Raw genomic sequence first — 115,343 nt, 5'->3', positions numbered from 1 at the left:
GGAACGCAAATGAAACCAACCTACAGACCTTCCAAATTAAAGCGCGCCCGCAAGTTCGGTTACCGCGCACGTAAAGCAACCGTCGGTGGCCGCAAGGTGCTGGCCGCACGCCGCGCCAAGGGCCGCTATCGTCTCGCTGCCTAAGCGCGAAGCGCAACGCTGATCCGGTCATGGGCGTCGCAAGACATCTGCGCCTGCGCCGGCAGTCTGATTTCCTGAAGGTCCGCAGTCATGGGCAACGTGTCCACTGCGGACCTTTTATTTTTCAGTGCCTCAACTCCCCCGAACCGGTGCGGACAGAGCCCCGGATGGGGGTGATTGCCAGTCGCCGGGTGGGGAATGCAGTCAAACGCAACCGCGGGAAACGCCTGTTTCGGGAAATATTCCGACGGCATCGCGCCTTGTTGCCGGAAGGCAGTGAGTTGGTAATTGTTCTGCGCAGCCATTTCGACCGGCATCCGTTTGAGGATTTGGAAAATCGCTTTGTCCGGGCCTGCGGAAAAGTTCGCAAATCGGAAGGAAGTGACAACCCATGAAGCCGAAAAGGACAACATGGATCGCCGCTCTGGCCATAGCATGCGTTCGCCTGTATCAATACCTGCTGTCTCCCCTGAAGTATTTCCTCTTCGGACCTTCCTGCGGGTGCCGCTTTCAGCCTACTTGTTCCTGCTATGCCCGTGAGGCCTTTGCACGGCATGGTTTTTTTTATGGCCTCTTTCTGGCTTGTCGCCGCATTCTTCGCTGCCACCCCTGGCATCCCGGCGGATATGATCCAGTTCCGGACTTGAAAAGTTCGACAAAAAAGCCATCTCAACACCCTTCCTTTACACATATAGATGGATAAGAAGAATCTCATTCTGGGTATTGCCTGTATCTGCGCCGGCTTGGGCGTCATGTTCTGGCAAGCGAAAAACATGCAGGAAACGACGCCTGCACCTGCCTCGGAGTCGTTGGAATCACCCACGATAGAAGCGGATGTATCGTCCGAGACCGGGACATCCGCTCCGGCCGTAGCGTCCAGTGATTCGGCCGAGGCTGCCGAAGACCTACTCGTCGGGGAGCTTCAAGACGAGAGGCCGGAACCCGCCGACCTGACACCGGAACAGACCCTGAAGCTGGCCAATGCGTATATTGAGGTCGAATTTACGACACGCGGCGGCGCGATTAAAGATGTTGCGTTCTTGCAGACCAATCGAGGCGGGCGCGACGATTATATCTTCAACCAAGGCACCGAACTCCCGGCGCTGGGGCTGAGCGTGAAGCGGGCCGACGGCAAAATGGTCCGTCTGGCCGGGGACTACCATGTGGTCGCGCAAGATTCACATTCGGTCACCTTTGAAGGCAAGATTCGCGACGGCTTGTTGATCCGCCGCAGCTACCGGCTCGCGACAGAGGAAGCCGAGCATGACCCTTATGTGATCAAGCACAGCACTGTATTTGTGAATGAGTCCGATAGTGATATTCCGCTTAAATCGGTCTATTTCAATCTGGGAACCGCTCAGCCGATTTCCGCCAAGCAATTGCCGAATTTCCTGAATGTCGGCCACTACGACGGTGAAGATGCCGAATTCGTAGCGATCAACAAGTTGACCGGTAGCAAGGGGTTCCTGGGCATGGGCGCCCGTGGGCCGCAAGATGAAATCATCGAGACCGGGAACTACGAATGGACCTCGGTTAAAAATCAGTTTTTTGCCAGCGTGCTTTCCTCGGATCTCTATGCAGACGAGGTGGTTATCCATCTGGTTTATCCGGACAGTGCCGAGCACCCCGACGCGTATCCGGGCATCACCGCCAATGTGGCCTACGAGGTGGGATTGGTCCCCGGTGGCAGCAGCCGCGGCCTGGATTACGAATTGTTTATTGGTCCCAAGGAGTTCAAACGCCTGCAAGCCCTGGGGAACGAGCAAGACCTGGTCATGCAGTTCGGGAAGTTCTTCGGTATCTTCAGCAAGCTGCTGCTATCCTTGATGTACGCCATCCATGCCGTGGTGCCGAGCTGGGGTTGGTCCATCATCATCATGACCGTACTGGTCAAGCTACTGTTCTGGCCCCTGACGGCCAAAGCCAGCAAGTCACAGAAGCGCATGGCCAAGATCCAAGAGCCGATGGCCGCCCTTAAGGAGAAGTACAAGGACAATCCGCAGAAGATCCAGCAGGAGACGATGAAGCTCTTCCGGGAGCATCGGGTCAATCCGGTCGCAGGCTGCCTCCCCATGTTTATCCAAATGCCGATCTTCCTCGGTCTCTTTTACATGCTGCGCAGTGCCTCCGAGTTGCGCCACGAACCCTTCCTATGGGTGCCCGACTTGTCTCAGGCGCATACGGTCTTTGAGATTGCCGGACTTCCGATCAATCCGCTGCCTTTGATCATGGGGGTGACCATGTTCTTGCAGATGCAGATGATGCCGGTGTCACCAACTGCCGATGCCGCCCAGCAGAAGATCTTCAAGCTAATGCCTTTCGTTTTCCTGATCTTCCTGTATAATTTCGCTTCCGGTCTGGTCGTGTACTGGATCACCCAGAACATTCTGACGATCATCCAGCAGAAGATTACAAACAGCCGTCCGGATGAGCCGCTGCCTGCAGCTGCACCTGCTGCGAAGGCGGGCAAGACTCGTTCGAAAAAGTAGTGCGGACGATACTTTCCGCTTTTCGTTTCAACAAAATCGAATCAAATACCTCATATGTCAGGACACAGTAAATGGGCCACAATCAAGCGCGCGAAGGGGGCAGCGGATGCCAAGCGCGGAAAGATTTTCAGCGTCATCAGCAAGGACTTGACGCTTGCAGCGCGTGACGGAGGCGGGGACCCCGGCTTCAATCCGCGACTGCGTACCGTGATCGCCAAAGCCAAGGCGGAGAATATGCCTTCCGACAACATTGATCGCGCGATCAAAAAGGGAACCGGCGAACTCCCGGGGGTGAGTTATGAGGAAATCGTTTATGAGGGCTATGCGCCCGGCGGGGTCGGTTTGATCGTTGAGGTGACGACCGACAACAAGAACCGCTCCGCCTCCGAAGTGCGCAGCACCATGGGCAAGCACGGTGGCAACCTTGCCGGTGTCGGGGCGGTGGCTTTCCAGTTTGAACGCAAGGGGCAATTTATTATCGACGCAAAGTTGATCGACGAAGAAAGCCTGATGGATCTGGCTCTGGAAGCCGGCGCAGAAGACATCAAGAATGAAGAGGATCACTTCGAGGTGATCTGTGCACTTTCCGATTACGATGCAGTCTCCCAGGCACTCTCGGACAAGAACATCGAGATGGAGTCCTCCGAGTTGGTCTACCTGCCGAATATTACGGTGCCGGTCGATGATAAGGAGGTCGCCCGCAAAGTGCTGCATCTGATCGAGAAGTTGGACGAGTTGGACGACGTCAAAGCCGTTCACTCCAATTTCGATATCGCAGATGGTGTATTGGATGAGGAATAGCGCGCTTTTGTAAAAAGCCGCTTGCCAAGCGTATGTATTGGCCACAAATTACAATTATTAAGCCCCTTATGAATAAGCGTATCAAACAACTCGCACTACTTGTTATTTCCGCGTCTGCACTTGCCTTCGTCGGTTGCGATAGCGGTCAAGCCCAGATGGGTCCCAAGGAAACCAATGTCCTTGGTATCGTAAAGTATTCCCAAGCTGACTACTCGGCCGTTCCAACCACCTCGTTTGCGGTGAGTACGGACGAGCTTTACTCCCGTCGCAACTATTCCGGCGACCGTGTGGATCTGCTTTGGGGCTTGATCACGCTTAAGGATTACTAGGCCGACCGGTTCTGATTTTAAAGCCGCTTCGAGAGGAGCGGCTTTTTTATTGTCAACGATTCAGTATGTGAGCGAGATGTGAGCGCTTTGAGATGAGTATCAATGTAGCGGCATTCCTGACTGAGCAAGCACGGCAACAGCCGGATACCTTGGCCGTACGAGCACCTCTGCGGCTTGGTGCGGACGGCTCCATCGGCTATCGGGAGCTGAGCTTTAGCGAGCTTGAAAACGAATCGGGTGCAACCGCCCGCTATCTCGAGTTCCGCGGTGTGACCCGCGGAACTCGGGTCCTGCTCATGGTGAAGCCGGGGCTCGACCTCATCCGCATCGTATTTGCCTTATTTAAATTAGGCGCGGTTCCGATCGTGATTGATCCTGGGATGGGCCTGCGTTCCTTTCTCGCTTGTGTCCGACATTCCAAGCCGGAGGTGCTGGTCGGCATTCCCTTGGCTATCTGGATCTCGCGACTGTTTCGGTCCAGTTTTCAAGCCTTGAACGCGCGTGTCCTTGTGGGACGTGGCTTCGGGACGCATATCCGCGACCATCTCGGAGAGGGGAACTTCCCTGTCGTGGATTCACAGGCAAGCGAACTGGCTGCGGTGCTTTTCACATCCGGTTCCACAGGTCCCGCGAAGGGGGTGTGCTACACACACGGAATGTTTGCCGCCCAAGTCGACGCCATTCGCAACCAGTACGGGATTGAGCCGGGAGAAGTGGATTTGCCGATGCTCCCGGTTTTTGCGCTCTTCAATCCGGCGCTTGGCATGTGCACGGTCGTTCCACAAATGAATCCGAGTCGTCCGGCGACCGTGGATCCCGCCAAGATCGTTCAAGCGATCCGTCAAAACGAAGTGACCAATAGTTTTGGCTCACCGGCCTTATGGACGAAAATCGCGCGGTATTGCGTGGCTCAGCAAATTACGCTCCCGAGCGTTAAACGCATCTTGATGGCCGGGGCACCGGTACCACCGGCACTCATGGAAATGATGCAGCCCATCATTCCCAATGGCGAGATTCACACACCATATGGTGCGACTGAGGCCTTGCCGGTCTGCTCCATTTCTGCCTCCGAGGTGCTGTCGGAAACCGAAGCCAGGACCAAGCAGGGCGAGGGAACCTGTGTTGGCCGGACACTTCCAGGGGTGAGCGTGCGTATTATCCAACCGGTGGAGGGGCCTATTCCGAGTCTTTCGGATGCGATAGAGCTGGATACTGGCTGTATCGGCGAGATACTGGTCCAAGGCCCCTCGGTAACCCGAGAGTACGACCACCGTCCCGAAGCGGACGCCCGCGCCAAAGTGACGGACGGCGACGGGTATTGGCACCGCATGGGAGATCTTGGGTGGCTGGATGTGCAGGGCCGGCTCTGGTTTTGCGGCCGGGTTGTTGAGCGCGTGGTTTCAAGTGGCAAGACCTACTACACGGATTGCTGTGAAGCGGTTTTCAACCTGCATCCGGATGTGTATCGCTCGGCCCTGATCGATTTGGGTGGGGGGAACCCGGCGATCGTTATCGAACCGGAGCAGCAAGCCTATCCCCGCACGAAAGAAGCCGAGACGGCCTTCCGGCAGAGCCTGGGAGCACTCGCATCGAAAAATCCACTGACTTCGGATATCGATACCTTCTTTTTTGAGAAGCAGTTTCCGGTCGATGTGCGGCATAATGCCAAGATCCATCGCCTGAGCTTGGCGAGAAAGTACGCTTTGAAAGCGTGAGTTCGTGAGGCGCTGAAGCACAGGCTTGCTTCAGCGCCTCATGCAGTTTGGATAGCGTGCATGCCGAGAGTCTTATTCCTGGGAGATATAGTCGGGCGTCCGGGCAGGACGCTGGTTCGTGAACGCCTGCAGTCGCTGCGCGAGGCCTATGCGGTGGACCTCGTCATTGCCAACGCCGAGAACTCCGCCGGTGGGGCAGGTATTACCGCCAAAATCGCGAATGAGCTCAAGGAGAGCGGGGTGGATGCGATCACGCTCGGCGATCACACTTGGGACCAAAAGAACTTCGAAAGCGAAATCGACCAACTGGTCCATGTGTGCCGTCCGGCCAACCTACCGGTCCGAAATCCTGGCCGAACTTATCTCATCATCGAAAAGGACGGCTTCCGCTTGGGGATATTTACCGTGCTGGGGCGCAACTATCTGGCGATGAAGGCGGACGAGTGTCCCTTTAAGTGTGCCGACCGTCTGTTGGACGAACTGAAGAGCCAATGCGACGCGGTGTTTGTCGAAGCGCACATGGAGGCGACTTCCGAAAAAATCGCATTCGGCTGGCATCTGGACGGTCGCGCGGCTGCAGTTGTCGGCACGCACACGCATGTCCCGACCGCCGATGGACGTGTCCTTCCCGGAGGGACCGCCTATCTGACCGATGCAGGCATGTGCGGCCCCTATGAATCTGTTCTCGGGCGGGACATCAAGGAGGTTATCACCACTTTTCTGGACGGAATGAAGCGTCGTTTCCCAGTTGCGGAAAATGACGTCAGGTTGTGTGGCTGCCTCATTGACGTCGATGCCTCTAATGGATTGGCAACTCATTTCGAGCGCATCGAAAGCCGCTAGCAGGCCCCGCGACTACTTTGAGTGGTAGATCTGGGAGTTGCTGAGACGGATCTGGTTAAAGCGGCCAAGCACCTGTTTGAGGATCTGTTCGCCATCGAGTCCCATACTCTCACGCAGTTGGGAAACCGAGTTTCCATGCTCGACGAATTTATCCGGCCATCCGATGCGCTGCACCGGACAAGTGATGCCGGCTTCTTGCAGCGTTTCAAGGACCCCGGCACCAAAGCCGCCAGTGATCACATGGTCCTCCATGGTCACGAGCAGCTTTGTGTTTTGGGCGGACTCGATCAGGGCGTTCCGGTCGATCGGCTTGGCGAAGCGCGCATTGACCACACCAGCCGTGATGCCGTGCTCGCTGAGTCGCGCAGCGATTTTCTCTGCTTCCGCGACCATTGAGCCGATCGCCCAAATATCAATCTCTGCGGTTTCCTGAAGACGTTCGGATTTACCGATCTCGATGACCTGTGGGACCTCCTTCATGGCCACGCCAGTACCATTTCCCCTCGGATACCGGATAAACGCCGGCCCCTTGAATTCGAGGCCGGTGGCGATCATGTCTGCCAGCTCGTCCTCATTGGATGGTGCCATGATGACGACTCCGGGAACCGGGCGCAAATAGCTGATATCAAAGAGACCGTGGTGGGTGGCACCGTCATTCGGAGACAAGCCGGCACGGTCCATACAGAAGAGGACCGGCAATTGCTGAAGGGCCACATCGTGAATAATCTGGTCGTAGGCGCGCTGCAGGAAGGTCGAGTAGATCGCGCAGACCGGATGGAAACCTGAGGTTGCGAGACCGGCTGCGAAGAGGACCGCATGCTCCTCGGCGATTCCCACATCAAAGAACTGCCCGGGCAATGCGTCCGCCAGAAGGTTCATTCCGGTCCCGGAAGGCATGGCTGCCGTGATGCCCAACACATTCGGGTCCTTGCGTGCCAATCCGACCAGGGTCTTGCCCATCACGTCCTGATACTTCGGGGCTGAAACCTGCTTGGAACCACTCGCCTTACCGGTGTCACGATCAAAGGGGCTTGCCCCATGGAAACGTTCCGGGTTCTTGATCGCAACCTCATAGCCTTTCCCCTTGGTGGTCAGGACGTGAAGGAGGACCGGTTGCTGGGCCGCTTTGGCGAATTCGAGGTAATGTTCGACCTGCTTGTGGTCATGTCCGTCGATCGGTCCTATATAGCGGATTCCGTACTTTTCAAAAAGTGAGGATGAAACAAAGAAATCCTTGGTTTCCCGCTTCCATTTGGAGCCAAACTGAATGATCGATTCACCGCCGGGAACTTTCTGCAGCAGGGACTCGATATCATCATTGAGACGGTTGTAGATCGGATTCGTGATCAGTTCGTTGAAATAACGGGGGAGGGCGCCCACGTTCTTGGCAATCGACCACTTGTTATCGTTCAGAATGATGATCAGGCGTTTGGTCGAGGCCGTGACATTATTCAAGGCCTCCATGGTGATGCCGCAGGTAAATGCCGCATCTCCGCAGACGGCGACCACATGCTCATTCGAGCCTCGCTTGTCACGGGCCGAAGCCATGCCCAACGCAGCCGACAGGGCAGTGCCGGCGTGACCGGCGCCAAAAGCATCATGTTCACTCTCGGCACGGGTAAGAAAGCCGCTGAATCCGCCGCTTTGCCGCAACTTGTCAAAACGTGCGTCATTCCGGCCAGTCAGCAGTTTGTGGACATAGCCCTGGTGCGCGACGTCGAACACAAAGCGGTCCACAGGTGTATTGAAAATGCGATGCAGGCCGATCGTGAGTTCGACTACGCCCAGGTTCGGGCCTACATGTCCGCCATTGTGGGAGGTGGTCGTAATGATGCGCTCGCGTATTTCAGCTGCCAGGGCCGGCAGTTGCTCAGTCGACAAGGCCTTCACATCGTCCGGGCCATGAATGGTATCCAAGAGGGACATTTAAATGTATCGATTCAGTGGTTCCGGTATTACGCGTCCGAAGGGTCGTCTTCGAAAGCCTCAGTTGTACCAGTATCAAGGTTCAACTTCTCGATTTTGAGCTCCGCCTCGTTCAGCTTCGACTGGCAGGCCTTAAGCAGGCGACTTCCTTCCTCGAATTTTGCAACTAGCTCAGCCAGTGGTGTTTCCCCACCTTCCATCTCCTCGATAATGGTTTCGAGTTTCTCCAAGGCTTGCTCAAAACTAAGCGACTCCACAGATTTTTTCGTCATAATTAAAGGGACTAATGCTTATAGCTTAGGACCTTCAGGTCGAGAACAGAGACAGAAGTTTTTCCGCATTAACGGAACGAGTTGCATGCCCATCACTTTGATCTAGTTTCACCACGTGTCCCTGGGTCGACGATACATACGAGATGAACGCCGCATGATTCGTATCGCCGTGGCGTTGAGCTCCGCGATCGCCCTGCTGGCCATCCTACTGGGGCACCACATTCGTCCACGTACCGAGCCTGTGGAACCGGAAACAGTTTGGGCCTACATTGCGGAAACCGCACCGCAGTCCGGAATTGATGCGGAGTTTGTCTATGCGCTTGCATGGGCGGAAAGCAGCTTGAATGCGAAAGCCCGAAGTTCGGTTGCCCGGGGCATCATGCAAGTCACCCGGGGGGCATGGGAGCAGGTAAGTGATGAATCCTACAGGGAGGCATGGGAATGGAAGACGAACATTCGTGTCGCGGTCGATTACCTGGCATTTTGCAAGGACTACCTTCAGGAGAACGGGCATTTCAGCTATCCGCTGCTGGCCGCGAGTTACCGCTACGGACCGTACTATGTCAGCGATAAGGGATTTGATGTCAATAGGATGCGAAAGCCGTCAAACAGCATATACCGTCAGATCTTCCAGGGGAACTCCCGCCCCGTCTCACCTCCGTACCCGGACTAGGGCAGGTTACTGACTTCGGGGTAGATTTGCCCGGTCGCACCGATTTTAAATCGATAGACTTTGCCGGGTATCATCTGCAGGTAGCTGACATTGCCGTAGACGGCGGTGATACCCTCCTTGTCCAGGGCGAGCGGGTTATTGGATAAGCTCCAGATAGCATCCCAGAAGACCTGCTGGTCCTTGTTTCTGAGTTTTTGCGTGATCGCATCGTAGTAGCGCTCCGGTGCCGCGCCTGCCACTTCGATGGACTCGCCGTTATCCGGAGCCGTATGCTCCCCATAGACCCGGCGCCAAAGATACAGCGCCCTTTGCTTCCCCTCCCGGACCACTTGATCATCGAATTTAACGATCATGGCATCGAAATGAATCACATCGCCGGGAATGTGGAAGAGCTGCTCGGACACCACCAGCTCCGGCTTGCCGGCTGCCGTTTGGACGAAGCGCACAACCGTTTCCACTTGGCCGAATTCGTCCCGGGACTGTTCCTGGACCAAGGCATAGCCGATGGATTCCTCGTGGGCCAGGTTGCGAATGGCCTGGTTCAATTGATAGTTCTCAGTAAGCAGTTCATGGATGCTGCTACTGGAAAAATAAAAGCTCACGCCAAGTATGGCAGCCGTCAGAATGGCTGCCATGGCGACCAGATATCCCAGGACTTTCCCCTCGTTGCGCAACATGACAGAGCGATAGGCAAAGGAACTGTGCAGGTCAATGGTATCGCTCACGAAATACGGCCTTGTAGTGAAAAAGGAGTAATTACTGTTGAGATTCTCCCGCACATTCAGACTTTATGGCGCTGTGAGTGATCCGAAGACATTTGATTACCGGTCCGTCCGGAAGGATTTTCCTATCCTTGCCTCGCAGGTACGCGGCAAGCCTCTGACCTATCTGGACAATGCCGCGACCGGGCAGAAGCCCCTTGCGGTTGTCGAGGCAGTGCAGCGCTACTACGCATTGGAAAATTCCAATATTCACCGGGGTATTCACTACCTGAGTGAAAAAGCGACCGACGCCTATGAAGCGACCCGGGGTAAAACCGCAGCGTTTATCGGTGCGACCGATCCGGACGAAATCATCTTCGTGCGTGGAACCACCGAAGGCATTAACCTTGTGGCGCATGGTTTTTCGAATGCGATCCTTCAAGCGGGTGATGAAATTCTTATTTCGCACATGGAGCACCACGCCAACATTGTGCCCTGGCAAATCGCAGCCGAACGCACCGGAGCGGTGCTGAAAGTGATTCCGGTGCTGGATGACGGTTCGCTTGATATGGAGGCTTACGAGGACCTCTTGAGCGAGCGGACAAAGCTGGTATCTATCGTGCACATCTCGAACGCGCTTGGCAGCATCAATCCGGTTGAAGCGGTGATTGAGAAGGCGCACGCACGCGGCATTCCGGTGTTGGTGGATGGCGCACAGTCCTCCCCCCACATGCCGATCAACGTGGCTGCGATGGGCTGCGACTTCTTCGTCTTTTCCGGCCATAAGGTGTTCGGTCCCACCGGGATCGGAGTGCTCTGGGGAAAGCGGGAATGGCTGGAGCGCCTGCCGCCATATCAGAGCGGCGGCGATATGATCGAAAAGGTTGATTTTGAAGGAACGACCTACAAGGGGATCCCCGGCAAGTTCGAAGCGGGCACGCCTCATATTGCCGGTGTGATCGGCCTCTCGGCCGCGATTGACTACCTGCAGGGGCTTGATCGTTCCGCTGCCTTGGCGCACGAAGGCGCCTTGCTACAGGCGGCTACGGAGCAACTCTCTGCCATTGACGGCCTTCGTATCATCGGCACCGCCGCGAAGAAAGCATCGGTGGTTTCATTCCTCATTGACGAGGTACACCCACATGACATCGGCACCTTTCTGGATGCAGACGGGGTGGCTGTCCGTGCCGGTCATCATTGTGCCATGCCGCTGCTGAAGCGCTTCGGAGTCCCCGCTACGGCACGTGCATCATTCGCATTCTACAATGACTTCGAAGACGTGGAGCGTCTAGTCTCAGCAGTGAGCAAGCTCAAGCGATTCTTCACTTAGATGATGGACCGCAGGTTTCAATCCTGCAAAATGCCGATTCATCTGTCCATTGGTTTCAGAGCCCGCGGAATGTTATCATTTAGCTTTTAAAATTAGCAGCAATTGGCCAAACTGAGGGGTATTCGAACGCGTTCTTTTCCTAATCTTTCCGGATTAAAGACACATGCCTAAACACGCTTCGATGTTACCTTGATACATTTTCTGCCCCAGCAAACCCGAGTCTACAAAGTCATGTCTTCATCTCCAAATATTCCATCTAAAGTCCGTTTTGCACTGGTCGGGTGCGGTGTGATCGCAAAGACACAGGTCCGAGCACTGCTTGAGATGAAAGAGCAGGTGGACTTGGTCTGCCTGTGCGATATCGACGAAAGCCAAGCACAGGCACTTTCCGAGGAATTTGACATCCCGACAATGGATCTGGATACGCTTTGCCGCGATACCACGATCGAGGCGGTGACGGTCTGCACCCCCAGCGGGCTTCATGCGGACCTCGCGGTTCGCCTCATGGAGGCAGGCAAGCATGTCATCGTCGAGAAGCCGATGGATATCACAGTCGAGGCTTGCCAGCGCATGCTTGACGCGGCCAATGACTCGGGAAGAAAACTGGCGGTCATCTCGCAGCACCGCTTTGATCCATCATCCCGTGCCGTGATCGCAGCTCGCGAGAAGGGGGATCTGGGGGAACTCGTCTTTGTGGAAGCACGCGTTCCTTGGTTCCGATCCCAGGAATACTACGATTCCGCAGGTTGGCGCGGCACGATGGCCATGGACGGCGGCGGTTGCATGATGAATCAGGGGATCCATACCATCGACCTGATGCTCTGGATGGCGGGCCCCGTGCGCCGGGTGAGTGCGCAGACACGCATTTGTGCGCATGAGCGCATTGAAGTCGAGGACCTCGCCCTCATCACCGTAGAATTTGAAAACGGCATGCTGGGGTCGGTCATGGCCTCCACTTCCCTGTATCCCGGCTATCCTTGCAGTCTCGGCCTCTACGGGCAAAAAGGGTCTGCATTGATTGAGGGGGACGGCTTAAAGACACTCGCCGTCGAGGGTAAAGAGACACTGGAAGGGGAGGGCGCCAATGCTCATGCCCGGCAAGTGGCCGCCGGAGGTACACGCTCCGCTACCGCCGCAGTGGATGCGGGCGAGTCGTATCAATGGTCCTGGGGGGATGCCCATCAGGCGCAATTTCAGGATTTCGTAGAGGCCATCCGTGAGGATCGTTCGCCGGCAGTCGACGGACACTGCGGGTTGGCTGCGGTCGAGTTTATCCTGGCCTGTTACGAGTCGGCGAAGGCCGACGGCCAGTGGGTCCATTTGACTGGATCGGCTTGCCTGGCCTAAAATCGCCCAATCTGCGTGCGATTCAAGTAGGGCAGGCCCCATGCCGGAACCTGCCCTACGAAACCATTAATAGACATCGCGGAGGTAGCGCTTCTCCGCCTTCATCTTTTTGATGTATTCGGAAGCGGCCTCTTCGCCCATGCCGCCTTGCTCGGCGACAATCTCGTGCAGTGCATTGTCGACATCTGTGGCCATGCGCGAAGCGTCACCACAGACATAGAAGCAGGCACCTTCCTCAAGCCAGGCGAACATCTCCTTTGCATTTTCACGTATGCGGTCCTGCACGTAGACTTTGTCCGCCTGGTCGCGTGAGAACGCGACATCCAGCTTGCTGAGCAAGCCGTCCTTCAGATAGCTTTGCCATTCCGTTTGATAGAGGAAGTCCGTCAAATAATGTTGGTCGCCGAAAATCAGCCAGTTCTTGCCAGGCGCCGCCACTGCTTTGCGCTCTTCGATGAATGCGCGGAAGGGGGCGATACCGGTCCCCGGACCCACCATAATGACAGGAGTCGAGGGATCGGCAGGAAGCTTGAAGTTCTTATTCGGCGTAACAAAGACTTCCGCCTTCTCTCCCACACCAATGCGCTCCGCGAGATAGGTCGAGCAGACGCCCTTGCGTTTGCGTCCATGGGAGTCATAGCGCACAACACCGACTGTCAGGTGGACCTCTTCCGGATGAGCCTTGATGCTGGAAGCAATCGAGTAGAGGCGTGGAGGCAGTTTGCGCATAATGCTGACGAGCGCATCCGCGGAGATGGACTCAGCCGGAAAATCATGTAGCACATCGATCAGCTCACGACCGTAGAGATATTCCTGAAGCTTTGACTTATTGGCCGGATCCAGCAGCGCATCGAGCTTCTTGTCTTTTGAGATCTCGTAGTAGCGGTTGAGTACGGGAAGGGAGATGCCGGTAACATCCAGCTTTTTCGTCAGGGCGTCACGCAGGGTGAAGTCGCCGTCCTTCAGGGAAACCGGTGTTTCCGCATCCAGTTGTGTTGTCTTGAGAATGTCTTCTACGACGTCCTCCGCATTGTGGGGGATGACCGCGAGTGCATCGCCCACTTCGTAGTCAAGGCCCGAACCTTCCAAGTCGAATTCCAAGTGAATCGTTTCCTTGGCCGAGCCGCGCCCATTGAGCAGGACGCGCTCCTTGAGTTGGGCGGGGAAGGGGTTCTTGCGCGAATACTTGACCGCGGGGGCAGCGACGGCAGGGGCCGCCTGTGCTTCCGGAGCTTCCGCCACGCTGACATTTGCCTTTTTCAAGGCGGAGAGGGCACCCTTGCTCCATGCGGCATAATCATCGTCGTAATCGACATCGCAATCCTGGCGATCGAAGATACGTGTTGCGCCGAGAGATTCGAGACGGGTATCGAAGTCCTGCCCCATCTTGCAGAAATGCTCATAGCTGGTATCACCCAAGCCAAGTACTGAGAAATGCAGGCCATCGAGTTTGGGAGCGCCGTCCGCCATAAAGGCTTCGTGGAAATCCGTGGCGTTTTCCGGCGGATCACCTTCGCCCCAAGTACTGACCAGTACCAGTAGGTTCTTCAGCCCCTTCAGCTTGGCAGGCGTGACGTCTGCCATATTGAGGACCGTACTTTTAAAGCCGGCAGACTCGGCCGCCTTGGCCGTTTGGTCGGCGAGGGCTTCCGCATTGCCTGACTCCGACCCGTAGAGTACTGTCAATTCAGGTTTTGCAGGGATTGACGGGGCTGGGGCGGCGGCGACGACAGCCCCCCCCTGACCGATACGCAAGCCGCTTATGAAACCCTCGATCCAAAGCAATTGCTCCGGATTAAGGTTCGGGAGCAACTTGTTGAGCAAGTCTGCTTGTTCACTTGAAATGGGCGCACCGGCCGGAACTTGTGGAACTGTCTTTGACATCGTGTCTTGTCTTCGTTGAAAAGAATGAACTAAGCACTCTTAGGGTGAATTGGCTAGCAAGAATTGACTCCGCCAACGCTTTTCTTAGGTTTTTGAGTGACAAACCTAAGAAAAGAACCCATTTACCATTTCATACGTCGCGGAACTCGCACAGGGAACACCGGGACAGAACCAGATTTTGAAGGACACAGCACATGATCTCCGATAGCGAATCCGCACCTAAACTTCACAAGAATGAAGGCATCAAGTCGAACAGCAACTACCTCAGGGGGACTATCCTGGAAGGGCTTGCAGACGTATCGACGGGTGCCATTTCGGCCGACGACGGGCAATTGACCAAGTTTCACGGCGTCTATCAGCAGGACGACCGCGACGTCCGCAGCGAACGCCGGAAGCACCGTCTGGACAAGGCTTATTCCTTCCTTGCCCGAATCTGCCTGCCCGGAGGGATCGCGACGCCCGAGCAATGGCTGGTCATAGATGAATTGGCGAACTATTGTGCCTTTAATACCATCAAGCTGACCACGCGGCAGGCCTTTCAATTGCACGGCATCCTCAAGGGCAATTTAAAGCAGACCATCAAATCTGTAAATGATGCGATGATGACGACGCTGGCGGCTTGCGGTGATGTAAACCGTAATGTCATGTGCAACCCGAACCCATTCACCTCGGCGGTGCATGAAGAAGTTCAGGCCGTAGTGGAGGCCATTGACAGCCACCTGAAGCCACAAACGCCAGCCTATTCGGAAATCTGGCTCGACGGTGAAAAAATTACGAGTGGGGAAGATGAAGTGGTTGAGCCACTGTACGGGAAGACCTACCTCCCCCGTAAATTCAAGATCGCGTTTGCGATCCCGCCCCGGAATGACGTGGATGTCTTTGCGCACTGCTTGGGCTATATCGCGGTGGTCGAGGATGGAAAACTGGCCGGCTTCAATGTTACCGTTGGCGGCGGCATGGGCATGACCCATGGCAATGAAAAGACTTTCCCTCGCCTGGCGGACGTCCTCGCATTCTGCACACCCGATCAAGCCTTGGCTGTGGCGGAACAAATCGTAGCGATCCAACGCGATTTCGGCGACCGTGTGGACCGTGCGCATGCACGCTTCAAGTACACGGTTGAAGATCGAGGGGTCGAGTTTATCCGCGCAGAACTGGAGAAACGTCTGGGCTATCAGTTGGAGGACGCCCGACCTTATGCATTTGCAAGTACGGGTGACCGCTACGGTTGGGTCGAAGGCAGCAACGGCAAGTGGAACCTGGGGCTCTTCATCGAGGGAGGGCGTATCATAGACCGCGAAGATGCGCCCCTGAAGTCAGGGATGAAGGCGATTGCCCAAGTCCATAAAGGAGATTTTCGCCTGACCGCGAACCAGAACCTGATTATCGGTAACGTTGCGGCTGAAGATAAGGCGGGGATTGATGCCTTGGTCAAGGAGTACAAGCTCGACACCTACAAGACGGCATCCGGGTTGCGCCGCAATCAGATCGCTTGCGTTGCTTTGCCCACCTGCGGACTTGCATTGGCCGAGTCGGAGCGCTACCTCCCCAATCTGGTCAGTGACCTTGAAGTGATCCTGGAGGAGGCTGGCTTGCAGCAGGACGATATCATCATCCGGTCCACCGGTTGCCCGAATGGTTGTGGTCGTCCCTATTTGGGGGAAATCGGCCTGGTGGGCAAGGTGCCGGGCAAGTACAACCTTTACCTCGGAGCCGGTTTTGGCGGCGAGCGTCTGAATAAACTCTACCGCAGTTCGGTGACGAACGAGGAAATCATCGAACTCCTGCGCCCCATCTTCCTTCATTATGCCAAGGAGAGAAATGAAGGGGAGCGATTCGGCGATTTCGTTATCCGGTCCGAATATGTTAAGGCCACCCCCGCGGGAAACCGATTCCATTCGGATCTTTCGGAAAGCGCTAAAGCATAAGCACGTTTAGAGATTATTTTAAAATCGAGAGGCACGCTCCATACCGGACGTGCCTCTTTTTGTGGCACCAGTTTTTGCTGAAATATAAAGAATAAACGCCCCGGAAAACACTTAGAAAACGGGGAGGTAATAACCCAAATTCGAACCTAGGGTATACATCCTACGGGTTGCTTGAATTGTAAAAAAAGTCTGAAGCGTCTGTAAGCAATCTGTATAAGCCGCTAAACACTAGTAATTTATATTGTTAAAGAAATTTACCGTCGTGTCAGTGGAGCCGGAACGGAACTCTCAAAATGACACGCCTACATATATTTCTCCCCCCCCTTAAAGCCTACGCAATTTTCGCATGGATATTACTTAGTGGTTTGCCGTCGTACCTGCAGGGGCAGACCGTACCGGAAGGGTATCGTGAAGCCAGCCTGAATGGCCGTACTGTTTTCGGCCTCGATCCGGCGTGGTTGGATGGACGTGAGTTTGAGAAGGTCTTCGATTCCGATGCGGACTCTTTCTACGATTATCTCTACGGTGCCGATTCAACCTGTTTTGTGGGGATCGATTTCGGAGAGGCCATCCAAGCTGCAGAGATCCACTTCACTCCGCGCTCCGCTAGAGAATCCCGCATGGTCGGGGGACTTTTCCAAGGATCCAATGAGAGCAGCGTGAGTGGCTATGAGACGATCTATGAAGTCACCGCCCAGCCGGCCCGAACAGATCATGTCATCGCAGTGGTCACGAGCCAATCATACCGCTACTACCGCTACCTCGCTCCCATCGGCTCCTACGGCTCGATCGCCGAATTCGACATCGTGCCCGTCGAATCAAGCAGCAGCGAGACTACGACCGACACCGCCACGGATACCACCACAGACACAACCACGGACACCGCCACTGACACAACCGTTGAGGCCCCTCAGGGCTACACGGAGCTGGACTACGATGGACGACTCATTTTTGGCCTCGAGCCCGCCTATGCCGCCGGCCGTGAATTCGACAAGGCATTTGATGGCGATGCCACGACCTTTTACGATTACATCTACAGTGATGCGGAACCTTTTATAGGCTTCGACCATGGCAGCGCCGCCCAACCGGCCATTTTCCAGTACACGCCCCGTGAGGGCTATCCGGCACGTCTCGTTGGTGGCCTGCTACAGGGGTCGAACGAGGGCCCCTACAGCGGCTACGTTACGCTCTACGAAATCACAGAGGTTCCGGAAGAGGTCGCACAGGAAGTGGTCCTGAGCATTGAAGATACCTACCGCTACTACCGCTACCTGGCGCCGAACGGTTCGCACGGTAGCATTGCCGAATTCGATGTGATCATGGCCGATGACAGTTCCCTGACGACAGAGGAAGAGACAAGTACCAGCGAACCGGAAGTGACTCCGGTTGAGCCGGAACAACCGGTGGTGGATGAGGGGACGCACCGAGACGACGAACTCGATGGTGTCGCGGTCTTCGGGATGGACCCATCCTGGCGTGACAGCAATGACTTTGAAGCGGCTCTCGATGGCGACCCCACCACTTACTATGATTTCCGCTACAGCACCAAGGAGTCCTATGTCGGCATCGATCTGGGGGCCGCGGTCGTGCCGAGTGCTATTCGTTTCACGCCTCGCAAGGGCTGGGCGATCCGGATGATCGGAGGCCAGTTTCAGGGTTCCAACGAAAGCAGCACCAGCGGATTCGAAACGCTGCACCTGATCAACTATTTCCCGGTTGACGGCGAACAAGTGGTTGAATTCGCCGCAGCGGAGGCCTACCGCTACTACCGCTACCTGGCACCGGCCGGTTCCAACGGCAACATCGCGGAGTTTGCAGTGGATGTCGTCGATGCCGGCTCGGAGGACGAAGTGGCGGTCACCGAACCCGACACTGGTACCGGCACCGACACAGGAGGCTCTTCCAGTAGCGATCCGGTCGAACCGGATACCACCGTACCGACTAACAGCAGTGTTACGGTGGCGGACGACGGAACAAACAGCTTTAACGTCGAGATCAGCCTCGATGCCGCCGGACAAGTCTCCGCTGCGGTCTACGATGCCGACGAGCACCTGGTCAAAACGCTTCTGCAAGGAGAGGCACTTGAGGCCGGCACGCATCAGTTGGTCTGGGACGGATTGGACCGTGACGGAAATACAGTGGCGACGGGCGACTACACGCTGAAAGTACTTCGTTCGGACGGCCTGACCGCAGAATTCGTCACAAACCTCGGGGTCAACCCCGATTCCGCGCCCTACGATTTCTGGGTCGGCAACCACCAGGGTGGGGCATCCTCGATTGCGATCGATTCAACCGGCATGTACGTGGCAGCCGAAAAGACCGAAACAGCTCCGGTTTTGCTCAAGCAGTCACTAGATGGTACCGTCCGTTATTGGACGAAGGAACGTGGCGATGTGACCAACGGGCGTTACCAGGGCGGCACGGCAATGGCCAGCGACCAGAACGGTACACTCTACATGCTTCAGCAAAATGGTTACCTTCAAGTTATTGACGGCGATGACGGTTCTCTGGAAGCCAGCTGGGATGTGCTTCCCTCGGACCTGACCCGTGACCTCTTTATCTATCAAAATACAATGGATGAGGTGTCAGGCGCCGACCTGGCCGCCTACGGCAATACCATCGTCATCAGTTACCGCGACCATAATAAGGTCTCCTGGCTGAATCCGGCAAACGGCAGTATTGTGAAAGAAATGACTTTCACCGCGCCCCGTGGCGTCGCGGTGGGTTCCGATGGCGAGGTCTTGGTCATCAGCGACAATAAGGTTTACAGTTACCTGAACGGGACGGTGACCACAGTTATTGCTTCCGGCTTGAACAACCCTCAACGCCTGAGCATCGATGCCAGCAGCGATACGATCCTAGTCACTGAGGGCGTGCGCGCCTCACAGGTCAAGCGCTTCGATCGCAGCGGTAATTTACTGGCAAGCTACGGCGATGCCGATGGCCGCGCCTTTGGCACCTACAATGGAGAGAACTTTAACGGGGTGCGTGACATTGAAGCCGATGCAGAAGGTGGTTTTGTGGTGGTCGAACCGCAGGTACCGCCACGCCGCGTGGCACATTTCTATGCCGATGGCAGCCTTCGTAACGAATGGATTGGTGGCGCCGACTACTACGCCTGGGCGGAACCGGATCCGCGTGATCCCGAGAAGGCATGGGTCTTTACCGGCGACGGTCTAATCCTCTCACAAATCGATTTCGACACCGGCAAATGGTCCATTTTGGAAACCTGGTTGCCGGAAGAAATGGTCGGCGGCCTGATCGTCCAACCGAAGGGCCAGTATGGTCGTTGGCGAGTCCTGTACAACGGCACACAACGCTATCTTGTCTGCGAGGATACCGCCCAGGTATTCGCTCACAGCGACGGCGATCTCCGGGCCGTGTCCATTTCGACGAATGATTCGGACACGATCGCGATTGCCAAGGAAATCGCAGGATATACCGGGTCGGTCTATTCCTTCCGCTGGTTGGACGGCAACGGGGATGGCGAACCGCAGGCGTCCGAATTCACATTCTCGAATATTGGCAACGCTCCTTGGCCGCGCAATGTAAATGAGGACTTCAGCCTCATCGGCTATGACCGGCCGGACACCGCCTTCAACGTGGTAAAGACCGATGTCATGTGGAGTACCTACGGGCCCTATTACCCGATCGCCCGTGAAAGTGGCCTGAACGTCGTGGTAGCTAGCAAGACGATCAGCAGTCGTGCCGGTGTGCGTGGTAGTGGCGCCTACCAATCGCCGGATGGCAATTTCTACGCTCACTACCACCTTGAAGGCGAAGAGCATCACGGCGCGGCATGGCCAACCAACTGGGCAGGTGAATCCCGCTTCGTGAAATGGAGTGAAAGCGGTGAAGAGCTCTGGTCTGTCAGCCGCCACGCCTACCATGGCGGCTTGGCCGGAGGCCCCGGCAGTACTTCCTATGTCAAGACGCCGGCTGGCCAGCTTCATGTTCCGGTCAAGGTCATCGGTGAAACGGCTGACTGTGTGGTCCTTGCCGACCGCGTGGAAACCCCCGGCATGGCCTGGAGCAAAGACGGTCTCTATGTCGGCTCCGTACTCGATCACCGCACGGAAGACGGCTTGCCGGACATCGTGTACTCCTGGTGGCAAACCGACCAGGGGGAAGAGTCGATCATGACCTCTGACAACGCAAACGGTGGCAGCCTGATTGAGTATGAGGACGGTACGGTACTTTGGTACACCCAAGGCCGCAACAATGTCCCGGTCTACAAAGTGACCGGATGGGACAAGGTGGTGCGTTTCGAAACCAGCTTCAGCCTGAATGGGCCGGCCACTGTGGCTGAGGCGGCCGGCACTGGACTGGTTGCCCGGTATTACAACGGCGAGTTCGAAGGTTCCGCCCTGTTGACCCGCACGGAAACACAGATCTGGCATGGTGTCAGCGGTGTGGATGATGTCGTAGACGGCCCCGATGGCCCGGCCTACAGCTGGGCTTCCGGCCCGGCCGCCGGTACCAGCGGCAATTTCTCCGTTCGCTGGAAGGGACAGGTCGAGGCCCCCTTGAGTGAGGACTTCACCTTCTCGGTTTACAATCGCGGACGTACCCGGATGTGGATCAATGGACAACAGATCATCTTCTCTTGGAACGACCTGATCGGACGGACCGAATCCGAACCTGTGCGTCTGGTGGCAGGGGAGCGCTATGACATCCAAATCGATTTCTACAGCAACGAGTCGTCTCCGGCGATCAGCCTGAATTGGGAGTCAGTCAGTCTCGATCGTAAACGTATCCCCAGCGCTTATCTCTATGCCGTTGATACCGCAAGCACCCACGAGCAGCTTCGCGACGCCACCGACTATATCGACTCCGCGACCTTCGACATGGAGTCCGGTGATATTGAAAGCGGCATGATCGACAACTTCAGCGTATCCGGCTATCGTCAGCGCAGCATGGGCAAAACCGGAGCCTGGCTCGGGTATGAGAACATCAACTTCTCCACGGGGCTGAGCCTGGGACACATGATGGCGCGCGGTTACCCTTCCGGCACCGCAGTCTTCCCTGTCAAGCTGGCGGTTCGATTGGACAGTCCGAATGGCACGACTATCGCCGAGTTCAGCTTGAGCTCAGAGGTCGAGACCCACACGGTCGACCTGAGTGCGGTTAGCGGTGTGCATGACATCTACGTCGTCAATACCACTTCTACGGAATGGCACTATATGGATTTTCGTTGGTTACGGTTTGAGTAGCCGTTTAGGAGTGATGAGTAATGCACTGTCCGGCTTACCGAAAGGGGGCCGGACAGTTTGTATTATCGTCCGGGCTTGGCATGCCTGAAGTTTTAAGCTCGCGCCTCGGCTGACGGCTTTGTTCTTAATAGGACTTACATCGCTGAATTTACCTGGACTGCCGCACTTTTGAACCTGTCACCACAGAGACTACAACGTTGGGCCACCTTGTTGGGCACCTATTTTTTCGGTCAGGGGGCGACCCAAGTCATCCAGCTGATCTGCGGCTTTCTTTTGATCAACCTGCTGAGCAAGGAAGCCTATGCGACCTTTACAATCGTAATGGCCATCCAGTCGACCAGCAGCATGATGGTCGAACTCGGCTTTACGCAAGCCATGGTCTCATTGATCGGCAAACGGGTGAACAATCCGTCCGTTGTCGGGCGTTATGCAAAGGCCTGTTTTTACTACCGGGACCGGATGCTGTTGATCGGTGCTCTTGTACTTCTCGTTGTCTTTTATGTCTGTGCCGGCAAGTATGGCTGGGAAAGTGGGCTTTGGGTGCTGCTCTGGTTCGTGGTTGTCCTAAGCTTGATCTTCCGCTGCTGGGATTCCATCTACGCCTCGGTCTTTCTCTTGAGGCAGGAAATCCGGACAGTCTATCTCGTACGTGGCAGCGCCGGCTTGGTGCGCCTTTCCTGCATTGGCCTGTCGTATGTTCTGGGTGTTTTGACCGCGCCCCTGGCACTTCTGATCGGCACCATACACGAGTTTATCATCGGCTACCGGAACCGCCAACTGGTTAAGCCGGGAATACACTTTCCCGAGAAAGGGGAGGACATTTCCCACGAAAAGAGGGAGTTGCTGTCCCAGTCTTTACCACGCGCCCCGAGTATCGCCTTTTTTGCCTTTGAGGGGCAGATTACCATTTTCCTGATTGGTATATTCGGCGCACTTTCCGCTGTTGCCGAAGTTGGCGCACTGGGGCGGCTTGGCATGTTGTTTGTCGTTCTGAACCGGATGGGTGGGGTGCTGGTCAGCCCGCATTTTGCAAAACTCGAGAGCCATCAGGTGCCGCGCCGTGTGGCCTTTTGCCTGGGGGTGACCGCGTTGGTCAGCCTCGTAATTGCGGCCAGCGGGTATTTCTTTCCCCAGTTGTTCCTTCTGGTGCTGGGGGCGAAATATCAGCACCTGCAGTTTGAGGTATTTCTCGTGGTCAGCGCCAGTGCGGCCCGTCTGTTGGATTTCTACACCTACTCGATCTGTATCGCCCGAAAATATATTTATTCCTGGTTTTCCATTGCCGACATCGTACCGCTCGTCTTGGCCATGATCGCGGCGACCATGATTCTGGACCTGTCGAGTTTGCGAGGCATCCTGTATTTCAGTCTGACGATGGTCGTGGTCCGCTTCCTGACCAAGCTCTGCATCCTGGCGATTGGCCTTTCGCGGGAAACACAAAAGCCTGACTCCGCTGCCGCTTAAGCCTCCAAGAGCCAGGGTGTGCAATTTCAGGGCTTCGGTCGCTCAGGCCTCCCGGACTTCACGGTCCTTCAAGGGGCGGCAGGGATTGCCGGCACAGACTTTCCAGTCCGGCATGTCCCGCGTGACGACCGAATTTGCGCCGATTACACAGCCACGCCCCAAGGTGACTCCGGGGCCGACAAAACTGCCGGACGCGACCCAAGTTTCAGGCTGGATTCTGATCGGCTTGAAGATGAGCTTGAAATGCGGATCGCGGTAATCGTGCGAACCGGTGCAGAGATGTGCCCCTTGTGAAATGACGGTCATCGACCCGACCTGCACGGTGGTAAAATTGAGAATGCAGCAGTCGTGTGCAATCGCGACCTGATCTCCCAAGTGCAGGTTCCATGGCATGAGAATGCGAACCCGTTGCTGGATTGTGCAATTCTTGCCGATTCGAGCACCAAACCGGCGCAAGATCCAGAGCCTGAGGGCAGAGCGTCGACCGGGGATCAACAGATAAACCGGGCGGACCAGCAGTTGCCAGATACCGCGCCGGATCTTGGTCTTTGTGTCCCAATTATTGACGCACTGGCTCAGGTCTATTTTGAAAGGTCCCTCTGGGGTCGTGCTCATGAATACTATATTGAATATGGTTACGGTGCTGGGGCAATCTCAAGTGACCGGGGTGTCTTTGTTGAGGCATTCATCAAGAAAACGAATCAAGCGCAAAGTTGCCTGCCGGATATCAAAGTGGTCATGGAAGACTGATTGTGCCTTTTGCCGCATTGCCTGCCGCTCGGGGCCGCGTATCACCTGCCATTTTGAGAGCAGGGCCATGGCGCCGTCCAGGCTGTCATCCTCCACCAAGCCGGCACCGCCTTCCTGGATCTCGCGCCAAATGTTGACCTTATCCGAGATGAGTACCGGAGTCCCGACGGCAAGTGCCTCTGCGACCACGAGCCCGAAATTCTCCTGGTGTGAAACCAAGGTTAGAGCCTCTGCCGATGAGAGCAGTGCCCACTTGGCTTCGCCCTGTACGCTGCCGATCCAATGGATGCGGTCTTGGGGGAAACGCGATCGGATCTCCGCGGCAAAATCTTCCTGTTGAACCGGGCCTGCGATCACTAGGTGGGGCGGCGCTGATTGTGATGAGGACCAGGAGGCATAAGCCTCAACCAACAAGTCGATCCCCTTCTTTTCCTGGATCCGCCCCAGGTAGAGTAGGTAGGGCGAGTCCCCCCAGGGGAAATCGCTTCGGGTTGCCCGCAGGACGGAAGCTCCGGGATGGCTTGTGCCGTAGCCAATGACTTTTTCAGTCACTCGATAGGGGCGGAAACTTTCGCGTGCCAAACGGCGTTCCTCCTCGCAGGTAAAGAGCACCGCACGTGCATGTTGCAGTACCTGATGTTCCCCCCAGTTCCAGTAGAGTTGCTTCTTTATTTTCTTTAGCGGGTAGTTACGGTTGAACCAAGGGTCCAACATGCCGTGCGGGTAGATAAAATAGGGAACCTTGTGCTTCACACAGGCGCGGCTCGCGGCCAATCCATGGTACTGCCAGTTTCCGTGGATGATGACCGCATCATAGTCGCACACATGCCTGTCGAGCCAATCCCTCATGCGGACGGAGTAACCATAACTGCCCAGCTTGCCCGGCCCCAGTCGATACACAGGCCAGGGCAAAGACCGAACTGCCTCATGGAGCGCATCTACCGTATCGCCACAGGCGATTTCAACTTGAACACCTTCCCCTGTCATGATCGCAGAGGCACGCTTCAACCCTTCGATCGGGCCACCGGACTCCGGGGCGATGGTATTAATGATCCGCAGCAGCTTCATCCTTGCACCTCCAGGCAATGCTCATACAGGGCGGCGTAGGCTTGAACCGAAGCATGATTGCTGAAAGCCGCGGCAAATTGGCGAAGGGTTGACGCCCGAACTGCCCGTGCTTCGGCGCTTTCCGCGAGTTGGGATTCACACGCATCGGCCGCTGGTCCGACCCAGCCCCAGTCACTGCCGGCAGCGATTTTCAGTTCCTCCGTCGCATTGAGCGCATTCATTGGTGCGAGGTCTAAAGTCAGTACAGGACATCCGCAGGCTTGTGCTTCGACGATAGGCCAACCAAAGCCTTCCATCAGAGAGGGAAACAGCAAGAGGCGGGCTGACTGGTAAAGGCGTACCAACTGTGGGTCGCTGATGTTCTGCAAGCAATGTATCCGGCCCGCGACACCCGCACATCCGGTCGATTCCAACTGTGTTTCAGAAAACTCAGGCCCAACCGTTACGAGCTGGAGATGCGGATGCCGGTCGGCAAGTGCGCGGAAAATTCGCAGTACCGCGTTGCGGTTTTTGTACCATTTTTCCCCTCCGATATGGAAGACGTAGTCCGTGTCCGGAGCCAAACGAAGACAGCTCTCCAAAGCAGGGATTTTAACTTCGGCACCGGTTGCCACGCGGTAGAACAATTCTTGAAGGGCATTTGGAATCACGTGCCCCAATTCCTTTGCCGGGCAAACCAGGCGTGCGACATCATCCGAGGTGGCCCCCGAAACGGAAGCGATGCAAGCGGCCCGGCGCAGGCCGCGCAGAATCAAGGCCTGCTGTTGCCGCCCGGTAAAACCCGGTTTATTTTGCGGGATCTCGCCCAACGCGGAACGCACCGCGAGCAGGTCATGACATGTCAGTAAGTGGGGCCGGTCCTGCACCCATCTCACAAAGTGTGCGTTCGAATGGTCGCAGATATGCACCACACAGGGACCTTTGATCTTTCGAAGTTTACGTCGCAGGGAGAGTGGGGCGATCAGGTATTTGTCCAGATAGCCGATCCATTTTCCCAGTCCCCTGTTTTTCGCCCCCAATTTCCCGAATCGTACAGGAGGGTGGAAGATCTCATTCGGGATGCCTGCCGCATTCAATCCCTCCGCCAGAAGCCGGGCAAACCGCAACATGCTGAACTGCTTGTCAGGCACATAATTGCCGACCAGCAAGACTTTATAGCCGGTCGAGTGGTCCGAATCAGTTGGCGACGAGTTCGCTACCATAGAGTTTGGCTTGTTCCTGCTCTATCGAGACGATGTGCTCGAAAATGCCGTGTGCCTGATCCACGAGCGCCTTCACGTCGGGCGCTTGCAGGCACTCGGACAGATATTCCTTAATCGTATTGCGCGTTTCATTGGGAGACAAATGAAAGCCTCCGTCCTTGAATACTTCCTGGTCGTTTTCTTCGCTGTTTGTATAGATCTTGAAGGAGGTGCCGAAGCGCTTGTTCATGCGACGCAAAACTTCGCCATAGTCATGTGTGACAACCGAAAATTCCGCGATGATGACCCCGTCCTTCACCGTGGCGACTTGGCGATAAAATTCAGCATAATCCAAGAGGTTCTGCAGCAGGTGTCGCTTTGCCCGCTTGAGATTGCCCTTGGACAAGTCCGCATCCTCAATTTCATAGGTCAAGGCAACAAGCGACAAGCAGGCGTCCTTCGGTTCACGCAGAAGCACCATGGTCGGAATGTCCAGTTCGACGGAACGCAGCACCTGTGCATAGGAATGGACATGTGTGGCGACCCGGTACTTCCGGTCCTGTGCGGTTTCAAAAGCGGACCGGGCAAAGCTGTTCCCCGAGCGGGGATAACCGTCAATGGTGATGTCGGTCTGTTTGGTTACCAGCCAACGGCGGGACCAGTGGCCAATGCGCTTGATGCTCAGTAACCAGAGGTAAAGGCGTGGATTTCGCTCCAACTGCTGCTTAAGCTTCGCTCGGTTCATCGGTCGTTTTTTTCGGGGTCTTCGGTATGCGCATCGCGGCGATGGTGAGGCCGATACCGATAACGGTAAAACCGTTCACGGTCGTCTGCCCCAGTTGGCCTGTAATGATATTAAAAGCAGCGGTTGATAGAATGATCAAGCCTAGTCCATTCCCCCTACGTAGTGCGGTCATACCCAGTGTGAACAGCTTGAAGGTGAGAGCAATCCTCCAAACAATAAAAAGAAAACCCAGCGCGAGACCATATTCGCCAATCATCCGATACCACTCCGACTCGCCGAGCGAAAACCCTTCCTCTCCGGTCATGAGTTGAGAGCCGACCTGCGTGCCCATACCGATTCCGTAACCGAAAATCGGCAGTTCGGCCGTCTCCGTGAAGGGGCCGGTCAGCATCTCAACGACGCGCCCCAGAATCGCCTCCTTAAATCCTCCCTTGGCTTTACCTGTGGAACTTTCCCAGCGTGCGGTAAATGCCTCCCGGGCTTCATCGAAAACCGGGATCTGGGCGACAATAAGCAAGCCCAGGACGCCGAATACGAGGATCCGGAAGAGGCGCAGGGCCGCGCCCTTCTGCATGCCGGCGGTGGCCAGTCCGGTCATGATGGTGATGGCGCAGGAGAGAATGAGGGAGCGGCTGATCGACACCGGAATGGCCAGCAGCAGGGCTCCGGCAGAAAGGATGACCAATAATTGAGAATAACGCCGGTGTTGCGTCATCCCCGCAATCAGGAAGGCGGTGGTCAGGGTATAAAACTGGACCGTTCCGATAATGAAACTGAATGTTCCGGGCGGGCGGTAACGCCCCAGTGCCCCAGCAAAGCCACCACCTTCCGCACCACCGACCGAACGGTTGATCCAGGCACTCTGAGGTGAATAGAACTGGAGCACGATGATCACGGTCATGGCGAGGGAGCCCCAGAGCCACCAGCGACCGATCCGAATCACGTCTTCACGGAAAAAAACCCGCCCCATGATGAAGGCGAAAGGGAAATGCAAAAAATTCGTGCGAATGCCAAACAAGGTCACTCGTATATCGCCGTGTCCCCAGAAGGTCGCGGTGAGCGCGCAAAGCAGTGTGAGAAGGGCGGCCGCAACCACATATCCGTTAAATGGGAGCCGTTTGTGGATCAAGCACCAGCCGTAAGCGGCCAAAACTACCGGATCCCGGGCCAAGAGCAATACGTCCGACAAGCCGGGCAGGAGCCATTTGCGCAGCGCCCCTTCGATGACGAGCAACAATATATAGGCCCAGCCCAGATAACGAAGGACCTGATCGACCTGATCCGACTGGGGCGGGTGCAACGGTTCCTTGTCCCGCTTCACCTGTTTTGCTCTTGCCGCCATTACTCCTGGTATCCTTTCCAGACAGATCCGAGCAGTCGCGAGCAAACGCCCCCCAGATGCCTGCGCCGCTCCGGATCACGTACGGCCAAGGCCACAAAAATACGCTCGAACAGGTGCCTCAACGCGAGGAAGTGAGGGGCGACCAGTGCGGTGCGTACCGGTTGGTGGATGCGAAAGTAATTGAGCCGTCCCCGATGGTAATGGACGGCGCGGTTTTTCGACCATCCGGAGATGGCGTCGGCATTGTCATGGATCGCTTCCGTGCTTTCGACCACCCCCATGGTCCAGCCCAGGTCCCTGAGGCGCTTGGCCCAGTCGACGTCGCATTCGGAAAACGGGAAATGCGCCGCATCCATGCCACCGCTGGCTCGCCACGCATCAGGCTTTACCAGGAGGGGGCTGGTAAACACCACATCCACCGGGCTAAAGCGGATGGAGCCCCGGTCTTCCCATGCGTAACGGACGCGCTCGAGCTTCAGCTTGTGCATGGCGGTTTTGCCGAGGAGGAAATGCCATAGCTTTGGAAAAGGCATGCCCACGCCCGCGGCCTGCCCATCCCTCAGTTTCACGGTAAAGCCGCAGGCGCCGAGACGGTCCTTCGCTTCGAGACAACCAATGCCCTGCGAGACGGGTTCTGCCGAAAGTATCTGGTTGTCTGTCTCGTAGAAGAGAAGGTAGTCCGTTTTTGGATACAAATCAAGCGCATGGGCCACGCCTCGGTTCAGGCCGGCGGAGAAAGACCTGTCCGCATCGTCCCGCCCGTCGATAAAGTGAATAGGAAACCCGTATCCGGACGCGTGTTCCCGGACCCAGGCTTCAGTGCCGTCGGTGGATCCGGCATCATAGATATGAACGCTGGCCGACAAACCGTAGGGATTATCCGGCAACCAGCGGGCCAGCGCACCAAGACAATCCGGCATCAGGCAGGCACGGTTGAACGAGTTGACGATGATCGATAAGTGCTTGCCTTGCTTCATTCCAGGTCTTGTAAAAACTTTTTGGCCACGGCGGAAACTGAGAGATGCCTGCCTGATTTCAACGCCCCGTGGGATGCCTCAAGGACAGCATCAACGGAGGCTTCGCGTGCGCAAGCCGTTTCCAGTGAGCCGTCGATAAAACCGAATTGATCGCGGGAATATCCGGGATGCACACAGGGGAGGGCGACGCCTTTCCCGTAAGCGAGAAAGGCGGCGACGCTTCCGCTCTTTCCTGAAGCATGCCGCGGCACGGGACTCAGTCCCAAATGACAGTCGCGCAGTTCCCGGTCGAGGCCATCCGCCCCCAGAAATCCGGTTTGCCGGATCCGGACCCAAGTGGGGAGGCACTCCCTGAGCCTGCCGCACAGTCGTTCGGAAGCGGATTCTTTGCCTCCGATGCACACCAGTTCCATGCCGCATTGTCGCCTCTCGATGTCCGCTGCCAGTCGAGACAGGTAATCCGCCAACTCGGGCTTGTCCTCAAATTGGCTGAACAATCCGACTCGTAACACCGGAGGCGGTGCTTCCAAAGCGATCGGCGGGGATTGAGGTGTGAAATTGGAAAAGATCGGCAGGCCCTTGCAGGGCACATCCATCGACTGGATTTTTTCGAGGTATTCCGGCAAACTGCTGTGCGTGCAATGCGGGGCCAAGGACTCGAAAAGCAGACGGATTACTTGCTTTTGCAGTGAAGCCAGTATGCGCCCCTTCAGGTCGAGAGCGGTGCCATGTCCGACCCACAACTCGTGTACCATCAAGTGTCGCTGCCCCATGCCTTCGAGATTGCCGAGATCCCTTGCCAGCCGGAACGGAAGCCCCTTGGCCGAATAGGCAAAAGGCACGAATTGCAGACTGGTGTGGGTCGGTTGCGCCTGACGCAACACGGACTGGAGCATCCTCATCCTGGATGTCCAAGGGATGCGTGGGTGCATTCTTATTACCGGCAAACTGGCTCCGGATTCGGTCTGATTCTCACAGCGCAGCCCATCGACTCCCACGCAGTTAAAGCCCTCCAACATCGAGTGGGGAGGGGGAGCCGTATCCGGACTTGCACTACCATCGTTCAAGGCGACTAGCCAGGCCTTGTGTCCGAGTCCCGCGAGTTCCGCGGCAAGTTTTCGCGTGTAATCTCCCACGCCGTTACGGCCGGGCTCGAGGGCGCCACAGATGAAGATGATGTTCATCAATGACCGGCGCCGGAAAGGGTTGAACTGAGCGCGGTTGCCATACCGTGCTGGTAAGCTTGCCATGATACGGATTGGGCACGTTCCAACGCAGCCAGACGCATGGACATGAGAAGATCCCGGTCCCCCGCCAATCGATCCAGCTTGGCGGCAATCGCCTCGCTGTCGCGGATCGGCACGAGATAGCCTTCGGTTCCGTCGTGAATCAAGTCAGGCGCCGCGGTATGGGGCGTGGCAATGACCGGAAGCCCCTGCGAGAGCGCTTCGGTCAGGACCAAGCCGAAACCTTCGAAGAGGGAGGGGAAAACAAGCACATCGTGTGTTTGCATGGCTTCGAGGATACCGGAATGGGGGAGACTCTCGATCCACTTATGCCGTTGGAGTGCGGCTTCCAGGGGCCGGCAGGGAGCAGAAGGACGTCCGATCAGGGTGAGTTCCACCGATCGACCGAGTCTCTCAACGGCATCCAGCAAGTAGGCCACGCCTTTACGTTGCCCCAGGCTGCCGACAAAAAGCACTTTCAGGGGCTTGGCCGGATCGCTCTCCCGCAGGGTCGAGGCGTCCCTGACCGGCGGGCAACCGTAAGGAACAATGACCGGTTCCGGAAGGGGGAAGGGGGCATCCTTCAAACTGTTGGCGGTAAAGCGACTGGCGACAAAGATGTGGTCGGCCAATTGCAATTCTTCATCTTTGCGGTGCAATTTTACATCGCTGTCCTTGAGGGCTGGCATGGTGGCAGCCCATTCCGGTTGTAATTCAGCCTCCTCGGATTGTATGCGGCGGGCGGTCCGCCAGTACCCGATCGGCAAGTCATACAGGCATAGGATATCCCTTGCCCGTGCCGCCTGGAAGCTGGCCAAGGCACCATCTTCATAGGCATAGATCGCGGCGATCCCACTGGCGCGGGCAAGTTCGCGAGCCACATGCCGGTCCATGTCATGATAGATACGATCCACGCAGAGTGGGCCCGTTTCATGCGCGCGCAATTGTGGCAGGATGCCGCTGGACTGGCTGCAAAGCCGGAGGAATTCAAGGAGCGGGCGGGTGTGCAGGCGGGCGGGCGGAACGGGGCAAGCACGCTGGCGGAACAACGTTCGAATCAGCGGGTTGCGACTGTCCGCGCCGACTCCGACACAGGTGTAAAACCGGTCCAGCAGGTCCACGCGCTCCAAGGCTTCAATCAAGGCGCGTGCGAATGTATTGCTGGTGGGGTGGCAGACCCATACCTTTCGGCTCCCTTTATTCATAGTACCTGGTCCTCCCTTAGCATGTGCTTGAACGTGCCTAGGTAGCGTTCACATTGCCGCTCGATGGAAAATTGCCGGAGATGGACATTCGCCGCCCCGGTATAGAGCTGCAACTGTTCGGGCTTGCCTAGCAGTTGCTCCAACTGGGCGGTCAGTGCCCCGCTGTCATTATTCGCAAAGGTCAAGCCACAAGGACCGATGGCATCGACCAGTCCGCCTCCGGAGGAGCCGACCACCACGCAACCCGCTGCAATGCCTTCCAGTGCCACGACACCGAACGGTTCTTTCCATCGGGAAGGCACCGCCATGATCCGGTGCCGGGCCAACTCCCGGTGCAGCTCACGCCCCCGGAGGAATCCGGTAAAGTGCACATTTGCCTGCAGTTGCAATCGGTCAACCTGTGCCTCCATTTCGCCACGCTCCGGGCCATCGCCGATAATCGTACAACTGGGCTCGTATCCTTTTGCCTTGAGCTGGGCCAACGCATCCAAGAGCAAGTCACCGCCCTTGTCGCTCACGAGACGTCCGAGGAAAACGATATCCCGATCTTTGCTGACCCCGCTGACTGAGCTGCGGATACTGTCATCGTAGGGGTTGCCGATCAGTTCAAAGGCCCAGGGCATGTCACTCATCACATAACGGCTGATTGCGAAGATACGGCAGTACTGGAGCAGGTGGGCTTTAATGCGTTCCCGCCATCGCTTGACTGGATAATCGGGATGGACCGCACATGCCAAAGTGACGGCGGTCGGCTTTTGCAACAGCAGACATGCCCAAAGGTACTTCAGGGAAATGTTATTTTGCCACACAACATCGGCACGCGCGACAGCCGACCAGATCTGTCTCCACCCCGGAGCCCGGTGCACGGGGAAGGGCTCGCCATCTGGAGACGTTTCCTTAGTTTCCGTCAAGACTTCCACCGAATGGCCGGACTGTGCAAAAGCCCGGGCCATGAGCTCGGAGACCGTTTCAATGCCGCCGACGCTGGGGGGGTAAACATAACTGGTCACCAGAATCTTCATGCGATTTGGTTGCCTCCACTGCTTGCCGCCCCGGATTTGACCGGTTTACCCGCACCATAACGACGAACCAGATGACTCAATTTCCGGGCTTTCCAGTAACGCGGGAGAAAGGTGCCGGGGTTCCTCAATATCCGCAACATCCAGCCGATGAAAATCCGGTCAGCCCAGGGTGGAATGCGAGCCTGTTGCCCGCTGAGAAAGGCAATCGCGGCACCAATACAGATGATCGCAGGGCGATAGTCGAGTTGATCCCTCAACCAATGCCCCAGAACCTCCTGCTTCCCCCCGGCCACGCAGAGTATGATATACTGTGGGCGACTGGAACGGACACGCTCCAACAACACGTCATCCGTGACCGGTTGTGACTGGTAATAAGGGGCTTCGTAATAGTTGTGCGCCTCTGTCCGGACACCAATACCATCCAGGTACCGCTTGGTGGACTGGATATGTGAGGCCTCCGGCAAGACCCAAAGCTGATTGGAATTCGATTTGAACCGGGAATCTTCGGTCAGTGCCTTGATGAATTTCAGTCCGGAATGGCGTGCCAGATCCTGCCCGGTGGATTGTTTCCAGAGCAACGCGAGGTAGCCGCTGTCGATCAAGTTCAAGTCTGCCATTTCAAGCGCTCGGTCATAATGTGGATTGCGGCCGAGGTCGGCCAAACCGGGCCCCGAAGGTGCCAAGATCAATCCGCCGGATACATGCGTCCATTCAATGGCAGCGGCGAAAGTGTCGTTGTAGAAGTCAATCCCGAGGATGCGGACGGTTTTGAAGGCTTCTGGCATGTGGTCTGGGATCAGGTAGTGGAGCGCGGTCGGGTCGGGCGGAACTTGCTTAATCCTTGCGGCTTAGGATGATATCTTCAGCACTGACAGCTACAGTGATCTCACGTCCCAGGAAATCTAGCAAGATTTGTATGCGCTCCCTCGACGGGAGTTGAGCGATGACCCGCCCGTTGAGCCCCTGCAGGCTGCCGGATACGAATTCAACCTCGGCTCCGGGCTTGATGCTGAGGTCCGGGGCTTCAAGCAAGCCCTCCTCGGGCAGGCTTGCCTTTAACTCCTGTATCACCCGGTCCGGCACGGCACGGCGCGTCCCGCTCTCGACCAGGCGGCTGACCCCCTGGGTATGGATGACCAGACGGTAATGCTCCCGGAATGAAAAACGGGCAAAGATGTACCCCGGAAAAAGCGCTTCGACAAAACGTTTCTTCCCCGCCTTGGTTTTCTTGATCTGGCTGATGCGCGGACAAAAGACCTCAACCCCTTCATGGCGGTCGAGCATGGCCGCCGCGATATGCTCACGCTTGGTTTGCGTGCGTAAGCAGAACCAGTCGCGTTGGTTTGTCCGGGCTGTTCCCTTGGCTGAAGACTCCATTTTGCTTAAAAATCTGACCCTAGAATAGAGAGGATTGCTTTCAATCGTAAACGTGCGTAAGATATTATTGGTGAAAGGTACATGCTTCTACTATTTACACGACCCAAATCACTTGCCTACAGTGCGCGCTTTCTGAACTTGTCATGATCGGTAACCGAAGCCAGGGACTGCGACTTTTGAGCCATGCCTTTATTGTGCTCTATATGCTCGCTTTGTTTTCCATCATGATGGTGATCGGGGTGCACTGGATGAACCGTCTCAACTATGACTTGTTCAACACCCCCCTTTATTTCTTCGGGGTCTTTGTCGCCGGTCTGCTGTGTTACAACTCCCCGAGCACCGGTTCGGGCAGCGATTTGTCATCCTTCCGCTGGGTCAATGCCATTCGTCGGACCAACTACCAGTTCCTCATCCTGGCTGCCGTACTGTTCGCTATCGCATTCACTACGAAAGACCGAGGGATCAGCCGTTTGTTTCTCGGTTCCTTTCTAGCCCTTTTCTGGTGCAGTTCGGTGCCCTTGAACCGGTTTATACCCGAGTGGATCGCGGGCATTGCCTTCCGCGGCAGCAATTCGGTCCGTACCATTTTCCTGGGAAGCGCCAAATCGGCACACCAGTTGGAGTCATGGGCCCGGCGGCAACCGTTTTTCGGAATCGAGATAATCGGTCTTGTGACCTATGAAATGGCGACGGAGACCAACTTAAAGATGCCTGTGATCGGTGAGTTCATGGATCTCGAAGATGTGATTGCAGGTCACCGGGTGGATCAGGTGGTCTTGCTGGAAACCCGCAACTCAGACTGGTGGGTGGATTCCGTTGTTGAAACCTGCGGCAAGGCCGGTTGCCGGATTCTCATCTTCAATCCTTGGGAGGAATATTTCGACCAGGAACTGACGCCGGTCTATCAGGGTGGGCACACTTTCTTCACGCTGCAGCCGGAACCGCTCGAAAATCCATTGAACCGGGTCCTCAAACGAGCCTTGGATATCCTGATCTCGCTGCCGGTTGTGCTTTTCATTCTACCGATGCTCTGCCTTCTGGTGAAGTTCTTTCATTTGCGCCAGTCGAAAGGCCCGCTGTTCTTCCTGCAGGGGCGCTCCGGGCAGCGTGGGCGTGAATTTAAGATCTACAAATTCCGAACCATGCACGACAGCGGTGAGGACCGTACCAACGAGGCAAAGCAGGCGACCCGGGGCGACAGCCGTATTTTTCCCTTTGGCCAGGTCATGCGACGCACCAGTATTGATGAATTTCCCCAATTCATCAATGTTCTGAAAGGGCAAATGAGTGTGATCGGACCTCGACCGCACCTGCTCAAGCATGATGTGGCATTCAGCGATTTCGTCGATATTTACCGGACACGCCATTTTGTGAAACCCGGTATTACCGGACTGGCCCAGTGCCGGGGCTTCCGCGGCGAAGTGACCGACCCCAAACTGATCGAGGAGCGGGTCCGCTACGATCTGGAATACATCCGCGGCTGGTCCTTATGGCTGGATGTCTGGATACTGCTCCGTACCCTTGTTCAGATATTCCGGCCGCCAAGGACGGCTTACTAGACGGGCAGGGGCGACAGCCTCTTAGCGGGGACGTCCTCCCCCTCCACCCGGCGGGGGACCGTCGCCACCTGGGCCACCACGACCGCCCCAGCTGCGGGCATTGAGCAGGGTTTCCTTTTCTTCAGCCGTATAATCGCTACTATCGAGGTATTCCTGAAACCCTTCTGCGTCTGTTTCTTTCCAACTCGCGGCGACACGTTCAACCATGCGGCTTTGCATGCGCTCATTGGTGATGGACTCAGCCCAAGTCATGGCGGTCGCCGGATCTTCTTCTGCCGCACGGAAGGTGTAACTGGCCACGGCACGGTCCAATTCCGAGGACGCCGGCAAGGAATTCAACCATTCCGCAGAGGCCGTCAGGTCATAGCGAGCCCATTCACGGATAATCTCTGATGCGGCCCGACCCAATGACGGATCATCAATTGAGAGCGAGCTCATCCATGCGGCCGCAGCTGCCGGATCGTTTTCCGCCCATTGACTCAACAAGGCGATTTTAAGTGATGCCGGCGCTTCATCCCCGAGGGATGTGACATAGGCGGCGGCATTTTCCGGGTCGTAGGAGGCCCATTCGTTCACCAATTCGCGCAAAAGGTTCTCTCGCTGGGAGCTATCGTCGGCCGGAAGCGTTTCGATTGTCAGCATGGCAGCTTTCACGTCGCCGTTGCGAACCTGTGTCTCGATCACCTCCGCAAGGGCGCGACTCCGCAACATCGCTTCGGCACGTGATCCGGATTCCAGTAGAAGTGCGGCTTGGAAAGCAGCGGCCGGGTTATTCTGCGCATAACCGCGAAAAATCGCAAGCATCTGTGCATTGCGCACGGAGGCCGGCTCATTGGCGAGCCCCGTGCTCGCCCAGTTGAGAGCGGCGACAGGGTCCACTTCACCCCAGATGCGGAGAATGGCTTCTTTCGCGTGCTGGTTTTCTCGGAGCGAAGTGATCTGCGCCGTCATTTCCATCGCTTCCAAGGGGTTGGTTCTGGCGAGTTGTTCGAGCAGGTCACGGATCAAACGGGTACGGTTTGGGTCCGATTGAGGCATGGCAAAGGCAGTCGCCAGCAATGCACGGGCCTGCTCCGCACTTAAGGCGGGGATGTCGGAGTGTGAGAGGTTGGCGACGGTCAGGACTTCCCCCTCAGCGACCTCAAGGAGAGCTTCGTCAGACTGCGCCGCCTCCCCGGACTGCGCACCGGCTTTCGCCGAATTCGCGGATCCCGGCAACATGGAAAGCTTGCCTGTATTTGAAGAGTTTGGACCGTCCGGATTGGAAGGTGCGACAAAATAGCCGACGGCGAAGCCCAGCAAGATGCTGCCAAGACAGAAGAGGGGGAGGGGGATGCGCTTCATAATTGGATTCCAAACCGCATTGATCGACAACGGACGGGAATAGTTGCATCAATTTACAATAAAAATCAAATCACCGCGTTGGATCCGCTCAAATACTTCAATTACATCCCGGTTTGAGAGCTCGATGCAACCACCGCTAAAGGGCTGGCCGAGCCTATTTTCATGGTTGGTGCCGTGCATGTAGACATAGCGGTCGTAACTGTCGCATTCCGGTCCGGCATTATGCCCGTCCTCCAGTCCCCGCATTCTGATGATTCGGGTGGTAATCAAGTTGGCGGCTTGTTCGCCCTCAGGGTATTCATGGTAGACGCGTCCGGTGGGCACCCGGCCCTTGAATACCATGCCGGAAGGTTCCCCGTCTCCGATTTTATCCGCAGCCTGATGCAGTCCGGTTGGTGTGCCGAAGGAGTTGGCCCGGCAGGATGGGGGATTCTTAGAGGTCGAAACCGTGTAGAGCGTGGATATTTGATCGTTCTCGACCAGTGCCATGGCCTGGTCCGGAATCGACACAATCCATACCCGCTCTGTGGGCGTGATTGACAAGGCCTCGCAGCTTTGTTTTACACGCCGGCTCTCTTTTATAAAATCCAATGGCATACAAAGTTGGCATCCTCGGCGCGACCGGCGCAGTCGGTCAAGAAATCATTCGTCTCCTCCACGAGCGTGCGTTCCCCATGGCGGAACTTCGCTTGCTGGCTTCTGCTCGCTCTGCGGGTAAGACCCAGTCCTACGGAGACAAGACCTGGACGATCCAGGAAGCCACCCCGGACAGTTTTGCCGGCTTGGATGTCTGCATTTTCAGCGCCGGCGGCTCGCAGTCCACGCTCTTTGCGAAAGAAGCGGTGAAGCGCGGCTGTATCGTGGTCGACAACAGTTCCGCCTTCCGTATGGATGAATCGGTTCCTTTGATCGTCCCGGAGATCAACCCCGACGCAATCGACGCACACAAGGGCATCATCGCGAATCCGAACTGCTCGACGGCGATTACACTGATGGGGCTCTATCCGCTGCACAAGGAATTCGGGCTCAAGTCCTTCATCGCGTCCACTTACCAAGCGGTCTCCGGCAGTGGAGCCGGCGGAATCGCCGAACTGGACGACCAAATCCGAGCTTGGGTGCACGGCGGCCCCATTGACAAGTCGGTCTACCCCCACCAAATCGCCTTCAACCTGATTCCGCATGTCGATGCCTTCCTGGAGGACGGCTATACCAAGGAAGAAATGAAAATGCTGAATGAAGGACGTAAAATCATGGGACTCGAGGACCTCAAAGTGACTTGCACTTGCGTGCGTGTCCCCGTCTTCCGCGCGCACTCGATCTCGATCAGCGCTTCCTTCGAAAAGCCGGTTTCCATTGAAGCGGCCCGAAAGGCGATTACGGCCTTTGAGGGCGCCGAACTGGTGGACGAACCGGAGGCCCTGAAGTACCCCATGCCGCTCGAATATTCGGAGGTGGTTCCATGTGGCGTTGGCCGGATCCGAAAAGATACCGTCTTCGATAATGGTCTCGCATTTTGGGTGACCGGCGACCAGCTGTGGAAGGGGGCCGCTTTAAATGCCGTCCAGATCGCGGAGCTGCTTCACAAGAAACAACTGATGAGCTAATCGCGCGATTCCTCGTCCAGACCTTTCCAAGAGCGGAAGAGTGCGTCGCATTCTTCCGCTCTTTGTTTTCTCAAGGGCCGCCCTCCAATTGCTGCAGGATCTGGTCCACGGACTCGTTCGGCGGGGCGGTACCACTCAATACAAGATCGGCGTTCGCCGCGCTGGGACGGATGTAAGCGTGCACCGCTGGCAGAACCGTCCGATTAAACTGCTCGGTCACACAGGAAACCTTGCGGCCGCGCTCACAGACATCCCTGCGGATACGACGCTGGAGGGCCTCGGCATCATCGACATCGACAAAAACGGCAAGGTCGGCAAACGCGTCCAACTCAGGGTAGCAAAGGGCGAAGATTCCTTCCGCGACGATGTATGGGCGAGGGTCCAGATGCTTGCATTCCTTGCGCCGGGAGTGGCTCGTGAAATCATACAGAGGCATCTCGATTGCCTCGCCCGCGTGCAGACGCTTCAGGTCGCGCACCAAGCGATCTCGCTCCCAGGCCGTCGGTTGGTCATAATTATAGCGTTGCCGCGCCTCGATGCTGAGATGGCTCAGGTCGGCATAATAGTTGTCGAGCGATAGCAGGTGGCAGGCCTCCTGGCCCAGGGCTTCAATCAATGCGGTGGCAACGGTTGTTTTTCCCGCCCCGGAAGGCCCTCCGATCAATATGAGTTTCACCACCATTCTCAACGCATGCTGTCAGGCCGATCACATACTCGTAGCGGTGAAGCTACAAGCTGGTATTTTGAGAGCGGACCTGCAATATAACGAAAGTAATGGAGTCACATCTTTTTGTCCTACGGCACATGGTCGACTTTGGCTTGCTGGTCCTTTTGTACCTGGTGCAATCCATCATTTATCCCTCTTTTGCCGTGGTAGAGGGCACACGGCGCGAATCATGGCACCGGATCTACTTGAAACGGATGACTCCCTTCGTCGGCCTGTTGATGTGCGCGCAAGCCGGCATCCTAAGCCTGCAACTTCTATCCGACGGTGCGACTTGGACCGAGGTCGTCTCGATCGCATTAGTGGCGGTTTGCTGGTACCTCAGCTTTCGGGTGTCCATGCCCCTGCATCGACTTGTCGCGAACGGGGAAGGGGACTGCGATATTTGTCGCCGCCTGGTTCTGACGAACCGCCCGCGCCTCTGGGGCTGGTCGCTGGTCTTCCTGTTGGGCTGGATCTGACCGGGCTATCGCCCGTAGAGGGCAATCAACTCGCGGATATAGTGCGCGCTGTCCTGTATGAGCTGTTCCAGTTGGTCGCCCATATAGCGCCATTGCCAGTTGCCCATGGCCGCGCCGGGCGTGTTGAGTCGCCCCTCGCTCCCTAAACTCATCAAGTCCTGGAGCGGAATCACGGCGAGATGCGCGCTGGACTTGATGGCCGCACGGATCAGGTCCCAGGAAATATGATCGCCCGAGATGCCGAGATAGCGACGCACATGGTCCTGCGTCATCGCATCGACCTGACGGTACCACCCGTGGCTCGTGTCATTGTCGTGGGTCCCGGTGTAGGTGACGCAGTTCCGGTTGTAGTTGTGAGGCAAATACGCATTGTCCGCATCGTCTCCGAAGGCAAACTGGAGCACTGCCATACCGGGCAGGCCGGTCGACTCGAGCAGGGCGCGGACATCGTCCGTAATCTCCCCAAGGTCTTCGGCGACAAGCTTGGCTTCAGGAAATTCGGAACGTATCTCGCTGAACAATTCCAGGCCGGGGGCATGGATCCATTTGCCGTTGCGCGCGGTCGTATCCTTGGCCGGAACGGACCAGTAAGATTCGAAACCCCTGAAGTGATCGAGCCGGACGATGTCGTAAAACTCCAAGTTGCTGCGGATGCGCTCCAGCCACCAGCCAAAGCCGCTTTCTTGATGGACCGACCACTCGTAGAGCGGATTGCCCCAGAGCTGGCCATCGGCCGAAAAATAGTCGGGAGGCACGCCGGCAACGGCCTTGGGGGAGAAGTCCTTGTTCAACTGGAACAATTCGGGGTGCGACCAGACGTCCGCGCTATCCATGGCCACGAAAATCGGCACGTCGCCCATGATCTCGACACCATGGGTGCCGGCATATTCGCGGAGTTTCGCGAGTTGTGCGTAGAATACGTACTGGAAGAAGACATGAGCATCTGCCAGATGTTGGGCATCCGCAGGCATACCGGCGGCACGTGCTTTCTCTATATTCCGGTAGGTCGCCGGCCATTCCAACCAGCACTTGCCGTCGAAATGCGCCTTTAGTCCCATGAATTGGACATAATCCGGCAGCCAGTGGGATTGAGCCTTGGTAAACTGAGACAAAGGCCCGTAGTCGCGAAACGATTTGGCGCCGGATTTTTCGAAGCGGGTATAGACCTCAAGCATGATGGGCCAGAAGATCTGGTACAAGGTACCGTAGTCGACATGATCGCGGGGCAAGCAGCGCAAGCTTTCATATTCGGCATCTAAAAGCAGGCCATCCTCAAGGAATGGGGCCAGGTCGATGAAATAAGGGTTCCCGGCGAAGGCTGAAAAGCATTGGTAGGGAGAGTCACCGTATCCAGTCGGCCCAAGGGGACATAGTTGCCAGATACGCATGTCGGCCTCTTTAAGGAAATCGACAAATCGGTGGGCACCTGCGCCCAGGTTCCCAATTCCGCTTTCAGATGGTAGCGAACTGAGATGCAGTAGGACACCGGAGGCGCGTGTATCAAGCCAGTTGTATAGAGGAGCCTTGTTCATTTCGATGTGCAGCACAATCAGCCAGCAGGATAGAGGCCGTCAATCGTTCTAAGCATTCAGACGTTAAAATTAAACCGCCACGTTACAGGGAATCCGCCTTATTCCCAAAATTCGCAATTAGACATAATATATATTGTGCGTGCGATTTGCAAGTCGTTGCTAGTCAACGCTTTAGGAAATGGCCGCATTTGCCGTTGTGGGGACTTCGGCAGATGCGGCCACAATTTTTGCGGGTAATCAGCCCGCTTCACTGAACACAAAACCATAAAAACAATGAATAGTCCCCATACTAAGACGGAAAACGTAGAAATCCCAGCCTCAAAAGGCCCTTGGTCGGTTTCTCATACGTTCGATTGCGTTGCAGGCAAGACAAACCCGGTTGAACGCTTTCGGGGGTATTGGCTCCAGAACAGCAAAACGGCTGGCAGGAAGTCATCTGCGAGATTCACGGACACCCGGAAAACCGCGCGGCCAATGCCGCCGCAATCGCTGATGAGCCGCAAAATGATTGAGATTCTACCAATTTTTGCGGCCTTCTCGCTTGGCTGGGGATTGTGCCGATTGCTGAACGCCAACGAAGCAAAAAAGGCGTTTTTTGATGCCTACGACATTGGCTATACTCAGGCCTGCGATGATTACATAGCGGACCACAACGCGGAGGATGCGCAATGAGCTATTGTATCATCGACCGCGAAACCGGAGAAATTTTGCACTCCGGGATGAACTATCACGAAGCTGTCACTTTCCGCGAAAAATGCTGCAACAGTGACGCCTACGACATTCAAGACGAATCAGGCGGATATACAGCCGTTTACGATCTGCAAGACGCAGACGAACACGGAAACGTCAAATATTCCGATTTGCGCGTTGAAATGTCGGCTATTCGTGCCGGGAAACTACTCAGAATCGAGAAAGCCGGGCATGATCTGGCTCACGCTGCCGCAAATATCCTAATGGCACTTGAAAACGGCCTTGGTTCGATTGCCAACCCGAAGCAACTCAGAGAGTCACTGGAGGCTTTCCGCGCGTCATGAGCTACATACAGAAGGCAAATGACTTTTGGGCGGTGCAGGCTGTCACTGACACCATAAACGCAAAGGAAATCGCCCTTTTCTTCTGGCTTCTGAATGTCGCAAATCGGCTTCATTGGCCTTTGGAGTTCGAACCGTCCGCAGCAAAGACCTGTGCGGCGCTTGGAATCACCAGCCGGAGCACGCTTGCGCGGAGCCGTGAACGGCTCGCTGAGGCCGGATTGATCCGTTTTCGTATCAATCCTACATCAAAAAAATGCACGTATTCGCTCGAAAACTGCGACACAGCACGCGCAGAAACTGCGACACAACCTGCGACACCTAGAGAAGACAGACAGATTGAGACAGAGAGAGAGACAGATGTTTCTGGCTCTACTCTCTCTCTTTCTAATTTTGGGGAATTGGTGGAGAAGGCAAAGGAGCACTTTCCAAACCGTGCAGACGTGGAGGAATGCGCGGAGGCGGCACGCGATCACTACGCTGCAAAAGGCTTAAAACTCACGTTTGCGAAGTTGCGAGCGTGGATTGCTGGAGAAAAATTTGCGAAGTTCAAGCCGAAGCCGGACCCAGCCAAAGACCTGCCGGAGCCGCAAGGCTGGCGGCAAGCGTTTGCGGAGGAATACGGGCGCGAGCCGGAGGAATCCTTTTCCGTATTCGCGCAAAAGCATCCAGACCTTGCGAAAGCATTGCGCGAGAAGTGCGACGGAAACTGCGACACGGAACGCGACGAAAATCGAAACGGAAAGGATGCGGCATGAACGGCTTCGAATTCCTCTTGAACGAGCTGGAGAGCCAGCAATTGCAAGTCTGCCTCGCGCCAGCGACGGAGCCGAAGCACGAAGGCCATCAAGTGCGCGTGGTCATGGAGCGCAATCCGCCTTGGTATCGTCGGCTTTGTGAGTCGTTTCCTAGCAGCCGCGCCGGGCGAATCCGCACTCGGGTAAAGCGTCAACACATTTTGCGGCTTCTGGATCGTCTAGCAGCCGGAGAAAGGCTGGATTCTCAATACGTGCCGAACTTAGAGCGATACGCAGCGGAGAAGGCCGGAGAATTCATAGATTACGACGAAAGGAACCCGTTTTGATGACACAGCCAGGATACACAATCGAAGAATTTGCACGCGCTTTGAAGAAGTCCGAAAGCACGGTGCGGCGCATGATCCGTGCCGGAGCATTGAAGGCGGTCAAATACTCTCCAAGAGACACCAGAATCACAACAAACGAAGCAGAAAGGTTTTTGAATCATGGAATCACTGACACAGGAAATTGAATCGAGCGGCGAATTTAAGGCCGTTGAAATCAGCGCCGGAGCGCCGGAGGCATCGCCTCCAATCGTGCCGGAAGCCAAACCAGCGCCGGAAATCACACCTCCAGTGCGGAAACAGCGCAAAAAGCGCCGCAACCGTAGCAAAGCAGAGGTTTTCTTTGACGATGCGGAAGGATGCTGGAAAAGCCGTTGCAATGGCCGCACGTTCAAGCATGAGCCTGCAATCCATCAGCCTACAGACGCGAGCGGCAAGCCTCCAGTGACGGCTTGCGGTGCGTTTGCTCGCATCCCTAAGAATTTGCGGAAGTTTTCGGAGCCAGCGCCGGAGCGGAAGCCGGAACCGGATCCGACAGAGACGCCGGAGCCGTCCAGCTCAAGCGCCTTCCCGGAATACGCGCCGGAGGTCAAAGCCTTCGGAGTGACGCCGGAGGCCGCAGAGCAATCGCCCTCCCCTTCCCCTTTTGCGGAAACGAGCGCACAGCCCGGCACAAAGCCGACAGAGTTGCCTGTTGCCGCTTATTGCGTCGATACACTCTTAAAGATCGGTGAAGCCTTCGGAGGTCCGAAAGCGCCGGAGGTGCAAAGCGGCTCGCCTGTCAGCATGGAGGAATTACGCCTCATGATGATTGACGGAATCAACGATGTTTTCCCGCGTGCCGGAACCCTCAACATGGGACCAAAAACGCGTCTTGCAATCGGCTTTGGCGGCTATCTGGCCATGTGCTACGCGCAACCGGAATTCCGCAAAAACGTTCAGCCGATACAGCAAAGCATTAAACAGCGCGTTTTCTCGTCTCTCTACAAGGCAAAGGTGCGTCTCGCTAGCTGGTGGAACGCTCGAAAGGCTTTGAAGAATCACAACGCGAAGCAGGCCGCAAACTCTCAACCACAACAGGAAAACAACGATGCTTAAAGACAGCGCAAAAATTCAACACTCCTACATTGTCGGCTCTACCGGGAGCGGCAAAAGCTTCATCGGAAAGCGGCTGGCGCGTGAAATCCGCATGAGCGGCTTTCCCGTATTCGTTGCGAGCGCAAAGGCACGCCGGAAGAATGCGGACGGCAGCGAAAAATCAGACGTGAAGGAATGGCGCACGTTTGCCGGGGCTGACTTCGTGACGGGCGATCCGATGCAGATTGTCAAAATGTGGGATGCAAACCGCTTGCCGCCTTGTTGTATCGTATTCGATGAGGGAGCCGTGGACCTCGGAAACAACCCGGACAAGCTTGTAATGGATATGTTTCAACTCTGCCGGGACGATCATATCAAAATCATTCTCCTGTCACAGAACTACAAGCGGACCTGTAAAGCGATCCGGGACAATTGCGCGGATTTGCGGCTTTTCGGTTGCGGCTCGGACGATATGAAGGCCGCACGCGGCGACTACGCTTTCAACGCAGCCAGTGAGCAAACAATCGAACGCGTATGCATGTTGAACCAATACGAATATTTGCACGTCAACAAAGCCGTGCAAATCTGTGAAGTGATCGGCAGAGACGGAAAGGCGCTGAAATGAACGCATCTGACACAGAATTTTTCGAGAAGAATTGGAAGCGTTGGATTGCGGCGAATCCTAAACCGGAAAACTGGAAAGGAACTCCGCGCGAATATGCACAGTTAGAAATGCCGTGCCGTGGATATATGGGACGCGTCGGATTCTATCTTTCTCTTTTCTTTTCAGCGAACATATCAAGTGAGGCGCAGATGGTGCCAGAGCCGCACACTGACGAGGACGTGCCACCGCCGCGCGTGTAGCCGAACGCTCAAGGTGAGGCGCGGCGCTAGCCGTTGCCTCCGCCTTGTTCTCGGAACTGACAACACCACTTATATGAAAGCTAAAGACATACAGAAAAACGTAATTAAAGCTCAAAAAATAATACTCGCAAAGCAAGCCAGAGAGGACGCCGACAAGAGCCACATAGGGCGGGCGATGTCTATGGAGGGTTATGTCGGGGGATACGTTCAAGCTCTGGCCGATGTAATACATCTTTGTAACGATGTTACGCCCGAAACTCGGGACTACTGGCGCTTTCTTTCTGAGAACCCCGAGCTTTCGAATGAAGCGAAGCGGCATTGCGAATAGCGTTTGTTCGCTCTTCTCTTTCCCGTCCACACAGAGTCATAAACGAGCATAGAAAACCTTACAGTTTCACGCAAAGCCAAAGCCTCGACAGGTAAAACGTCGGGGCTTTTTCGTTGGGCTTCGATGAAAGTGAAAACAGCAGCAAAGGTTTTTTTAGTGGGCGGGGTGCTCGCTGTCTCTGCGGCTTTTTTGCGCTCTAAACTCAACATCAAGTTATCATGAAAATCGACGTGAAAACCTTCGTAATGCTCACCGCTGCCGCTCTCGCTGGTGGTATCCTCTCGCAAACCGGCGTTGCTCAAAAGGCAGTTCAAAAGCTTCCTTTCTAAGGTCCGCTTTTTTGCCGCTCAACTATAACCAGACTTTAAAATCATGAGTCCCAAAAAGCGCCGCCTTCCCAGCGTGGTCAACAAAACCGCAGGCTCGACCTGTGTGCTTGACCTCCCTACCGGAGCCCTCCGGTATTTCTATATCCTTCTTCAGTTGACGAGTGGAGCCGCCGCCGCACGCGCCGTTTCCGACATCATCAAGGAAATCCGCATCAAGATCGACGGGCGTGTCGTGCATCGCATCCTTGCCGCTCAAATCGACTACTTGCGCGAGTTCAACGGTCCCGGCTATTCCTCTTTTTCGGTGGGGAATGATCCGTTCCTGAAAATGCACTTTGCCGAAATGTGGCGGCGCACCGCAGGCGGTGAAGACGCGCTTGCATGGGCGATGGGCAACATCGGCACGCTGCAAATCGAATTCGACATTCAGCCTACCGCGTTGAATGCGGAGCTTGCCTTTACCGGCATCTCTTCGGTCGATTACGTCAACGGAAAGCTTGGAGACATCGTGCAGGTGCTTAACAGCACGGTCCCGGCAAACGGAGCGGGCAAGTTCACGCTGTCCACGCTTCCGAAAGACCTGCCTTACTATCGCATCCACTGTTTCACTGACAAGATCGACAAGGCAACAGTCACTCTCAATGGCAACGTTGAATTCGAACTGACAAAGAACGAATCGCTTGCGGACCAGTCCATTGACGGCCTGAACCCGACCAGCACGGTCTTTACCATTCCGTTCGACCAGCGTCAACGTGTCGGTGACTTCATCGACCCGCGCGGCGCAAGCGAGTTCGCAATTGAGTTCGAATGCGCGGCAGGCATGGTTCCCTTCCAAATGGTTGTGGAGCAAGTCGGTCCGCACAAGCCGGGCGCTGCCGCCTAGTTTTTTCTATCCAGATTGGTCATCGGGAAGCCTCGCCCTATCGGGGCGGGGCTTCTTTCTTTTTCAAACCTTCAAACCATCATGGCAGGCATCATTTCCACAGTTCAAGACGTTCTCGATTTTGCGACCGATAACGCACAGAAGATTTTAGACCTTCGCAATCAGTTCGATCCTCCCAGCAATCCGAGCAACAATGCACGCGTTGAGCCGGAAGAACCGAAAGTTATTTTCGCGTCCATTCCTCCGGTTGTCACCGTTGCCGGTCTCGGCATTCTGGCCTTCGCTGGCTTGGCTCTAATCACACGGAAAGGCTAAGCATGGCAACAGGTCTCGCACTCGCATCGACAGCCGCCACAGCCTACGCATCGTCTCAACAAGGCGGTGCAGGCGGTGGCAATGTTGTCGTTCCTCCGGCTCCTATTGACTTGGAGCAAACTGTCAGCTTTGGCGGTGCCCGGAAAGGCACACTTGAGCCGACAACCGCAATCGTGATTGCCGCAGGTATGGCTCTTGCCGTTGGAGCTTATGGTATCGCTAGCAGAAAGTAACACGAAGCGTTTCAAACGTATTCAGCGCGGCAAGTTCGTCCTACGTGCTGGCTTTCTTGACGAGCAAAAGCGCCGCGATCTGCACCGCGTCATTCCGTTCGACAATGCAGTCGAGTCCATGCACGCGCTGGAAAAGCAGGTTCAGAGCGGAGAATGCACGCTGGCCGGAGTGTTTGAAGAAGGTCAGGAAGTCGGCTGGACGATCTTCAAAGTGATCGAAGAAGACCACGGCAGAGAACTCCTTTCCGTGGCATCGCGCGGAAATAGCAAGTCGGACCTCTCCAACGAAATCATACCAATTTTAGAGGACATCGCCCGGCAATACGGTTGCCGCTCGATTCGCCTTCACACCATGCGCACAGGGCTTGTGCAGAAACTCATCAAACTTGACTGGTTCGTTTCCGAAGTGGTCATGCGAAAGGAAATTCAATGATTGAATCTTGTTACGATCCGCAGGACGCAGGGCCTTCGCTAGGCTTCCGCGCCAATTCTTTCCGGCCTCACTTCAAAGGCTCCAGTTCGAAGTCTAGCAGTTCGCAGACCACGACAAACAAAGACAATTCATCCATTGTCGAAGACGAGGGATTGAATTCGACAGACGGCTCAATTGCCGCTCGTGGCGATGCTTTCAACGTCTCGACCGGAGGCGGTAAGAACAGCAATTCCACGATCAACATTCAGACGATGGATTCTGAGGTAATCGGCCAATCGCTCGATTTTGCGGCTGAAACGCTGGATGCGAATAACCAGACAGTTGACCGTGCATTTGACTTCGGAAAAGACGCACTCGACACCGTGACCGGCACAGTTGACGAGGCTTTTGGTTTTGGCCGTGACTCGCTCGACTTCGGCCAGGCTGCACTTGATTTTGCTGCCGGGTCCGACGAACGAACCGCAAACGTCATCAACGCATCGACTGAGGGCCTTCGACAGCTCTCCAACAAGGTGATTGACGCCGTTTTAGAGGATAACGCCAGCCAGCGCGAAAGCGCCTCAAACGAGCTTCTAAACGCCGTAGGCAAATACTCCACAATTATCGTTCTAGGCGTTGCCGCCGCAGGTGCCTACGCGATCAGCCGCAAATCAGCATGACCACGAATAATACACAACTAGGCTACCGGAAATATACCATTCCCGCCAATGGTGAAGTTGACATTCCGGTCCCGGACGCCTCGCAAGTCCGCTTCTACGAATCGAACGGCGCTTTCAGCGTGTCAATCGACAATGGCGAGCTTGTGCCATTCACTAAAGGCAAGAAATTCAAGCTCCCCGGAGACGACACCTTGACTGTGCTCAAGCTGCGTGACGACAGCGGTTTCGACAACGCCGTTTCTTTCTACTTCGGAAACGTGGAAGTTGAAGACGACACTTTCCAAGTGCTCAACGGAGAGGATTTGATCGGGCCGCGCCCGGACGCCGCAGAGCTTCTTTTTGACGACACCATTGCCGCTGCCGCCGCAGAAGTCACTGTGCACGCATCCAGCGCCGACACCGCAGAAATCCTTGCCCACAACTACGGGGCGAATCCGGTTGAAATCAGAAACGGTGCATCCGAAATAATTGATGTGCTCGCAGCCGGAGAGAAAGCCAGATACATAGTGACGGCGGGCCTGAAGGCTTACTCGACACTCGGAACGGATCTGCGCGTTTCCCGTTTTTTTTTCTAATGGATGACTTGTTAAAGTTTGCCGCTTTTGACTTCGCAGTCATCCGCTATGAATGGACAGCAGAAGGCGGCACCGATCTGGACACCCGCACAAAGGTAATTCAGCCTTTGATTGCAGGTGAAGTCGGATGGTCCCGGCTTTCGAATGTTGGCGATTATTTGCTTTGGGGCGGTGACAACACGGAAACCGGACAAGAAAGCATCCTGATCGACTTCAAGAAGCTTGCAGAGGATTACCCGGAGCAGACGCCGCTTGAAGTGCAGCTTGCGGCCTTCTGGTATGCTGTGCGCAATTCTGGAGACTTCAATCTGACTTTCGAAACCTACAAGGGCGGCACTATGGAGCAAGTCGGCTTTGCCTTCGAAAACGTAGGCGGTGAACTGGTTCAGACTCAAACGGTAGGCCGCAACGTAGCAACAAACATTTCCGCAGACGTTGACGGTGAAATCGTCGGCTCGATCACATACAACCCGGCAACCCTTCAAGCAACGTTCGCATGAGCATAACCTACGATCCGCCTAAAAACCATATCGGCACGATTCTTACGAGTGCCCGGTTTCAAAAGATTTATGCCGATGTCACGAAGCAATATCCATCCGAAACGGTAAACAGCCGCGCACGTTGGGCATTCATCCTGTTTATGGGCTGGAGCGGGTCTTTCTTCGGCATCAAATACGGTCCGACCTACGCGGAACGCTTCACCCTGCCCGGCTTTAGCATCGCTCAGAAAAATGCCGTTGACTACGCGGCTTCACAAATCACCGCGCAACCGGGCAATCACGCACCGATTGAAGACGGTCCCGACCTTATTTTTGACATCATCCCGGACGCAGCCAGCGCCGCAGTCGATGGCGCACTAGACGGCCTCGACAACATCAAAACAGTTCTCAAGTGGGGCATTCCGATTGCCCTACTCCTCTACTTATCTCCACAGCTCATTAAAGCTTACAAAGCCGCCACAGAATGAAGAATCCACGCCGCAGATTTGATCCGACAAACGGAACCGAACCCGTACCAGCATACAAGCCAGATGCAGAGATTGAAAAGTGGATTTTCGAGCAAGACCTGTTACCGGAGGTATTCAGCGCAACAGTGCTCAACCTTATTGCCACAAGTGCAGAGCTTGACGCTATTGTTCTAGGATCTGGACAAATCGCACTCGAAACGGCTGGAGGTGTGCCCGTCTCGATTCGTGGCGGTGACGGACTCACGCAAGGCGGCTTCCTTTTGGCCGGTGGCCCGGCCATCGCTAACAGCCTTTTTGTGGCAAAGAGTGGCAACGATGGAACCGGCACGCGTGGCCGAATGGACAAGCCATTCTTGACCATGACAGCCGCACTAGTGGCAGCACAAGCAGGCGATACGATTTTTGTTTATCCCGGAGACTACACCGGCGAAGCAGCCGCTATTTCCGGGAAGGATGGCGTTGACTGGTTCATTTTCCCGAATGCCACCGCTAGGAGCTTTAGCGTGGTGACTGACATTTCATTCAAGGTCGATAATCGTGGAGAAGGCACCGGCTTTCTCGTAAACTCTGCCGCCGCCAATGTCGAATGGTATGGCCGCGCATCGTTCATGACTATTTCAGCCGGCACGGTTTCCGTTCAAGATGCGTTAATCGGTGGCACGACAATTAACGGCGTGGCAACTCTCACGTTCCGCAATTGCATATTCGAATCCAGTTCAAACATCGGAACCGTCATCGACGGCGCAAATGTGACCGCAATAGATTGTAAGTTCTCGTCTACAGCAAATGGCGGTGAAGCGATCACGATTCGCACAACAGCAAACAATGACGCAGTAGTTAAGTTGAAAAATTGCTCGCTCAAAGCAGGGCCTGTTTTTGGCCTGAATCAGCGGTCCGAAGGGCTGAACATCGACAGTGCAACTTGGGCCGGAAGTCTCATACTTGAGAATTGCACGATTGAAGCAACGGAAGGCACTCAAGTCCCTGTAAGCATCAAGGCAAGTGCCGCTTACAATGTGGTAATCCAAGGCACTTTGAGCCAGACGCACGCCGCAGACGCAAACGTGACTTTCGTAGGCGGTGCTCCAACAACCAACAGCGCGTTTGTCGCAATATGACAATGATTACATTAGGGGAAAAAGTCTTATCCACACCACGGATCGCGGATTATGACTTTGATATAATCATCGAAGAATTTGCGGTTGTCGAATCGAACGCTTCCGATTCGCAAGTTGTCGTTTCTGACTCCCTAGTTTTGCGGAATGTCACCGCAACAGTTCGCTATGATGCGCGAATCATTTTGAATCCGCTGTCAGGTGAAATCGAGTTTCAATTGGCATCCGAGAACGAAGCAATTGCTTCCGTCGATTCGGCTGGAGTTGTCACAACAACCGGAGCCGGAAACGTTGGAATCATCGCAAAGACCCCGCACTACGCAAAGCGCGTGACGCACAACGCACGCACCGAGGATGGCATTACCGTTGACACGTTTATTTCATACGTTGACGGCAGCTTGGCAAAGTTACTTTCCGAGTCGGTTGATGATTTGGTTTCCTCTGGCGGTGGCCTGTCTTTGTTCAACTCTCGCAACGACACAGTTGCTACTTACGTCCGCAGCAATTCACATTGGACCGCTCCACTCGACTGGACTGGCGTTTCACCGTGGAATAGCACAGGCGGCAACAAACGAGGATTTGCGTTGCTCAGCCCATGCCACGGCCTAATGGCAAACCACTATGCACCTGCAATCGGCTCGAAAATCAGATTCGTGGATGCGAACAATTCAGTCATTGAACGAACTCTAGTTTCAAAGGAGCAAATCGGCACAACTGACATTTTGCTAGGCAAGCTGGATTCCGACGTTCCGAACACAATCAAGCATTACAAAGTCATGCCGGGCGATTTTTCGGACCGCATCACAAACCAGCTTTCCGGAGGCGTTCCAGTCGTTTGCACCGATCAGCAACAGCATGTGTTTTGCCGTGAAGCCTTGAATTTCTCTGCCGGAATCGGGCATAAATTCGCTGAGTTGAACAGCCGTCCGCAATACTCGGAATCCATCGTTTCAGGTGACAGCGGACAAAGCGTTTTCTTAGTCTTCGAAGGCGAGCTTATTTTGCTAGGCGCTCACCTTCACAAAACAGGCTTCCCGTTTTTATCCGCGTTCACCGATGCAATAAACGCGGCCATGACCTCGCTGGGTGGCGGCTACCAACTGAGCATCGCTGACTTATCGGCTTTTCCAACCTACTAAACAATGAGAATCCCACGCCTACGCACCGCGCCGGAATCCGGCAACATCCTAAAAGACGCATCCGGCCATGAATGGAACCCGGAACGCTATCAAACGCTTGCAGACGGTTCGCCGCGCTATTCCAGCGCCGGAAACTTCTACCTCCGCAGCGGTCAAAAACACGCCGTCTAATGGACAGCCTGATAACTTCCATGCTCACGCCGGAAAACATCTTTTTCGGCTTCCTCTGCGTGCTCCAGATGCGCGGCATTCGTGCATACGCATCGCTTGAAAAGCGGGTCACGCTAAACGAATACAAAATATCGGAGCTACAAAAATGATCGAGCTACTACAAAACCCAGCCGTCACTATGGCCGCGTCCGCTCTCGGTGGATGGGGCATGAAACTTTTCGCGCTCAACTCACAGCGCAAGCAGGAAGAACGCTTGCAGACGCTTGAGGTTTTCAAGCTTCGCATGGACCTTGGCACACAGAGCGCCGGAGCAGCCGCCGCGCGATCCGGTGACAGTTGGGGAAAAGTGACACGGCGCTATATCGCCTGGGCGATGATTCTGATTGTCGCCGCGCTTGTGCTTTTGCCGGGCCTCACAAACTCGCCTGCGATCGTGCAGACCGTCAAAGAATCGGGCGGCGTCCTCTGGGGCTTGTTTCCCGGCAGCTCAAAGGCAGAGTTTCACGAGCTGCACGGCTATATTCACAGCCCGGCAGTCTTAATCGCCTTTGGTCACATAATCGCATTTTACTTCGGACAAGCCGCCGCGAAACCGTGACACGGATCGACCATTTTGTTGATGCAGAATATCACCTGCGGAAAGCCGGATGCATTACGCTGTCCCGGATCATCCGCGAAAGAATCAAAATCGAAACCCTTCCAACTTATGCCGAAGAAAGCAGTAAACCGCCACAGCCGCAAAATCTCGGAGTGCGCCGCGAAGCTCGGAGCACGCGGAGGCCGTGCAACAGCAGCCAAGAACCGCGCCAGAAAGCGCCGCAAATAATTTTGTGAGTCAGACTTGCACTTGCAAAGCCGGAAGCCGTGAGGGGAAACCCTTGCGGCTTTTTTCGCTACATTTCCAGCGTGGCCGCGCGCTCACCGTCGATGAATACGATTGCCCGGCGCTTAATCATGGCAACCGTTCCGATCTGCGTTACAGATTCCAGATACGTTGCGGCGACCTTATGCCCGTCAAACTGGCCGTAAAATTCGACTCCATCCGCTTCCAGCGGTAATTTCTCGTCAATCACCTTCTGCCCGTCGATCAAAACAGCAAACGTGCCATTCAAACCGCCTCCAAACTCGTTTCGAGTGGCCGCAATGTTATAAGCCGGGCCGGAGTGATCCGCAGGGCGATAACTCTGCGTTGAAGACGTAGAAACGCAGCCGGAAAGGACCGCAAAACACAGCACAATAAAATATCTAATCAATCGCTTCATATTGTTTATACTTCTAACGGTGTCTTGCCTGCCGTCCAGCAACTTCTTACGGCTCAAAGGTTATGCAACATCCAAGAGCTTATTACGACAGCCGCGATGCGCGGCTAAGGGCGCTTTACCACTCGGAAAGAGTGGAGTTCAAAGACCTGCTAAAAACCGCAGGAATCAAGCGCCGTCGATTGCTTGAAATTGTGACGGACTACGGCACAAAAAAGCGAGCAACCCGGCTCGGTATTTCCGGGATGCTCGCTCATGTGAAATTGAAAGCCGCAGACGTTAAGCGGATTTGCGATGAGACTGCCCCCGTTTTTTCATATCGGCAAGCATGTCAAAAAACTGATCGTCCGGGCAGTCAGCAGCCGCGTCAAGAATCAGTCCGGCAATAGCGTTTGCGGTCGAGCCGTTCACGCAAAACCCTAGATTGTTAAGTTTCTCTAGGGTTGATGGCAAAATACGAGGCTTAGAAGGCATCATAATTCGCTTCATGTTGGTAGCGTTTTGTGTGGTCATCAGGTCAAATATAGCTCGAAAATGGCCTTTTTTCAACAACACAAAGCAACCTACGCGTAGCACGTTTCAGATTGACAAGAAAATCTTTGTAGAGCTATAGAGGAATCACTTTTGATCCTTAATTAGTCCCCCACAAGATGCGAAACAAGTTATATATTGTGCGTGCTATGTGAGCTCTAAAGTACGGGGCGATGTATCGTTTTAGCCTTACTCGGCCAAGCCCCAGCGCTTGGTGAACGGATAATAAATGAACAAGGCCTTACCGATGATTTCCTTTTCGGGGACATAGCCCCAGTAGCGGCTGTCCAGGCTGTTATCGGAATTGTCTCCCAGCGCGACATACTTGCCTTCAGGAATCGTCAACTCACTGCCGGCTTCGAGGCCGCTGAACTTGTGTCGCACATAGTTGTACGGTTCCACGTTGATGTAGCCGTCGTATTCGCCTTCCTGATCGGCATTGCGCGCGAAGGCCTTCGCCTCGTCACGAGCTTGGCCGTTGACGAACAGGCCGTGGTCGCGGATCTCAATGGTTTCGCCCGGCGCTCCGCCAATCCGCTTGATGTAATACTTGTCCGAATAATGGTTCGGATTGCCATCGATCCCGGGAATATTCCGCGTCTTGAAAACAAAGGGTTCGCCGGCCTTGGGCTTACGGAAATGATAGGTAAAGCGGTCGACAAACAAGGCATCGCCCAATGTGATGTCGAAGCGAAGGACGTCCTCACCGGCCACCGCCCGCTTGTTCTTAACCAATAAAGCCATACCGGTACCTTCGCCCTTCGTTTCAACCAGCTCCATGGAGGAGCGGTCGAAAACTCCAAAAATCACCTGATTCATATCGAATTCAGCCGGCACGCGGATGGACTGGACTTTGCCGCCGATGATAAAGCGATACTCATTCATCAAGGCCGGCAGAATCAACCACTTCCCGCGCGGCACCTTGACCGTTTCCTGGTAGATCCGGATACCGGTACCGTTCGAATTGCTGACCACGGGAATCAGGATATCGCCGCTTCGTTCCGCCACCAGCGCGCGATGGCGCGCCCCAAGACGGGCCAGGTTGAAAAGCTTGGCAGCGAAGGAAGGTTCGCCCTCGTCTGCCTCATAGACCATGGCATTCATCCCGCTGTAGGTCGGGTACATCGAATTTGTCGGGATAATGAAGGGCTGGAAAAAGAAGGTGCGGATACCAATCACGATAATCGAGGCGACCAGGGCCACCTCCAGGTTGTCGCTCCAGAAAGTCTTGGGGTAAATCTTGCCACCGATCTTCCTCAGCAAGGCATCCAGACGGCCAATGGAGGCTTCAAGTCGAGCCGCTTCGCCGGAGTCCCTGCGCTTGACCAGCCCCGAGAGTTCCTCAACCGCTTTATCCAGTTCCTTGAGACGCGATTCCGAAATCACATCCCGGCGATAATGATAGACTTTATGGGCTCCATGAAGGACCTCCCGCGCCTGCTTGAGTAATTTTCTCATCTGTTTCTGAAGGTCAGCAATACGGCGGCCGACTGGCTTTGTAAAGGTTCCGTCGCAATCTCCCGCCAGATAGGTGCCGTCGGATCAGCCACCATCCGAAGTCTTGAGGATCTTGATGAAGGCGTCCTGTGGAATCGAAACGCTCCCGATGTTCTTCATCCGTTTTTTGCCCTCTTTCTGCTTTTCGAGCAGCTTGCGCTTACGCGAGATGTCGCCGCCGTAACACTTGGCGGTCACGTCCTTGCGGTACGCACTGATTGTTTCCCGGGCCACCACGCGACCGCCGACGGAGGCCTGAATCGCGATTTTGAACATTTGGCGCGGTAGGATCTCCTTCAAGCGTTCACAAAGGGCGCGTCCCCTGCCCTCCGCCTTGTCGACGTGGACGATGGAAGAGAAGGCATCTATTGACTCGGCATTGACGAGGATATCCAGACGGCAAAGCTTGGACTTTTCATAGCCATCCATTTCGTAGTCCATCGAGCCATAGCCGCGTGTGATGCTCTTGAGGCGGTCATTAAAATCGACCAGGATCTCGTTGAGCGGCAGGCGGCAGACGAGCATGACCCGTTGTGAATCAATCGTTTCCGTATGTTCACAGATGCCGCGCTTCTCCGAAACCAGGGCCAGGACGTCCCCGATCGAGCTACTGGGCAGGTGGATCGAGGCCTTAATCATGGGTTCCTCGATGCACTCGATTTCCGAAGGGTCCGGAAGGAAGACCGGATTGTGAACCTCCACCACCTCGCCGTCCGTCTTGGTCACGTTGTAAACCACGCTGGGATAGGTTGAGATCACATCCAGGTCGTACTCGCGGCGAATCCGTTCCTGTATGATTTCCATGTGCAGCAGTCCGAGGAAGCCACACCGGAAGCCGAAGCCCAGGGCGACGGAGTTTTCAGACTGGTAAATAAATGCGGCGTCATTCAGCCGCAGTTTACCCATGCTGGCCTTCAACTTATTGTAATCACTGGTGTCGATGGGATAGATCCCGCTGAAGACCATGGGGCGCACTTCCTTATAGCCGGGCAACATTTCGGTGGCAGGCTTGTTGGCGAGAGTGATCGTGTCCCCGAGTTTGATCTCCGCGACATCGCGGATATTGGTCACGATATAGCCCACATCGCCGGCTTTGAGCTCGGGTTGCGCGGTCATGGCCGGCGAGAATTTGCCCACTTCCTTGACTTGGGCCTTCATGCCGTCGCTCATCGTCATGATATGGTCATTCGTCTTGACGGATCCGGAAAAGACTCGGACGTAGCAAATCACCCCCTTGTAGGCATCATAGACGCAGTCGAAAATCAGCACACGCAAGCCGTCGACCTCGGCCCATCGGGGGGTCGGCACGCGGGCCACGGCGGCTTCCATCAAATCCTCGACACCGAGCCCGCTCTTGCCGCTGGTCAAAACGGCTTCGTCGGCGGGAATGGCCAAAACGTCCTCAAGTTGGGCCTGAATGGCGGGAACATCCGCACTCGGAAGGTCGATCTTATTGATCACCGGGATGATCTCGAGCCCCTGTTCCAGAGCCAAATGGGCATTCGCAACTGTCTGGGCTTCAATGCCCTGAGCCGCGTCAATCAAAAGCATCGCCCCCTCACAAGCCGCCAGGCTTCGGGACACCTCATAGGAAAAGTCCACGTGCCCCGGGGTGTCGATCAGGTTGAAAGTGTAATCCTGACCGTCCTTGGCCTTGTAAACCATCGAAACCGGATGGCTTTTAATCGTAATGCCCCGCTCCCGCTCCAGATCCATCGAATCCAGGAGCTGGTCCTTCATGTCGCGCATTTCGACTGTGCGCGTAAGCTCAAGGATCCGGTCGGAAAGCGTGGTCTTCCCGTGGTCAACGTGGGCAATAATGCAGAAGTTGCGCGTGTGTTTCAGGTCGGTCATGTGTTGCGAAACGCGCAAAGATCACGTCCTGGCAGGAAAATTCAACCCTGTTCTTCGAATCGGGCCTGACTTCGCCCGCCACATGGGCTAGAGAAAGGCGATATGCCCAAGAAAGAACATGCAGAATCCGGCCTCAGGATCGGGCCGGCGGAACTCGAGGATGTGGACCGTATCGCCGCTTTGCTGGGACTGCTTTTTCAGCAGGAAGCCGATTTTCAACCGGATCCGGAGTCACAACGGGCAGGCATCCAGGCCCTGCTGGCGGCTCCGGAGATGGGGGAATTCCTCCTCCTTAGAGACCCGAAAGGAAATGTGCTTGGCCTGCTCAGTCTGCTCTATTCGATCTCGACCGCACTGGGTGGGCGTGTCGCCACGCTCGAGGATTTTATCATCAGTCCGGAATACCGTGGGCGTGGTTGGGGGCACCGTCTACTTGATGCAGCTCTTGAACTGGCGCGCACCCGCCAATGCAAACGCATTACCCTTTTGACCGATGCCGACAACCACGCGGCGCAGAAGCTCTATCATGCATACGGCTTCAAGCGGTCTGCCATGTGTGTCATGCGCAGGCTTGACGGCCCCGAAGGACAATCGGCTAGTAGTGCAGGCTGAGTTCTTCGGTGCCGGTTTCCGCACGGGTCAAGACGAAGCGCAGATCTTCGGGCTGAATCACATCCAGGGGATCGCACTGCTTCAGGTAGTCCAAATAGATACGTCGCAGATGGAATTCGACTTCGGTCCGGGCCAATCCAGACGAAGCGCCCTTCCCTTCATGTATAAACTCGGAACCCCGCGAGCTGCGCAGCATATCCGTGACACCATAGCGCGCGAGGCGCAGGCGTAAGTGATCCGCATACTTTTGCCAGACTTCTTCCTCCGCGTGTGCCAAGGCAAGCTCCGAAAGGGTTTCAATCGTGACAAACAGGTTTTCAATCGGGTATTGCGCTTCAAGTTGCATCTCACGCACCACCCCGCGGTATGAGTTCAGAATGAAGGCACGCCATGCCCTACGCATTCTTCCCTGGTTGTCGTAAAGACGTGTGCGGTCTTCCGGGTTCCTGGTAATCAGTTTCAAGTGGGCCCGCTTCGTATGGTCGACAAAATCGACCGTTTGAAGTACGATGTTGGATACATCCAGACCGCCATGGTCTTTCAGCCAAGCACGCAAGGTGCGGAAGCAAGGCGAGAGCGCCGCGGTCCCCCGCTCGAGGGCGCAGGTCGCCTTGTAGATGTCAGAACTGGTATGCATAACGAGTGAGTTACAGCAATAAACCTGCCTATGCTTGCATCTAACAAGCAGAAATTAGTTAAAAATACGCAAATCTGTAGTGCTTTCCTTACTACAAAAGCGGCGAGATGCATTCGAGGACGGGGATCTACCTCCATTCGTGTTTTGGATACCGCCCGGCCAAATCCTTGCGCACATGCTGGTACGCCCCGCCCCAGAATCCGTCAAGATCGTCGGTCAAGTGGGCGGGACGTCCATTGGGAGCAAGCAGTTCGACCAGCAAGGGCACGCGTCCGTTTGCGATCCGCAGGCTCGAACCGGGCACGTCGTAGAAGTCTTGCAACTTCGAAGAGATGAATGCCCTTCCGTCCGACTCATAACGTATACGGACCGGACGTTTGCGGCGTGGTAATTCCATCTCCGCCGGTGCGTAGGTGTCGAGGTAATACAATTGCTCAGGACTCACCCAGGACTGAACGGAAGGCAGGACCGGTCGGTCCTTGATCTCCTTATAACTGACTGCCCCTTCGCAAATTTGTTCGATCAGCAATTGCCGGGCGTCGGTGTCGATCGGATCGATCTCGGTTTCCGGGCAGTGGTGCGCGACAAAATTCACACGCTGGATCCATGTGTCGACCGCGCTGTTCCAGTTTTTGAGAACCAAGTCCCCATTGGCCACCCGTTCCGCCAGCAGGCTTGCGGCCCGGGCGGCATCCGGTTCGCCCTGCTCCTTGAATTCCAGGACAAGGTCCCGGAACCTCCGTTCCGAACGTGCAACGACACGCCGGGTCCCTTCGTCGTAAGTGGTCGCCAGGCTGACTTTGAAGTCGCCCGGAAAGACCTCCTCCAGCCAGTCTTCCCTGACTTCGGTCGCCATGCCCAGAAGCACGGTCACCTCGCCTCGCACTTCACGTTCCTCGATCTCCGTGGCGACGAAGAGTTCACTTTCAACCACGCTCTCCCTGCGCAATTCGCCAGAACGCTGATGGACCATGCGGCAACGCCGGGTACCCCGGTCATTTCGCTTGCAGAGATGATCTGAGAAAGCTGACAACAGGCATTTGGCAATTTCAGTCTCCGGATCGTGAGCAACCGCGATCGTGTCAAGTGAGAGACCTTCACGCTGGGCGAGACTCATGAGCTGTCGGGCGACCTCCGCGGCTTGGCGTGCGGCTCCAGCATGGATGCCCAATGCGATACAGTGCTCCAAGGCAAACTGGCAGGAACGGGCATAGTCCCATGCCCTCAAGTGAACAAAATAGTCGGAAAGCGCACCCACATGATCCTCGATTTCCCTGAGTTGTGCCGCGCGGATGCGGTCTTCACGGGCGGGCCGGTACAGCGCTCGTCCCTGACTCAATGCCGCGATTCCGCAAATCGCATCCAAAACACCACGGTTTGCGCCCTCGATCAGCATGCGGGCCATTCTGGGGTGCAATGGGAAGCCTGCCATCCGGCGGCCTGTTTCCGTCAGGCCGGTAGCTTCACTGAAGGCACCGAGATCCTCCAGAAGTAACTCCGCACGACGCATGGCTGCCACCGGCGGAGCCTCAAACCAGGGAAAACCGGCAAAGTGTCGGATGCCCGAAGCCGCCAGGAGGAGAAGGGTTTCAGAGAGGTCGACCCGCTTGACCTCCGGCAGGTCACGCTCCGGTCTGGCGACGTGTTCGGCCTCCGACCACAGGCGCAAGCAGAACCCCGGGCCGCTACGCCCCGCCCGGCCGGTACGCTGTTCCGCGGATGCCCGACTGATCCCTTCGACCAGCAATGTATTGATCCCCCTGCGGGGGTCGTAACGCGCCATGCGTGCCAGCCCGCCATCAATGACCAGACGGACGCCTTCGATCGTAATCGAGGTTTCGGCCACATTGGTCGACACAATCACCTTGGGGCGATTTCCGGAGGCAACCGCACGGTCCTGGGCGTCGGGCGCCAGTTCCCCGTGGAGCGGAAGGACCTCATAGCCCCGTGCCTCGGGCAAGCCCTGCAGTGCATCAATGGTTTTGCGGATCTCGTAGGCGCCAGGCATGAAGACCAGGACATCACCGTCAATTCCCTGCCTCGCTGCCGACCGGAAGGCCGAGGCGGCCCGGTCCCATACCGGAGCAGCATCCCGGTTGAGTGCAGATCCGGCGTAACTGACCTCGACGGGATACATGCGCCCCTGGGCTTCGATCCGGGCCACCGGGGCGAGAAAGGACTCGAGGGTATCGATGTCCAGCGTGGCTGACATCACGACCATCTTCAAGTCCGGCCGTACCGTCTGGATCGACTGCAAGGCGCAAGCCAGACTCAGGTCGCTCGTCAGGTGACGCTCGTGGAATTCATCAAATATGACCGCGCTGATGCCGGATAAGGTCGGGTCCTGCAGAATTTGCCGCAGGAGGATTGCCTCGGTGACGAAACGGATGCGGGTCTTGGGGCCGACACGGTTCTCAAAGCGAATTTGATAGCCGACTTCTTCCCCCAAGGAGACCGATCTTTCCGCAGCCACACGCTTAGCCAGCAAGCGTGCGGCAAGGCGCCTGGGCTGGAGAATGACGATCTCCCCCGGTAAATTGCATCGATCCAATAGGATCTGCGGCACCTGGGTCGATTTCCCTGAGCCGGTCGGTGCGCTGAGGACGACCCTTCCATGCGCATGCAATCCTGCGACCAACTGGTCGGCGCACTCATGAATGGGTAAGCGTGCTGGTTGGGTTGCCATGCGGTCGTGTTACCAGTTCACGATGCACTGGCCTCCGGTAATCTGGCGGCTTTGTGCGGTATACTGCTGGATTTCGATTCTTACCCCGTTGGGGTCTGTCACCCAAACCTGCCAGCTGTTGTCGGCCCCCATCTTTTTCGCTCCAACGGGAATGCCTGCCTGCCTCAGGCGCACAATGACCGCGTCTATCTCATCGGTCTCCAATGCGACATGATTGATATTTCCGGGCCCGGAGGTCGTCCCCTCGAATACCTCCAAAAAGGTCATATTGCCGAACTTGAGGTAGTAACCGATGAGTCGGCCGTCCTTGATGAATTCATACCCGCGTTCCATGCCGAAACCTTCCGTGTAGAAGCGCTCGGTCGCCTGAAGATCTTCTGTGTGTATGCAGATGTGGGCGATTTGCTTGATCATAGGATCGCAGCCAAGAGTAGATCCGGGCCGCTGACAATGCGGATGTCTGGAAAGCTTCAAGGATGCATCCACATCATTCCGCCTTGCGCAGGGTGTGCAACGTGATTTCCGGACGACAGTTCAAACGGGCCGGCACCCCGCTCGCCCCGGTGCCACGGCTCGTATAGCCCAGAAGTTTGCCATGCTGCCAGTCTCCAGAGAGCAGGCGACGCGGTGCCGTGCCGTCGTGTACAACCGGTATGCCGCCGGGGAGGCAAAGCTGGCCTCCGTGCGTGTGACCGGACAGCATATAGTCGATGTCCTCTTCTTCCGCTTGGCGGTAGGTTTCCGGGGAATGGGACAGCAGGATTTTGCAGGCGCCGGCGTCAACCCCGATGGCGGCGTGACGAATGTCGTGCGTCTTGTAATGGTTGGCATCGTCAATCCCAAGGAGGAAAAGCCGCGCCCCATCCCTTTCCAGCAAGGTATTTTCGTTCAAGAGGAAACGGACACGGCCGTCTTCGAGATGGACGACTTTGGCGATAAAGTCATGATTGCCGAGAACTGCATAGGCCCGCGTCTTGAAATGCTGGGCAATCCGCCGCATCGCATTCGTCGCGCCGGTATGGTCCCCAAAGGTACAGGTCCTGTAGTCGCCGGTCAGAACAATAAGATCATATTCGAGTGGTTGAATCGCACGAATCAGTGCATCCGGAAAATCCGGGTGTAGGTCGGCATGTAAATCAGTCAACTGGAGAAGGCGGAAGCCATCGAAAGCAGCCGGGAGGCGCTTGAGCGGCACCTCCCGGCGGACCACTTCGAAGTCCAGGTAATTGCGGTGCGCCCGCCCCCATAAGCCGCTGATTTTCAAGCAGAAAGTAATAAACCGGTGAATGTCCCACTTGTGCTCGTAGGTAAACATCCCCTTCCCCTGCCCTTTGCCGTGATGCTGAAGCAAGAGGTGCTCCATCTCCAGGCGTCGGGCAAATGCATCGCGCCCCATGCGCTCGGCAAGCGCAGCGAGTTTGCTGGGGCCCCTCGCTTCCGAGGGAGACAAATCCGTGAGCTCAGACATTATGGAATAACGATTGCGGTCCGTGAATAGTTTTGAACATTATGGATTTTTACCCCTGATTCCAAGTCAATGACTACTGCGAAAGAATATTCACACGCATTTGACAGCATAGAAGACGCCATCCGCGACATTGCCGATGGTAAAATGGTCATCGTGACAGACGATGAATCCCGCGAGAATGAGGGAGATCTAGTGATGGCCGCCGAGAAAGTGACTCCGCAGGCAGTCAACCAGATGATCATGCATGCTCGTGGCTTGATCTGTGTGCCGATGATGGCACACCAACTGCGTCGCTTGGGGATCAGCCGCATGGCGTCCGAAAACCGGGAATCCCACCAAACAGACTTTGCCGTTTCGGTCGATGCCGCCGAAGGTATTACCACCGGAATCAGTGCCTACGACCGGGCCGAAACCATCCGCATCCTCGGGGATGCCAACTCGCATCCGGATCAGCTGGTCCAACCCGGTCACGTATTCCCCTTGCGTGCGAAGCCCGGTGGCGTGCTACAACGGGCCGGCCACACCGAAGCGGCGGTTGACCTCGTGCAACTCGCAGGCCTCAACCCGGCCGGCGTTATCTGCGAAATCCTGAATGAAGACGGCAGCTCCGCCCGGATTGCTGACTTGATCGAATACAAGAAGAAGCACGACCTGAAACTCATCTCAATCGCGGACCTGATCGAATACCGTCACACCCGCGACCGTCTGGTGGAGCATGTCCTGACCAAGCCCTTCGAGTCCGACTTCGGCACCTTCAACCTGCACATCTTCCGCAGTATCCTCGACCAACGTCAGCACATTGCCCTGTCGATGGGGCCCCTTGGCCCGGAGCCGACACTGGTGCGGGTGCAAAGTGAGAACCTACTGGCTGACATCTTCCGGTCGAAAACACTTGGCGGCTACAACTCCCTCAACAAGGCGATGGAAAAGATCGCACAAGCAGGTAAGGGGGTCCTGCTGTACATGGAGCAACCCCAGGGAGGGATTCGCGTCATTGAAGGCAAAGACGAAGCAGAGCTCAAGGATGTGGGCCCCATGAAGATGGATTTCCGCGACTACGGCATCGGCGCACAGATCCTGGTTGCGCTCGGGCTCAGCAAGATCCGCTTGCTTTCCAGTACGCAGCGCAAGGTCATCGGACTGGACGGCTACGACCTCGAAATTGTCGAGCACTTGGCTTTGGACTAGTACGCAAGGGCAGCTCCCAAACAAGGAAGCTGCCCTTACTTCAGGGCTCTCTAGCGTCCGAAAATTTTACCGAAAAAGCCTTTACGTTGTTCGAGCGCGCCAAATTTGATGCGTGCCAGCGCGACTGCAATGCGCTCCAGCTTGGGCTGGTTCATGTTGATGAAGAAGCGCTCCGGCGAACCACCGGTACTGAAGATTTGCTCCAGGTCGCTGGATTCGGATGTGAACCACTGGCAGACATCGCTGACTTTCTCGATCGCACGCTTGATGCTTCCGTCGATGGTCAATTTGCTCGCCTTGGCACGAATCGCTTCTTCCTCATCCGTGAGTTGTACGCCGGATTGAGATAAAAGCTCGAGTTGGATCGGCTCGGAGAGCTCGATCGCGATCAATCCGATCGCTTCGGCCAGGTGAACCCCGCGCTCGCCACGCCGGTAAGGTATGTGTTTTGCAATCCCGACTTCATCCTTATGGGCCAGGCCATTGAGGAAAGATTTCAGATCTCCGCCAACGACCACGTTTTGAGCCAAGCGCTGGCCGAAATGAATCACCTCCACCAGCGTCTGCAGGTCTTCAGACTCCAGTAGATCGTTCGTATCCTGGGTGAAATGCACGAACTTAGCCGGGAAATTGGTCGGGATCTGCAGCTTTGCCAGAATCCGCTCAAAGGTGTCATCCACTTCACTCTCCGATTCCACCGTATCCACCATGTCGGAAAACGGATCGTCGAAGGCCAGCGTCTCCCGGAGGATATCCATCAAAAGATGAATCCGCTTCTGTTTCCCCACTAATCCGGGGACATCCCTCAATTCTTCGAACGTAAAGTCGATGTACTTGGCCGGCGTTTCATCACTGCCTTTGAAAGGCCATGAGATGCCGACATTCTGCCCCAGCTTGGCGATTTCAGTATCGTTAAGGATCGAGCTGAAGAAACGCTTCCGGAGGTGTTCCCACTCCGCTTCTGAATATTTTTCCATAGATTTATTTTATTGGGGCATTGCCGGTGTGTTCAATATTTCTTCGGCAACATTTTTATAGTCGTCCTGTACGCTGTCCTCACTGGCCATGTTACTGACCAGGCTGACTGGCATGCCAAGCGTCACCGCACGTCGCACCACGATAGCATCCCGGACCTGATGGTCAAATATGCGGGTGTCTTTTGCGACGCGCCCCTGATTCTTGAATTGATTGATGCGAAACTGCATGCGCATCTTGGGCACGTCGATGTCCACATTGCTTTTAATCGCGTTGAAGATGACCCCGCGAACCTGGGCGACGGGTTGCATGCCGGCAACCCGGAAACTCGCACTCAAATGCTGGAACTGCTGCAATTTGCCGACGAGCAAAGTGAATCCAATCAGACTGAGCGCGTCCGGATTGGACGGCACATAGATTTCGCTACTACAGAAGATGCCGCACTGCGCCGCATAGAGCACGTTTGGCGGACAATCGAAAAGGATGAAATCGTAGTCATTCTCGATCTCCGCCAATTGTTCCTGAAAAATGGCGAAGGCAGGACGACCGTCCGTGGACTCGAAGTCGTGTTCGATATCGACCAGTGTGAAAGTCGCCGGCACCACATCCAAGCCCGGCAACAGGCACTCGCCTTCCTGGCCCCGGACCACGTCCTTGACCACACAGTCACGCAACTGGCAAATGCCCGGTTCGAAGATTGAATACAGGTGGCCGGTGTCGGCCGTATTGAGCGGATTCCATCGCTCCAGTTTTAACAGCCATATGCTCGAATTGGATTGTGCATCCAAGTCGACCAAGAGCACCCGGTTGCCCATTTGAGCTAAGGCTGAGGCCAGATTTACGACGAGCGAGGTTTTACCCACGCCACCCTTGTAATTCACGAAGCTTATTTTGCGAGGCATGACAGGCTAATAGAGACCATACTAAGTCAGAACTGACAACCCGCTTTTGTTCAATTAACTGTAAAATGAACGCAGGGTATAAACCCTATTTTTAGTGTCGGATCTTACTGTTTCTTAGCAAGTTGTGTAACCGAAAAGAAATTCTGACTTCTCATTTGTTCGTTACTTAAAACTTCGCAGAGGCTCACGAAAAGAAGCCTGACAAACCTGACCAAGTCCTAAGTTCGGAGCAGTACCGGGCTCAGGCCTTCGGACGCTCCGGCCGTGGAAACAGGATGGTCTTCTCCCCGAGTGACTTCCCTTCAAGCGTGGTCCCCCACTCGAGTTGTCCATCCAGCATGGCGAAGTCCTCGGCCCCGATCAGCTGACGGACCTTGGATGAGATCGCCGGCATGACCGGTGTCAGCAGAACGACCCCAAGACGAAGCGCTTCGGCCATATATGCCAAGGATGTTTCGAGTTTGGCGCGGTCCGCGGGATCTTCCGACTTCGCCAGTTTCCAAGGCGCACGCGTCTCGGCATACTTGTTGATCCCCGAAATGAACGTGAAGATACGATCAAGCGCTTTATGGAACTGGAAGTTTTCGTAGAGATCAACCAATTCGCCACCGATCTCGGACCACAACTTCCGAAGCTCCTGTTCCGGAGTTTCGTCCACACTGACGGCCGGCACCTTGCCTTCGGTGTAACGACCTCCCATGTTCAGGAGACGGCTGACAAGGTTGCCGAGGTCATTGGCCAAATCGCTGTTGTAGCGACTCATGAATAGTTCCAGCGAGAACTCGCTGTCCTGACCGACGTTCATCTCGCGAGTGACAAAGTAGCGGAAGGCGTCGGCACCGAACTGCTCAATGAGGTCCAGCGGGTTGACCACGTCGCCGGTGCTCTTGGACATCTTGGCGCCGGAACTCAGCCACCAGCCATGCACGAGGAAATGTTTCGGAAGTTCGATATCCAGAGCCTTTAGCATGATCGGCCAGTAGACCGCATGCGGCGGCACGAGAATGTCTTTCCCGATGACATGATAGTCGGCCGGCCAGTGTTTTTCGAATTCATCGGTTCCATATCCGGCTCCGGTAATGTAGTTGGTCAGCGCGTCAAACCAGACATAGGTGACGAAGCCGGTGTCGAAGGGCAGTTCGATCCCCCACTCGAGGCGCTCCTTCGGGCGCGAGATACAGAGGTCGTTCAAGTCTTCCTTCTTCAGAAACTGAAGCACATCGGCACTGCGGAATCGCGGATAGATCATGCTTTCGTTCTTCTCGATGGTCTCAATCAGCCAGTCCTGGTACTGAGCCAGCTTAAAGAAGTAGTTGGTCTCGGTGACCTCGACGACATCCCCGTAGATCTCGGGCCATTTGCCGTCGACTTTTTCCTTTTCAGTGACGAACTGCTCCTGACGCACGCTGTAGAAGCCGTTGTAGTCGGACTTATAGATCTCCCCTTTGTCGTAGAGTTTCTGAAGGATCTCCTGGACGACCGCCTTGTGCCTTGCCTGGGTGGTGCGAATGTAGTCGTCATTTGAAATCTCAAGGCGTTGGCACAAGCCTTGGAATTCGCCGGCGAGACGATCGCAGATTTCAATGGGTGCGACGCCCTGCTTCTGCGCCGACATCTGGACTTTCTGCCCGTGTTCGTCCAAGCCGGTGAGGAACTTCACCTCATCGCCCATCATTCGACGGAAGCGTGCGACGATATCAGTCAGCACTTTTTCATAGGCATGGCCGAGGTGCGGCGAGCCGTTTGCATAGTCGATTGCAGTGGTGATGTAGAACTTCTTGCTCATAGAAAACTGAGCAAGTTGGGGGAATTCCGGGACGGGTGCAAGTGCTGGTTTCGAAGACGTCCGGGTCGCCCACGGCTGCCTACGGGCGACTCCTGCATGCAGAGCCCATGGGAAACAGGCCCTTTGCCGCGCCCAAAGCGTGCCTCAGCCGCGAATCAGGGAAGCCACGGATACTTATTGAAGTCCGGCGGGCGTTTTTCATTCCAGGCGCGCCGCCCCTCCTCGCCCTCTTCGGTCAAGTAATAGAGAAGCGTCGCATTGCCCGCCAGCTCCTGCAGGCCCTGCTGCCCGTCGACATCGGCATTAAAGGCCGCCTTGAGGCAGCGAATCGAGAGCGGGCTGTGCTGGAGGATTTCCTTTGCCCATTGCTCGCCCTCCGCCTCGAGTTGCTCGTAAGGCACCACCTTGTTCACCAGGCCCATATCCAAGGCCTCGGACGCATTATATTGGCGGCAGAGATACCAGATCTCCCGGGCCTTTTTCTGCCCGACAATGCGTGCCAGATAACTGGAGCCAAAGCCGCCGTCGAAGCTGCCGACCTTGGGGCCGGTCTGACCAAAGACCGCATTATCCGCCGCAATGGTCAGGTCGCAGACCACATGGAGCACATGTCCCCCGCCGATCGCATACCCCGCGACAAGGGCGATCACGACCTTGGGCATCGAACGGATAAGCTTCTGCAGATCCAGCACATTGAGGCGCGGCACCCCGTCCTTGCCGATATAGCCACCCCGTTTGTGTCCGCGGATTTTCTGGTCGCCGCCGGCGCAAAATGCGAATTTCCCGTCGGTTTGCGGGTTGAAGCCGGTCAGTAGGACTACCCCGATGGAACTGTCCTCGCGGGCGTCGGTAAAGGCCTCGATCATCTCCGCCACGGTGTCCGGAGTGAAAGCATTGCGCCGGTGTGGCCGGTTGATGGTTACCTTGGCGATCCCTTCGGATTTCTCGTAGATGATTTCCTCGAAGTCGCGGACTTTTTGCCAGTTCGTCATAGTCTAATTTGGATTAAGGATCTGTTTCAAAGCAGTACGGGACACTTTCCTGTCCGTCTTCAACTCAAGCACGCGCAGGCCGCGCGCCGGCAGGTGGTTGATTAGTCTGACGAAGGTATCCCAATCGTCAATACACTGGTACGCCACGCCGTGTGCGTCGGCAAGCTTTGCCAGGTCGACTTCCTGCGGGGTTGCGAAAAACGCCTCAAACGGCGGCTCCAGTGAAGCGACCGGCAGCAGTTCGAAAATGCCGCCTCCGTTGTTATTAAGGCAGACCACCGTGAGGCTCCCCTGCATTCGTGAGGCCGCAAGCAGTGCGTTGCTGTCGTGCAGGAAGGCAAGGTCTCCGGTTAGGAGAATGGAAGGCCTGTTCCCGTGTGCCATGCCCATGGCGGTACCCAGGGTGCCGTCGATTCCGTTTGCGCCACGATTGGCCAGTACCGGGCAAGCCCGGTTTCCGGCTGCCCAGAACCATTCCGCATAACGAACACTCATGCTACCCGCCAGGAAAACAGGCGTCCCTACGGGCAAGTGTCCTGACAACAACCACGCGGCTTTCCCCTCGAAGCTAGACTGCTCCGCTTTCAGGGCGGTTTCAATACGCTTCCGTACTTGAATCTCGCGCGTACTCCAAGCGAGCGTCCAGTCCGGGTCGCTACGCTGATGGCTCAGGTGTTCCGCCAATCGATGCACCTCTCCGGTCATCGGGACGGCCACCCGGTGCAAGGGGTCCGTGTTGGCAGGAAACTCCGCAAGCAAAAAACCCACGGCATCCAGCCGTGAAAGCCACTGCCGGAGAACCTTGCTTGTGGGCAGAGGACCGATCTGCAAAACCGCAGTCGGCGACAGTTCATCCACAGATGAAGCATCCCGGAGGATGGCGTCATAGTTGCAAACCAGCGCGGGCATCTCCCCGGCATGCCCGCGGAGCGGGTTCAAGACATCGGCAAGTACCGGCCAACCCAGCTTCTGGGACAGCATGGCCACGGCATCGGTAAAGGGCTCATTTCCTCCCTTCGGGTTTACGTCGCCCACGACAATCAAGCCGTGAGTATGACTGGCCAGGCGTTCGCCCGCGACGGTATCTAAAGCGTTCTCAAGCGACACCGACTCGCAGATCCGAGTCAGAACGGTGGACGCGTCCTCCAAGACATCCTTCCCGACCACCGGTTCGTCTGCTGGCGAAGGAGCAAGCGGGTCCCGAAATGGAAAATTCAGATGCACTGGACCGGGATTGTGATGGGTGGCCTGGTCGACCGCATGTACCAGTCGCTGACGCAGGTAGGCCAGCATCTCCGCGCTAACTTCGGGCAGGGCCATCTCATGGAAGCTACGGACATAAGCGCCGAACAGTTTAAATTGGTCGATCGTTTGTCCGGAGGAGCAATCGCGCAATTCCGGGGGGCGGTCTGCGGAAAATACGAGCAGCGGCGTCCCACTCATGGAGGCTTCGATCACTGCGGGGAAATAATTGGCGGCAGCCGTTCCTGAAGTACAGACCAGCACCACGGGTTTGTGGCTGCGCTTGGCCAATCCCAGCGCATAAAAGCCGGCGGAACGCTCATCCAGAATGGGGATGGCATCCAGCTTTGGGTTCCGTGCCGCCGCCACGGTCAAGGGCGTGGAACGCGACCCCGGCGAGATCACCACATGCTCGACCCCGAGGCGGGACAGGACTTCCATGCACACTGCAGCCCAGGCGCTGTTCACATTGGAACGTGCCAGGCTGTCAAATATTTCGTGATCAGTGTTTTCCACAGTTTATTGAAGCTGAACTGCTTTCCGGTGAATTACAAATCCTTCGGTACACGACAAAGCACTTGAATCAAGCCCTCTTCTGTTGAGGGTTTTTCCAGATAGTCGTCCATACCTGCCTCAACAGCCTTTTTTCTTTCCTCCTCAAAGACATAGGCGGTAGCCGCAATCAGCCATATCCGATGCCCGCATGCGGTGAACCTTCCGGACTGTTCGTTTGCCCGAATCCGGCGTGCCACCTCGAAACCATCCAGTTCCGGCATATTGCAATCCAGCAAGACCAGGTCGTAGGGCTCGGCCTCAAGTCTTTCCAGCAGTTCCGCCCCACTCTCCGCAACGGCCACCGCTAAACCCAATGACTTCAATTGCAGGCTGAGTACCATCCTGTTGGTCGGGTCGTCGTCCACAACGATCAAGCGCAGCTTTTGGATCGACTCCGGGATGGTTTCTACCTCGGCCGACCGCGGCTCCGTTTCCCTTTCACCCGCCTTGGGAAAACGGATTTCAAACCAGAATGTCGTTCCCTCTCCGGTGGTACTGCTCACACCGATCTCCCCGCCCATGATCTGGACCAGATTCTTCGTAATGGACAAGCCCAGCCCCGTGCCACCAAAATTCCGTGAGATGCTGGAATCCGCCTGGGCAAATGGCTTGAAAATGCGCGCCTGTACCTCCGGAGGCATCCCCACTCCGGTATCCCGCACTTCGAATCGTACCAGAACCTGATCCGCGCTGGATTGTACGGCTTGCGCGGAGACACGCACCTCACCCTCGTTCGTGAATTTGACCGCATTGCCGACCAGGTTGCCCAGAATCTGCGCCAGGCGGTGGCTGTCCCCGATCAGTTCACACCGCATTTCCTCTTTAATTGCGTTGACCAAGTTAATCGACTTGCTGGCGGCCTGAGGGGCGAACAGGAGCATGGTGTTGTCCATCACCTCTCCAAGATTGAACCGAGTCGCCTCCAGTTGCATGGCGCCTGCTTCGATCTTGGAGAAATCCAGAATGTCATTTAATACCGTCAAAAGTACTTCGGCACAGCGGGACAGGGTCTCGGCCATGCGCTTGGACTCGTCATCCAAACCGGAGTTCACCAGCAGGTGCGACAAGCCGATGATCCCATTCATCGGGGTCCTGATCTCATGGCTCATTTTGGCCAGGAATTCGGACTTCATCTGGACAACTTTCTCGGCTTCTTTGCGTGATTCCTCCAGTGCTGCCTGCACACGCTTCTGTTCGGTAATGTCCACCGCCACCCCCATTCCGCCGATCACTTTTCCCCTCGCGTTCAAAATAGGGGAAACCGTCAATAAGACCGGTATTTTTTCACCATTCTTCTTTGTGTAGGTCCATTCATCGACGTAGCGTCCATAGAATTCTGCCGCCCGCATGAAGAGTTCGACATCCGGGCGAAGCCTTTGACCGAACTTTTTTCCAAGGATTTCCGCGCGATCAATCAACTCCCGCCGTTGGTGGAAAATGGATGGCTGGTAATGCCCGACTAGATCTGCACTGGACCACCCGGTCAATTTCTCGGCCGCTTCATTTAAGAACTGGATGATGCCATTATTACCGACGGAAATGACTGCGACTTCCGCATTCTGCAAAATAGTGCTATGCATCGCCTGCAGGCTCGCGATCTGGTCACGGTGATACTCCTTCAATAGAAGCCCTCCCAGAAGAACCAGAACCAAGGCCATCCAGGAAGCGACCAGGATCCGGTTACGGAACAAGACCGGGTTCAATACCCCTTCAATCATTGATTCCGGCATGCGGGACAGCAGTATCCATCTATAATCCCCGTTCGAGTCCTGCATGCGGATGCCGCCAACACTCGACTGGTAGGGGGAGAGCGTGCGCCAAGTGTACAGATCTCCGGCCCCGGAGAGAAAACTGCCTCTGCCGAGTGCTGTGATCCGGGACCATAGTTCGGGCTGCTGGTCCTGGATCCGCGTGCCCTCTTTTCCGCCAAACATAAAACCCCAAGCCTGCCCGGAATTGCGATGCATGAGCCAATAGCCTTCAGAATTCAACAGTTCCAACGCCTTGTTGACATCCATGGCTTGAAGCGAGCGCAACAAGCGGTCCGCGTCAAAATTGACAACCAGCACTCCCGCTAGTTGAGCATCACTCCGGTAGATGGCCTGAACGATGCGTAGAGTCGAACGATAAGGCCGTTCGATTCCCCCCCGTTCGACATTCAGATCAAGCGGCGATATGTAAATATCGCCCCGGGGGAGCTGTATGCCCTGCTGAAAATAATAGCGCTCGGCCTTGTCTTGTAGCTGCTGTTCAGGGATCACCAGTCCACTCTTCTCGACGCGGATTTGCTCCATCCCGTCCGGACGTATGAAGCGTATCTGTAGTAAACCGGTCCCTTCTCGAGCAAAATTACCGAAGTCCGCTTCAAGTGCTTGCCGCGTCCCCGCCCCAGGCGTCTCCGAGTATCGGGCGAGACTCGGCAAACCGCTTAGCAGCAGCGAGTCCTGGATCGATTCATCACAAAAGCGGGCAATTTGTTGCTGCATCAATTCCAACATGTGGATGTTGCCGGATTCGAGACGGCTCATGCGTGAGTCACGCTCAGAGACATAGCCGATTCGTAGCAACCCGAAGCCCAACACGCAAACTAGGCAGAGAAGTCCCAGTGCGAGCCGTTGTTCGGCCACAAAGCGTTTCAAGAATAGGGACATTGAGTTCTATATTTCGATGCGGGGACTGTCTTTTCAAGCAACAAGCGCCTCATGCACCCTTTATCAATATATTCAGGCTGTCGATCAGGTCGACTGCTCCGGGCGAATCGGAGTGCACGCAAATCGTCTGGGCGGCTAGGTATACCGCCCGGCTTCGGGCCGGCATCATGCCGGACGAAATCCATTGGCTGATCCGGTCGACGGCGGCCTCGTGCGATTGAAGGACGGCTCCCGCTTCATTCCGTGGAACGAGATGGCCGTCATCCAGATAGCCACGATCCGCAAAGAGCTCTTCATACACCTCGATTCCCGCCTCCCGGGCCATCATGGAAAAGCTGCCTCCAGCCAGAGCGAAGACAGCCGGCCTGGATGGCAGACGGTCGAGGAAGGCCAGATAAGCATTGGCGAGCGCCGCATCGCGCTCAACGAGATGATACAATCGTCCGTGCAACTTGATGTAGTCCATGGTGCAATTCATGGACTCACAAGCCTGCAGGAACAATCCGACCTGATGCTCGAGCAAGCTCCTGAACGCATCTGTGTCAACGCGCCCTGTACCACGTCCTCCGTCGCTGGCGAGCCCCGGATGTGCACCGATCCGCACGGCATGCTGGCGCGCCAGCTCGAGAGTGGCACGGGTTTTCTCATTCGAGCCCGCATGCACCCCACAACAAATGTTGGCAGCATCGATACGCGACATCAGCACTGCTGTCTGAACGAGGTCTTCGTCCTCTCCCAAGTCACAATTTAATACGAGTGTACCCATGAGAATCTGATTTGTGTGCCGGGGGCACATTGAACGAGCCAATCCAGCTCCTGTTCGGGAATGACGGCGATTTTCGAGTATCCGCCGACCGTGGGGCCGTCATTCAAGGTGATGATCGGCTGCCCATTTCCAGGGACTTGTATACTGCCGGGAAGGACCGGCTCACTTGGAATGCTTGGCGGCACCATCAGGGTCGGGCCCTCCAGCCGGAAGCCGGTGCGATCCGAACGTCTCGATACCGTCCAAACGGCCTGTGTCATGGCGTCCCTGCCGGCTTCATCAAAACTGTCATATTGCGGCCCGGGATATAGGCCCAAACTCACTTGCTTCGCGAACTTACGCACCAGCTCAGGACTCAGGATCCGGCCGGCGACACGCCCGTCGTCCCAGAGCGGCGCAGATTTCATGGATGCGAGCGTCATTCCAGCACAGACCGACTCGCCCAGGCCGGTTCTGGGATCAACCGAAACACTGCTGAAATAGCGTGGCGCGAAAAAACCACCCGGCACCGCCAAATAGGAACAAAGGCCGGTTCCGGGTTGGTCGAAGACAAGTTCCGCGCCTGCTTGAATCTCTGCCGCCGTCCATGATGCGAGACCGGAGCAATGGTCTGCACCGGCCAAACCGATCCAGACGTCACGCAAGGCTCTCAGGCGAAAACCCTGCTGGATGATTTCGAGAACCGGCGCGTGGGGCGCATTTCCGACGAGGCGGTTCGCATGTTCGGCGGAATAGCGATCCAGTACGCCACCGGGAGGCACACCAAAGCGCCGCCACCCCGGACGGCCGGCATCCTGGAGGCTCGCGCCTGCGCCTGTCGCCAGAATTTCAATACATGGTTCAGGCATCTCCGAGCTTCTCCACTACTTCGAAACGCACTTGATCCCCGGCCTGCAGCAAGCACGCAGCGGCCTGCGTAGCCGGGCTGCCACAGGCGACTCCCGGATCGAACAGACGGACATTCGTACGTCCCAGCAAGTGCCAGCCGCCGGGACTGGCCACCGAATATATCCCCGCATGTGGCCCGCCAATCGCAACGGAACCCGGCTTGATATGGTTACGGGGTTCGTCCCTGCGGGGCAGGTGCAGGCGCGGAGACAGCCCTTCCAGATAGGGAAAGCCCGGCGAAAAACCGATCATCCGGACGGTGTAAACCGGCGTGCAATGCTGCTGAATCACTTCCTCCGGACGCAAGCCCGTGACCCGGGCGACAAACTCCAGGTCCGGGCCGTCATAGCACACCGGTATGCGTCGCAGGCTTCGGCCTTTCAGCCGTGCCCCGCCTCCGGCGGAACCGACATCATGCAGCCCCAACCACTCTTCCAAGTGCTCAAATCCGTAGCGCTCCTTGAAGTAGAATAGCAGGGTATTATAGCCCGGCACATACTCCGCCAATCCCTGTGGCGGGCATTGCTCGGCGGCCGCAATCAAACGCCAGCGGCGCTCCTCGTCCAGTTCCCGGACGAGAATCCCACGCTCACCGTATGACTGGAGCTTGAATTTCAACCCCTGCCATTGTCCGGATTCGGTTCACGGAATCAATAGCAGGGATTGAAAACTCATACATCAGACGCGCTGGCTAAGAACCTTGCTCTCGTAGTCTTTGACCTCGGAAAGCAGGTCCAGTTCACCGGGAACATTGTTGCGTTCGCAGAACGCCTCCCAGATGACGGCCCAGGGCATGGCCTTGCTTTGTTCGAGGAGTGCGAGTCGCGTGGTGTAATCGCCGGCCAATTCGGCTTCGCGCAGAAGCTTTGCAGGTTCGAGCAGCGCGAGCAGGAGGCATTTCTGCGCAGCCCGCGTGCCAATGGCCCAAGCGGCGATCCGGTTGATGGAGGCATCAAAGAAATCCAAGCCGATATGGGTGCGTGCGAGTGCGTCACAACGAACCAGTTCCTGCATGATCGCCTGGGTCTGGTCATCAAAGAGCACGACGTGGTCACTGTCCCAGCGTACCCCGCGTGAAACGTGCAAGAGTAATTCGGGAACATACATCAAGACCGAGGAAACCTTGTCCGCAATCGTTTCGGTCGGATGAAAGTGCCCCGCATCCAGGCACAACGCGGTCTGGTTCTGGATCGCATAGCCCATGTAGAACTCGTGCGAGCCAACCACGTAGCTCTCCGAGCCGATACCGAAGAGTTTGCACTCCACCGCATCAATATTGTGGGCCTGGTCCAGCTTTTCAGTGAAAATACGATCCAGGCTGGACTTCAGGCGCTCGCGGTAACCGAGACGATCCGCAGGCAGGTCTTTCATCCCGTCCGGCACCCAAACGTTGGTCACGGCGGCACTACCAAGCTGCTTGCCGGCTTCGGCGGCGATTTTCCGGCTCAGCTGGCAGTGAGTAATCCAGAATTCACGTATCGCCTCGTCCGGATGGCTCAGGGTCAGCCCATCATCCGCCTTCGGGTGCGAAAAACAGGACGGATTGAAATCCATACCGATCCCCTGCGACTTGCACCAATCAATCCAGCCTTGGAAATGGGAGGCTTCAATGGCATCGCGTTCGACTTTTTTGCCCCCGAAATCGCCGTAAATGGCGTGCAGGTTCAAGCGGTGCTTGCCGGGCAGGATCGACAACACCTTCTCCAAGTCCTGCTGCAATTCATCGATGCTTCTTGCTTTGCCCGGGAAATTGCCGGTAACGGCCAGGCCGCTCCCCAACTCGCCATCGCCGCCCTCAAAGCCTCCGACATCATCCCCCTGCCAGCAATGCAGGGAAATCGGTGTACCGGCGAGCACTTCGAGCGCTTTTTCTACGTCCACGCCAATCGAGGCGTACTGATCTTTGACCTTTTCAAACATGATAAAGAAGGGGGTTAAGGGTTCAGATACATGCTAGCAGAACAGGATGCCGAAGGAAATACACAGGCTGATGAATTGTTTGCACTTTTTGACAATTCCCTCAGGCTAACTTAGATGAAACCGACCAAGGAGAGCTACAGCCGATACCTGCCCCCCGACACAAGTGTGAGCCAGTGGGGTTGGCGCCTGATCGATGCCGGCCGGCAGCAGTGCCATCCCGGAGGCGCCTACCCAGCGCCCGGGCACCCCCTCGCCTACCAGTTTGACAACAACGGACGACGCGTGCTCAGCGAGTACCAGATCCTTTATATCTCGGCCGGGAGCGGCTTCTTCGAATCTTCCTCATGCAAGCTTACGACTCTATCCGCAGGAGATGCATGCCTCATTTTCCCCGGAGAGTGGCATCGCTACACCCCTTCCTCCGATACCGGATGGAGCGAATACTGGGTCGGCTTCGAGGGCCGGGAGGCAGACCGGGTCGTGACTACATTCTTCAATCGCAACAATCCGGTCTTCCAGACCATATATAGCGCAGAACTGATACGCTTGTTCGAGCAGCAACTGGAGTGGTTACAGGCACCCAAGGCCGGCGGAGAACAAGTCCTCGCCAGCCATATCCCCTTGCAATTATCCTTGATGAGGGCCAGCGCTTTGTCTGATTTGTCAAACAAACCTCTGACGCGACGAGTGGTTAGCAAGGCAAAGGCGCGCCTGCTTGAAGCCGGCCCCGAACGTACGGACCTCGAAGCCCTCGCCATGGAGCTAGGCATCAGTTATTCTTCCTTTCGGTCCACCTTCCGCGAGCATACAGGATATTCACCCAGGGAGTTCGAGAACCTGATCAAGTTAAACAAATCGAAAGATATGCTTCGTTCCGGCGAATACAACGTCTCCGATACGGCGGAGGCCCTGGGCTTTGCTTCCGTGCACTATTTCTCACGAGCCTTCAAGCGGCAGTTCGGGGTTTCGCCGCTACACTGGCTGGAGGCACGAAAGGACGTTCAGCCCTGATCCCCTTCGATATGAAGAATCTTGCTGATCCGTTCCGCAAGATTATCGGCCGTGTAAGGCTTGGAGAGGAAGTCCTCCACGCCGGTCTGCCTGATTTCCTGCATTTTATCAGGCTGCTTGTGGCCGCTTGAAACCAGGATTGGCAACTCGGGACTCAGCTTCTTTAGCGCGCGGCAGAGCGCCGGCCCATCCATGAAAGGCATCTCCACATTCGTGACGACCAGATCAACATCGTTGATCCTGGCCGCATAGACCGCCAGGGCTTCCGTCCCGTCTTCGGCCGTGATCACGGAATAACCACGCTCCTCCAGTGTCCGCTTGATCGTTTCCCGGATGAAGAATTCGTCATCGGCCACCAGAATCAGTTTGCCGTTGCCTTCGGCACTGATGGGGAACGGTGGCGCAGAGCCCTTGATTCCCTCGGGACTGATGGCAGCAGGCAGAAATATACTCAGCGTTGTTCCCCGCCCCTTTTCACTATCCAAAACCATGAAGCCTTTATGGCCTTTCACGATGGCTTGGGAATTGGCCAGGCCAAAGCCATGCCCTTTTTTGGGCTCCTTTGTCGTGTAAAAGGGTTCCGCAACGCGAGCCAGAAGGTCCGGCTCGATGCCAACCCCGGTGTCCTTGAAAACAAAACTGACATAGGCACCCGCCTTCGCCTGGGGCGCCAAGCTTTCAAAGTTCTCATCGAAGAGGCGGTTGCCGGCCTGAACCAGCAGGCTGCCCCCCTCCGGCATCGATTCGCAGGAATTCTGGATGATGTGGCGAAACACATGGGTCAGCTCCTTCAAGTCTCCCCTGCATTCCCATAGATTGTCATCCACCTCGATCTGTACTTGAACCGACTCCGGCACCAGTTCCTCTCGGGCACGACGAATGGCGCGAAAGATCTGGGTCGCGCGGATCGACTCGTTGCCGCCACCCCGCCCCCGTTCAAAGGCCATCAGGTCCGCAATCAACTCGGCACCCCGATTGGCGCATTTTTCGATCATCGAAATCATGTTGCGGGACCTTTCGTCCTCGATGGTGCGCTTGAGCATGGCGGAGGACAACATGATCGGCGCCAGTGCGTTGTTCAGCTCATGAGCCACCCCGCCGGCCAGAAGGCTGGAGGAACGCACCTGATGGGCGCGTGCCTCCGCATCGGCAACCTTCATTTGCTCGGTCACATCGGTGTTGAAGCTGAGAATCGCATACGGACTGCCGTCCGCATGACGCAAAAGGCTTTGCCGGGCACGGACAAGGTGCTCATCGCCGTTGCGGTCCATTTGGCGCAAGTTGCCTTCCCATTTGCCGGCGTCGAGCAGAATGCCCAGTGCCTCCTTGCGCGCCGCAGTATCCATATAAAAAATACGCGTTACCGGACGGCCTTGGATCTCGTCGATCGACCATCCGTAAAATTCCTCTGCCGTCTGGTTCCAGTAGAGAATATTGTCCTTCAAGTCGTGAACGACAACAGCATCCGGAGAAGCGGCGAGTAGGTCTTCGGGAGTAAAGTTGGAATCCGGTTGGGACATCGAAAAAAGAAAGCTTACAGCTTGATTAAGCAGTTTGCATGCTGAAACAAATTCATATTCGTAATTCCTGGCCTAGGCGAGTTAGAATTTCGGCTCGATTTCCAGTTTTTGGCCGGGTTCAAGGCGATGTTTCCCGGTCTTGTCCGGATCCTCGTCGTTCCGATAGACGCAGATCTCGATTGTTTCCTCCATTTCGGCGGGTGCGATCCATCGCCAGGTGCCAATGGATTCAAATTCCATCAAAATGCCGGATTCCCAATTCAAGCCGGCTCCGCTTCCACGCAAATACGGCTTGTTGCCGATACCGATGAGGACATGGATCGTAAGTGTCGTATCGTTCTTCTTGATTCTCGCCTTTTTGGCCGGTGCGGCCTCTGGCATATCGTCAAACAACATGTCTGAGGCTTCCATCGGGGGCACTTCAGCCTCCAAGTCGATGTGCTCCTCGGCGGGAGGCGGTTCGGGCGCGCGCGGAACTTCAGGTGTAAGTTCGGGCTCAGTCTCGGCAGCCTCTGTGCGTTCGCTTGCTTCCGCGTCATTGACGGGTAAGGACGGCGGGGCTTCGACCAGCTCAGGTACGGCCTCCTCGCCCTTGATTTCAGTCGCTTCCAACGGGGTATCCTCTTCCGCCGGCGAGTCGTCGACAACACGGGGTTCCGGGCTGTCTGCGGTGGCTTCCGGATCGGACGGTTCCGGTTCCAATGCCTCGGTCCGGGGCTGTGTTTCTGGCTCCTTCAACACCTCCTCGCTTCGTGCCTTGGCTTGAATGATACGACTGACCGCCTCCGACTTGTCTACGGCCTTGTCCTTGATCGCGCGGTGCAACAGCCGCGCTTCCGGCTTTTTCGGATTACGCGGCGACCGCACAGGCCGTGCCAGTGGCTGAGCCGGCCTTTCACTCAGCCCCTTCAATCCCGCTTCGGTGGCTTCCATTCGGGATTGTGTCGCCGCAAGCTGTTCGGCCATGCGCTTGAACTGTTCCGTTAAGCTGGCCAATTCGGCTGAGTGCCGATCGCGAGCGGCAGCTAAGTCGGCAAGGCCCTCTTTCATCACCGGCAGATCCGGGTCCACTTCGGGCTCCGGAACCTCCACCTTGAATTGTGCGAGTTTGGCGTCGACCAGACTGGCAATCCGGTCTCCGGCATGTCCGAGATCCTGAAGCTGTTCATCCCTCAATTCGGCGGCCTCCTGCATCTGGACGATCGCCTGCGCCAGTTCCCGGACCTGGCGTTGCAGGACACGGATCTCTGCGCTCTGGTCGTCCGCCAGATCCTGCGTGCGCATCCAGTGCTCAAACAGGTATGGCAGGCATAGGAGCGCTGCGCCCAAGGCCACCGCGGTGACACAGGACGCCACTTGCCAATTACTCAAATCCCATTGACCGAGAACCGCAATGGCCAGTGCCGTGGCAACCAAGAGCAAATCGCCCAAATAAAAGGGCCATTTGGACAGGGTTAAGGCTGGGTCTTCCTCGGATTGCATTCGGGGGTTAAGCACGTATGAAGTAAGCTGTAGCTATAGCCCGTAAGCGCTTGGTATCAATCCTGTTTTACCGGGGCCGCTCCACAAATCCGGCTTTCCGGTAAACCTTGCCAAGAACCTTGTAGGCGCGCTTTTGGGCAGCTTCCGCACCGCTTTTCAAGACCGACTCCAGATAGGCCTTGTCGGCAATCAGTTCGTGGTATCGGGCCTGAACCGGTTCGAGCACGGAAATAACCGCGTCAGCCACTTCCTTCTTCAGGTCCCCATACCCCTTGCCTTGCAGTGCGTCTTCGATCTCCGCGATCTCACGCCCACTCATAGCCGAGTAGATCTGCAATAGGTTGGAAACGCCTGGCTTATCCTCCCGTGCGACGATTTCACTGCCGGAATCGGTGACCGCGCTCATGATCTTCTTCTTCAGCACCTTGGGATCGTCCAAGATGTAGAGCGTCGCGTTCTGGTTCTCGTCACTCTTGGACATCTTGCGATCCGGGCTTTGCAGCGACATGACCCGGGCACCGGCTTTGGGAATGAAGGGTTCGGGGATCGTGAAAGTATCGGAATAGGTGTGATTGAAGCGCTGCGCCAGGTCGCGGCAGAGTTCCAAATGCTGGCGTTGGTCGTTCCCCACCGGCACGGCGTCCGCATTGTAGAGCAGGATATCCGCAGCCATCAGGACAGGATACATCAGCAGGCCGGAATTGACCGAAGCCTGGGCTCTCGCCCCCTCGTGGGAGAAACGAAGCCCATTCGCATCCTCCTCGTCAGCCACTTTGAAGCCCAGCTTGGCCGCCTTTTCCTTGAACTGGGTCATACGCTGCAAATCCCCGATGGGGGTAATGCAGCTGAGGAGCCAGGCAAGCTCAGTATGCCCAATCACGTGCGACTGGATAAAAATATTGGAACGCTCCGGATCCAGGCCGCAGGCAATATACTGGGCGACACAGGACAATGTATTCTTCCGTAGCTCCGCAGGTGTGTATTTGACTGTAATGGCGTGCAGGTCGACCACTCCGAAAAAGCATTCGTAATCGTCGAGCATGGTCGCCCAGTTCTTGATCGCACCCAGGTAATTACCGATGGTCAGAACACCGGTGGGCTGTGCACAGGTCAGGATTACTGGCTTTGAGTCACTCATATGCCGCGATTGACAGAATTGCCCGCGCGCTTGTCAACCTTCCACATTTCGAGGCGGACCAAGATGTGGGCCGCAACAGCAAGCCCCTCCCCCCCGGTGCTGCCGCGCTAGTTCTTGTTCTGCTGGCGAAAGACGGTGACGAAATCGGTCATCAAGTCGCGCAGCGAAGACTTGATCGCGTCTTCCATGGCGCTGCCGGTCACAACCGAACCGGAACCGCGCTCCATCTCGAAAATAGTCGCCACGGTCTTCTCGTTATTGCGGTCAATGGTCACATAGTCACGCACGCGGAGCAGAAGATCATAGCTATTAGCCGTGCTGGTAATGCTGATCTCGAGAACGGGAATGTTGCCCTCCGGTTGGTTCACCACGTAAGGGCGCAGGCGGATGTCTCCCCGGCGCAGCTGCAATTCGACAATATCACTGTAATCGATTTGCTCGCCGGGCTTGATACCCAACGCACCGGAGGTGTCGACTTTCATGTAGAGATGATTGATCCCTCTTAGGTGACTATCCTCTTCGGCAGCTGAAAGAAAGGGACTCGTGAGGAGCGAGAAACAGGTAACAAGAAAGCAGGCAAACAAACGCATAACGAAATAGAATTGAGGTTAAACACCCAATTACTTAATCCCTACATACTACACTGTAAATTAAAAACCCGCCTACCACAGCCTGCTCCGCTTTCTTTTAAAGAAAATGTGGCGATTCCTCTATGCCAGCTAATACCGCACTCGTCTTCAGCTTTAACAAAGACTTCGGGCCCGCCCTGATGAACAGTCTGGGCTCCGTCTTTCTGACCAGCGCGCTCGATACTTTCAATATTCATATCTTCTACGATATCCGGGACGAACCGGAAGTATGGTTCGATCGCATACTCTGCCTGTGCGATCGATTTACTTTCCCCAGGGACCGCATCCGCTTCCATCCGGTCGAACTTGGCTATTTTGAAAACCGACTCCCCCAATTGTCGATTTCGAGCCTGAGTTACGCCCGGTTTTACATTCCGGAACTACTGAGCGAAGATACCGTCATCTATCTGGATGCGGACACCCTGGTCCTGAAGGACCTGTGCGAACTCGCACGCCTCTGCCCGAATGACGCTCCTCTTGCGGCCGTTCTGGACTCATTTAACCCGACCCATGAATACGATGGCTATACCTACAAGGGGCAGCCTGCCTCCACCACGGAAAATTACTTCAATAGCGGAGTCATGGTGATCAACCGCAAGCGTTGCGCCGAGATCAATCTCTTCAAGGCATTCGAGCGGGTCCTCCCGGATCTGGTATTGGGCAGCTTCAACGACCAGACCTACCTCAATGTAATCTTCAAGGGAAACTGGATGCGGCTGCCTGACGAATGGAATGTCCAGTCGCCTCCCCGTCATCCCGCGGCACGTCGTTGCGACTTCAGCAAGATGGCCCTGCTCCATTATGTGACGAAAGAGAAACCGTGGAAGTGCGCCCACTACGACGTCCCCAACTTGCTGTGGCATACGCTGGCACTACAGTTGAATGTGGCCGAGGACATCCCCGGCATCAAGGCCGTGCACGGCAAGCTGACAACCTGCCGGAGGCATTTTCGATTCATGGAGCGGATCGGTCTGTTGCGCGCGTTTCCCCGCTTCGCTCGTTCCCTTCTGAAGGCGAAACCAAACAAGAAGGTCTATCGCCGGTATATGGAGGACGTCCGGAAAAACCTGCCTTGGATGGACCAGTGGCTGGCAAATTGCCGTCTAAAACCGGTGCGCGAGGCCTGGCGACTGGATCGCTAAGCAATAAAACAGCCACCCGGCATCACACCGGGTGGCTGAACAAGGGGAACGGCAGCGCCTATGGGGTGATGTCAACCAGTCGATAGAACCGGTTATCCACTTCTGATGGCGGCGAGTCCGTACTCGATCCGTCATCAATCACGGTATAGGTCCTGTCGAAGCTGCTCACGGGGATACTTTCCGCCCATGGCAGCCAAGTGACCATGTCATTGCTGTATTCCAGTCGATAGCTGCGACCGGCTTCAACCGAGAAGGTGATCATGATGTTGCCGCTGCCATCCCCCACCGGCTCGATTTCCATTATGCCGGATGTGCCGGCGGCGGTTGTCAGTTCGATCGCGACATCCGGCGCAAAGCTGTCATTACGTACCGTCAATCGGTACGTCAAGTGCACCACTTCGGACTCACCGGAAGCCAATGGCAGGTTGAAGCGGATCCGGTAGGACTCGGTCCCAAGTTGTTTGACCGTGACGTTGTTGCTCGAACGGGTGTCGTCCTGGAAGTTGCCGGGCGTACCGTTCTCGTTGGTGCTGTACTCGGCAAAGGTCAGTTCCCACGACGGTGTGCTCCCCGGAGGATCCGTCATGCGTACGATGAAGGCTTCAGCCGGCAAGGTGCCCTGGTTCTCAACCCGGAAGGACATCCGGTAATTGTAGAAGAGCGTGGAATTGGGGTTTAGCAGGGTTGCCGTCGGGTCGCCCACTTCCCCATCCTCAAGCACGATAACCGGCGGACCTTCCACCGTGACGGTAAAGGAGGTCTCGACGTACAAGCCGCCGCGGTCGGTGCCGCGTATGGTGATTTCAGAGACACCGAACTGATTGGCGGCAAAGCTCAGGATAAGCATCTGTTTGTCGCTGTCGATTTGAACGCTGTCGAAGAGCGAGGGATCAGTGTTCCCGACAACCGTCCAGACCAGCTCACCGGCCGCGATGTCGTCATCCACGTCCGCAAAGAGCGGCGCCAACTGGAAGCCCCGGTCGAAGGAGTTGACCTGCAGGAGCAGGTCGGCGATCGACCCGGTCAGTGTCGGCGCGTCATTGATCGGAGTGACCGTGACCGTAGTCACGTCGACAATCGGAGATGCGACATATCCGTCATCGACACTCAGGGTGAAGTCAACGTCCTCCTGTCCCGGATCGATGTAGTCGATGAAGTTCTCGTAAGGCGTAAATACGATGGCTTGTAAGGCGGCTGAGACCGCAGCCGGTGTATCGACGATTTGGTATTGGCCAACCCCGGTCATACTCATGCCAGGAGCGGTCAGGCTGCCGTAAGTCGCATCATAGCTGACCGTGACGGTTTGTATTTGAGCACCCCATGCGTCGAGATCCGTCACCGTAACGCCGGCAAACGGGCTGACCGGCAGCTTGTCCGTCGTCGCCTTATCCGAAGTTCCGCTAATCACCGGTATGTCATTCACACCGGTAATCTCCACACGGAGGTCCGCCGTGTCACGATCGGCTTCAGTCGCCACGACGAGTACGGTCACCGTCTCCTCGAGAGTGCCACCGGTTTGGTCGACGATCGTATAGGTGAAGACTTCCTCGCCGACGAATCCGGGTGCAGGTGCATACAGCAGGGAGTTATATGGTCCCGAACCGTCGACCGAGGCAGAACCGCCCTGGTCCGGTGTCGAAACCGACAGAATGGTGTAGTCCTCGGCATCCTGCTCGAGCAGGTCGTCGTTGAGCAGCACATTCAGCGAATTGCCCGTGCTGTCTTCAAGAACGGTGAACGCATCCGGCTTGGTCAGCATGGAGCCCACGTAGACAGTCACCGTCGCGGTGGCACTGTCACCAAAGCTATCCTCAATCGTATACTCGAATGTTTCCGTGCCGAAGAATCCTTCCAGTGGCGTGTAGCTAAGCGAAGTGCCGTCCACGACTTCCACGGTGCCGCCCTGGTCCGGTACCGTCGCGGATGCAATCGTCCAGGACCATCCTGCATCCGGATACGGCAGGTCGTTCAGAAGGACGTCGAGTTCGACGGCGGGACTATCCTTGGCCACGTGGTAGTTATCGTCGACGGGCGCGGGCACCATGTCAAAGCTGTCCACCACGGTCACCGTGATCGTCGCTTCACGACGGTCAATCGTGCCGATGCTGATCTCATAATTGAACTCCTCGACCGTCGGGCTGGACGGCGGCGTGTAGAGGATCGTGTTCTGGCCGGCACCGATTGCGACCCGGCTCACATTCGGAGGCGCATCCGTGTCCAGACCGAGATTGACGATGCTCAAGGTCGCAGTCGGATTCTGTACCGTGCCGTCGTTCAGCAGGACCGGCAGCACCTGCTGCCCCGAACCGGCGACCACACGGTAATGGTCCGCACTAGCATGGAAGTTGGCCACATCTGCGACCACGGTCACTTGTACGGTCTGGGTTGTGGTCGCACCGCTTGCATCCTTGGCCGTGTAGGTAAAGCTGTCGGTTCCAAGGAAGGGGCTCGCCGGTGGCGTGTAGGCCACGCTATCCCCTTCGATTGCCACAATCCCGCCCGAGCTGGTCGCGCTCAAGGCGCTGAGGCTTGAACTGACCGGATACGCGGGCAGATCGGGGTCGTTTGCCAGCACATCCAAGAGGTTGGCAGAGGAACCTGTAATTACAAAGAAGCTGTCGTCATTGCCGCTCAGCTGGCCGGTCCGGTCTTCCACGATGAAGGTGACCACGGCCTCGGCGGTATTTGCACCACCGCCGCTCACGACGTAACTGAAGCTTTCTTCGCCGGTAAAGTCGGCTGCCGGCGGTGTGTAAACCAGGGCGGTACCCTCATTGATGATTTCCAGCAGGCCGGCCGCAGTGTCGATCGGGCTGACCTCGAGAATGCTGAGAGCGCTTCCTGTTGCCGGAAGGATGTTGTCGTTCGCCAGGACGTCGACCTCGATGGCCGTCGTATCCATGCCGATACGGAATTGGTCGTCAGAGGCGCTTACCAGTTCGTTCAGCTGCGCCATCACCACCTTGACATTCACAGTGGCGACATCCTGTCCTCCGACTCCATCTTCGATCGTATAGCTGAAGCTTTCCGTGCCATAGAATCCTTCAGTGGGCGTGTAGAGGAAGTATTGTCCGTCCGGGCTCACGAGCACCCCACCCTGATCCGGATCGGTGGCTGCAGTGATATTGAACCACGGCTGCCAAGTGCCGCGGGTGCCTTCGGGATCGTCGCTGTAGGCGACGGGGATACTAAAGTGGTCGCGGTCGATCACACTGACCGGATAGACCCCGTTGTAATCGCCTGTTCCCTCGTAGCCGGAGACAAGAACGAGCAGTCCGCTCCGCAAGGCATGGTTGTCCGATTCAATGATAAGGACGTCCGGATCCGCTTCATCCTCCTGGTAAGCGACAATCTCGACGGGGCCGGTGCCGAGTGCGGCGTCGTTCGCCAGTACCGGCAACAGGACGGACTCACTGTGCGCCCAGACACGGAAGCTGTCGTCGCTGGCCACCGTGCGGCTATTGTCGATGACGACATACGGGAATGTTTCGACAGCCAGTTCTCCTTCGATCAGGCTATCAATTGCAGCCGAATTTGCGTCATAGCGATAACTGCCGTCCGTGTTGATATTCAACTCGGCTCCCATCGGCGTAACCAGGTCACGTTGCGGAATAACCCAGGGATCATCATCCGGAGGTGTGCCGTTGATATCGACTTCCGTGTCATTGGCCAGCAGGCCATCCGCAGCGAGTACCACGGTCGTGTCATTCTCGAGGATTTCGAGCAGGTCATTCGCTGCCACCGGGGCATCGTTCAACCCATACACGAGGACGGTCACCGTGGCTTCGTCCGTGCCACCGTTTTCGTCATCCGTCGTATAGGTAAAGGTGTCGATGATCGACTCGTTGCGTGCCAGGCTTTGGAAGTTTTCGATGGATCGCGGATCATAGCTCAGGGTCGTGCCGTCAAAGCTGAGTGTCGCGCCCAGCGTGCTGCTGGCCGGAATGGGCTGCAGGATTACCGGCATGTCCTCTTCATTGACACCGTTCGTGTCCGGGTCGGTATCATTGGCCAGCAGTTCCGCACCTTCAATCTCAAGCAGGAGGTCTTCGGTGACCTCGTACCCGTCGTCATCGGTTGCGGTTGGCACGTCATTCACACCGGTCACGGTTACGGTCACCTTGGCGATGCTGCGGGCCCCGTGTTGGTCGACCACCGAATAGTAGAAACTGTCCTCGGTGGTCTCGCCTTGGCTCAGTGAATTCAGGATGGCCGAACCCCGCGGATCGTAGAGGATATTCGTCTCCGCCCGGTTGGCACGGAGATCAAGGACCACCGAAGCGCCCAGCGCACTGGTCGTCACCAGCAAGTCGGTCGGAACCTCCGTCGTGTGTACGGCGGACAGCAGGATCGTGGCGTTGGTATCGTCACTGTCCACATCGTCGTCGTTGTCCAGTAAGGCGAGTGTCGGAGCTGCCGGCTTGAGTACGACCGGGTTACCGGAGGCATCAAAGTCGCCGAAGTCGGCATCCTGGTCGCCAAAGCTGAAGACCGCCGGTGAAAGCAATGTCGCGTCGGCCAGAATGCGCACCGCCTGGTTTTCCGCGGTACTGAAGCTGTCGTCCATCGCGTCAGGTGCTTCATTCACACCGGTCACCGTGACGGTGAAGAAAGTCGTGGCCTTGATGATATTGTCTTCCTTGGTGGTGTCGTCGGCACCGCGTGACTGGGCGGTGTCGGTGTCATCGTAGTCGAGAATCGTGTAGGCCCAGATATCGGTGATTGTTTCACCTTCGGACAAGCCGATCATGGTGTCGGATGCGGTCGGGTCATAGCTAATTCCTGCGCCATCCGGGAGGATGCTGACCACGACACCTGTGGGATCCACAGTAGTGTCCGGAGATACGGGCAAATCTTCGAGGGTGATGACGCCGGAACCGTCGATCGCAAACAGCTCCTGGCTGATGACTTCACCGGCATCCAAGTCCATGATTTCCGTTACCTTGATCGTGTCCGTACGGTCGAACTCGATGTCATTGAGCATAACACCAGGCTCGAATATTTCATTGGCCAAGACACTGAAGCCCTCGGTTTCGTCACTGACTGCGATCGGAGGTGCATTGCCCCCACCCAATTCGGAACCGTCCACGTCGTCGCCGGGAGAGGTATCGTCCCCTGTTGTGATTCCCGTGACGCGCTCCACCACACGCTTGTGCGGAAGGAAGGCCCCTTCATAGCGCGGGTAGCGTGTAATGGATTGATCGGTGATGTCCAGTTCCGTGCCGGATTCGGCAAAGCCTGCCACATAATCAACCCAGAGGACGGACTGCCCGTCCGTGTTGCGCAGTTCCAACGTGCCGCGCTCTGCATTCAGATCGACTGTCGAGGTCCAGGCAAACCCGGCTCCCGGCGCCAAGACCTGGGTGCCGAAGGTTTGGGCCAGTGCACCGTCCACCCAGAGCTCCAAGCCGTCCATGTCCAGGCTGGCGGATTCACGCGGATTGTAGAACTCGATAAAGTCCTCATCCTCGGCGCCTTGCACGAAGATCTCGTTGATATTGACCCGCTTGAAGTTGTCCGCCTCGAAGGCACCGATGTCCGGATCATTGTCGCGCCAAACGCCGCGCTGGTCGATCGCAATTTGCTCTTCGACCGGAGTCACGGGGCGTGCATTGTCAATTGCCGGACTGGCGGCATCCAGTGCGTGCGTAAAGGTTGCCCCTCCATTGTCGGCGAGCGGCAGGAGCAAGGGGTCCGTGGAGACTTGGTCGGTCGGTTGTCCGAGCAGCGTGATGTTCTGGGCGACACCACCTTGTGTGTAAGTCGTCAGGGTCGCATCCGTCGCGATGTTGCCGCCAAGCGACTCAAACGCACCACCACCGAGGACATCGAGCACGAGACCTTGCTCGTCTGCGAAGATATTGTTCCGGACGACAACGACCATACCGGTGGACGCCGCGAGAATCGCGCTGCCGCTAAGCATGGTATCTTCGTTATTGTAGAAGGTACAGTGCTCGACCTGGAGGAAGAAAAAGTCGGAGAGGTCCGCATTTTCCGCGTAGATCGCGGCTCCGCCGAAGGCGCCGGTACCGGCCTGAAGGTTCTCGCTGAAGGTGCAGTTGATGATGCTGGAATCATAGGTCGTGTACACCGAGATCGCACCACCGGCCACGGCCGTCGCACTGGCCACCTGGTTGCCTTCAAACAAGCAGCCTTCCACGATTAGTTCGCCGAGGAACATGTCGATCGCGCCGCCGTACTGGTCGGCCGTATTATTCAGGAAGTGGCAGTAGCGAACCTCCAGGCGCGAATCTTCGTCGGCGGAAATCGCGCCGCCGTAGGAAGGCGCATAGCCGTCGGCCAGGGTCACCTGCTCGATCGCGAACTGGGCCTCCGGTTCCACATAGAAGAGCGCAACCTCACCGATGCCGTCCGCATCCAACTCGCCCACTCCGTCAGCTGCGGTATCACCGCTGATCGTTAGCAGGTCGACACCGGGGCCGACGATGGTGATGTTCTTGTTGACCACGAGCGTGCTATTCAGGCGGATCGTCACCGGATAGTCATCCACCTTGAAATCGAAGACGATGAAGTCGTTGTTGCCGGCGAGTTCGATGGCCTCACGCAGGGAGCCCGCGATGGGGTCCGCGCCGGGCGTGTTGTCCGCCGCGGAGGTCACGATGTGCGCGATGCTCTGCTCGCGAATCACGATCTCGAACACCTTGGTCGTGGAGTTCTCCGCCGGCGAGGTGTCCGTTGCCTGGAGCGTGAATTGGGTCTGTCCCGGTGCGGAGAGACTGAAGGGGTAATCCGGATCCAGGGTATACTTGAGTGCATTGAGTGCGGCAGTCACCTCCGCGTCGGTACCACTCATGGTGTAGGTCGTGCCTCCGTCACTGGTGGTGAAATCGTCAGTGCTCAGCGTCCCCTTGGCCGGATTATCCAGGGTAATGACAAAGTCCAGGCTATCATCGTCGTCCACCACTTCCAGGTTTGCGAAGGGGAACGCTTCCACGTCGCCGGATGCGTTAACGGATCCGGCGATCGGGTACGGCTGCTGCCCGGCCGAAGGGACCCCGATGATGCTGGGGGCGCCATTGACCGAAAGTACAATCACCGTCGTGTTGCTGTTCTGGGCGTAACCGCCGTTTCCATCCTCGACTTCGAGCGTAAAGGTCACGGTTTCGCGCTGACCTTCCTCGTTCCGGTTCGCGGTCGGCGTGAAGACCAGTGTTTGCAGGATCGCATTCACCTCGTCCGCGGTTCCGGTGATCTCATAAACATCGGTGCTTCCGATGCGCACGAAGTCTTCATCATCGCTTGAGAGGACACCACCACCTGCGAGTGGCAGGCCGGTGTCCGGATCCTCGCCGATCAGGCTGATCGTCACCGTCAGTTCCTCATCACCACCTTCGTCCACATCCGCCACACTGACCGTTGCGAATGGGGTTGCGGTTTCGTCGTCATCAATCCGGATCTCCGGGCTGTCGCTACTGATCGTCGGTGCATTGTTAACGGGAACCACCGTGAGGGTCAGACTGTCGGAGCTGAGCTCTGCCGAACCGTCCAATAGTAGTACCTTGATTGTGAAAATGACATTTTCCGAACTGCCGACAATGCGGTTCGCCGTCGGCTTGAAGCGCAGGGTTTGAAGTGCGGTTGTCGCGGTCGACGAAGTGCCTTCGAAAGTATACACGTAATCCCCCGCCCCGGTGTCGGTTTCCTTCGTAAATCCGGCCAGGATGTCGAAGGTGCCCTTCGCATCGTTGTCCAAACGGATTTCAACGAGACGGTTGATGCTGCCGAAACTGTTAAAGATGGCCGTGGCGAAGGGCAGGATCACGCCGTTGTCGGCCACTTGCTGCCCGGCGACCAGACCGGTCATGCCTGGGGTCGGTGTCGTTACCGTGAGTGTGATCGTGATTCCGGGGTTGGACGTTCCGTTGTTGCTGTCCTCTACCGTCAGAACCGCAGAATAGGTACCGTTGCTGCTTGGGGCCAGATAGGTCACCGCCTGGATGGCCTGTTGAACCTCGCTGAGGATCCCGGTAAAGGTATAGGTGTCGTCCTCGGTTTGAGAGAGGATAAACTCGTTGGAGCTGATCACGCCGGGCGTATCGCCGCCACTCAGGACAATGGTCGCGGTAAAGTCGTCGCCGTCGCCGTCACCTGAACCGGCGGCCTGGACATCGGCGTCCGTCACGGTCACCTGGTCATAAATGAAGGAGGACTCTCCGCCCGAGAGGCTGAAACTGGAGACGCCCGCGTTGTCCAACTCTGGCGCGTCGTTGACGGAGGTCACCACGACAGTGAGGTCTTCATTGTCCGATGCGTTCTTCTTGTCCTCGACGTCAATATTGAAGGTCAGGTTGTAGGTATCGCCCACGGGTTCCAGATTCGGGATCGGCTCATACTCGAGATTGCGGAGTGCGGTCTGTGCGGTGGCAACCGTTTGGCTGCCTGAGGCCGTCTTCGTAATCTTACCGCTACCGGCATCCGAAAATCCGGTACTGCTCAAACTGGCAGCCGTGAAGTCCCCCTTGCTTTCGTCATAGGTAATCACGATATCCAGTTGCTCCTGATAGTCAGGGTCTGTGAGCGAGACACCACTGAAGATTTTCGTCGTTTCGTCGTCGTCCGTGGTCGGGTTGGAACCCGGCAAGGTGATCGCCGGCGTGTCATTGATCGAGGTGACCTTGATCGCGACCGAATCGGAGACGGAATCATCGCCGTCATCAACCTTGACCGTCAGTGTCGCATTGTCGGAGTCCCCCGGTGTGATCGTATTTTCGGTCGGGTCGAAGACGAGTCCGCGCAAGGCGGTTTGGGCGGCACTGGCCGTTCCGGAAAACTCATAGCTCCCGTTCCCTTGGTCCACGAAGCCTCCCAAGGTGGTGAAGCTCCCCTCGCTGGCCGTGCTGATCGTGACGGTCACCGTGAGCGTTTCCCCGTCATCCGGATCGGTGATGGTCACACCGGTAAAGGGTGTCACGGTGGCATTGTCGTTCACGTTCTGGGTCGCCCCTAAGTCGCTGAGTGTCGGGCTGTCATTCACCCCGTTGATCTGAAGAGTGACCGTGGCGGAGTCCGGATCCCCGTCGGTACCGGACAAGGTATAGCCGAAAGTGTCGGTGGTGCTGTCACCTGAGTCCAGATAGTCAAAGGTCGAGCTCAGGCTTGCGTTGTAGGTAATCGTGTTCTGGGGGTTGCTCCACGAGATCAGGATCCCCTTCGTACTGGCCGGATTGACGAGGGAAATCGTCTTCCCGTCGCCTAAGTCGTTCGCGGTAAGGTCGGACTCATCATATTCCTTGTTCACCCCTGCGGTGACTGGATCGGAGGAGAGGTCGTCATTCACCGCGTCCGGGGCGACCGCGAGCGCGGTACCGGATGTTCCCAGCAAGAGGCTGGTGATGGCGATCAATCCAAAGTGCTTTCCGTCGGATAAAATGTTCGTCATGATGATAGCAATAAAGGGTCGTGGAATCAGGGCATTTGAGTGAAGGCTTTGCCGCCTTCCCCGTTGTTTTCGGTAGTCTTAAAATCAAGCTGCGAGAGTACATTGGAATGGAGCAACAAGCCGGCGTCGTCGCGCCATTGCGCTTTCAGCCGGGTTTCAATTTCCTGTTTCTTCGCCTGTAGAAGCTTGTGCTCGATTGAGGCCGACAACCGGCCTTCCATCGAGCGTACGGAGGCGGCACGCTTATCCAGAAGCATGAGCAGGTAGAAGCCGTCATCTGTCTCGATCACCGGCGAAAGCTCACCTGTTTCACTGAGGGCAAAGCTGGCTTCCACCACTTCCAACGGCCAACGATAACGCGCCTGCCCGTCCTGCAGCCAGCCGATGTCGCCTCCCTTGAAACGGCTGGTCCCCTCTTCCGAGTATTCCATCGCGAGTGCCCCAAAGCCGCGGCTGGTTTCCGGCAGCTCAGCAACTCGCTGACGGGCCTCTTCCAGGCGTGCAGACAGTGCCCGCCGACCGGCTTCATCCAGATGCTTGCCCTTCTTCAGATAGAGCAGGGCCGGACGTGCCAATGCCGGCTTGGTGTAGTCCCCGATGTGGGAATCGTAATAAGTTCCGATCTCATCCTCAGTCACTGCCAAGGCTTCCATGGCCTGCTCGACCTCCTGTTGGTGCAGGCGTCCGATCAGCAGGTTTTCCCATTGGTGTTGCAGGGCAAGGTCACGGTCCAGTCCAAGCTCCCGGGCACGCTGGAGTGCCGCCAACCGCTCTGTGTAGCGCTGCATAAAGGCATCCCTGTCGGTCGAAAGCAGGCTTCCCTGTGCTTCGAGGAAATCGACCTGCGCCTGAAGCTCACTCAAGCGGACTTCCCGGTCGCCTACTTGTATCGCAACCGGATCCGTTTCCACTTCCGGGGAGCACCCCGCAAAGACAGCGGCAAGGAGTGCCGTCAGGCAAACGCCTGCGATTGCCCGCCGGCTTGCGTATTTCTGTTGGGAGATTCCTTGCATGTGCTTATTGATTGATGAGTTCCACTCGGACGCGGATGAAGCAGTTATCTTCTTCGCCCTCGCTCAGGACACGGTAGCGGACACGACCGGCGTTTGCATCCGCTGCCGGCAGGGGAACGGATTCGAAATATTCAGCTCCGCTGTACCAGTTGACCAGATCCGGCGAGCACTCGACGATGTACTGCAGGTTTTCGTCGTTCAGGCGCTGCGTGAATTCGAAGTGCAAGCCGTCACTCTCACGGAAAATCTGCGGGACCAGACGTCCGCGCTCTTCGGCATCCACGCCATCATCGAGGTCCAGACCGTAGGACAGTGCATATTCAAGCAAGGCCTGGAATCCGGTCCGCGGTGAAGACACCGTGGCCAATTCCGATTCACTCAGGGAGGAATCGACCTCCGGCATGCTTTCCGCCAGCCATGCATCGAAGGCTTGAGCATCCGAGAGCAGGCGCACGGTCGCGGTTGTGGGCGTGCCAAGGGAATATTCCTCACTAAAGGCCGGCTTGATCGTCACGCTCACTGTTTCACTGGTTTCCGGATCGGCCAGGGAGCCGTTGGCCAGTGCCTCAACCGGAAGCAGCAGCGCCGCCTGGCTATCGGCAAAGGACACGATGGTCGGGATTGCGGTGAAATCTGTGCCGCTCACGCCGGTGCCGCCGATCTTGAGCAGCAGTTGCACGAAGCCGGAGCTGGGACCCTGGCGTCGGATTTGGAGATAGGCGGGCTCGCCACCGACCACGGTTGCATCCGTGATGGCGTTGATGCTGAAGCGTTGCTTTGCATCGACAATGCTGATCTGTCCGGAGAACACGGAACCGAGTACATAATTGGAACCGCTGGCCAGTCCCAGATTCACCAGTTCGGTGTACTCGTTGGCCCCGTCCAGCAGCGGATTCACTACCAGCGGAATGCTCCCCTGGCCGGCAGAGAAGCTCAGGCTGGACGGCAGGCTGGTGTAGTCCACCCCGTTGGTCGCGCTGCCGGAAATATCAAGGTTGACTGTGAGTGCGCTGCTGACCGGCCCGTTGCGCACCACGCTGAGGTCTGCGGTCGAATACCCTTCCTCGATGGCAGCCGTCGGCCAGCCTTCGATGGTGACCGAGACATAGCCCTGGACAGAACCGAGCAGCAGTTGCCCGAGCGACCAGAGGCGATGCAGGTCGTCCTGGCTAAGCTCGATGCCTTCCAGTCGGATCGTGGCATCGGTGTAGCCGCTGCCGTCGCCATTCATGTCGACCCCGATGGTGGTGTCGGCTCCATCATAACTGGCGAGCAGATAAGCATTCAATTGACCACTCTGCCCACTGACCAGATCGCTCAAGTCCAGGATATCCTCAAGGGAGCTGAAATCGGTAATCACTTCAAGGCCGGTGTCACTGACTATGAAGAGGTCGACTCCGGCGCCGCCGCTAAGGATGTCACTGCCCTCGCCGCCATTCAGGATGTCCCCTTCGTCGCCGCCGCCGAGGACATCGTTTTCCGAACCGCCGAGGATGAAATGTGAGCCCTGTTGGGTGGTCGCCAGGCTGACCGGGCGTGTGCAGGCGCGCTCGTCCCAGATGGTCCAGCCGTAGTTCTTGCCGAGAAGGTAGAGCAAGGAGGACTCGACCAGATCGCCGCTGATCACGTTTTCGCGGAGCCCCCAGTATGCCTCGTAGACGGTATTTTCGTCACGCCACCAGGTCGGGATCGCGCTGGATTCGCTGGCTTCCGCAACCGCGGTGCTGGACGGAGGGAAGATGTGGATTGCAACTTCGGCTTCGTCTGCGGCATAGGTGCCGTCTTCAAGCGAGACACCGAAGCTTGTGTCTTCCACCTGCGTGTCGGTATGGCGGTAGGCCAGCACACCGGCATTCAGCTCGGTCTGGGTGAACTGGTCGCCGACATTCAGGACCATCTCGACCCCACCCGCTGCGGGGATGCGCAAGAGATAGCCGCCGTCAGGTAAGGAGGTCAGTGTATAGACCAGATTTTCAGCACCGGTGTCGGCGTCTGCAGAACGCAGCCAGACACCGTTGAGTGATTCACCAAAGGCGGAAATTTCAGCAGTCTGCACACTGGGAGCCCGGTCATCCGAGAACGGGTTCGTGCCGTTGTAGTACTCGTCCAGATTGTTCCACCCGTCATCATCCGGATCCAGTTCGTCATCCGGGGTCTGCCAATCCAGCCCGTAGAACTGCTCCCACCAATCCGGCATGCCGTCGCCGTCGGTATCCAGCAGGTCGAAGGAGACCAGCAGGTCGATCCGGTGCGTGGCGGCCCGTGCATTCTGAAGGAGCTTAAGGATGTCGATCTCGGACCAAAGGATGGCGGCCGGATAGCCGTCCACCGTGATCGACTTGAAGGTGTACTCCGCTTCGCCCGTCCCGAGCGGGATGACCGACGAATCGACGGTCAGTCCGGAAGACAAGGCCTGGTGCGGAATCGAGATGCGGTAGGACAGTTCCCCGCCCAGGTCTTCCAGTTCGGCGGTGTAGGTGTACTCGGTACCCGCCTCGTTGCTCAAGGTCCAGCTAAGCGTTCCTTCGGTCAACCGGTGCTCGTTGCCGTAGGCGCGGTGCAAGACCTTCCCGTAGAAGATGGTTGAAGGTTCCGGCACATTGGCCGAGGCCGTCCCCAAGCCCATGGCAAGCATGAGTGGGACAAGCGGGAAAAAGCGGAAGATGGCTTTCATGTTTCGTTTTCGGGCCGAAGTTAGTTCCCAGAATACCCGTAGGTCTGGAAGAAGAGTTTGATGTCAGTAATATTGTCGATGAAGGTCTGGAGACCGGCATCCGGATCCGCACTCAGGGTGCTCCCCGGGATGATCAGCAACCAGCGCGTATTCCAGACCGAACGGCCGACCAGGCGCGTATCGAAGGTCATCTCGCTCGCGTCGAAGTATCCACTGTCGTGATACGCACGGAAGCTGGAGAACTTCCGGATCTCGCCGTCGGTGCCGCCGAGCGTGTCGAGCGGACGCCATGCCGCGTCGTCCAGGTTGGTTTCCTGTACCGGATACGGCACCGGAATCTTCTGGTCGAGCACGTCCCAGATACGGACACCGAGTTCGGTATCGGAGGGATACATCATCACATCCGAACCGACCGGCACCAGGTAGATCCGCGGGGTCTCGGACAAGCCGGTTTCGAAGCCCTCGTTGAGGTAGCCTTCGAACCAGGCACCGACCGAGTATACCTTGGTCGCGAAATTCGTCGGGTCGTAGGCGTTGTCGCCGCCGGCGAGGTTGCGTCCGAAGAAGTTCTTCCGGGAGAGGATGCTCGAGGAGAATTCGACCACGATGCCGGGCTCCGGGTTCTCCGGGTCATAGGCGGCGAAGGGGCGGCAATAGCGGCGGAACTCCGGCATGTCCCACAGGTTCGCCACCTTGGCGGCTTCCAGCTCGTCGCGCCAGGCCGTGTCGGAACCTGTATCCGGCGTGATGCGGAAGAGCTCGCGGCGGAGCGAGAAACGTCCGGTTTCGGTTTGCGGATTGTTCAGACCGAGTTGGCCCTTGAGGACTTCAAAGTTGGCCTTCATTTGGGCGAGTTGCTCGGCGAGACCGCCGTACCCGACATAAGGCGTACCGTAGGAGATGTAGCCGAGGCTGCGCTCACCGACGATATCGGACAGCATGCCCTGGGCGGAACCGGCATCGTCCGGATGGAGGTTGGTTTCGTAGTCGTAGGCCTTGGCTGCCAGATAGGTATAACGGGCGGCGAGGTCGAAGGCTTCGTGGTACTGCTGCAGCGCGGCATTGCGTGCCACCCGGAAGCTCATGTCCTGGTAGCGGTTGCGCTGCACCAGTTCGGCCACTCGCTTATTGTAGGCCTCGCGCTCATCCATCAGGCGCGCCCCCTTTTGCAGCATGGCCCGGTACTCCTCGGACATTTCGCGCAGTGCTTCCTGTTGCTTGAAGATCTCGACACGGAGGATGCCTTCATCCCCGACCATGTTCTCGAGTTCAACCAATGCCTCCTTCAAGGCATAGGTGCGCTCGTTGATATCAATGGAGAAGTCGAGGCCCATATCGATGAGATCCTTCGCCAAGGCCGCGGTTTCGGACAGTGTCGTAAAGGTCGTCTTGACCGCCTTCAGCACATATTCCACCGCGGTTGCGCCAGTCTTGGCAGCACCACGCACGACAGACAAGGCGTCCCCGGGCGAAACCGCCAGACCGCCGGTCGGCAGGTTTTCCGGAGTGAAGTCCTTGACCGCCTGGGCGGAATCGTCAATCAGGCCGGAGGCGTCATCCATGACATTGGCGGTGGTATTGAAACCGATGATCAGTGCCCCCAGGATCGTGTTATTGGCGATCTTGCCACCCATCAATCCGCGCACTTCGGAGTCGAGGTCCATCTTCGCACCGATCAGGCGGATTTGGCGAAGCACCCCGCCCTGGAAGCCATCCCATGCGGCAATCGCCTTGGCGAGCTCGGCCTCCTGCTGGATCATGCTGGCGATGTGACGTTGCAGCTCGCCGGGCGAGGCACGGTCGCCCCAGTCATCCGGCGCGGCGAAGGTATAGCCCGAGGACTTGATCGGCAGGTCCATGTTCTCGATCTTCACACGGGCTTCGTCCGTATCAAAGGTGATGCCGTCTTCACCGGTCACGATATACTCCACATCATTGAAGCTGTTGATCCAGTCGGATGGGCTGTTGGTATTGAATGAGGGAGCGTAATCCGCCAGATAGTAATTATTGTTGTCGTAGGACCACACATTGATGCGCTTGGTGAACGGATCATAGCTGGCCAGTGCGCTCGCGAAGTCATCGGTGTAGGTCGGCACGGTGTCCGCCGTGATCTCGCGGGTCTGCTGGTCCACATACATGTACAGCGCGGTGTCGGGGCCGTCGTACCCGGCCGGATAGGCCTTGCCGGAGCCGATCGTGCCGGCATAGGGCGTACCGAAGATCTCAATCAACTGGTTTCGGTAGGACATGTCCTCCTCGAAAACATTGCGGCGGAAGTCGATCTCGCTGTTTTCGATGTTGCGCAGCATCTTGTTGTACTGGCTTGCATTGTCGAAGAGCGTCGCGGCATTGGCCAGGGCCTGGGTCGCTCGTCCGTAGATTTGCTCGAAGTGCGTGGTGCCGTCGGCGATCTGGGACGGATCAATATCGAAGGTCACCGTATTGCCCGCGATGCCCAAGGGGTTGTAGCCGTTGTTGGCATCCTCGAAGGTTTGCTGCACCGCATTCATGTTTGCCGAGATCACCGCAATGTCCTTCACCGTGGTACGGTCGACCTTGCGGATACCGGTGTAGCTTGAATTCGGGTGCTCGGATGGGATCAGCGCATTGGCGGTCACCCAGTCGAAGTAAGCGCCCTGCCCGGCACGGCGGGCCCAGCCTTCGACGCCCCAGGCGCGTTGCGTGTTCGTGTCAATGTAGCCCTGCCACTGTGACTCCGGATCGGCCACATAGGCGTCGCGGTAGGTCAGTTGCACGACCTCCGCACCGGCCTTGGCCTTGGCCGCGGCTACCTGGGCGAACTTGCGCTCGTCGAGGAAGTCCACCTCGAAGACTATATCCTGCAGGCTGTACAGCTCCGAACGGGAGACCCAGTTGAAGTACGGGTGGTTCAAGAGTTCGTACTGACCGCGGATCGCCGTCAGGTAGTGTCCCCAGGCGTCCCCGTGTCCCTGCGGATACAGGACCATGGCGTCATCCTCGTCGATGAACCCGTCTTCGGTCACATCGGAAACATTATAGGAATTCGCATAGGCCGCTTCCCCTTCCCCCTTGGTGAAGTTCCAGAACAGGCGGTTGTAAACCGGGCGCGCCTTGTAGTCATAGACCCCGCGCAAGAGTGCCAGTTCTTCCTCCATCTGTGTGCTCAGCTGGTTCTGGAAGGTAAAGACGGTCGGCGCGAGGAAGCCGTATTCCACGCTGTCGCTGCCAAATCCGATCAGCGGGTTCTGAGCGTCGGTATAGGCCTCGTTGCCCAACAGCATGTAGAAGTCGGCCAGGCGTGTGGACGCGAGCAGGAGTGCGTTCGTGATGCCCGGAGTCGAAACCGGCGTGGACAGGTCGATACTCAGGCTGCGTGCACGGTTGAGGATCGTTCCGTAGAGCTCGATCAGCCCGACGTTCTCGATCACATTCTTGTCCGGGTTGAGCGCGACCGGTCCTTCGTAGCGCTGGCCGAACTGGCGGATCATGCTGGCGTAGGTGGCCGGCGCATCGCCGGTAAAGTCACGGATACGTGCTTCATACGGATTCACCGCATCCAGCACGCGCTTGACCCAGCCCTGTGCCAATTGTGCCTGGTAGTCCGGCAAGCCGTCCCCGTCGAGGTCATTCGGCGTGGAGTTGCCGGCACCGGCCCATTCGTAGGGGATCTCCGGCGTGGCGTCCCATGTGATGGGATCCGACGGTTCCTCCAGTTGGTGACGGTAGCGTACATACCAGAGCGAATCGGCCAGCAGCAGTTCAGGCGCCTGCGGGTTGCCCTTCAGTTTCATCTGGTAGAAGCCGACACCGCCGTTGCCCGAGGGGTCGCCAAAGAGTTTCCATGGGTTGGTCTGTCCGGCGGGGATGGCGTCCGGGGGCAGCGCTTCCGTGCCGTCCTCGACGCGATACCACCATTCGAAGACCAGGTCTTCCGCATTGGCGCCGAAGTCACCGGTATGACGCAGGATGATATTCTCGTCGAAGACATTGTCGGAAAGCACCACCTTGATCGCGCCACGGTAACGTTGGCGACGGTCCACCTTGATAATATGGAGGATGACCGGCGAGCCGCCGAGGCTTTCGTCATTGTTCTCGGCCAGGGTCACGTAGCTGACATCCGGCAGGCTGTCATCGGTCGGATCCAGGAAGCCGGGATTCGCCACCAGCGCAAGGCCGGGGCCGAGTGCCTTGTAGGACTGGGCCGCATCATCCACCACCCCAATCACCTCGCCGGTGTCGGGGTCGACATCATCCTGCACCTGCAGGCCGGCGGTGTAGCCACCGGCGTCGTCGATCCGGACCTGGCTCAAGCCGTTCGGGTTGCGGCTCAATTGGTAGAGCGCTTGCACCGCATCCGGCCAGTAGTCGTGGTCGCTCAGGTCCGCATAGGGGCTGTTGTCGCCCTCCCCGTTCAGCTCCTTGTACTCCACTTCGGTCAGGATGTTCGGCTCCAGTACATAAACCGCCGGCGGTGCCGCGGTCAGGGTGTCGTCTCCGATTTCCTTGTCGTTGATCAGGCCCTTGATGCCCAGTTCGCCGGTTAGCGGATCGTAGAAAATACGTTTGCCCAGGGAGGAGGACAGCTCGGGGAAGGTGTAAATCGTGCCGTCCACATCGGTGCGCCCGGTTGCGGGGCGGAGCGCTTCCGGGAAGTTGGCCACCGGCAGCGAGACACGGCGTTCTTCGAGTGCCGAGATCATACGTGCGGTGTAGGTGTCGAAATCCTTGCCGTCCTCGTCGATAGCGCCTTCGCGCATGTCGGGATTCAGGTCGTCGTAGACCACCTCGCCGGAAGCCCAGGCCAGCACGCCCGGCAAGCCCGGCGCATCGGCATTGTCGGCGGCATATTCGCCACCGGAGAAAGTCAGGGTCTCACCGACCTTGAGGACGGCGACATCCAACGGCCAGACCGTGCTGTAGTTGACGCCCTGTGCGTCGGGGTCCTGGTCCGGTTTCGTGTAATCGATCTCGGTGAATGAATCACGCCCCAGGTCTGTCGTGGGATTCGGGAGCCAGGCCACGAAGTCCCCCACACTCTTGGTGCTGTCCGGCCACCAGAAATCAGGCAGCAAGGGGTAGAAGAAGAAGGCGTCGAAGCTGCCGCCGCCGGAAACCGCCCATGCGGTATTCTTGTGGTCGGTCCAGTAGACAAGTTTGTCGGTATCCCCTTCCTTCGCATAGTTGTTCGGGCTCAGGGTCGCTCCCATCACCACGCCCAGCGGGTAGTACGGAATGACCGGCTCGCCGGCTTCCATCTCGACCGCAAATCCGTCGGGATAGTTCAACTCGTCTTCCTTGACCACGTTGAAGACCTTCATTTTGAACTCGTTGTCCGCCTTGTCGAGGAACTGCACGAGGACGTAGGGCTCGGACGTATGGGTGGAGCCGCTGGACGTGTCGTTCAGGTCGCTGTCACGCAGCGCGTAGGCCGCGTTCGGGCGGGGGGCCACCGAGGCATAGCGCAGGGATGCCGCCATGATCGCATGTTCCTCGTTCGGGTTGTAGCCCGGCAAATCCCGGTTCGGCTGACTATAGATCGCCACCTGCTCGAAACGGGCCGGATCGAAAGTCGTAGCTGCTGGGATGACCACTTCCTCTACCGTCATTTCAGGCATGATCACCTGGTCATTGCCGAGAGCATCCACGCTTTCACTGCCGTAGCCGCTCGACATCAGGATGCGCGGACTGTTGCCCGGCCAGAACGGTGCGAACTGCTCGGCCTGGTAGGGCCAGAGCATGTGGTCATTCAAGGTCGGGTCGTCATACCAGACCACAACGAAGAGGCCCTCGTTACTGGCGCTCGCCCCCGGGTAGCGGTTCACGGGGATCACCGGTCCGGGCGGTGTGCTGCTGTCCCAGAGTGATTCGCCCTGGAAGATCGAACGGTCGTAGATAAAGGGGTTGAAGCGTGCCTTGTCGAAGAAGACATAGCCGGTGCCGAGTCCGGCCTTGTCCGAACTGCTGGTCACCTTCTTGCCGATTTCCTGCGGCACAGTCGCACCGAGCCCGGTATTCCAAAGCTTGGTCTGCACCACGCGCAGCTCGACCACGCTCTGTGCGGTGCCGCCCCGGCCGGAGGGGGTGATGCGGCTGAATTCCAGAACCGTGCGTCCTGTTTCGGTGGCGGTAAATTCCTGCTGGTCGCTGACAATCGCGTCGCCTTCCGCGTAGGCAATTTCCTTGAACACGAAATCGTTCGGTTGGCCTTCCGGCGGATGCGGGATCAAGGACACACCCGGTGTATCCGCGATATGGATATAATTCGGTGCCGCCCAGACGACGGTCAGGTGGACCTTGGCGTCATTGCCGCTCTCCGTTGGCCAGTTAAAGTCGTACTCCAGGGGACGCAGCGGGAACAGGCGCTTGGCCACGGTATCCCAGAGGTAGTCGCTGGCGGTCGCGACGTCTTCACTGCCGCTTTCCACCTCGTTCGACTGCAGGCTGGGCAACTGTGTGGACAGCAGGCTGAAGTCCTCGATTTCGCCGGCAGTGAACTGGACGAATTCGCCAACCGTCAGGGTCTTGAAAATGATACGGTCGCCGTAATTCCAAACCACGCGCGCGGGACGGCTCAAGGCCACTTCAAGACCGATGTAGGTTTCGCCGTTGTAGGTGAAGGTCTTGAATCCGGCATCCAGCTGCTCGGTGCTGAAAGGATTCTCCACCGTGGTTCCAAACTCGTCCTCGATCGGACTAAAGATGGAGTTGTCACCGTTCAACCAGCCGGACAGCAGCTTCGGTCCGGCGGTCAGGTTCAGGGTCTGCGGAGCACCGATGCGGACCGTGGTGCCGTCATCATACCAGTGTGTGCCGGCGCCTTCCGAGTCATCCTGGTCGGGGCCGACCGTGCCGGACGGATTGCTCAGGAAATCGACCACCATAAGGGCTTCGGCGGAAAGCTCGGAGGTTGTCGTGCTGACACCGTACTGCAGCTTCCAGTCGTAGGTGATCCTCGTCGGGGCCGACATGGAAAACTCTGCCAACTGCTGGCGGGACGCCACGGAATCAAACAATCCGCTGGCATGGACCTGGGCGGCAAAGGCCCCGGTCGCGGTGTAACCGTAGGGCACGTAACGGATACCCAGTCCAGGGTGGCTGCTCAGGTCTTCCACCGCGCCGTCGATCTGCATGACCACGGGCGAGTCCTTTTCGATCCAGTGCTTGCCCACTCCGGGATCCGGATTACCGGAGGCCTTCGATGTGAGCGGTTCCACATAGAGGCTACCGTCCGGATTTTCGGCCAAACTCGCGGTGTTCTGGAAGTCGGAGTCGACCACCAGCGCGAGTTCGACGAGCCACTCCAACTTGACCTCCGTCTTGTCGGACAGCGCAAAAGTATAAACCGTGGCACCACTCTCCTGCACCACGCTGTTGACCGAGAAGTTCAGGAAAGTGTAACGCCGATCCGAGTTCTCAATCGTGTTCTGGTCGGCTTCCTCGTTGTCGGTTTCCGCGATCGGGGTACCGTCCGGGTTCACCTGGTAGACCGTGCGTGGCGAACGGATCGTGATCTCCGAATTCAGGATCGGGTTGCTCGACCAGTCGTTGTCGCCGATCACCTCGTCATTGATCTCCACGCGGTTTTCGGCGTAGCCGGTCTTCACATTCAGGTAGACCGTTTCCGTGAAACTGCTGTCTCCCTCGAAGACCGCTACAAAGCCCTGCGAGACCGTGTCGCCGCTGAGCGGCAGCGCGGTGCTGGAGTCACTGCCTTCCTGCATGATCAAACCGCTGCCACCGTAATAGCTGCCGGCCCACCAGAGACGCGAGTTCTGGGCATCCCAGGAGATACGGAAGTGGCTGCCAAAGGAAGGGAACGGGCTTTGTATCGGGGCCTTGACCCAGTCGAACTCGATGTCGGAATTCAACTTCGCCACAAAGCCGGTTTCGCTGGTGCTGGCCAGCGCGGTAAACTCCTCGTCGGCCCCGTAGGCACCGTGGCTGTAGAATTCCGTCACCCCGTTCACCATGTACCCGGTGACATACAGGTTGTCCGATGCATCGGCGGTCAGACTGAACCGGTTCTTGTTCGTGTCCGACGCATTGATGTTCGTGGCGTAGTTACCGTTACGGATAATCGCCTTCTTGTTGAAGCTGCTCCCCAGGCCAGTGTCGATGCGGTTGACCCATAGGTCGGAGGGAAACACGAGATGCTGCCCGATGGTGTAGATCCAGCCGTTACTGAAATGGACGTCGTAGATATCGTACAGGTCGGGATAGGTGCTGACTGAAAAGGTGTTGTCGGGATTGAATTTGGCGATGTAGGCGCGGTTCGGGTTGCTCGTCGCGGTTCCGGAACTTTTCCCTACCATATATACCGTGCCCAGGTTATCCACGGTCATGCCGCGGACGATCGAGCCGCCGTCCCCGGAAACACCGAGGGCCTCGAGCGCATAGACCCCGACTTCCGTCGAATGGTTGGTCACCGTCAGGTTCGCCGGAATCGTGATGAAGCGGGGCCAACGGCTGAGCGGGTTCTGGCCGCCGGCCACAATTTTACCGCTGGCGCTGACATAAACGAGGTCGCGGAAGGTCAGGTCGCTGTAGCTGCTGTTCGCGGAGATCGAATACTTCTCCGGGCTGTTGTTCACGACCGTGCCCGAGGTGATCGTGTTCAGCGCAAAACGGACGATGTTCTTGGTACCGGAAACATAGACGTAATCGACCGAAGCGACGGTCGCCACATGCATGGCGATCGGGTTGGAAATCGCCGTCGAGGTCAGCGTGGCCGTATTCAAACCGGCACTGTCGTACTTCTGAATCACCGTCGAAGTGCCCTTGCGGCCCAGAACGTAGCTGTTGCCCTCGCTGTCATGGTCCAGGTCGACCGCCTGAAACTCGGCTTCAATCGCCTTAAGGAAGATCTTCGTCTCCTGTCCCTGTAAGTGGGCTCCAATCAGGATCAGGAAGCTGAGAAAGTAGAAAAACTTTTTCATAGGAAAGTAGGTTCGAAGGTCCGTTCGGTTAGAAATTGAGGGTGTCGACGAGTGTCAGTCGGTTCAGGCTGAAGCTGCCTTCGGTGAGCAGGCCGATGTCCTGGCTGTTGCCGAGGGCCTTGTGCAGGCCGAAAATCTCCTCCCGGTAGGTGCCGGTCAGGCGGGTCACCCCGTAGCTCCCGTCGGAGTCGTCGTCGGGGTCCACGGTGAGGGTGAGCTCGCGGGTGACCGCAATCCCTTCCCCATGGTCCGGGTGGAGCCGGTGCAGGAAGGGGTTGGTCGGTGCGAGCGCAGGCAGGTGGATTTCACCGGCGATGACGGCGTCGGCTTCGAGGCTGCCGCTGAGCAGGACCTCATGCATGGGCAGGCTGGCGGCGGCATTGCGCGCGCCGATCAGGGCCTTGCTCACCGCGCGGCGGGTCAGGATCGTCAGGTCGTCCTCGTCGGTCACGCCGGCGTTGTACTGGAAGCTGGCTTCCTCGCTGGCGGTGGACGCCGCGTCGGTCGCGGCATCACTGAAATCGGTGCCGCCGACATATTCGAGGTAGGTTTCGGACGGTGACAGTGCGAAAACCGGTGCGGAGTCGACCGCTTCAAAGGCATTGTTCAGTGCGGCGCTCACGAGGTTGGTCAGGCTTGCCGAATCGGTGCTGACCAGGACCTGCGCTGCGGCGGTGGCCGAAGTGGTGTCGACCAGGTAGTCCAACGCCCAGACCGCACGTGGATCCCCCCAGAGCGAGGCGGCGCGGATGAGCTCGGCATCCGTGTATCCCGGCGTATTGGCCAGAAGCACATCCTTCACCGTGTTCATGATTTCCGACTCGTCCTGTCCTTCTCCTTCGGCGGTAATCGCGGTTTCGACCGCCAGGTCCAGGATGATGGAAGGCACCTCGGTAAATGCGGTGCCGGCGAGGAAACGGTTGTAGTCCTGGTTGATGTCAGCCGCATTGTGCCAGGCCGCTTCGGCGGCGATCTGTGCCTGTGCCTGCATCACGCTCAGGCCCGAGGCGCTTGCAGCTTCGGCGGCGACGGCCGCTTCGGTCACGATGTTGACGATGGCGTCGATTCCGCGGGTGTCGCCGTAGAAAGAGCTGTCACGCAGGTTTTCCGCCTTGGCCACGACCACGGCGAAGTTGCCGCCCAGCGGATCGATCGCGAAAGGTGCGTACGGATCCGCGGTGTAGGCGAAATCCGCGGCGGTGGCCCCAGCCTCGATCTCCGCCGCGACCGCGTCGGCGATGCTCTGCACGTTCTCGAGGCTGAAGAAATCGTCGGTCAGGAAGGAGCTCGCGCCGCTTCCACGGTCCAAATAGGCGGTGCCTACCGCGGCCTGGTCGAGGATCTCAGAGACCGCGGTCGATACATCCGTTTCCAGAGTGGCACTGCCGGCCAGGACAGAACTCACCGCAGTCTCCGTCGCGGTGTCGATCAATTGGTCCACCGCACGGACAGCCAGAGGATCGCCGAAATCAAAGAAGGCCGATGCGATCCGCTTGGCGATCCCGGGGTAGTTGGGATACAGCGCGGGATCGGTCAACAGCAGCAGGTCGCTGCTCCCGCCTTCGGCCGTTTCGGTGTCCACCACGGCCACACTTTTCAGCAGGTGCACCTGCCCCGCCCCGTTGACATGCAGGATCAGGCGCAGGTAGGCGGCGTCGGAGGTTGGTGTGACCTCCGCGGGATCCGTGAACTCGTAGGTGTTGGAATCACCGACCGCGCCGGTGGCCTCATTCACCGCATTCAGGGCGACTTCCCCGACCCATAGGCCGCGTGAGGGATGGGCGCCCCAGACCTGTGTGATGCCTAGCAAGCTTAAACTGACTGCGTGGAGCGTGGCTTTCATGGAAATTTGCATGACAGTGAGGGAAAATTCGGAGGGATCTGTAGGGATGTGGCGAAGCGGCTTACTGGTTCAGCAAATCGTTTCGGACCGTGAGGATGGGAATTTCGCGGATCAGGCCTGCGTCGGAGGTGATCACGAGGGTGGAGCCCATGACGGCTTCGCTGATTTCGCTGTTCTGGACGACCAAATCGATCGCGAAGGATTGCCCCGCTTCCAGCGGGCCGATCTCGAGGGTTTCGGGAAAGTCCAGCGTGACGATTTGCACGGAACCGTCCGGACCGTCCAGTGCGGTCAACAGGTAGCCCATCGGGACCAGACCGGTGCGCCCCGCACGCAGGCTGAGGCTGAGCTCCTGGGGAAATGCGGATTGATTGGTAAAGACCACACGCCGCGCGCCCGAGCTTTCATTGTAGATGATACCGCCGTTTGCGCTGCCCTTGAATTCGACTTGTAGCGGGCCGGTGAATACCGAGGCACCCTCCGCGTAGGTCCAGTAGGCCTTGCCGGCCTCCATGAAGGTGGATTCGGGGGCTGTGATCAGCACCCAGCGACCGTTCACCATGCGGTAGACCTTCAAGCCGGACTGCGCCTCCGCACCGGCAAAGAAATTGGCCACCGTGGGTGCGTTGGCCGTGTCGACAGGAAAGCCCACCAGGTTGTGGGCATTGGGATGCCAGGTCACGGCGTCAAAATACGGGGACCCTTCCAGATTCCAGGTATAGGCCGACTCGCTGTATATCAGATAGCAGTGATGCGCCTGGATCGCATACAGGTTGCTCAGGATGGCGTCGTCACGCTCGGGCGCGTACCAGACACTCCAGCTCTTGCGGTCGCCGAGGAAGTCCGACGGGCTCTCAGTGTACTCCATCGAAGTGACGGGCCGGAAGTACGAGGCCACAATTTCGATCGGGGTGCCGTCAAAAAGCGCGTCCGGCGCGCTCTCCAAGGGCTCCACTTCCAGGTACACCGCATTCCATCCGGCATTGAGCGCGATTGTTTGCGTCCTGTAAGGCCCCACTCCTTCCCCCGTATCCTGCCCCGTGAGCGGCGTACGGCCGGTTAGGCACATCAGCGCGGCGGCTATTAGAATCTTTAACGTTACGAACCGGTGGGAAGCGATTATCTTAATCATGACGGTGGTAAACAAATGCCGAGTGGCACTCGTATCCATGATAGAGATACAGCAAAGCTTCGAGGGTACCGACGAATTTATCGTGCAAGCGGCGCAGCCGCATACGGTAACTTGTGCATATGTGCACATATGAAGCAGCAAGCACCATGCGGCGTTGCTCCTTCATCAGGAAGGCGTTAGGTAGCACTAAGAGGGATCGAGTGTGTTGTTAGTAAAAGTGAGGTGCTCTCCTCAATAGGTCGTTGGGCCAGTTCGACAATTAAAAAATGAATTGTTAGGACTATTTTTTATGCGGTTCATTATTATTTCTTAATAGAGGCAACACGCATTTCAGTCACCGTCGAGACTTCAGGCTAACGGTGGCAAATCCACTAGTCGCTGAAGCAGTCTTCACACCAAACTGATCTTAAAAATTCCAACTGGGAAGTTTTCAGGATTGTTCACCTCCGCGAGGGTGTCCAAGTTAGCCCTTTTGCTAATGGAACCGATCATCTTACAAGGCCTACCCGCATTCTCCAACTTCCGCCTCAATGCCCTCCAGAGCGCGCTCAACGCCGCTGCGCCGGATCTGGCAATCGAGAGCATCGACGCCGTCGAAGTCTATTTCATCGAGTCGGAGGGCACGCTCGACGACACCACGACCGAGCGTGCCTTCACCCTGCTGAGCGCACAGAAGCACTTCGACCGTGAGGGCGGCTTCTTCGTCACCCCGCGCAAGGGCACGATTTCCCCCTGGTCCTCCAAGGCCACGGACATCTTCCACAACTGCAGCCTGAGCGAGGTTCTGCGGGTCGAGCACGGCATTCACTACCATATTTTCGGCAAGGACGGCGTCGTCCTCGGCATCGAGGAGCTGGGCCTTGCCCTCCTCGCCCTCCACGACCGCATGACCGAAGCGGTCTATGAGGACGTCAGCGACTTCTTCAAGCACTTCGAGCCGGCCTCGCTCCGCACCGTGCCCCTCATGGCCGAGGGACCGGAGTCCTTCTACAAGGCCAATGTCGACTGGGGCCTCGCCATGTCCCCCGAGGAGATCGACTACCTGGTCGCCGCCTATCAGAAGATGGAACGCGACCCGACCGACGCCGAGCTGGTCATGTTCTCGCAGGTCAACTCCGAGCACTGCCGCCACAAGATTTTCAACGCCGACTGGATCGTGGACGGCGTGCAGAGCGAGCGCAGCCTCTTCAAGATGATCCGCAACACCCACGAGCTCAACCCCGACGGCGTGCTCGTGGCCTACTCCGACAACTCCGGCGTGCTCGAGGGCTTCCCCGGCGACTGGTGGGAGGTCGATCAGCAGGACGGCTCCTTCCGCTACAAGAAGACCCCCACCCAGCTCGATATTCTTTGCAAGGTGGAGACCCACAACCACCCGACCGCGATTTCGCCCTTCCCCGGTGCCGCCACCGGCGTGGGTGGTGAAATCCGCGACGAAGGCGCCACCGGGATCGGCGGACGCTCCAAGGCGGGCCTCGCCGGCTTCATGGTCTCCGCCCTCAAGGTGCCGGGCTACGCGCTCCCCTGGGAAATCGACATCGCGGAACATCCCTCCCGCATGGCCTCGCCCATGGACATCATGATCGAGGGCCCGATCGGCGGCGCGGCATTCGGCAATGAGTTCGGCCGCCCCCAACTCTGCGGCATGTTCCGCACCCTCCAGCTGGAGCACAACGGGATCCACCGCGGCTACCACAAGCCCATCATGGCGGCCGGCGGCATGGGCAACCTCAAGCGCGAGCATGTCGCCAAGAAGGACATCCCGCCCACAGCCCTCATCATCCAGCTCGGCGGACCAGCCATGAAGATCGGTCTCGGCGGCGGCGCGGCCTCCTCCATCGGCGCCGGCTCCCAGTCCGAAGCCCTCGACTTTGACTCCGTCCAGCGCGGCAACCCGGAAATGGAACGCCGCTGCCAACAGGTCATCGACGGTTGCATCGCCCTCGGCGAGGGCAATCCCATGCTCTCAATTCACGACATCGGTGCCGGCGGTCTCTCCAACGGACTCCCCGAGCTGGTCGAAGCCACCGGTGGACGCTTCCACCTGCGCAATGTCCACAACGAGGACAGCTCTATGAGCCCGATGGAAATCTGGTGCAACGAGTCGCAGGAGCGCTACGTCCTCGCCGTCATGCCCGACCGCATCGCCGACTTTGAGGCCCTCTGCTCCCGCGAGCGCTGCCCCTTCGCCATCGTGGGCGAGGCCACCGACGACGGACAGCTCGTCCTTGTCGACTCCCACTTTGAGAACAACCCGATCGACATGGAAATGGGCGTCCTCCTCGGCAAGACCCCGAAGATGCTCAAGGACGTCACCCGCCTCGTCGAAGACCACGCCGAGCTCGACTGCTTCGGAATCGAACTGGCCGACGCCATCGACCGCGTGCTCCGCTTCCCCGCCGTCGCCAACAAGACCTTCCTCATCACCATCGCCGACCGCAGCATCACCGGTATGGTCACCCGCGACCAAATGGTCGGCCCCTGGCAGACCCCAGTCGCCGACGTCGCCGTGACTTCCACCACCATGGATGTTTACACCGGCGAGTCCATGGCCATGGGCGAGCGCACCCCGCTCGCAATCCTCGACGCCCCCGCCTCCGGCCGCATCGCCATCGGTGAGTGCCTGACCAATCTCGCCGCTTCCTACATCGGTGAAATCGGCAAGATCAAACTTTCCGCCAACTGGATGGTCGCCGCCGGCGAAGCCGGTGAAGACGCCAACCTTTACGACACCGTAAAGGCCGTCGGCATGGAGCTCTGCCCCGCCCTCGGTATCTGTATCCCCGTCGGCAAAGACTCCATGTCCATGCGCACCAGCTGGAAGGACAGCGCAGGAGTGGACCACAAGCAGGTCTCCCCGCTCAGCCTCATGGTCACCGGATTCTCCAGCGTCGAAGACGTCCGCAAGACCGTCACCCCCGACCTCAAGTCCGCCGACAGCCTCCTCCTCTGCCTCGACCTCGGTGCCGGCCAAAACCGCCTCGGCGGCTCCACCCTCGCCCAAGTGTATAACCAGGTCGGCAACACAACCCCCGACCTCGACGATCCGGAAAAATTCAAGTCCTTCTTCGCCGCCATTCAGGAGCTGCTCAAGGACGAGCTCATCCTCAGCTACCACGACCGAGCCGACGGCGGCCTCCTCGCCACCGTAGCGGAGATGTCCTTCGCCGGCCGCAAGGGAGTCAACCTCATCCTCGACAAGCTCGCCCCGTCAACCTCAGAAGGTAGCGGCGGCTGTCTCCAGCCGTCATCCGTCCTGCAAGTCCTCTTCAGTGAAGAACTCGGCGCCGTCATCGAAATCGACAAGAGCAAACTGGTCGACGTCACCGCCGTCCTCGCCAAGCACGAGATCTCCAACCTCGCCCACCTCATCGGCGGCACCACCACCGATCTCACACTCAGCATCAGCCTCAATAACGAGCCACTCTACAGCGAAAGCGTCACCACTCTGAACCGCGCCTGGTCCGAGCTCACCTTCCACATGCAGGCCCAGCGCGACAACCCCGCCTGCGCCCGCGAGGAATACGACAACCTCCTTGACGAAGGCAGCGCCGGCACCCTGATCCGTCCGACCTTCGACCTCGAAGCAGTCAACACCTTCACACCTTCCACCTTTCACCTTCCCACTCCTTCGGCGAAGCCGAAGATGGCCATCTTCCGCGAACAAGGCATCAACGGCCAAAACGAAATGGGCTTCGCCTTCGACCGCGCCGGTTTCCAGAGCGTCGATGTCCACATGACCGACCTCCTCGCCGGACGCGTCGACCTCAAGGACTTCGCTGGCCTAGTCGCCTGCGGTGGCTTCTCTTACGGCGACGTCCTCGGCGCCGGTTCCGGCTGGGCCAAGAGCGTCCTCTACAACCAGAAGCTCAAGGACATGTTCCAAGCATTCTTCGAGCGCAGCGACAGCTTCACCCTCGGCGTGTGCAATGGTTGCCAAATGATTTCCCAGCTCAAGGACATCATTCCCGGCGCCGCGCACTGGCCGCAGTTCAAGCGTAACCGCTCCGAACAGTTCGAGGCCCGCTACAGCAACGTCGAGGTCCTCAAGACCCCGAGCATCTTCTTCCAAGGCATGGAAGGCAGTCTCCTCCCCATCCCCGTCGCCCACGGCGAAGGCCGCGCCGACTTCAGTCAAACCGGCGACTTCGAGAAGTGCCTCACCCAGGATCTGATCAGCCTCCGCTACATCGACAGCAAAGGCGAACCCACCGAGCAATATCCCATGAACCCGAACGGCTCACCCGCAGGTGCCACCTCGTTCACCACACCGGACGGTCGGGCAACGATCTTGATGCCTCATCCCGAGCGCTGCTTCCGCAGCGTTCAGATGAGCTACCGCACACCGGGCAGCTTCGACGGCGAAGCAGGCCCTTGGATGAAGATCTTCCAGAACGCACGCAGCTACGTGGGTTAACTCACACAAAGGCACAGAGCTCACAAAGACCGTAAATCCGTAGGGCCTCAGCTTGCTGAGCGCCGCTTGCTTCAAGTAATTTTGAACCACGGATGCACGCGGATTAACGCGGATGGATAAAATTCCCCTCCTGCTTTGTCCTGAGCATACCGAAGGGGATTGAGGAGGGGTGGATCCCGCAAGGCGGGAGACGGGGTGGTCGCTGCCTCCAAAATTCCTAACGTTGACAGCCAAGTCATACACGACAGGCTCCAATGCAGGATGGCCATCTTGTTCAAAATGAGAATTACGCATTGCGTAACAATCAGCATTGACAGAAATTACGCTGCGCGTAATTTAAATTCAACAACATGATCCAGAGCTTTAAAGGCAAAACCGCTAAAGCTCTATGGGAGGGCAAGCGCACTCGCCTGTCTTCCGATATTACTTGGAGAGCCATTAAGAAACTTTCCATTTTAGATGCCGCCGTATCACTCGACTCACTTCGCATACCGCCCAGCAATCACCTCGAAGCCCTCTCAGGTGACCGCAAGGGCCAGCACAGCATTCGCATCAACAATCAGTGGAGGCTCTGCTTCCGATGGGAAGACGGCAACGCCTACGAAGTGGAGATCACCGATTACCACTAGCCAAAACACTGGAATCCTTTTTTTAACCGTCAATTCACGTTAATTAACGTAAATTAACGGTTCCTTCCTTTCCAACTCACAACAAACAACAATCAACGTTCAACTCGTCCCCATGACTCCTGAAATGAAAGCCATCCTCGCGGCCACGCCAGGCAGAATTCTCCTTGAAGAGTTTCTGGAACCCATGGGTATTTCACAGGCCGAGTTCGCGCGCCGCACCGGCATCCCCGCCTCGCGCATCACGGAAATCATCAAAGGCCGCCGCGCCATCACCGCCGAGACCGCCCTCGCCTTCGGTATCTTCTTCAACATGGAAGCCCAGTTCTGGATGAACCTACAGTCGCACTACGATCTCCGCCGCGCCCGGTTTGAAAAAGAAGCCGAACTCCGCAAACGGATCGAACCTCTGCCTGTCGCCGCAGTCGCGGAAGATCCGGCTAAATATAAGAGCCAATGAACAAGAGAGAAACTTCGCGAGTAGCAATAATTCCAAACTTCTTTCGGCTTAGCTAAAACTCTCGACTGCTAGTCTCAAATCCACCCAAAAGGGCTCAATCCATGGTGACAGCATTTAACATAGAACCAAAACTCTTCGATGCCCTCTCCGAGGTCATGGCGACGGACTACATTGGCGAATGGCACAAAACCGCCAACCCCGCCTTCGACAACTCGACCCCACTCCAAGTCATCGAGCGCGGCGAGGCCGACCGTATCTGGCACATGATCTACCGGTTGCAGGCTGGGGAGCTCGTGTAATGTTTAAATTCTACGTTTGACCCCATCCTGCGCCCAAGGCTCATGTAACGGAAAGTAGTAATGACAATGCAATATTTGCTTAAATATTCGATTATAGTGTCTGTCGTTTTATCATTGAATTACTATTGTGGATGTGTCGCTGGTTTACCGGTCGAAAAAGTGAAAACGGACAGCGCATTCGCTAAGTCTGAGAAGATATGGGATGCAATCCAGCTTTACGAAGAGTTAAATAAAAAACCTCCGGCTTCTCTAGATGAATTAGTTGAGTCTGGATTGATTTCAGATGACTTGCTGATGGCTCCAGATGGGAAACTGTTTGCAGCTATTTATTTTGTAGATAACGAGGTTCATAGTGATTCAAAGGAGGTATACTACTATTTGTATTGTGTTGATCAGGGCCAAAAATTTGTACGCACAATTTATTCGTTTGAATACCCCTGGCTTGGTAGGCGTTGGGAAGAAATTACTGTTGAGGGGTATGCGTTTAATGAAAGAAGAGGTGCATTTCTTTTTGTAGAACCAAATGCCAAGATATGGATTGACGGGCTCGAAGCGTGGGACAAGGCATCGCTCGACGCTTTACTGAATATAAAAGGCAAAGTTGTTGAGAGCATGGAATTGACCCCTGAGGAAAAGACTGAGAGAGAATGGATGCCTGGATTCATAGGGGCCCCTACAGGAGAACAGCACCTTCGAATAATAGACTGGGAGTTGTCGGAATAATTAAAGAGTGAGCCGGCCCCGTAAAGTTGGACAGGTTGCTTCACCGAGTTAAAGTAAAGCAACCAATGAAAAAGAGACGAAAGTTCACATCCGAGTTCAAAAGCAAGGTAGCGCTGGAGGCGCTGCGGGAACAG

At 56.9% G+C, this 115,343-nt stretch carries 94 protein-coding genes; 46 read left to right on the top strand and 48 right to left on the bottom strand.

What is annotated here, in order from left to right:
* Positions 1 to 9 precede the first annotated feature (9 nt).
* The 8 genes from rpmH to O2597_RS16350 all read left to right on the top strand — a co-directional run bounded on the left by rpmH (position 10) and on the right by O2597_RS16350 (position 6,318).
* Positions 10 to 144, top strand: a complete 135-nt coding sequence (gene rpmH, locus O2597_RS16385; RefSeq protein ID WP_269526560.1) for a 50S ribosomal protein L34 — start codon at positions 10 to 12, stop codon at positions 142 to 144.
* Positions 145 to 170: 26 nt separating this feature from the next.
* Complete coding sequence (gene rnpA / locus O2597_RS16380) at positions 171 to 536, top strand: ribonuclease P protein component (protein ID WP_269526558.1); 366 nt, start codon at positions 171 to 173, stop codon at positions 534 to 536.
* Positions 533 to 844: a membrane protein insertion efficiency factor YidD gene (yidD, locus tag O2597_RS16375; RefSeq protein WP_269526557.1), complete on the top strand. Its 312-nt coding sequence runs from the start codon at positions 533 to 535 to the stop codon at positions 842 to 844. Before rnpA ends, yidD begins: the two co-directional genes overlap by 4 nt.
* Complete coding sequence (gene yidC, locus O2597_RS16370) at positions 837 to 2,630, top strand: membrane protein insertase YidC (protein WP_269526556.1); 1,794 nt, start codon at positions 837 to 839, stop codon at positions 2,628 to 2,630. Before yidD ends, yidC begins: the two co-directional genes overlap by 8 nt.
* Positions 2,631 to 2,684: 54 nt before the next feature.
* Positions 2,685 to 3,431, top strand: coding sequence for a YebC/PmpR family DNA-binding transcriptional regulator (locus tag O2597_RS16365; protein ID WP_269526555.1), 747 nt, complete (start codon positions 2,685 to 2,687; stop codon positions 3,429 to 3,431).
* Positions 3,432 to 3,499: 68 nt separating this feature from the next.
* Positions 3,500 to 3,760, top strand: a complete 261-nt coding sequence (locus O2597_RS16360; RefSeq protein ID WP_269526554.1) for a hypothetical protein — start codon at positions 3,500 to 3,502, stop codon at positions 3,758 to 3,760.
* Between the two features lie 92 nt (positions 3,761 to 3,852).
* Positions 3,853 to 5,475 (top strand): fatty acid CoA ligase family protein, encoded by a 1,623-nt coding sequence (locus O2597_RS16355; protein WP_269526553.1) that lies wholly within the window; start codon positions 3,853 to 3,855, stop codon positions 5,473 to 5,475.
* A gap of 60 nt (positions 5,476 to 5,535) precedes the next feature.
* The gene (locus tag O2597_RS16350) at positions 5,536 to 6,318 is read left to right on the top strand and encodes a TIGR00282 family metallophosphoesterase (protein WP_269526551.1); all 783 of its coding nucleotides are present in this window, start codon (positions 5,536 to 5,538) and stop codon (positions 6,316 to 6,318) included.
* Between the two features lie 12 nt (positions 6,319 to 6,330).
* Here the strand turns inward: O2597_RS16350 and dxs are convergent, their stop codons facing one another.
* Both dxs and xseB read right to left on the bottom strand, forming a co-directional pair.
* The gene (gene dxs, locus O2597_RS16345; protein WP_269526550.1) at positions 6,331 to 8,244 is read right to left on the bottom strand and encodes a 1-deoxy-D-xylulose-5-phosphate synthase; all 1,914 of its coding nucleotides are present in this window, start codon (positions 8,242 to 8,244) and stop codon (positions 6,331 to 6,333) included.
* A gap of 29 nt (positions 8,245 to 8,273) precedes the next feature.
* Positions 8,274 to 8,516 (bottom strand): exodeoxyribonuclease VII small subunit, encoded by a 243-nt coding sequence (gene xseB / locus O2597_RS16340; protein ID WP_269526549.1) that lies wholly within the window; start codon positions 8,514 to 8,516, stop codon positions 8,274 to 8,276.
* A 154-nt stretch (positions 8,517 to 8,670) separates the two neighbouring features.
* On the opposite strand from xseB, the gene O2597_RS16335 reads away from it, so the two are divergent.
* The gene (locus O2597_RS16335) at positions 8,671 to 9,189 is read left to right on the top strand and encodes a lytic transglycosylase domain-containing protein (RefSeq protein WP_269526548.1); all 519 of its coding nucleotides are present in this window, start codon (positions 8,671 to 8,673) and stop codon (positions 9,187 to 9,189) included.
* Here O2597_RS16335 and O2597_RS16330 read toward each other — a convergent pair.
* A complete protein-coding gene (locus tag O2597_RS16330; RefSeq protein WP_269526547.1) occupies positions 9,186 to 9,914 on the bottom strand; it encodes a hypothetical protein in 729 nt (242 codons plus the stop codon). The two genes, O2597_RS16335 and O2597_RS16330, sit on opposite strands and share 4 nt — an antisense overlap.
* Positions 9,915 to 9,987: 73 nt before the next feature.
* Between O2597_RS16330 and O2597_RS16325 the strand changes: the two genes are divergently transcribed.
* Both O2597_RS16325 and O2597_RS16320 read left to right on the top strand, forming a co-directional pair.
* Positions 9,988 to 11,220: an aminotransferase class V-fold PLP-dependent enzyme gene (locus O2597_RS16325; protein WP_269526546.1), complete on the top strand. Its 1,233-nt coding sequence runs from the start codon at positions 9,988 to 9,990 to the stop codon at positions 11,218 to 11,220.
* Positions 11,221 to 11,451: 231 nt separating this feature from the next.
* Positions 11,452 to 12,567 (top strand): Gfo/Idh/MocA family protein, encoded by a 1,116-nt coding sequence (locus O2597_RS16320; RefSeq protein ID WP_269526545.1) that lies wholly within the window; start codon positions 11,452 to 11,454, stop codon positions 12,565 to 12,567.
* A gap of 66 nt (positions 12,568 to 12,633) precedes the next feature.
* Here the strand turns inward: O2597_RS16320 and O2597_RS16315 are convergent, their stop codons facing one another.
* The gene (locus tag O2597_RS16315; RefSeq protein ID WP_269526544.1) at positions 12,634 to 14,451 is read right to left on the bottom strand and encodes an assimilatory sulfite reductase (NADPH) flavoprotein subunit; all 1,818 of its coding nucleotides are present in this window, start codon (positions 14,449 to 14,451) and stop codon (positions 12,634 to 12,636) included.
* A gap of 194 nt (positions 14,452 to 14,645) precedes the next feature.
* On the opposite strand from O2597_RS16315, the gene O2597_RS16310 reads away from it, so the two are divergent.
* From O2597_RS16310 to O2597_RS16300, 3 genes are all read left to right on the top strand, one after another.
* Complete coding sequence (locus O2597_RS16310) at positions 14,646 to 16,379, top strand: NADPH-dependent assimilatory sulfite reductase hemoprotein subunit (protein WP_269526543.1); 1,734 nt, start codon at positions 14,646 to 14,648, stop codon at positions 16,377 to 16,379.
* A 293-nt stretch (positions 16,380 to 16,672) separates the two neighbouring features.
* Positions 16,673 to 21,592, top strand: coding sequence for a FlgD immunoglobulin-like domain containing protein (locus O2597_RS16305; RefSeq protein ID WP_269526541.1), 4,920 nt, complete (start codon positions 16,673 to 16,675; stop codon positions 21,590 to 21,592).
* 168 nt (positions 21,593 to 21,760) lie between these two features.
* Positions 21,761 to 23,056 (top strand): lipopolysaccharide biosynthesis protein, encoded by a 1,296-nt coding sequence (locus tag O2597_RS16300; RefSeq protein ID WP_269526539.1) that lies wholly within the window; start codon positions 21,761 to 21,763, stop codon positions 23,054 to 23,056.
* Between the two features lie 42 nt (positions 23,057 to 23,098).
* Here O2597_RS16300 and O2597_RS16295 read toward each other — a convergent pair whose 3' ends face one another.
* The 11 genes from O2597_RS16295 to nusG are packed head-to-tail and all read right to left on the bottom strand — an operon-like array spanning position 23,099 to position 33,949.
* Complete coding sequence (locus O2597_RS16295) at positions 23,099 to 23,671, bottom strand: DapH/DapD/GlmU-related protein (RefSeq protein ID WP_269526537.1); 573 nt, start codon at positions 23,669 to 23,671, stop codon at positions 23,099 to 23,101.
* A 39-nt stretch (positions 23,672 to 23,710) separates the two neighbouring features.
* Positions 23,711 to 24,874, bottom strand: a complete 1,164-nt coding sequence (locus tag O2597_RS16290) for a glycosyltransferase (RefSeq protein ID WP_269526536.1) — start codon at positions 24,872 to 24,874, stop codon at positions 23,711 to 23,713.
* Positions 24,871 to 26,076 (bottom strand): glycosyltransferase, encoded by a 1,206-nt coding sequence (locus tag O2597_RS16285; protein WP_269526533.1) that lies wholly within the window; start codon positions 26,074 to 26,076, stop codon positions 24,871 to 24,873. The genes O2597_RS16290 and O2597_RS16285 overlap by 4 nt, the downstream gene beginning before the upstream one ends.
* Positions 26,051 to 26,800 (bottom strand): hypothetical protein, encoded by a 750-nt coding sequence (locus O2597_RS16280; protein ID WP_269526531.1) that lies wholly within the window; start codon positions 26,798 to 26,800, stop codon positions 26,051 to 26,053. The genes O2597_RS16285 and O2597_RS16280 overlap by 26 nt, the downstream gene beginning before the upstream one ends.
* Positions 26,781 to 28,142: a hypothetical protein gene (locus O2597_RS16275; protein WP_269526529.1), complete on the bottom strand. Its 1,362-nt coding sequence runs from the start codon at positions 28,140 to 28,142 to the stop codon at positions 26,781 to 26,783. Before O2597_RS16275 ends, O2597_RS16280 begins: the two co-directional genes overlap by 20 nt.
* Complete coding sequence (locus O2597_RS16270) at positions 28,142 to 29,119, bottom strand: glycosyltransferase family 2 protein (RefSeq protein WP_269526528.1); 978 nt, start codon at positions 29,117 to 29,119, stop codon at positions 28,142 to 28,144. The genes O2597_RS16275 and O2597_RS16270 overlap by 1 nt, the downstream gene beginning before the upstream one ends.
* Positions 29,116 to 30,303 carry a hypothetical protein gene (locus tag O2597_RS16265; protein ID WP_269526527.1) on the bottom strand — a complete coding sequence of 396 codons (1,188 nt, stop codon included), beginning with the start codon at positions 30,301 to 30,303 and terminating at the stop codon, positions 29,116 to 29,118. Before O2597_RS16265 ends, O2597_RS16270 begins: the two co-directional genes overlap by 4 nt.
* Entirely contained in the window at positions 30,303 to 31,550 is a 1,248-nt protein-coding gene (locus O2597_RS16260; protein ID WP_269526526.1) for a glycosyltransferase family 4 protein, read from the bottom strand. The genes O2597_RS16265 and O2597_RS16260 overlap by 1 nt, the downstream gene beginning before the upstream one ends.
* Complete coding sequence (locus O2597_RS16255) at positions 31,547 to 32,572, bottom strand: glycosyltransferase family 4 protein (protein WP_269526525.1); 1,026 nt, start codon at positions 32,570 to 32,572, stop codon at positions 31,547 to 31,549. Before O2597_RS16255 ends, O2597_RS16260 begins: the two co-directional genes overlap by 4 nt.
* A complete protein-coding gene (locus tag O2597_RS16250) occupies positions 32,569 to 33,357 on the bottom strand; it encodes a WecB/TagA/CpsF family glycosyltransferase (RefSeq protein WP_269526524.1) in 789 nt (262 codons plus the stop codon). The genes O2597_RS16255 and O2597_RS16250 overlap by 4 nt, the downstream gene beginning before the upstream one ends.
* 49 nt (positions 33,358 to 33,406) lie before the next feature.
* On the bottom strand, positions 33,407 to 33,949 hold the full coding sequence (gene nusG / locus O2597_RS16245; RefSeq protein WP_269526522.1) for a transcription termination/antitermination protein NusG: 543 nt from the start codon (positions 33,947 to 33,949) through the stop codon (positions 33,407 to 33,409).
* A gap of 143 nt (positions 33,950 to 34,092) precedes the next feature.
* On the opposite strand from nusG, the gene O2597_RS16240 reads away from it, so the two are divergent.
* On the top strand, positions 34,093 to 35,508 hold the full coding sequence (locus O2597_RS16240; protein WP_269526521.1) for an exopolysaccharide biosynthesis polyprenyl glycosylphosphotransferase: 1,416 nt from the start codon (positions 34,093 to 34,095) through the stop codon (positions 35,506 to 35,508).
* 21 nt (positions 35,509 to 35,529) lie between these two features.
* On the opposite strand, the gene O2597_RS16235 is transcribed toward O2597_RS16240, so the two are convergent.
* Together O2597_RS16235 and O2597_RS16230 are read right to left on the bottom strand one after the other, a co-directional pair.
* Positions 35,530 to 36,852, bottom strand: coding sequence for a hypothetical protein (locus O2597_RS16235; protein ID WP_269526520.1), 1,323 nt, complete (start codon positions 36,850 to 36,852; stop codon positions 35,530 to 35,532).
* A 48-nt stretch (positions 36,853 to 36,900) separates the two neighbouring features.
* Complete coding sequence (locus O2597_RS16230) at positions 36,901 to 37,443, bottom strand: L,D-transpeptidase (RefSeq protein ID WP_269526519.1); 543 nt, start codon at positions 37,441 to 37,443, stop codon at positions 36,901 to 36,903.
* On the opposite strand from O2597_RS16230, the gene O2597_RS16225 reads away from it, so the two are divergent.
* Positions 37,443 to 38,456: an aspartate-semialdehyde dehydrogenase gene (locus O2597_RS16225; protein WP_269526518.1), complete on the top strand. Its 1,014-nt coding sequence runs from the start codon at positions 37,443 to 37,445 to the stop codon at positions 38,454 to 38,456. The genes O2597_RS16230 and O2597_RS16225 overlap by 1 nt on opposite strands.
* 70 nt (positions 38,457 to 38,526) lie before the next feature.
* Here the strand turns inward: O2597_RS16225 and udk are convergent, their stop codons facing one another.
* Positions 38,527 to 39,132 carry a uridine kinase gene (gene udk / locus O2597_RS16220; protein WP_269526516.1) on the bottom strand — a complete coding sequence of 202 codons (606 nt, stop codon included), beginning with the start codon at positions 39,130 to 39,132 and terminating at the stop codon, positions 38,527 to 38,529.
* Positions 39,133 to 39,230: 98 nt separating this feature from the next.
* On the opposite strand from udk, the gene O2597_RS16215 reads away from it, so the two are divergent.
* A complete protein-coding gene (locus O2597_RS16215) occupies positions 39,231 to 39,641 on the top strand; it encodes a hypothetical protein (RefSeq protein ID WP_269526514.1) in 411 nt (136 codons plus the stop codon).
* Positions 39,642 to 39,646: 5 nt separating this feature from the next.
* Here O2597_RS16215 and malQ read toward each other — a convergent pair whose 3' ends face one another.
* Complete coding sequence (gene malQ, locus O2597_RS16210; protein ID WP_269526513.1) at positions 39,647 to 41,173, bottom strand: 4-alpha-glucanotransferase; 1,527 nt, start codon at positions 41,171 to 41,173, stop codon at positions 39,647 to 39,649.
* A gap of 273 nt (positions 41,174 to 41,446) precedes the next feature.
* Between malQ and O2597_RS16205 the strand changes: the two genes are divergently transcribed.
* From O2597_RS16205 to O2597_RS16175, 8 genes are read left to right on the top strand one after another with little or no spacing between them, the layout of a single operon-like run.
* The gene (locus O2597_RS16205) at positions 41,447 to 41,845 is read left to right on the top strand and encodes a hypothetical protein (RefSeq protein ID WP_269526512.1); all 399 of its coding nucleotides are present in this window, start codon (positions 41,447 to 41,449) and stop codon (positions 41,843 to 41,845) included.
* 47 nt (positions 41,846 to 41,892) lie between these two features.
* Positions 41,893 to 42,207 (top strand): hypothetical protein, encoded by a 315-nt coding sequence (locus tag O2597_RS16200; RefSeq protein WP_269526511.1) that lies wholly within the window; start codon positions 41,893 to 41,895, stop codon positions 42,205 to 42,207.
* Positions 42,204 to 42,962, top strand: coding sequence for a helix-turn-helix domain-containing protein (locus tag O2597_RS16195; RefSeq protein ID WP_269526510.1), 759 nt, complete (start codon positions 42,204 to 42,206; stop codon positions 42,960 to 42,962). The genes O2597_RS16200 and O2597_RS16195 overlap by 4 nt, the downstream gene beginning before the upstream one ends.
* A complete protein-coding gene (locus tag O2597_RS16190) occupies positions 42,959 to 43,288 on the top strand; it encodes a hypothetical protein (RefSeq protein ID WP_269526509.1) in 330 nt (109 codons plus the stop codon). The genes O2597_RS16195 and O2597_RS16190 overlap by 4 nt, the downstream gene beginning before the upstream one ends.
* Positions 43,288 to 43,473 carry a helix-turn-helix domain-containing protein gene (locus O2597_RS18755; protein ID WP_425603763.1) on the top strand — a complete coding sequence of 62 codons (186 nt, stop codon included), beginning with the start codon at positions 43,288 to 43,290 and terminating at the stop codon, positions 43,471 to 43,473. The genes O2597_RS16190 and O2597_RS18755 overlap by 1 nt, the downstream gene beginning before the upstream one ends.
* The gene (locus O2597_RS16185) at positions 43,448 to 44,383 is read left to right on the top strand and encodes a hypothetical protein (protein WP_269526508.1); all 936 of its coding nucleotides are present in this window, start codon (positions 43,448 to 43,450) and stop codon (positions 44,381 to 44,383) included. The genes O2597_RS18755 and O2597_RS16185 overlap by 26 nt, the downstream gene beginning before the upstream one ends.
* The gene (locus O2597_RS16180) at positions 44,376 to 44,987 is read left to right on the top strand and encodes an ATP-binding protein (RefSeq protein WP_269526506.1); all 612 of its coding nucleotides are present in this window, start codon (positions 44,376 to 44,378) and stop codon (positions 44,985 to 44,987) included. The genes O2597_RS16185 and O2597_RS16180 overlap by 8 nt, the downstream gene beginning before the upstream one ends.
* Positions 44,984 to 45,226, top strand: a complete 243-nt coding sequence (locus O2597_RS16175) for a hypothetical protein (RefSeq protein ID WP_269526505.1) — start codon at positions 44,984 to 44,986, stop codon at positions 45,224 to 45,226. The genes O2597_RS16180 and O2597_RS16175 overlap by 4 nt, the downstream gene beginning before the upstream one ends.
* A 264-nt stretch (positions 45,227 to 45,490) precedes the next feature.
* On the opposite strand, the gene O2597_RS16170 is transcribed toward O2597_RS16175, so the two are convergent.
* A complete protein-coding gene (locus O2597_RS16170) occupies positions 45,491 to 45,856 on the bottom strand; it encodes a hypothetical protein (RefSeq protein ID WP_269526504.1) in 366 nt (121 codons plus the stop codon).
* 70 nt (positions 45,857 to 45,926) lie between these two features.
* On the opposite strand from O2597_RS16170, the gene O2597_RS16165 reads away from it, so the two are divergent.
* From O2597_RS16165 to O2597_RS16110, 12 genes are all read left to right on the top strand, one after another.
* Complete coding sequence (locus tag O2597_RS16165) at positions 45,927 to 46,766, top strand: major capsid protein P2 (protein WP_269526503.1); 840 nt, start codon at positions 45,927 to 45,929, stop codon at positions 46,764 to 46,766.
* Between the two features lie 81 nt (positions 46,767 to 46,847).
* Positions 46,848 to 47,081: a hypothetical protein gene (locus tag O2597_RS16160; RefSeq protein WP_269526502.1), complete on the top strand. Its 234-nt coding sequence runs from the start codon at positions 46,848 to 46,850 to the stop codon at positions 47,079 to 47,081.
* Positions 47,082 to 47,083: 2 nt separating this feature from the next.
* Entirely contained in the window at positions 47,084 to 47,314 is a 231-nt protein-coding gene (locus O2597_RS16155) for a hypothetical protein (RefSeq protein WP_269526501.1), read from the top strand.
* Entirely contained in the window at positions 47,292 to 47,747 is a 456-nt protein-coding gene (locus tag O2597_RS16150) for a hypothetical protein (protein WP_269526500.1), read from the top strand. The genes O2597_RS16155 and O2597_RS16150 overlap by 23 nt, the downstream gene beginning before the upstream one ends.
* Positions 47,748 to 47,899: 152 nt before the next feature.
* Positions 47,900 to 48,406 (top strand): hypothetical protein, encoded by a 507-nt coding sequence (locus O2597_RS16145; protein ID WP_269526499.1) that lies wholly within the window; start codon positions 47,900 to 47,902, stop codon positions 48,404 to 48,406.
* Positions 48,403 to 48,981 (top strand): hypothetical protein, encoded by a 579-nt coding sequence (locus O2597_RS16140; protein WP_269526498.1) that lies wholly within the window; start codon positions 48,403 to 48,405, stop codon positions 48,979 to 48,981. Before O2597_RS16145 ends, O2597_RS16140 begins: the two co-directional genes overlap by 4 nt.
* Entirely contained in the window at positions 48,981 to 49,481 is a 501-nt protein-coding gene (locus O2597_RS16135; RefSeq protein ID WP_269526497.1) for a hypothetical protein, read from the top strand. Before O2597_RS16140 ends, O2597_RS16135 begins: the two co-directional genes overlap by 1 nt.
* Positions 49,478 to 49,948: a hypothetical protein gene (locus O2597_RS16130; protein ID WP_269526496.1), complete on the top strand. Its 471-nt coding sequence runs from the start codon at positions 49,478 to 49,480 to the stop codon at positions 49,946 to 49,948. The genes O2597_RS16135 and O2597_RS16130 overlap by 4 nt, the downstream gene beginning before the upstream one ends.
* The gene (locus tag O2597_RS16125) at positions 49,945 to 51,066 is read left to right on the top strand and encodes a right-handed parallel beta-helix repeat-containing protein (protein ID WP_269526495.1); all 1,122 of its coding nucleotides are present in this window, start codon (positions 49,945 to 49,947) and stop codon (positions 51,064 to 51,066) included. Before O2597_RS16130 ends, O2597_RS16125 begins: the two co-directional genes overlap by 4 nt.
* A gap of 2 nt (positions 51,067 to 51,068) precedes the next feature.
* Complete coding sequence (locus O2597_RS16120; RefSeq protein ID WP_269526494.1) at positions 51,069 to 52,202, top strand: hypothetical protein; 1,134 nt, start codon at positions 51,069 to 51,071, stop codon at positions 52,200 to 52,202.
* A gap of 3 nt (positions 52,203 to 52,205) precedes the next feature.
* Complete coding sequence (locus O2597_RS16115; RefSeq protein ID WP_269526493.1) at positions 52,206 to 52,373, top strand: hypothetical protein; 168 nt, start codon at positions 52,206 to 52,208, stop codon at positions 52,371 to 52,373.
* 145 nt (positions 52,374 to 52,518) lie between these two features.
* The gene (locus tag O2597_RS16110) at positions 52,519 to 52,971 is read left to right on the top strand and encodes a hypothetical protein (protein WP_269526491.1); all 453 of its coding nucleotides are present in this window, start codon (positions 52,519 to 52,521) and stop codon (positions 52,969 to 52,971) included.
* A gap of 295 nt (positions 52,972 to 53,266) precedes the next feature.
* Here O2597_RS16110 and O2597_RS16105 read toward each other — a convergent pair whose 3' ends face one another.
* The 4 genes from O2597_RS16105 to lepA form a co-directional block, all read right to left on the bottom strand.
* Entirely contained in the window at positions 53,267 to 53,692 is a 426-nt protein-coding gene (locus O2597_RS16105; RefSeq protein ID WP_269526489.1) for a hypothetical protein, read from the bottom strand.
* 219 nt (positions 53,693 to 53,911) lie between these two features.
* Entirely contained in the window at positions 53,912 to 54,145 is a 234-nt protein-coding gene (locus O2597_RS16100) for a hypothetical protein (protein WP_269526488.1), read from the bottom strand.
* A gap of 207 nt (positions 54,146 to 54,352) precedes the next feature.
* Positions 54,353 to 55,621 carry a signal peptidase I gene (gene lepB / locus O2597_RS16095; protein WP_269526487.1) on the bottom strand — a complete coding sequence of 423 codons (1,269 nt, stop codon included), beginning with the start codon at positions 55,619 to 55,621 and terminating at the stop codon, positions 54,353 to 54,355.
* An 84-nt stretch (positions 55,622 to 55,705) separates the two neighbouring features.
* The gene (lepA, locus tag O2597_RS16090; protein ID WP_269526486.1) at positions 55,706 to 57,514 is read right to left on the bottom strand and encodes a translation elongation factor 4; all 1,809 of its coding nucleotides are present in this window, start codon (positions 57,512 to 57,514) and stop codon (positions 55,706 to 55,708) included.
* Between the two features lie 102 nt (positions 57,515 to 57,616).
* On the opposite strand from lepA, the gene O2597_RS16085 reads away from it, so the two are divergent.
* Positions 57,617 to 58,126: a GNAT family N-acetyltransferase gene (locus tag O2597_RS16085; protein ID WP_269526485.1), complete on the top strand. Its 510-nt coding sequence runs from the start codon at positions 57,617 to 57,619 to the stop codon at positions 58,124 to 58,126.
* Here O2597_RS16085 and O2597_RS16080 read toward each other — a convergent pair.
* The 4 genes from O2597_RS16080 to O2597_RS16065 form a co-directional block, all read right to left on the bottom strand.
* Entirely contained in the window at positions 58,110 to 58,763 is a 654-nt protein-coding gene (locus O2597_RS16080) for a hypothetical protein (protein ID WP_269526482.1), read from the bottom strand. The genes O2597_RS16085 and O2597_RS16080 overlap by 17 nt on opposite strands.
* A gap of 127 nt (positions 58,764 to 58,890) precedes the next feature.
* A complete protein-coding gene (gene hrpB, locus O2597_RS16075) occupies positions 58,891 to 61,449 on the bottom strand; it encodes an ATP-dependent helicase HrpB (protein WP_269526480.1) in 2,559 nt (852 codons plus the stop codon).
* A gap of 9 nt (positions 61,450 to 61,458) precedes the next feature.
* The gene (locus O2597_RS16070; RefSeq protein ID WP_269526479.1) at positions 61,459 to 61,863 is read right to left on the bottom strand and encodes a VOC family protein; all 405 of its coding nucleotides are present in this window, start codon (positions 61,861 to 61,863) and stop codon (positions 61,459 to 61,461) included.
* A gap of 73 nt (positions 61,864 to 61,936) precedes the next feature.
* Positions 61,937 to 62,917 carry a metallophosphoesterase gene (locus O2597_RS16065; RefSeq protein ID WP_269526478.1) on the bottom strand — a complete coding sequence of 327 codons (981 nt, stop codon included), beginning with the start codon at positions 62,915 to 62,917 and terminating at the stop codon, positions 61,937 to 61,939.
* 69 nt (positions 62,918 to 62,986) lie between these two features.
* On the opposite strand from O2597_RS16065, the gene ribB reads away from it, so the two are divergent.
* Positions 62,987 to 64,105, top strand: a complete 1,119-nt coding sequence (gene ribB, locus O2597_RS16060) for a 3,4-dihydroxy-2-butanone-4-phosphate synthase (RefSeq protein WP_269526477.1) — start codon at positions 62,987 to 62,989, stop codon at positions 64,103 to 64,105.
* A gap of 50 nt (positions 64,106 to 64,155) precedes the next feature.
* Here ribB and O2597_RS16055 read toward each other — a convergent pair whose 3' ends face one another.
* The 10 genes from O2597_RS16055 to O2597_RS16010 form a co-directional block, all read right to left on the bottom strand.
* Complete coding sequence (locus O2597_RS16055) at positions 64,156 to 65,082, bottom strand: hypothetical protein (protein ID WP_269526476.1); 927 nt, start codon at positions 65,080 to 65,082, stop codon at positions 64,156 to 64,158.
* A gap of 9 nt (positions 65,083 to 65,091) precedes the next feature.
* A complete protein-coding gene (locus O2597_RS16050; protein ID WP_269526474.1) occupies positions 65,092 to 65,982 on the bottom strand; it encodes a ParA family protein in 891 nt (296 codons plus the stop codon).
* Positions 65,983 to 66,223: 241 nt separating this feature from the next.
* A complete protein-coding gene (gene metG / locus O2597_RS16045) occupies positions 66,224 to 67,768 on the bottom strand; it encodes a methionine--tRNA ligase (RefSeq protein ID WP_269526472.1) in 1,545 nt (514 codons plus the stop codon).
* A 155-nt stretch (positions 67,769 to 67,923) separates the two neighbouring features.
* Positions 67,924 to 68,760, bottom strand: coding sequence for a 1,4-dihydroxy-2-naphthoyl-CoA synthase (menB, locus tag O2597_RS16040; protein WP_269526470.1), 837 nt, complete (start codon positions 68,758 to 68,760; stop codon positions 67,924 to 67,926).
* Positions 68,761 to 68,763: 3 nt separating this feature from the next.
* Positions 68,764 to 70,518: a 2-succinyl-5-enolpyruvyl-6-hydroxy-3-cyclohexene-1-carboxylic-acid synthase gene (gene menD / locus O2597_RS16035; protein ID WP_269526469.1), complete on the bottom strand. Its 1,755-nt coding sequence runs from the start codon at positions 70,516 to 70,518 to the stop codon at positions 68,764 to 68,766.
* Between the two features lie 32 nt (positions 70,519 to 70,550).
* Positions 70,551 to 73,208 (bottom strand): PAS domain-containing hybrid sensor histidine kinase/response regulator, encoded by a 2,658-nt coding sequence (locus tag O2597_RS16030; protein WP_269526467.1) that lies wholly within the window; start codon positions 73,206 to 73,208, stop codon positions 70,551 to 70,553.
* 49 nt (positions 73,209 to 73,257) lie between these two features.
* Positions 73,258 to 73,974 (bottom strand): LamB/YcsF family protein, encoded by a 717-nt coding sequence (locus O2597_RS16025; protein WP_269526464.1) that lies wholly within the window; start codon positions 73,972 to 73,974, stop codon positions 73,258 to 73,260.
* Positions 73,956 to 74,822, bottom strand: coding sequence for a 5-oxoprolinase subunit C family protein (locus O2597_RS16020; protein ID WP_269526463.1), 867 nt, complete (start codon positions 74,820 to 74,822; stop codon positions 73,956 to 73,958). Before O2597_RS16020 ends, O2597_RS16025 begins: the two co-directional genes overlap by 19 nt.
* Complete coding sequence (locus tag O2597_RS16015; protein WP_269526462.1) at positions 74,815 to 75,480, bottom strand: 5-oxoprolinase subunit B family protein; 666 nt, start codon at positions 75,478 to 75,480, stop codon at positions 74,815 to 74,817. The genes O2597_RS16020 and O2597_RS16015 overlap by 8 nt, the downstream gene beginning before the upstream one ends.
* 60 nt (positions 75,481 to 75,540) lie before the next feature.
* Positions 75,541 to 76,782 carry an L-rhamnose isomerase gene (locus O2597_RS16010; RefSeq protein ID WP_269526460.1) on the bottom strand — a complete coding sequence of 414 codons (1,242 nt, stop codon included), beginning with the start codon at positions 76,780 to 76,782 and terminating at the stop codon, positions 75,541 to 75,543.
* Positions 76,783 to 76,896: 114 nt separating this feature from the next.
* Here O2597_RS16010 and O2597_RS16005 point away from each other — a divergent pair, with 114 nt between their 5' ends.
* Positions 76,897 to 77,793 carry an AraC family transcriptional regulator gene (locus O2597_RS16005; protein WP_269526459.1) on the top strand — a complete coding sequence of 299 codons (897 nt, stop codon included), beginning with the start codon at positions 76,897 to 76,899 and terminating at the stop codon, positions 77,791 to 77,793.
* Here O2597_RS16005 and O2597_RS16000 read toward each other — a convergent pair.
* The 4 genes from O2597_RS16000 to O2597_RS15985 all read right to left on the bottom strand — a co-directional run bounded on the left by O2597_RS16000 (position 77,784) and on the right by O2597_RS15985 (position 82,523).
* A complete protein-coding gene (locus O2597_RS16000) occupies positions 77,784 to 79,313 on the bottom strand; it encodes a hybrid sensor histidine kinase/response regulator (protein WP_269526458.1) in 1,530 nt (509 codons plus the stop codon). The two genes, O2597_RS16005 and O2597_RS16000, sit on opposite strands and share 10 nt — an antisense overlap.
* Before the next feature lie 81 nt (positions 79,314 to 79,394).
* Positions 79,395 to 80,795: a hypothetical protein gene (locus O2597_RS15995; protein WP_269526457.1), complete on the bottom strand. Its 1,401-nt coding sequence runs from the start codon at positions 80,793 to 80,795 to the stop codon at positions 79,395 to 79,397.
* Positions 80,796 to 80,862: 67 nt separating this feature from the next.
* The gene (gene trpS / locus O2597_RS15990) at positions 80,863 to 81,933 is read right to left on the bottom strand and encodes a tryptophan--tRNA ligase (protein ID WP_269526456.1); all 1,071 of its coding nucleotides are present in this window, start codon (positions 81,931 to 81,933) and stop codon (positions 80,863 to 80,865) included.
* 107 nt (positions 81,934 to 82,040) lie between these two features.
* On the bottom strand, positions 82,041 to 82,523 hold the full coding sequence (locus tag O2597_RS15985) for a hypothetical protein (RefSeq protein ID WP_269526455.1): 483 nt from the start codon (positions 82,521 to 82,523) through the stop codon (positions 82,041 to 82,043).
* Between the two features lie 122 nt (positions 82,524 to 82,645).
* Between O2597_RS15985 and O2597_RS15980 the strand changes: the two genes are divergently transcribed.
* Positions 82,646 to 83,704 (top strand): glycosyltransferase family 8 protein, encoded by a 1,059-nt coding sequence (locus tag O2597_RS15980; RefSeq protein ID WP_269526454.1) that lies wholly within the window; start codon positions 82,646 to 82,648, stop codon positions 83,702 to 83,704.
* 58 nt (positions 83,705 to 83,762) lie between these two features.
* On the opposite strand, the gene O2597_RS15975 is transcribed toward O2597_RS15980, so the two are convergent.
* The 6 genes from O2597_RS15975 to O2597_RS15950 form a co-directional block, all read right to left on the bottom strand.
* Positions 83,763 to 93,104 carry an Ig-like domain-containing protein gene (locus O2597_RS15975; RefSeq protein WP_269526453.1) on the bottom strand — a complete coding sequence of 3,114 codons (9,342 nt, stop codon included), beginning with the start codon at positions 93,102 to 93,104 and terminating at the stop codon, positions 83,763 to 83,765.
* Positions 93,105 to 93,130: 26 nt separating this feature from the next.
* Complete coding sequence (locus O2597_RS15970; RefSeq protein ID WP_269526452.1) at positions 93,131 to 94,117, bottom strand: peptidylprolyl isomerase; 987 nt, start codon at positions 94,115 to 94,117, stop codon at positions 93,131 to 93,133.
* Between the two features lie 4 nt (positions 94,118 to 94,121).
* Positions 94,122 to 96,791, bottom strand: coding sequence for a cadherin-like domain-containing protein (locus O2597_RS15965; RefSeq protein ID WP_269526451.1), 2,670 nt, complete (start codon positions 96,789 to 96,791; stop codon positions 94,122 to 94,124).
* A 20-nt stretch (positions 96,792 to 96,811) separates the two neighbouring features.
* Positions 96,812 to 105,709, bottom strand: a complete 8,898-nt coding sequence (locus tag O2597_RS15960; protein ID WP_269526450.1) for a hypothetical protein — start codon at positions 105,707 to 105,709, stop codon at positions 96,812 to 96,814.
* A 28-nt stretch (positions 105,710 to 105,737) separates the two neighbouring features.
* Positions 105,738 to 107,552, bottom strand: coding sequence for a hypothetical protein (locus tag O2597_RS15955; protein ID WP_269526449.1), 1,815 nt, complete (start codon positions 107,550 to 107,552; stop codon positions 105,738 to 105,740).
* Between the two features lie 61 nt (positions 107,553 to 107,613).
* A complete protein-coding gene (locus O2597_RS15950; RefSeq protein ID WP_269526448.1) occupies positions 107,614 to 108,684 on the bottom strand; it encodes a hypothetical protein in 1,071 nt (356 codons plus the stop codon).
* Between the two features lie 478 nt (positions 108,685 to 109,162).
* Here O2597_RS15950 and purL point away from each other — a divergent pair, with 478 nt between their 5' ends.
* The 5 genes from purL to O2597_RS15925 all read left to right on the top strand — a co-directional run bounded on the left by purL (position 109,163) and on the right by O2597_RS15925 (position 115,209).
* Positions 109,163 to 113,101 (top strand): phosphoribosylformylglycinamidine synthase, encoded by a 3,939-nt coding sequence (purL, locus tag O2597_RS15945; protein ID WP_269526447.1) that lies wholly within the window; start codon positions 109,163 to 109,165, stop codon positions 113,099 to 113,101.
* 350 nt (positions 113,102 to 113,451) lie between these two features.
* Positions 113,452 to 113,730: a type II toxin-antitoxin system RelE/ParE family toxin gene (locus O2597_RS15940; RefSeq protein WP_269526445.1), complete on the top strand. Its 279-nt coding sequence runs from the start codon at positions 113,452 to 113,454 to the stop codon at positions 113,728 to 113,730.
* Positions 113,731 to 113,854: 124 nt separating this feature from the next.
* On the top strand, positions 113,855 to 114,187 hold the full coding sequence (locus O2597_RS15935; protein ID WP_269526444.1) for a HigA family addiction module antitoxin: 333 nt from the start codon (positions 113,855 to 113,857) through the stop codon (positions 114,185 to 114,187).
* 101 nt (positions 114,188 to 114,288) lie between these two features.
* Entirely contained in the window at positions 114,289 to 114,486 is a 198-nt protein-coding gene (locus tag O2597_RS15930) for a hypothetical protein (protein ID WP_269526443.1), read from the top strand.
* Positions 114,487 to 114,552: 66 nt separating this feature from the next.
* Positions 114,553 to 115,209, top strand: coding sequence for a hypothetical protein (locus tag O2597_RS15925; protein ID WP_269526442.1), 657 nt, complete (start codon positions 114,553 to 114,555; stop codon positions 115,207 to 115,209).
* The last annotated feature ends 134 nt before the right edge of the window (positions 115,210 to 115,343 follow it).

The sequence above is a fragment of the Coraliomargarita parva genome, assembly GCF_027257905.1.
GTDB classification, from domain to species: Bacteria; Verrucomicrobiota; Verrucomicrobiia; order Opitutales; family Coraliomargaritaceae; genus Coraliomargarita_A; species Coraliomargarita_A parva.
Note: the sequence above shows the minus strand (reverse complement) of the source record. Positions and strands in the feature narration are given on the sequence as shown.

Bases quoted from the DNA above. Each gene is read 5' to 3' on its own strand.
- rpmH (WP_269526560.1), top strand. From the start codon at position 10: ATGAAACCAACCTACAGACCTTCCAAATTAAAGCGCGCCCGCAAGTTC.
- rnpA (WP_269526558.1), top strand. From the start codon at position 171: ATGGGCGTCGCAAGACATCTGCGCCTGCGCCGGCAGTCTGATTTCCTG.
- yidD (WP_269526557.1), top strand. From the start codon at position 533: ATGAAGCCGAAAAGGACAACATGGATCGCCGCTCTGGCCATAGCATGC.
- yidC (WP_269526556.1), top strand. From the start codon at position 837: ATGGATAAGAAGAATCTCATTCTGGGTATTGCCTGTATCTGCGCCGGC.
- O2597_RS16365 (WP_269526555.1), top strand. From the start codon at position 2,685: ATGTCAGGACACAGTAAATGGGCCACAATCAAGCGCGCGAAGGGGGCA.
- O2597_RS16360 (WP_269526554.1), top strand. From the start codon at position 3,500: ATGAATAAGCGTATCAAACAACTCGCACTACTTGTTATTTCCGCGTCT.
- O2597_RS16355 (WP_269526553.1), top strand. From the start codon at position 3,853: ATGAGTATCAATGTAGCGGCATTCCTGACTGAGCAAGCACGGCAACAG.
- O2597_RS16350 (WP_269526551.1), top strand. From the start codon at position 5,536: ATGCCGAGAGTCTTATTCCTGGGAGATATAGTCGGGCGTCCGGGCAGG.
- dxs (WP_269526550.1), bottom strand. From the start codon at position 8,244: ATGTCCCTCTTGGATACCATTCATGGCCCGGACGATGTGAAGGCCTTG.
- xseB (WP_269526549.1), bottom strand. From the start codon at position 8,516: ATGACGAAAAAATCTGTGGAGTCGCTTAGTTTTGAGCAAGCCTTGGAG.
- O2597_RS16335 (WP_269526548.1), top strand. From the start codon at position 8,671: ATGATTCGTATCGCCGTGGCGTTGAGCTCCGCGATCGCCCTGCTGGCC.
- O2597_RS16320 (WP_269526545.1), top strand. From the start codon at position 11,452: ATGTCTTCATCTCCAAATATTCCATCTAAAGTCCGTTTTGCACTGGTC.
- O2597_RS16315 (WP_269526544.1), bottom strand. From the start codon at position 14,451: ATGTCAAAGACAGTTCCACAAGTTCCGGCCGGTGCGCCCATTTCAAGT.
- O2597_RS16310 (WP_269526543.1), top strand. From the start codon at position 14,646: ATGATCTCCGATAGCGAATCCGCACCTAAACTTCACAAGAATGAAGGC.
- O2597_RS16305 (WP_269526541.1), top strand. From the start codon at position 16,673: ATGACACGCCTACATATATTTCTCCCCCCCCTTAAAGCCTACGCAATT.
- O2597_RS16295 (WP_269526537.1), bottom strand. From the start codon at position 23,671: ATGAGCACGACCCCAGAGGGACCTTTCAAAATAGACCTGAGCCAGTGC.
- O2597_RS16290 (WP_269526536.1), bottom strand. From the start codon at position 24,874: ATGAAGCTGCTGCGGATCATTAATACCATCGCCCCGGAGTCCGGTGGC.
- O2597_RS16285 (WP_269526533.1), bottom strand. From the start codon at position 26,076: ATGGTAGCGAACTCGTCGCCAACTGATTCGGACCACTCGACCGGCTAT.
- O2597_RS16280 (WP_269526531.1), bottom strand. From the start codon at position 26,800: ATGAACCGAGCGAAGCTTAAGCAGCAGTTGGAGCGAAATCCACGCCTT.
- O2597_RS16275 (WP_269526529.1), bottom strand. From the start codon at position 28,142: ATGGCGGCAAGAGCAAAACAGGTGAAGCGGGACAAGGAACCGTTGCAC.
- O2597_RS16270 (WP_269526528.1), bottom strand. From the start codon at position 29,119: ATGAAGCAAGGCAAGCACTTATCGATCATCGTCAACTCGTTCAACCGT.
- O2597_RS16265 (WP_269526527.1), bottom strand. From the start codon at position 30,303: ATGAACATCATCTTCATCTGTGGCGCCCTCGAGCCCGGCCGTAACGGC.
- O2597_RS16260 (WP_269526526.1), bottom strand. From the start codon at position 31,550: ATGAATAAAGGGAGCCGAAAGGTATGGGTCTGCCACCCCACCAGCAAT.
- O2597_RS16255 (WP_269526525.1), bottom strand. From the start codon at position 32,572: ATGAAGATTCTGGTGACCAGTTATGTTTACCCCCCCAGCGTCGGCGGC.
- O2597_RS16250 (WP_269526524.1), bottom strand. From the start codon at position 33,357: ATGCCAGAAGCCTTCAAAACCGTCCGCATCCTCGGGATTGACTTCTAC.
- nusG (WP_269526522.1), bottom strand. From the start codon at position 33,949: ATGGAGTCTTCAGCCAAGGGAACAGCCCGGACAAACCAACGCGACTGG.
- O2597_RS16240 (WP_269526521.1), top strand. From the start codon at position 34,093: ATGATCGGTAACCGAAGCCAGGGACTGCGACTTTTGAGCCATGCCTTT.
- O2597_RS16235 (WP_269526520.1), bottom strand. From the start codon at position 36,852: ATGAAGCGCATCCCCCTCCCCCTCTTCTGTCTTGGCAGCATCTTGCTG.
- O2597_RS16225 (WP_269526518.1), top strand. From the start codon at position 37,443: ATGGCATACAAAGTTGGCATCCTCGGCGCGACCGGCGCAGTCGGTCAA.
- O2597_RS16215 (WP_269526514.1), top strand. From the start codon at position 39,231: ATGGAGTCACATCTTTTTGTCCTACGGCACATGGTCGACTTTGGCTTG.
- malQ (WP_269526513.1), bottom strand. From the start codon at position 41,173: ATGAACAAGGCTCCTCTATACAACTGGCTTGATACACGCGCCTCCGGT.
- O2597_RS16205 (WP_269526512.1), top strand. From the start codon at position 41,447: ATGAATAGTCCCCATACTAAGACGGAAAACGTAGAAATCCCAGCCTCA.
- O2597_RS16200 (WP_269526511.1), top strand. From the start codon at position 41,893: ATGAACTATCACGAAGCTGTCACTTTCCGCGAAAAATGCTGCAACAGT.
- O2597_RS16195 (WP_269526510.1), top strand. From the start codon at position 42,204: ATGAGCTACATACAGAAGGCAAATGACTTTTGGGCGGTGCAGGCTGTC.
- O2597_RS16190 (WP_269526509.1), top strand. From the start codon at position 42,959: ATGAACGGCTTCGAATTCCTCTTGAACGAGCTGGAGAGCCAGCAATTG.
- O2597_RS18755 (WP_425603763.1), top strand. From the start codon at position 43,288: ATGACACAGCCAGGATACACAATCGAAGAATTTGCACGCGCTTTGAAG.
- O2597_RS16185 (WP_269526508.1), top strand. From the start codon at position 43,448: ATGGAATCACTGACACAGGAAATTGAATCGAGCGGCGAATTTAAGGCC.
- O2597_RS16180 (WP_269526506.1), top strand. From the start codon at position 44,376: ATGCTTAAAGACAGCGCAAAAATTCAACACTCCTACATTGTCGGCTCT.
- O2597_RS16175 (WP_269526505.1), top strand. From the start codon at position 44,984: ATGAACGCATCTGACACAGAATTTTTCGAGAAGAATTGGAAGCGTTGG.
- O2597_RS16165 (WP_269526503.1), top strand. From the start codon at position 45,927: ATGAGTCCCAAAAAGCGCCGCCTTCCCAGCGTGGTCAACAAAACCGCA.
- O2597_RS16160 (WP_269526502.1), top strand. From the start codon at position 46,848: ATGGCAGGCATCATTTCCACAGTTCAAGACGTTCTCGATTTTGCGACC.
- O2597_RS16155 (WP_269526501.1), top strand. From the start codon at position 47,084: ATGGCAACAGGTCTCGCACTCGCATCGACAGCCGCCACAGCCTACGCA.
- O2597_RS16150 (WP_269526500.1), top strand. From the start codon at position 47,292: ATGGTATCGCTAGCAGAAAGTAACACGAAGCGTTTCAAACGTATTCAG.
- O2597_RS16140 (WP_269526498.1), top strand. From the start codon at position 48,403: ATGACCACGAATAATACACAACTAGGCTACCGGAAATATACCATTCCC.
- O2597_RS16135 (WP_269526497.1), top strand. From the start codon at position 48,981: ATGGATGACTTGTTAAAGTTTGCCGCTTTTGACTTCGCAGTCATCCGC.
- O2597_RS16130 (WP_269526496.1), top strand. From the start codon at position 49,478: ATGAGCATAACCTACGATCCGCCTAAAAACCATATCGGCACGATTCTT.
- O2597_RS16125 (WP_269526495.1), top strand. From the start codon at position 49,945: ATGAAGAATCCACGCCGCAGATTTGATCCGACAAACGGAACCGAACCC.
- O2597_RS16120 (WP_269526494.1), top strand. From the start codon at position 51,069: ATGATTACATTAGGGGAAAAAGTCTTATCCACACCACGGATCGCGGAT.
- O2597_RS16115 (WP_269526493.1), top strand. From the start codon at position 52,206: ATGAGAATCCCACGCCTACGCACCGCGCCGGAATCCGGCAACATCCTA.
- O2597_RS16110 (WP_269526491.1), top strand. From the start codon at position 52,519: ATGATCGAGCTACTACAAAACCCAGCCGTCACTATGGCCGCGTCCGCT.
- O2597_RS16100 (WP_269526488.1), bottom strand. From the start codon at position 54,145: ATGACCACACAAAACGCTACCAACATGAAGCGAATTATGATGCCTTCT.
- lepB (WP_269526487.1), bottom strand. From the start codon at position 55,621: ATGAGAAAATTACTCAAGCAGGCGCGGGAGGTCCTTCATGGAGCCCAT.
- lepA (WP_269526486.1), bottom strand. From the start codon at position 57,514: ATGACCGACCTGAAACACACGCGCAACTTCTGCATTATTGCCCACGTT.
- O2597_RS16085 (WP_269526485.1), top strand. From the start codon at position 57,617: ATGCCCAAGAAAGAACATGCAGAATCCGGCCTCAGGATCGGGCCGGCG.
- O2597_RS16080 (WP_269526482.1), bottom strand. From the start codon at position 58,763: ATGCATACCAGTTCTGACATCTACAAGGCGACCTGCGCCCTCGAGCGG.
- hrpB (WP_269526480.1), bottom strand. From the start codon at position 61,449: ATGGCAACCCAACCAGCACGCTTACCCATTCATGAGTGCGCCGACCAG.
- O2597_RS16070 (WP_269526479.1), bottom strand. From the start codon at position 61,863: ATGATCAAGCAAATCGCCCACATCTGCATACACACAGAAGATCTTCAG.
- O2597_RS16065 (WP_269526478.1), bottom strand. From the start codon at position 62,917: ATGTCTGAGCTCACGGATTTGTCTCCCTCGGAAGCGAGGGGCCCCAGC.
- ribB (WP_269526477.1), top strand. From the start codon at position 62,987: ATGACTACTGCGAAAGAATATTCACACGCATTTGACAGCATAGAAGAC.
- O2597_RS16055 (WP_269526476.1), bottom strand. From the start codon at position 65,082: ATGGAAAAATATTCAGAAGCGGAGTGGGAACACCTCCGGAAGCGTTTC.
- O2597_RS16050 (WP_269526474.1), bottom strand. From the start codon at position 65,982: ATGCCTCGCAAAATAAGCTTCGTGAATTACAAGGGTGGCGTGGGTAAA.
- metG (WP_269526472.1), bottom strand. From the start codon at position 67,768: ATGAGCAAGAAGTTCTACATCACCACTGCAATCGACTATGCAAACGGC.
- menB (WP_269526470.1), bottom strand. From the start codon at position 68,760: ATGACGAACTGGCAAAAAGTCCGCGACTTCGAGGAAATCATCTACGAG.
- O2597_RS16030 (WP_269526467.1), bottom strand. From the start codon at position 73,208: ATGTCCCTATTCTTGAAACGCTTTGTGGCCGAACAACGGCTCGCACTG.
- O2597_RS16025 (WP_269526464.1), bottom strand. From the start codon at position 73,974: ATGGGTACACTCGTATTAAATTGTGACTTGGGAGAGGACGAAGACCTC.
- O2597_RS16020 (WP_269526463.1), bottom strand. From the start codon at position 74,822: ATGCCTGAACCATGTATTGAAATTCTGGCGACAGGCGCAGGCGCGAGC.
- O2597_RS16010 (WP_269526460.1), bottom strand. From the start codon at position 76,782: ATGTTTGAAAAGGTCAAAGATCAGTACGCCTCGATTGGCGTGGACGTA.
- O2597_RS16005 (WP_269526459.1), top strand. From the start codon at position 76,897: ATGAAACCGACCAAGGAGAGCTACAGCCGATACCTGCCCCCCGACACA.
- O2597_RS16000 (WP_269526458.1), bottom strand. From the start codon at position 79,313: ATGTCCCAACCGGATTCCAACTTTACTCCCGAAGACCTACTCGCCGCT.
- O2597_RS15995 (WP_269526457.1), bottom strand. From the start codon at position 80,795: ATGCAATCCGAGGAAGACCCAGCCTTAACCCTGTCCAAATGGCCCTTT.
- trpS (WP_269526456.1), bottom strand. From the start codon at position 81,933: ATGAGTGACTCAAAGCCAGTAATCCTGACCTGTGCACAGCCCACCGGT.
- O2597_RS15985 (WP_269526455.1), bottom strand. From the start codon at position 82,523: ATGCGTTTGTTTGCCTGCTTTCTTGTTACCTGTTTCTCGCTCCTCACG.
- O2597_RS15980 (WP_269526454.1), top strand. From the start codon at position 82,646: ATGCCAGCTAATACCGCACTCGTCTTCAGCTTTAACAAAGACTTCGGG.
- O2597_RS15975 (WP_269526453.1), bottom strand. From the start codon at position 93,104: ATGACGAACATTTTATCCGACGGAAAGCACTTTGGATTGATCGCCATC.
- O2597_RS15970 (WP_269526452.1), bottom strand. From the start codon at position 94,117: ATGCAAGGAATCTCCCAACAGAAATACGCAAGCCGGCGGGCAATCGCA.
- O2597_RS15965 (WP_269526451.1), bottom strand. From the start codon at position 96,791: ATGAAAGCCATCTTCCGCTTTTTCCCGCTTGTCCCACTCATGCTTGCC.
- O2597_RS15960 (WP_269526450.1), bottom strand. From the start codon at position 105,709: ATGAAAAAGTTTTTCTACTTTCTCAGCTTCCTGATCCTGATTGGAGCC.
- O2597_RS15955 (WP_269526449.1), bottom strand. From the start codon at position 107,552: ATGAAAGCCACGCTCCACGCAGTCAGTTTAAGCTTGCTAGGCATCACA.
- O2597_RS15950 (WP_269526448.1), bottom strand. From the start codon at position 108,684: ATGATTAAGATAATCGCTTCCCACCGGTTCGTAACGTTAAAGATTCTA.
- purL (WP_269526447.1), top strand. From the start codon at position 109,163: ATGGAACCGATCATCTTACAAGGCCTACCCGCATTCTCCAACTTCCGC.
- O2597_RS15940 (WP_269526445.1), top strand. From the start codon at position 113,452: ATGATCCAGAGCTTTAAAGGCAAAACCGCTAAAGCTCTATGGGAGGGC.
- O2597_RS15935 (WP_269526444.1), top strand. From the start codon at position 113,855: ATGAAAGCCATCCTCGCGGCCACGCCAGGCAGAATTCTCCTTGAAGAG.
- O2597_RS15930 (WP_269526443.1), top strand. From the start codon at position 114,289: ATGGTGACAGCATTTAACATAGAACCAAAACTCTTCGATGCCCTCTCC.
- O2597_RS15925 (WP_269526442.1), top strand. From the start codon at position 114,553: ATGCAATATTTGCTTAAATATTCGATTATAGTGTCTGTCGTTTTATCA.